General features: G+C 64.5%; 104 protein-coding genes, 3 tRNA genes and 1 riboswitch (2 of these 108 only partly in view). Of the genes, 44 read left to right on the top strand and 63 right to left on the bottom strand.

Annotated elements, in window-relative coordinates; all coding sequences use genetic code 11:
- Together H578_RS12570 and H578_RS0102020 are read left to right on the top strand one after the other, a co-directional pair.
- On the top strand, positions 1 to 856 hold the 3' portion of the coding sequence (locus H578_RS12570; protein WP_022872041.1) for a glycosyltransferase family 4 protein. Its footprint begins 179 nt before the window's first position; the window shows 856 of its 1,035 coding nt (coding positions 180-1,035); its start codon lies off the left edge, out of view; it ends in the stop codon at positions 854 to 856.
- Between the two features lie 60 nt (positions 857 to 916).
- Positions 917 to 993: transfer RNA gene (locus tag H578_RS0102020), tRNA-Ile, on the top strand.
- 131 nt (positions 994 to 1,124) lie between these two features.
- On the opposite strand, the gene H578_RS12575 is transcribed toward H578_RS0102020, so the two are convergent.
- Complete coding sequence (locus tag H578_RS12575) at positions 1,125 to 1,376, bottom strand: TM2 domain-containing protein (protein ID WP_022872042.1); 252 nt, start codon at positions 1,374 to 1,376, stop codon at positions 1,125 to 1,127.
- Between the two features lie 172 nt (positions 1,377 to 1,548).
- On the opposite strand from H578_RS12575, the gene H578_RS15375 reads away from it, so the two are divergent.
- Positions 1,549 to 2,310: an AMIN-like domain-containing (lipo)protein gene (locus H578_RS15375; protein WP_156837174.1), complete on the top strand. Its 762-nt coding sequence runs from the start codon at positions 1,549 to 1,551 to the stop codon at positions 2,308 to 2,310.
- Between the two features lie 55 nt (positions 2,311 to 2,365).
- On the opposite strand, the gene H578_RS0102035 is transcribed toward H578_RS15375, so the two are convergent.
- From H578_RS0102035 to H578_RS0102045, 3 genes are read right to left on the bottom strand one after another with little or no spacing between them, the layout of a single operon-like run.
- Positions 2,366 to 3,562, bottom strand: coding sequence for a glycosyltransferase (locus H578_RS0102035; protein ID WP_022872044.1), 1,197 nt, complete (start codon positions 3,560 to 3,562; stop codon positions 2,366 to 2,368).
- Positions 3,559 to 4,338 carry a CDP-alcohol phosphatidyltransferase family protein gene (locus H578_RS12585; protein ID WP_022872045.1) on the bottom strand — a complete coding sequence of 260 codons (780 nt, stop codon included), beginning with the start codon at positions 4,336 to 4,338 and terminating at the stop codon, positions 3,559 to 3,561. The genes H578_RS0102035 and H578_RS12585 overlap by 4 nt, the downstream gene beginning before the upstream one ends.
- Before the next feature lie 39 nt (positions 4,339 to 4,377).
- The gene (locus H578_RS0102045) at positions 4,378 to 5,187 is read right to left on the bottom strand and encodes a phage holin family protein (protein ID WP_022872046.1); all 810 of its coding nucleotides are present in this window, start codon (positions 5,185 to 5,187) and stop codon (positions 4,378 to 4,380) included.
- Between the two features lie 84 nt (positions 5,188 to 5,271).
- Here H578_RS0102045 and H578_RS0102050 point away from each other — a divergent pair, with 84 nt between their 5' ends.
- Positions 5,272 to 5,718 (top strand): TM2 domain-containing protein, encoded by a 447-nt coding sequence (locus tag H578_RS0102050; protein WP_022872047.1) that lies wholly within the window; start codon positions 5,272 to 5,274, stop codon positions 5,716 to 5,718.
- Positions 5,719 to 5,754: 36 nt separating this feature from the next.
- On the opposite strand, the gene H578_RS0102055 is transcribed toward H578_RS0102050, so the two are convergent.
- Complete coding sequence (locus H578_RS0102055) at positions 5,755 to 6,585, bottom strand: siderophore-interacting protein (RefSeq protein WP_022872048.1); 831 nt, start codon at positions 6,583 to 6,585, stop codon at positions 5,755 to 5,757.
- 282 nt (positions 6,586 to 6,867) lie between these two features.
- Here H578_RS0102055 and H578_RS12590 point away from each other — a divergent pair, with 282 nt between their 5' ends.
- Entirely contained in the window at positions 6,868 to 7,350 is a 483-nt protein-coding gene (locus tag H578_RS12590) for an Hsp20/alpha crystallin family protein (RefSeq protein WP_022872049.1), read from the top strand.
- A 91-nt stretch (positions 7,351 to 7,441) separates the two neighbouring features.
- Here the strand turns inward: H578_RS12590 and H578_RS0102065 are convergent, their stop codons facing one another.
- Complete coding sequence (locus H578_RS0102065; RefSeq protein WP_022872050.1) at positions 7,442 to 8,014, bottom strand: LOG family protein; 573 nt, start codon at positions 8,012 to 8,014, stop codon at positions 7,442 to 7,444.
- Between the two features lie 120 nt (positions 8,015 to 8,134).
- On the opposite strand from H578_RS0102065, the gene H578_RS0102070 reads away from it, so the two are divergent.
- Positions 8,135 to 8,206, top strand: a tRNA-Asn gene (locus H578_RS0102070).
- Positions 8,207 to 8,277: 71 nt separating this feature from the next.
- On the top strand, positions 8,278 to 9,174 hold the full coding sequence (gene purU, locus H578_RS0102075) for a formyltetrahydrofolate deformylase (protein WP_051130751.1): 897 nt from the start codon (positions 8,278 to 8,280) through the stop codon (positions 9,172 to 9,174).
- Between the two features lie 9 nt (positions 9,175 to 9,183).
- Here the strand turns inward: purU and H578_RS0102080 are convergent, their stop codons facing one another.
- Positions 9,184 to 9,876, bottom strand: coding sequence for an SDR family oxidoreductase (locus H578_RS0102080; RefSeq protein WP_022872052.1), 693 nt, complete (start codon positions 9,874 to 9,876; stop codon positions 9,184 to 9,186).
- 62 nt (positions 9,877 to 9,938) lie between these two features.
- On the opposite strand from H578_RS0102080, the gene H578_RS12595 reads away from it, so the two are divergent.
- Both H578_RS12595 and menC read left to right on the top strand, forming a co-directional pair.
- The gene (locus tag H578_RS12595; RefSeq protein ID WP_156837175.1) at positions 9,939 to 10,724 is read left to right on the top strand and encodes a hypothetical protein; all 786 of its coding nucleotides are present in this window, start codon (positions 9,939 to 9,941) and stop codon (positions 10,722 to 10,724) included.
- 29 nt (positions 10,725 to 10,753) lie between these two features.
- Positions 10,754 to 11,884 (top strand): o-succinylbenzoate synthase, encoded by a 1,131-nt coding sequence (gene menC / locus H578_RS12600; protein WP_022872054.1) that lies wholly within the window; start codon positions 10,754 to 10,756, stop codon positions 11,882 to 11,884.
- Here the strand turns inward: menC and H578_RS12605 are convergent.
- Together H578_RS12605 and H578_RS0102100 are read right to left on the bottom strand one after the other, a co-directional pair.
- Positions 11,874 to 14,114 (bottom strand): TRAP transporter permease, encoded by a 2,241-nt coding sequence (locus tag H578_RS12605; protein ID WP_022872055.1) that lies wholly within the window; start codon positions 14,112 to 14,114, stop codon positions 11,874 to 11,876. The genes menC and H578_RS12605 overlap by 11 nt on opposite strands.
- The gene (locus H578_RS0102100) at positions 14,111 to 15,118 is read right to left on the bottom strand and encodes a TAXI family TRAP transporter solute-binding subunit (protein ID WP_022872056.1); all 1,008 of its coding nucleotides are present in this window, start codon (positions 15,116 to 15,118) and stop codon (positions 14,111 to 14,113) included. Before H578_RS0102100 ends, H578_RS12605 begins: the two co-directional genes overlap by 4 nt.
- Positions 15,119 to 15,270: 152 nt before the next feature.
- Here H578_RS0102100 and dapD point away from each other — a divergent pair, with 152 nt between their 5' ends.
- Together dapD and H578_RS15380 are read left to right on the top strand one after the other, a co-directional pair.
- Positions 15,271 to 16,245 carry a 2,3,4,5-tetrahydropyridine-2,6-dicarboxylate N-succinyltransferase gene (dapD, locus tag H578_RS0102105; protein WP_028463849.1) on the top strand — a complete coding sequence of 325 codons (975 nt, stop codon included), beginning with the start codon at positions 15,271 to 15,273 and terminating at the stop codon, positions 16,243 to 16,245.
- 23 nt (positions 16,246 to 16,268) lie between these two features.
- The gene (locus H578_RS15380) at positions 16,269 to 17,381 is read left to right on the top strand and encodes a hypothetical protein (protein ID WP_156837176.1); all 1,113 of its coding nucleotides are present in this window, start codon (positions 16,269 to 16,271) and stop codon (positions 17,379 to 17,381) included.
- A 92-nt stretch (positions 17,382 to 17,473) separates the two neighbouring features.
- Here H578_RS15380 and H578_RS0102115 read toward each other — a convergent pair whose 3' ends face one another.
- The 5 genes from H578_RS0102115 to typA form a co-directional block, all read right to left on the bottom strand.
- Complete coding sequence (locus tag H578_RS0102115) at positions 17,474 to 18,760, bottom strand: citrate synthase (RefSeq protein ID WP_022872059.1); 1,287 nt, start codon at positions 18,758 to 18,760, stop codon at positions 17,474 to 17,476.
- An 83-nt stretch (positions 18,761 to 18,843) separates the two neighbouring features.
- Positions 18,844 to 19,956, bottom strand: coding sequence for a succinyldiaminopimelate transaminase (dapC, locus tag H578_RS0102120; RefSeq protein ID WP_022872060.1), 1,113 nt, complete (start codon positions 19,954 to 19,956; stop codon positions 18,844 to 18,846).
- A gap of 67 nt (positions 19,957 to 20,023) precedes the next feature.
- Complete coding sequence (fdxA, locus tag H578_RS0102125; protein ID WP_022872061.1) at positions 20,024 to 20,353, bottom strand: ferredoxin; 330 nt, start codon at positions 20,351 to 20,353, stop codon at positions 20,024 to 20,026.
- A 48-nt stretch (positions 20,354 to 20,401) separates the two neighbouring features.
- On the bottom strand, positions 20,402 to 20,866 hold the full coding sequence (locus H578_RS0102130; protein ID WP_022872062.1) for a hypothetical protein: 465 nt from the start codon (positions 20,864 to 20,866) through the stop codon (positions 20,402 to 20,404).
- The gene (gene typA / locus H578_RS0102135; RefSeq protein ID WP_022872063.1) at positions 20,867 to 22,789 is read right to left on the bottom strand and encodes a translational GTPase TypA; all 1,923 of its coding nucleotides are present in this window, start codon (positions 22,787 to 22,789) and stop codon (positions 20,867 to 20,869) included.
- Between the two features lie 293 nt (positions 22,790 to 23,082).
- Here typA and H578_RS0102140 point away from each other — a divergent pair, with 293 nt between their 5' ends.
- The 5 genes from H578_RS0102140 (at position 23,083) to H578_RS0102160 (ending at position 28,816) form a co-directional block, all read left to right on the top strand.
- On the top strand, positions 23,083 to 24,723 hold the full coding sequence (locus H578_RS0102140) for a peptide ABC transporter substrate-binding protein (protein ID WP_022872064.1): 1,641 nt from the start codon (positions 23,083 to 23,085) through the stop codon (positions 24,721 to 24,723).
- Positions 24,724 to 24,911: 188 nt separating this feature from the next.
- Positions 24,912 to 25,838 (top strand): ABC transporter permease, encoded by a 927-nt coding sequence (locus H578_RS0102145; RefSeq protein WP_022872065.1) that lies wholly within the window; start codon positions 24,912 to 24,914, stop codon positions 25,836 to 25,838.
- Positions 25,831 to 26,745, top strand: a complete 915-nt coding sequence (locus H578_RS12615; RefSeq protein WP_022872066.1) for an ABC transporter permease — start codon at positions 25,831 to 25,833, stop codon at positions 26,743 to 26,745. The genes H578_RS0102145 and H578_RS12615 overlap by 8 nt, the downstream gene beginning before the upstream one ends.
- Positions 26,746 to 26,753: 8 nt before the next feature.
- Complete coding sequence (locus H578_RS12620; RefSeq protein WP_022872067.1) at positions 26,754 to 27,770, top strand: ABC transporter ATP-binding protein; 1,017 nt, start codon at positions 26,754 to 26,756, stop codon at positions 27,768 to 27,770.
- Positions 27,767 to 28,816 (top strand): ABC transporter ATP-binding protein, encoded by a 1,050-nt coding sequence (locus tag H578_RS0102160; RefSeq protein WP_022872068.1) that lies wholly within the window; start codon positions 27,767 to 27,769, stop codon positions 28,814 to 28,816. The genes H578_RS12620 and H578_RS0102160 overlap by 4 nt, the downstream gene beginning before the upstream one ends.
- Before the next feature lie 89 nt (positions 28,817 to 28,905).
- Here H578_RS0102160 and H578_RS0102165 read toward each other — a convergent pair whose 3' ends face one another.
- From H578_RS0102165 to H578_RS0102230, 14 genes are all read right to left on the bottom strand, one after another.
- Positions 28,906 to 30,507, bottom strand: a complete 1,602-nt coding sequence (locus H578_RS0102165) for a peptide ABC transporter substrate-binding protein (protein WP_022872069.1) — start codon at positions 30,505 to 30,507, stop codon at positions 28,906 to 28,908.
- Positions 30,508 to 30,659: 152 nt separating this feature from the next.
- Complete coding sequence (locus tag H578_RS12625) at positions 30,660 to 31,931, bottom strand: YihY/virulence factor BrkB family protein (protein WP_022872070.1); 1,272 nt, start codon at positions 31,929 to 31,931, stop codon at positions 30,660 to 30,662.
- Between the two features lie 55 nt (positions 31,932 to 31,986).
- Entirely contained in the window at positions 31,987 to 32,391 is a 405-nt protein-coding gene (locus H578_RS12630) for a cation:proton antiporter (RefSeq protein WP_022872071.1), read from the bottom strand.
- Entirely contained in the window at positions 32,391 to 32,657 is a 267-nt protein-coding gene (locus tag H578_RS0102180; RefSeq protein WP_022872072.1) for an MrpF/PhaF family protein, read from the bottom strand. Before H578_RS0102180 ends, H578_RS12630 begins: the two co-directional genes overlap by 1 nt.
- Positions 32,654 to 33,097: a Na+/H+ antiporter subunit E gene (locus tag H578_RS12635; RefSeq protein ID WP_022872073.1), complete on the bottom strand. Its 444-nt coding sequence runs from the start codon at positions 33,095 to 33,097 to the stop codon at positions 32,654 to 32,656. The genes H578_RS0102180 and H578_RS12635 overlap by 4 nt, the downstream gene beginning before the upstream one ends.
- Entirely contained in the window at positions 33,090 to 34,694 is a 1,605-nt protein-coding gene (locus H578_RS0102190; protein WP_022872074.1) for a monovalent cation/H+ antiporter subunit D family protein, read from the bottom strand. The genes H578_RS12635 and H578_RS0102190 overlap by 8 nt, the downstream gene beginning before the upstream one ends.
- On the bottom strand, positions 34,691 to 35,290 hold the full coding sequence (locus H578_RS15840; protein WP_022872075.1) for a sodium:proton antiporter: 600 nt from the start codon (positions 35,288 to 35,290) through the stop codon (positions 34,691 to 34,693). Before H578_RS15840 ends, H578_RS0102190 begins: the two co-directional genes overlap by 4 nt.
- Positions 35,287 to 38,274 carry a DUF4040 family protein gene (locus tag H578_RS12645; RefSeq protein ID WP_245554879.1) on the bottom strand — a complete coding sequence of 996 codons (2,988 nt, stop codon included), beginning with the start codon at positions 38,272 to 38,274 and terminating at the stop codon, positions 35,287 to 35,289. Before H578_RS12645 ends, H578_RS15840 begins: the two co-directional genes overlap by 4 nt.
- A gap of 216 nt (positions 38,275 to 38,490) precedes the next feature.
- Positions 38,491 to 39,339 (bottom strand): superoxide dismutase family protein, encoded by an 849-nt coding sequence (locus H578_RS15385; protein WP_022872077.1) that lies wholly within the window; start codon positions 39,337 to 39,339, stop codon positions 38,491 to 38,493.
- A 64-nt stretch (positions 39,340 to 39,403) separates the two neighbouring features.
- Positions 39,404 to 39,712, bottom strand: a complete 309-nt coding sequence (locus H578_RS0102210) for an acylphosphatase (RefSeq protein WP_022872078.1) — start codon at positions 39,710 to 39,712, stop codon at positions 39,404 to 39,406.
- 119 nt (positions 39,713 to 39,831) lie between these two features.
- Complete coding sequence (locus H578_RS0102215) at positions 39,832 to 41,010, bottom strand: amidohydrolase (RefSeq protein WP_022872079.1); 1,179 nt, start codon at positions 41,008 to 41,010, stop codon at positions 39,832 to 39,834.
- Positions 41,011 to 41,068: 58 nt separating this feature from the next.
- Complete coding sequence (locus H578_RS0102220; RefSeq protein ID WP_022872080.1) at positions 41,069 to 41,935, bottom strand: ABC transporter permease; 867 nt, start codon at positions 41,933 to 41,935, stop codon at positions 41,069 to 41,071.
- Positions 41,932 to 42,900 (bottom strand): daunorubicin/doxorubicin resistance ABC transporter ATP-binding protein DrrA, encoded by a 969-nt coding sequence (locus tag H578_RS0102225; protein ID WP_022872081.1) that lies wholly within the window; start codon positions 42,898 to 42,900, stop codon positions 41,932 to 41,934. Before H578_RS0102225 ends, H578_RS0102220 begins: the two co-directional genes overlap by 4 nt.
- Before the next feature lie 49 nt (positions 42,901 to 42,949).
- Positions 42,950 to 45,655, bottom strand: coding sequence for a phosphoenolpyruvate carboxylase (locus H578_RS0102230; RefSeq protein ID WP_022872082.1), 2,706 nt, complete (start codon positions 45,653 to 45,655; stop codon positions 42,950 to 42,952).
- A gap of 217 nt (positions 45,656 to 45,872) precedes the next feature.
- Between H578_RS0102230 and H578_RS15390 the strand changes: the two genes are divergently transcribed.
- Complete coding sequence (locus H578_RS15390; protein WP_022872083.1) at positions 45,873 to 47,339, top strand: PrsW family intramembrane metalloprotease; 1,467 nt, start codon at positions 45,873 to 45,875, stop codon at positions 47,337 to 47,339.
- Between the two features lie 31 nt (positions 47,340 to 47,370).
- Here H578_RS15390 and dnaG read toward each other — a convergent pair whose 3' ends face one another.
- Positions 47,371 to 49,281 (bottom strand): DNA primase, encoded by a 1,911-nt coding sequence (gene dnaG, locus H578_RS0102240; RefSeq protein WP_022872084.1) that lies wholly within the window; start codon positions 49,279 to 49,281, stop codon positions 47,371 to 47,373.
- Between the two features lie 104 nt (positions 49,282 to 49,385).
- Here dnaG and H578_RS12665 point away from each other — a divergent pair, with 104 nt between their 5' ends.
- Entirely contained in the window at positions 49,386 to 49,883 is a 498-nt protein-coding gene (locus tag H578_RS12665) for an aminoacyl-tRNA deacylase (protein ID WP_022872085.1), read from the top strand.
- A gap of 33 nt (positions 49,884 to 49,916) precedes the next feature.
- Here H578_RS12665 and H578_RS0102250 read toward each other — a convergent pair whose 3' ends face one another.
- The 5 genes from H578_RS0102250 to H578_RS0102270 form a co-directional block, all read right to left on the bottom strand.
- Positions 49,917 to 51,239 carry a deoxyguanosinetriphosphate triphosphohydrolase gene (locus H578_RS0102250; protein WP_022872086.1) on the bottom strand — a complete coding sequence of 441 codons (1,323 nt, stop codon included), beginning with the start codon at positions 51,237 to 51,239 and terminating at the stop codon, positions 49,917 to 49,919.
- A gap of 177 nt (positions 51,240 to 51,416) precedes the next feature.
- The gene (gene dusB / locus H578_RS0102255; RefSeq protein ID WP_022872087.1) at positions 51,417 to 52,592 is read right to left on the bottom strand and encodes a tRNA dihydrouridine synthase DusB; all 1,176 of its coding nucleotides are present in this window, start codon (positions 52,590 to 52,592) and stop codon (positions 51,417 to 51,419) included.
- Positions 52,593 to 52,665: 73 nt separating this feature from the next.
- Positions 52,666 to 53,667 carry a GNAT family N-acetyltransferase gene (locus H578_RS12670; protein WP_022872088.1) on the bottom strand — a complete coding sequence of 334 codons (1,002 nt, stop codon included), beginning with the start codon at positions 53,665 to 53,667 and terminating at the stop codon, positions 52,666 to 52,668.
- Between the two features lie 117 nt (positions 53,668 to 53,784).
- Positions 53,785 to 55,167 (bottom strand): glycine--tRNA ligase, encoded by a 1,383-nt coding sequence (locus H578_RS0102265; RefSeq protein ID WP_022872089.1) that lies wholly within the window; start codon positions 55,165 to 55,167, stop codon positions 53,785 to 53,787.
- 85 nt (positions 55,168 to 55,252) lie between these two features.
- Positions 55,253 to 56,239, bottom strand: coding sequence for a DMT family transporter (locus tag H578_RS0102270; RefSeq protein WP_028463854.1), 987 nt, complete (start codon positions 56,237 to 56,239; stop codon positions 55,253 to 55,255).
- Positions 56,240 to 56,270: 31 nt separating this feature from the next.
- Between H578_RS0102270 and H578_RS12675 the strand changes: the two genes are divergently transcribed.
- From H578_RS12675 to H578_RS16520, 4 genes are all read left to right on the top strand, one after another.
- Positions 56,271 to 56,516 carry an RNA-binding S4 domain-containing protein gene (locus H578_RS12675; RefSeq protein WP_022872091.1) on the top strand — a complete coding sequence of 82 codons (246 nt, stop codon included), beginning with the start codon at positions 56,271 to 56,273 and terminating at the stop codon, positions 56,514 to 56,516.
- Positions 56,517 to 56,592: 76 nt separating this feature from the next.
- On the top strand, positions 56,593 to 57,678 hold the full coding sequence (locus tag H578_RS0102280) for a glycosyltransferase (RefSeq protein ID WP_022872092.1): 1,086 nt from the start codon (positions 56,593 to 56,595) through the stop codon (positions 57,676 to 57,678).
- Entirely contained in the window at positions 57,675 to 58,703 is a 1,029-nt protein-coding gene (locus tag H578_RS12680) for a hypothetical protein (protein WP_022872093.1), read from the top strand. Before H578_RS0102280 ends, H578_RS12680 begins: the two co-directional genes overlap by 4 nt.
- The gene (locus H578_RS16520) at positions 58,700 to 60,655 is read left to right on the top strand and encodes a glycosyltransferase (RefSeq protein WP_022872094.1); all 1,956 of its coding nucleotides are present in this window, start codon (positions 58,700 to 58,702) and stop codon (positions 60,653 to 60,655) included. Before H578_RS12680 ends, H578_RS16520 begins: the two co-directional genes overlap by 4 nt.
- Here H578_RS16520 and H578_RS0102295 read toward each other — a convergent pair.
- Entirely contained in the window at positions 60,634 to 61,317 is a 684-nt protein-coding gene (locus tag H578_RS0102295) for an alpha/beta hydrolase (protein WP_022872095.1), read from the bottom strand. The two genes, H578_RS16520 and H578_RS0102295, sit on opposite strands and share 22 nt — an antisense overlap.
- 288 nt (positions 61,318 to 61,605) lie before the next feature.
- Between H578_RS0102295 and H578_RS0102300 the strand changes: the two genes are divergently transcribed.
- Positions 61,606 to 62,415: an SGNH/GDSL hydrolase family protein gene (locus H578_RS0102300; RefSeq protein WP_051130754.1), complete on the top strand. Its 810-nt coding sequence runs from the start codon at positions 61,606 to 61,608 to the stop codon at positions 62,413 to 62,415.
- Position 62,416: 1 nt separating this feature from the next.
- Here H578_RS0102300 and H578_RS0102305 read toward each other — a convergent pair whose 3' ends face one another.
- Together H578_RS0102305 and allB are read right to left on the bottom strand one after the other, a co-directional pair.
- Positions 62,417 to 62,719: a helix-turn-helix domain-containing protein gene (locus H578_RS0102305; RefSeq protein WP_022872097.1), complete on the bottom strand. Its 303-nt coding sequence runs from the start codon at positions 62,717 to 62,719 to the stop codon at positions 62,417 to 62,419.
- Entirely contained in the window at positions 62,716 to 64,182 is a 1,467-nt protein-coding gene (gene allB / locus H578_RS12685; RefSeq protein ID WP_022872098.1) for an allantoinase AllB, read from the bottom strand. Before allB ends, H578_RS0102305 begins: the two co-directional genes overlap by 4 nt.
- A gap of 134 nt (positions 64,183 to 64,316) precedes the next feature.
- Here allB and H578_RS0102315 point away from each other — a divergent pair, with 134 nt between their 5' ends.
- Complete coding sequence (locus tag H578_RS0102315; RefSeq protein ID WP_022872099.1) at positions 64,317 to 65,270, top strand: L-lactate dehydrogenase; 954 nt, start codon at positions 64,317 to 64,319, stop codon at positions 65,268 to 65,270.
- Here the strand turns inward: H578_RS0102315 and H578_RS16110 are convergent.
- From H578_RS16110 to H578_RS12690, 3 genes are read right to left on the bottom strand one after another with little or no spacing between them, the layout of a single operon-like run.
- Positions 65,256 to 65,405 (bottom strand): hypothetical protein, encoded by a 150-nt coding sequence (locus H578_RS16110; RefSeq protein WP_156837180.1) that lies wholly within the window; start codon positions 65,403 to 65,405, stop codon positions 65,256 to 65,258. The two genes, H578_RS0102315 and H578_RS16110, sit on opposite strands and share 15 nt — an antisense overlap.
- A gap of 46 nt (positions 65,406 to 65,451) precedes the next feature.
- Complete coding sequence (gene metX / locus H578_RS0102320; RefSeq protein WP_425411253.1) at positions 65,452 to 66,603, bottom strand: homoserine O-acetyltransferase MetX; 1,152 nt, start codon at positions 66,601 to 66,603, stop codon at positions 65,452 to 65,454.
- Positions 66,604 to 66,635: 32 nt separating this feature from the next.
- Positions 66,636 to 67,745, bottom strand: coding sequence for a PLP-dependent transferase (locus H578_RS12690; RefSeq protein WP_169558488.1), 1,110 nt, complete (start codon positions 67,743 to 67,745; stop codon positions 66,636 to 66,638).
- A 49-nt stretch (positions 67,746 to 67,794) separates the two neighbouring features.
- A riboswitch (SAM riboswitch) is annotated at positions 67,795 to 67,914 on the bottom strand.
- 98 nt (positions 67,915 to 68,012) lie between these two features.
- Here H578_RS12690 and H578_RS0102330 point away from each other — a divergent pair.
- Complete coding sequence (locus H578_RS0102330; protein WP_022872102.1) at positions 68,013 to 68,789, top strand: enoyl-CoA hydratase-related protein; 777 nt, start codon at positions 68,013 to 68,015, stop codon at positions 68,787 to 68,789.
- Here the strand turns inward: H578_RS0102330 and H578_RS0102335 are convergent.
- Together H578_RS0102335 and H578_RS0102340 are read right to left on the bottom strand one after the other, a co-directional pair.
- Positions 68,752 to 70,539, bottom strand: coding sequence for an FAD/NAD(P)-binding protein (locus H578_RS0102335; protein ID WP_156837181.1), 1,788 nt, complete (start codon positions 70,537 to 70,539; stop codon positions 68,752 to 68,754). The genes H578_RS0102330 and H578_RS0102335 overlap by 38 nt on opposite strands.
- Positions 70,540 to 70,639: 100 nt before the next feature.
- Positions 70,640 to 70,728: transfer RNA gene (locus tag H578_RS0102340), tRNA-Ser, on the bottom strand.
- A 151-nt stretch (positions 70,729 to 70,879) separates the two neighbouring features.
- Here H578_RS0102340 and H578_RS12695 point away from each other — a divergent pair.
- From H578_RS12695 to H578_RS0102380, 8 genes are all read left to right on the top strand, one after another.
- Positions 70,880 to 71,893 (top strand): acyltransferase family protein, encoded by a 1,014-nt coding sequence (locus H578_RS12695; RefSeq protein ID WP_169558489.1) that lies wholly within the window; start codon positions 70,880 to 70,882, stop codon positions 71,891 to 71,893.
- Between the two features lie 4 nt (positions 71,894 to 71,897).
- Positions 71,898 to 74,336 (top strand): DNA polymerase III subunit gamma and tau, encoded by a 2,439-nt coding sequence (locus H578_RS12700; protein ID WP_033420143.1) that lies wholly within the window; start codon positions 71,898 to 71,900, stop codon positions 74,334 to 74,336.
- Positions 74,337 to 74,413: 77 nt separating this feature from the next.
- Positions 74,414 to 75,007 carry a recombination mediator RecR gene (gene recR / locus H578_RS0102355; protein ID WP_028463860.1) on the top strand — a complete coding sequence of 198 codons (594 nt, stop codon included), beginning with the start codon at positions 74,414 to 74,416 and terminating at the stop codon, positions 75,005 to 75,007.
- Positions 75,008 to 75,299: 292 nt separating this feature from the next.
- Positions 75,300 to 76,262: a transporter substrate-binding domain-containing protein gene (locus H578_RS12705; protein ID WP_022872105.1), complete on the top strand. Its 963-nt coding sequence runs from the start codon at positions 75,300 to 75,302 to the stop codon at positions 76,260 to 76,262.
- Between the two features lie 104 nt (positions 76,263 to 76,366).
- On the top strand, positions 76,367 to 77,227 hold the full coding sequence (locus tag H578_RS12710; RefSeq protein WP_022872106.1) for an amino acid ABC transporter permease: 861 nt from the start codon (positions 76,367 to 76,369) through the stop codon (positions 77,225 to 77,227).
- Between the two features lie 50 nt (positions 77,228 to 77,277).
- A complete protein-coding gene (gene ehuD / locus H578_RS0102370) occupies positions 77,278 to 77,958 on the top strand; it encodes an ectoine/hydroxyectoine ABC transporter permease subunit EhuD (RefSeq protein WP_033420181.1) in 681 nt (226 codons plus the stop codon).
- A complete protein-coding gene (ehuA, locus tag H578_RS0102375) occupies positions 77,942 to 78,730 on the top strand; it encodes an ectoine/hydroxyectoine ABC transporter ATP-binding protein EhuA (RefSeq protein WP_281163342.1) in 789 nt (262 codons plus the stop codon). Before ehuD ends, ehuA begins: the two co-directional genes overlap by 17 nt.
- A gap of 10 nt (positions 78,731 to 78,740) precedes the next feature.
- On the top strand, positions 78,741 to 80,024 hold the full coding sequence (locus H578_RS0102380; protein WP_022872109.1) for an aspartate kinase: 1,284 nt from the start codon (positions 78,741 to 78,743) through the stop codon (positions 80,022 to 80,024).
- A 226-nt stretch (positions 80,025 to 80,250) separates the two neighbouring features.
- Here the strand turns inward: H578_RS0102380 and H578_RS12715 are convergent, their stop codons facing one another.
- Positions 80,251 to 80,976 (bottom strand): NADPH-dependent F420 reductase, encoded by a 726-nt coding sequence (locus tag H578_RS12715; RefSeq protein ID WP_022872110.1) that lies wholly within the window; start codon positions 80,974 to 80,976, stop codon positions 80,251 to 80,253.
- 187 nt (positions 80,977 to 81,163) lie between these two features.
- On the opposite strand from H578_RS12715, the gene purS reads away from it, so the two are divergent.
- The 7 genes from purS (at position 81,164) to H578_RS0102420 (ending at position 88,852) form a co-directional block, all read left to right on the top strand.
- The gene (purS, locus tag H578_RS0102390) at positions 81,164 to 81,415 is read left to right on the top strand and encodes a phosphoribosylformylglycinamidine synthase subunit PurS (RefSeq protein ID WP_022872111.1); all 252 of its coding nucleotides are present in this window, start codon (positions 81,164 to 81,166) and stop codon (positions 81,413 to 81,415) included.
- Between the two features lie 4 nt (positions 81,416 to 81,419).
- A complete protein-coding gene (gene purQ, locus H578_RS0102395) occupies positions 81,420 to 82,202 on the top strand; it encodes a phosphoribosylformylglycinamidine synthase subunit PurQ (RefSeq protein WP_022872112.1) in 783 nt (260 codons plus the stop codon).
- Positions 82,199 to 84,586 (top strand): phosphoribosylformylglycinamidine synthase subunit PurL, encoded by a 2,388-nt coding sequence (purL, locus tag H578_RS12720; protein ID WP_022872113.1) that lies wholly within the window; start codon positions 82,199 to 82,201, stop codon positions 84,584 to 84,586. The genes purQ and purL overlap by 4 nt, the downstream gene beginning before the upstream one ends.
- A 37-nt stretch (positions 84,587 to 84,623) precedes the next feature.
- Entirely contained in the window at positions 84,624 to 85,976 is a 1,353-nt protein-coding gene (locus H578_RS12725; RefSeq protein ID WP_022872114.1) for a sensor histidine kinase, read from the top strand.
- Complete coding sequence (locus H578_RS0102410) at positions 85,973 to 86,680, top strand: response regulator (protein ID WP_022872115.1); 708 nt, start codon at positions 85,973 to 85,975, stop codon at positions 86,678 to 86,680. Before H578_RS12725 ends, H578_RS0102410 begins: the two co-directional genes overlap by 4 nt.
- A 124-nt stretch (positions 86,681 to 86,804) precedes the next feature.
- Positions 86,805 to 87,734: an ABC transporter ATP-binding protein gene (locus H578_RS0102415; RefSeq protein ID WP_022872116.1), complete on the top strand. Its 930-nt coding sequence runs from the start codon at positions 86,805 to 86,807 to the stop codon at positions 87,732 to 87,734.
- Entirely contained in the window at positions 87,731 to 88,852 is a 1,122-nt protein-coding gene (locus H578_RS0102420) for an ABC transporter permease (protein WP_022872117.1), read from the top strand. Before H578_RS0102415 ends, H578_RS0102420 begins: the two co-directional genes overlap by 4 nt.
- A 9-nt stretch (positions 88,853 to 88,861) precedes the next feature.
- Here the strand turns inward: H578_RS0102420 and H578_RS0102425 are convergent, their stop codons facing one another.
- From H578_RS0102425 to H578_RS0102475, 11 genes are all read right to left on the bottom strand, one after another.
- Positions 88,862 to 89,338, bottom strand: coding sequence for a flavodoxin domain-containing protein (locus H578_RS0102425; protein ID WP_022872118.1), 477 nt, complete (start codon positions 89,336 to 89,338; stop codon positions 88,862 to 88,864).
- Positions 89,339 to 89,412: 74 nt separating this feature from the next.
- Positions 89,413 to 91,383 (bottom strand): NHL domain-containing thioredoxin family protein, encoded by a 1,971-nt coding sequence (locus H578_RS0102430; RefSeq protein WP_022872119.1) that lies wholly within the window; start codon positions 91,381 to 91,383, stop codon positions 89,413 to 89,415.
- A gap of 92 nt (positions 91,384 to 91,475) precedes the next feature.
- The gene (locus H578_RS12730; RefSeq protein WP_022872120.1) at positions 91,476 to 93,620 is read right to left on the bottom strand and encodes a bifunctional copper resistance protein CopD/cytochrome c oxidase assembly protein; all 2,145 of its coding nucleotides are present in this window, start codon (positions 93,618 to 93,620) and stop codon (positions 91,476 to 91,478) included.
- Positions 93,621 to 93,628: 8 nt separating this feature from the next.
- Positions 93,629 to 93,895 carry a hypothetical protein gene (locus tag H578_RS0102440; RefSeq protein ID WP_022872121.1) on the bottom strand — a complete coding sequence of 89 codons (267 nt, stop codon included), beginning with the start codon at positions 93,893 to 93,895 and terminating at the stop codon, positions 93,629 to 93,631.
- A gap of 165 nt (positions 93,896 to 94,060) precedes the next feature.
- On the bottom strand, positions 94,061 to 94,348 hold the full coding sequence (locus H578_RS0102445; protein ID WP_022872122.1) for an HU family DNA-binding protein: 288 nt from the start codon (positions 94,346 to 94,348) through the stop codon (positions 94,061 to 94,063).
- A 267-nt stretch (positions 94,349 to 94,615) separates the two neighbouring features.
- Complete coding sequence (rpsN, locus tag H578_RS0102450; RefSeq protein ID WP_022872123.1) at positions 94,616 to 94,921, bottom strand: 30S ribosomal protein S14; 306 nt, start codon at positions 94,919 to 94,921, stop codon at positions 94,616 to 94,618.
- 2 nt (positions 94,922 to 94,923) lie between these two features.
- The gene (gene rpmG / locus H578_RS0102455) at positions 94,924 to 95,091 is read right to left on the bottom strand and encodes a 50S ribosomal protein L33 (protein WP_022872124.1); all 168 of its coding nucleotides are present in this window, start codon (positions 95,089 to 95,091) and stop codon (positions 94,924 to 94,926) included.
- Positions 95,091 to 95,327 (bottom strand): 50S ribosomal protein L28, encoded by a 237-nt coding sequence (gene rpmB, locus H578_RS0102460; protein ID WP_022872125.1) that lies wholly within the window; start codon positions 95,325 to 95,327, stop codon positions 95,091 to 95,093. Before rpmB ends, rpmG begins: the two co-directional genes overlap by 1 nt.
- 304 nt (positions 95,328 to 95,631) lie before the next feature.
- Positions 95,632 to 97,485: an OmpA family protein gene (locus H578_RS0102465; RefSeq protein WP_084709825.1), complete on the bottom strand. Its 1,854-nt coding sequence runs from the start codon at positions 97,483 to 97,485 to the stop codon at positions 95,632 to 95,634.
- 55 nt (positions 97,486 to 97,540) lie between these two features.
- Entirely contained in the window at positions 97,541 to 98,959 is a 1,419-nt protein-coding gene (locus tag H578_RS0102470) for an amidase (RefSeq protein WP_022872127.1), read from the bottom strand.
- An 85-nt stretch (positions 98,960 to 99,044) separates the two neighbouring features.
- Entirely contained in the window at positions 99,045 to 100,028 is a 984-nt protein-coding gene (locus tag H578_RS0102475; protein ID WP_022872128.1) for a D-2-hydroxyacid dehydrogenase, read from the bottom strand.
- Positions 100,029 to 100,168: 140 nt separating this feature from the next.
- On the opposite strand from H578_RS0102475, the gene H578_RS0102480 reads away from it, so the two are divergent.
- The gene (locus H578_RS0102480; protein ID WP_022872129.1) at positions 100,169 to 100,840 is read left to right on the top strand and encodes a GntR family transcriptional regulator; all 672 of its coding nucleotides are present in this window, start codon (positions 100,169 to 100,171) and stop codon (positions 100,838 to 100,840) included.
- 43 nt (positions 100,841 to 100,883) lie between these two features.
- Here H578_RS0102480 and H578_RS0102485 read toward each other — a convergent pair whose 3' ends face one another.
- The 3 genes from H578_RS0102485 to H578_RS0102495 are packed head-to-tail and all read right to left on the bottom strand — an operon-like array spanning position 100,884 to position 104,286.
- Positions 100,884 to 101,867: a DUF4031 domain-containing protein gene (locus tag H578_RS0102485; protein WP_028463862.1), complete on the bottom strand. Its 984-nt coding sequence runs from the start codon at positions 101,865 to 101,867 to the stop codon at positions 100,884 to 100,886.
- The gene (locus tag H578_RS0102490) at positions 101,864 to 102,922 is read right to left on the bottom strand and encodes a CNNM domain-containing protein (protein WP_022872131.1); all 1,059 of its coding nucleotides are present in this window, start codon (positions 102,920 to 102,922) and stop codon (positions 101,864 to 101,866) included. The genes H578_RS0102485 and H578_RS0102490 overlap by 4 nt, the downstream gene beginning before the upstream one ends.
- Positions 102,919 to 104,286 (bottom strand): hemolysin family protein, encoded by a 1,368-nt coding sequence (locus H578_RS0102495; RefSeq protein ID WP_022872132.1) that lies wholly within the window; start codon positions 104,284 to 104,286, stop codon positions 102,919 to 102,921. The genes H578_RS0102490 and H578_RS0102495 overlap by 4 nt, the downstream gene beginning before the upstream one ends.
- A gap of 267 nt (positions 104,287 to 104,553) precedes the next feature.
- Here H578_RS0102495 and H578_RS0102500 point away from each other — a divergent pair, with 267 nt between their 5' ends.
- Entirely contained in the window at positions 104,554 to 105,558 is a 1,005-nt protein-coding gene (locus H578_RS0102500; RefSeq protein WP_022872133.1) for an aldo/keto reductase family protein, read from the top strand.
- Between the two features lie 26 nt (positions 105,559 to 105,584).
- Positions 105,585 to 106,775 (top strand): hypothetical protein, encoded by a 1,191-nt coding sequence (locus H578_RS0102505; protein WP_156837182.1) that lies wholly within the window; start codon positions 105,585 to 105,587, stop codon positions 106,773 to 106,775.
- Here H578_RS0102505 and H578_RS16660 read toward each other — a convergent pair.
- The 3 genes from H578_RS16660 to H578_RS0102520 form a co-directional block, all read right to left on the bottom strand.
- Positions 106,731 to 107,513: a winged helix-turn-helix transcriptional regulator gene (locus tag H578_RS16660; RefSeq protein ID WP_022872135.1), complete on the bottom strand. Its 783-nt coding sequence runs from the start codon at positions 107,511 to 107,513 to the stop codon at positions 106,731 to 106,733. The two genes, H578_RS0102505 and H578_RS16660, sit on opposite strands and share 45 nt — an antisense overlap.
- A gap of 151 nt (positions 107,514 to 107,664) precedes the next feature.
- Complete coding sequence (locus H578_RS0102515) at positions 107,665 to 108,774, bottom strand: enoyl-CoA hydratase/isomerase family protein (protein ID WP_022872136.1); 1,110 nt, start codon at positions 108,772 to 108,774, stop codon at positions 107,665 to 107,667.
- 73 nt (positions 108,775 to 108,847) lie between these two features.
- Positions 108,848 to 109,693, bottom strand: coding sequence for an HpcH/HpaI aldolase/citrate lyase family protein (locus H578_RS0102520; RefSeq protein WP_022872137.1), 846 nt, complete (start codon positions 109,691 to 109,693; stop codon positions 108,848 to 108,850).
- A gap of 595 nt (positions 109,694 to 110,288) precedes the next feature.
- Between H578_RS0102520 and H578_RS15395 the strand changes: the two genes are divergently transcribed.
- Complete coding sequence (locus H578_RS15395) at positions 110,289 to 111,035, top strand: GerMN domain-containing protein (protein ID WP_022872138.1); 747 nt, start codon at positions 110,289 to 110,291, stop codon at positions 111,033 to 111,035.
- A 23-nt stretch (positions 111,036 to 111,058) separates the two neighbouring features.
- Here H578_RS15395 and H578_RS0102530 read toward each other — a convergent pair whose 3' ends face one another.
- The 3 genes in view from H578_RS0102530 to H578_RS12745 are tightly spaced (each overlapping or abutting the next) and all read right to left on the bottom strand, a layout consistent with a single transcriptional unit that may run on beyond the window.
- Positions 111,059 to 112,477, bottom strand: a complete 1,419-nt coding sequence (locus H578_RS0102530) for a dihydrolipoamide acetyltransferase family protein (protein ID WP_022872139.1) — start codon at positions 112,475 to 112,477, stop codon at positions 111,059 to 111,061.
- Positions 112,474 to 113,475, bottom strand: coding sequence for an alpha-ketoacid dehydrogenase subunit beta (locus tag H578_RS0102535; protein WP_022872140.1), 1,002 nt, complete (start codon positions 113,473 to 113,475; stop codon positions 112,474 to 112,476). The genes H578_RS0102530 and H578_RS0102535 overlap by 4 nt, the downstream gene beginning before the upstream one ends.
- Positions 113,472 to 114,301: the 3' portion of a thiamine pyrophosphate-dependent enzyme gene (locus H578_RS12745; protein ID WP_022872141.1), read on the bottom strand. 310 nt of this gene lie beyond the right edge of the window; only the last 830 of its 1,140 coding nucleotides appear in the window; its start codon lies off the right edge, out of view — the gene reads right to left on this strand; the stop codon is at positions 113,472 to 113,474. Before H578_RS12745 ends, H578_RS0102535 begins: the two co-directional genes overlap by 4 nt.

Here is a 114,301-nt window from a genome sequence, read left to right on the forward strand (position 1 = left end):
GCATCAGCCAGACCTAGTGATCGTCGACGGGCTCATCGGCGCACAGCACCCACAGTTGTTCTCCCGCGCCGGTGCGGGACAAACGGTGCACCTGGTCCACATGCCCGCAGCCGCAGCCAGTGAGGGATTGGCCGGGATGGACGCTGAGACAGTCGATGAGACTGCCCAGCGGGAACGTGCTGCCCTCCTGAGGGCCGATCACGTGGTGACGGTCAGCCGATGGTGCGCAAAGGAACTGCAGGATCGCTATGGTCGGGATGACGTGCTTATCGCGGTGCCGGGGGTCACCGTCTCGGGCACGGAACCCCGCAGCCACTTCACGGAAACAGCAGGTCAGGCGCGGTTGGCTTGTGTCGCCGCATTTCAGCCGGTGAAGAATCATCACCTGTTGGCTGAGGCACTCAGGCCGTTGCACCACCTTCAATACCGCCTCCTTCTCGCCGGGCCCGGCGCGCAGACGCAGTACGGGGCAGAGGTCCTGGCCCGGCTGCGGGATCAGCTGGGTGAGCGTCTGCAGTTCCGCGGCGAACTAGCACCTCAGGAGGTCAGCCGACTGTGGGCGGAAACAGATTTGCTGCTCGTGCCCTCGCTCGTGGAGGCCTACGGCATGGTGGTGACCGAGGCTTGCGCAGCGGGGGTTCCGGCGCTGGTGGCCGCCGGCACAGGGGCTCAGGAGGCTGCCGGTGCCGCCGGAGTGGCCCTGGACCCCCGCCGTCCAGCCGAGTGGACACAGGCGATCGAACGTTTCCTCACCGACCCGACCCAGCGAGCACACCTGATCGAGGCGGCGAGGCGTCGTCGTCCTCATCTACCGTCCTGGGCGGAAACCGCTGAAGTCTTCGCCTCCTTGGCCTGATCTGCTCAGCGTGCTCCGCCTCGGCACCCGCTAGGATGGTTCGGCTGCCACAGCACGCCACGGGAGTTAGCTCAGTTGGTTAGAGCAGAGGACTCATAATCCTTTGGTCGTGGGTTCAAGTCCCACACTCCCGACCACGCTCCCGAGTCCACCTGGGCCACGCAACTGGATCGCTGGCAACTGAAGCCTGGGGGTTGACCCGGTAGGCCACGCTGCACCACAGGGTTGCCTGACCGTACCGCATGAGTCAGGTGAACCGTGCCAGCGTCTACTGCCAGTTGATGCGCTTGAGACCGTTGGTGCCTTTGCAGATGATGAGGATCAGGTCGATCAGCTGCCAGATCCCGAAGGTCATCCAGGAGAGGAACAGTTTGGCCAGCCCCACGCCGACGTGGCCCAGGTAGAAACGGTCGATCCCCAAGGTGCCCAAGAACAAGCTGAGGATGATCGCCGCCGCATGGCTCTTCGGCGGCCCGGGGTGGTACGGGGCGGGCTGGTGCGGGTCCGGGTAGTACGTCATGGTCCCTCCAAAATCTCGTGATGCGGATTCCCGTTCGGCACCATTACATCATCACACCTCGCTAACGATTGGCTGAAGTGGAGCCTGTGTGCTGGACCACTTCAGACATCCGACTTACCGTGAAGTGCAGAAAGCAGCTTGCAGTCCCCGTGTTCGGGAGGAGCGCGACGAGGTGAACAACAGCACGGCCCCGCTGACCGCTGCTGCCACCGCTCTGGCACTGGCGATGAGCGCCTGCGGTGAGGCAGAGGATCTCCCTGAGGCGGAGGACACCGAAACCACCGATGCTGAGGCAGGCCACATCGAGCCCGAAACCACCGGCGACGACGCCCACGCCGGTGATGATGAGACCGGCCCCGCCGATGAGCCCGAGGAAACGCCCGACGACGACGGCGCCGAACACCACCAGGACACCGGCACCGATACTGAGGGCGAGGCTGAAGAGGACACCGGCGAGGCCGCTGACGGCGCCGAGGATGTGACCCCGGAAGAGTTCAGCACCCAAGCTCAAGAATCCGACGGCTTCCCCGACGGTGGTGACGCTGCCCGGGAGCAACAACTCACCGAGATCCGCCACGGGGTCCACGAGGGGTATGAGCGCGTTGTCTTCGAATACGCCGGCCCCGGAGCGGTCTCCTATCGCGCCGAATACGTCGACGAGGTCTCCACTCTCGGGGTGGGGGAACCGGTGGACATCGCCGGAGAGGCGATTCTGCAGATCGATATCAACGGACCGAATCCGCAGGATCAGGCGATCGGCACCGGGCACTATCTACAAGACCAAGGCGTGCGGATCGCTGACCTCTACGTCCAGGGCCCCTTCGAAGGTCACTCACAGTACGCGGTGGGCGTCGATACCGAACGACCTTTCCACATCTTCACCCTGGAAGACGACGACCGGTTACGCGTCGTGGTCGATATCGCCACCGAATAACCTGCCGCACCACCCCGTCTCCCCATCACCGAGAACCGGACCGGCGGCAGAGGCCTCAGCTGCGGAAGAACTGTCCGGTCTCCGCCCAGTCAGCCCCGTAGTAGAGCTCCTCATAGGTGGACATCGTCTTGTCGATGGCGTGCTGATTGGCCCGCTGCCGGCTGACCGCCCCCATGGCCACCCGCTCTACCGGATCTTTGGCGAAGATGCGGGTGAGCTTCTCAGCGAGGTCGTCGGCGTCGTAAGGTTCGAATAGATACCCGTTTTCCCCCTCGGAAACCAGGTGGGGCAACGCCAGAGCGTTGGCCAAAATCACCGGTTTCCCTGCGCTCATCGCCTCAAGGGACACCAGCGACTGCAGTTCCGCGGTACCGGGCTGACAGAACACATCAGCAGCGATGTAGGCCCGCCGGAGTTCGGCGTCGTCGATATGCCCACGCATCACCACCCGGTCCTGCACGCCGAGTTCGGCGATCTGTTCGCGCAACCGGTCGCGTTGCTCCCCGTCACCGACGATTTCAGCAGTGATCCCCAGGTCAGGGTCCGTGCGAGCCACCGCATCAATGAGCACATCAACGTTCTTCTCCACCGCCAAACGCCCCACGAACAACACCGTAGGTACCTCCCGGGAAGGGATGGACTCCCCGGGGCGTGGTGCGTAGTAGTCGACGTCGATCCCGTTAGACAGTGGTAACACCCGTTCGAAGCCGCCCTTGGCACGCATCGTCTCAGCCGCCAAGGGGGTCGGTGTGGTCACCACGGAGGCTTTGCCCATCAGCCGGCTCATGTCCCGCCAGGAGTTCGTCGAGACGATTCGCTTAAACCACTGGGGAAAGGGCAAGAACGGGTCGAGGTTCTCTGGCATGAAGTGGTTGGTGGCTACCAACCGCACCCGGCAAGCCTCTGCGGCGAGGATCGCGGCTTTGCCGATCATGTAATGGCACTGCACGTGAACGACATCGGGCTTGAGCTCCTGCACCAGGCGGTGCATGGCCGGCTCTACGGTCCACGGCAGACACAGCCGGAAATACTCATGGGTGGGAGCTTTGAACGAGCGGAATCGGTGGATGGTGGCCTCGTCGCGGTACTCCACCGTGTCGGGTCCCGGACCGGGGCGTGCCGCCGCGATGTGGACCTCGTGGCCACGGGCAGTCATGTGCTTAGCCAGGCGGTAACCGAAGACAGCAGCACCGTTGACATCCGGCGGGTAGGTGTCCGCGGCGATCAGCACGCGCAGCGGGCGGCGGGTCACGTCGCCTGGGCCCTCCCGTGTTCGGTAGCCACAGCCTGCTCATCCTCGCTGAGCTGCTCGGCCTGAGTGGGCGGCTGATCCGCATCGGGCACGACGCCGCCGACCACCTCAGCGCTTCCCCCCGCCGCCGGCCTGGGGTTGGCCCAGAGGTGACGGTCCCAGGGGTTGATGTGCTGCCGGCGCAAGTAACGGAATTTCGCCCACGCTTGGAACAAGTAGTCCCCGGAGGCCACCACATGCAGCACGCAGGCGGCGATGAGCACCGACTCTGCCACCAAGGGAAGCAGCTCAAGGTCAACCTGCTCGGCGGCTACCAGCAGGGTCAGGGGGAAGGCGATCATCAGTCCAGCGGTGCGGACCTTCCCCGCAGGAGAGACCTTCAGCTGCGGGGAGCCTCGGAACAGCAGAGCAGAAGTGAGGAACAGCAACACATCCGGCACCAGAATGACCCAAAGCACCCAGCCGGGTATCAGCTCGAAATACACCAGCGTAAAGGTGATGATGACCACAGCGACCCGGTCTGCCAGGGGATCCAACCACATCCCGACGCTGCTGATCTGGTCGAAGACCCGTGCGACGACGCCGTCCACCCAGTCAGTAGCCCCCAGAATCACCAGCACCCACAGGGCACCGATATAGGATCCCTCGCCCACCAACACCACGAAAACGGGCACCAGCAGGAAGCGCAGGACCGTGATGACGTTCGGCGCAGTCAGGAACGTCTCTTTCACGGTGTACTGGTAGCCCTCGCGGGTGCCGGCACCGATGAGTCTCACGCTGTTGAGTCTACTCGCTGCCGCACCGCAGACTGCCGGCTACCGTTTGATGAGTTCACGCAGGAACACCGCGCCGGCGGCGGTGGCTCCCGCGGCCACAGAGAGAGGCTTCCACCGCGCGGAGACGAACTCCTTGGCGGCCTCGACCTTCTCTTCGGCCTCGGAGTCCTCGCGACGCTCGTCCACCGGGGATGAGGCGAGTTCGTCATCGGCGATTTTCCCCTGGGGCAGGCGAGCCACGATCTGGTCCTGCAAGCCCGCAATGTGGTCCCGGCGCAGCGCGGTGCGGCGCAGTAACTCGGTGTAACTGAGTTTGCTCGGTTCCCCAGTGCCGGGGGTCTTCTTCTCCCGCTTGGCCTGCTCGGCGGCTTTGCGCTTGGCTTCTTCCTTGGCGCGGCGGCGCTGTTCATCTGCCCGGTCCAAGGAGCGTGGATCAAAGCTGGTGCCCTCCCGGGCCACGCCGAGGTCCAGCCGGAACCCACGGATGGCATCCTCAGGTACCAGCGGCATGGCACGTTTGAGTTTGACGTAACCGATCAGCGCGAAGATCAACGCAATCAGGAGGAAGACCGCCGCCACAATGAGCGCGGCCAGCCACAGTTCAACGACCAGTGCCAGTGCGGCAATCGCCGCGACAATCAGTGCCACCACTAAAAAGGTGACGAAGACCAGCCCCACCACCATCAGCGCGGCAGCGATCCCGGCAGCCAGCCCTTTGGCTTTCATCTGGGCGGTGGCCAGAGCGATCTCATCGCCGATCTGCTTGGGACCCAGCCGGATGAGGACCTTGAGGACATCGAGAATCGAAGTCTTGGGTGCCTTTTTGGTCTCAGCGGCATGCTGGGCCACGACTGCGCCTCCATCTGGACGTTTACGCTTGACGATGCCCTCCAAACTACCACCGCCAGAGCCGTGCGGCCCTAGTATTGAGGTATGGCTGGTGACTACGACCTCGACGAGCTGTACGCCAACACGTACACCGAGGATGATCGGCTCGCCCATCAGAACCAGCCGATCTCGGAGAAGAAGTTCCTCATCGCCTGGGCCTTAGCGCTTTTCGGCGGCCCCGTCGGCGCTCAGCGGTACTACCTGGGCTTTCTTCCCACCGCGATCGTCAAGACCACCCTGTTCTGCGCGGCCCTGGTGTGTTTCAGCCTGGACCAGGTGAATCTGGCTCTCGGGTTCATGGCCGTAGTGGGCGCCTGGACAGTGATTGACCTGTTCCTACTGCTCTCCGGAACCATGCGTGACACCAAAGATCACCGCCTGGACGGTTACACCAGATTCGGCGGGATCTGCGCAGCCGTCACCGTGGTCGTCTTTGCCGGATTCCTGGTCATCGCCCTGGTCATCGGCACCGCCTCCGGTACAGCACAGTAGCCGGACATCCCCGGCACGGTCACGAGCCCGACCGGTTTAGTCTTCGTCGATCTGTCCCACCGGTGTACGTTTCTCCGCCTGGAACTGGTCTTCTACCCGACCGTAGGCCCAGTAGGCAGACAGGGACATTCCGCGCCGATCCACACCGCGTTCTTTGACGAGATTACGCCGGATGGCTTTCATCTGCTCGCGCTCCCCGTGGATGAAAATCTGAACGTCCCCTGAGGGAATCTCCACCTCGGCCACCGCTGCGGTGAGTTGAGTGGTCTCCGGGGAGAAATCGGCGCCGCGATGCAGCCACCGGACCTCAACACCGGCGGGTGCGGCAATGGGCTGTTCTTCTGCGGCGTCACGCACCTCGATGAGCGCCAGCCCCTGGGCCTGTGCGGGCATACTTTCCACACTGGCGGCGATCGCCGGTAGCGCAGATTCGTCTCCGGCCAACAGATGCCAGTCGGCCTCCGGCCGGGGTGCGTAGCCCGAGCCGGGGCCGAAGAAACTGATCTGATCGCCCGGTTGCGCACCGGCAGCCCAGGGTCCGGCGATGCCCTCGTCCCCGTGGATGACGAAATCCACCCAGATGTGCTGACGCTCCCGGTCAATGTGCCGAATGGTGTAGGTCCGGGTCACCGGCATCTGGTCCTGGGGCAGCTGGTCACGAAGGGCATCCAGGTCGTAAGGGCGTTGCAAGCCAAGAGCCGGGTCGGCAAAGAGCAGCTTGATGTATTGATCGGTGTCCTCTTTGAACTCAATACCGGAGAACCCGTCCCCACCCAGGACCACGCGCACCATATGCGGGGTGAGGTGTTCAGTGTGTTGCACGGTGAGCAAGTGTTGACGGCGGGGCTTGCGTGGTGCTGGTGTCATACACCCACCCTATAGGAAGGTTTACCTCAGTTCATCTCCCGGGGTAACGCAAGATGAGACTCACCTATCTGCGAAGACTCCCGCTGCGACGTCGTCGTCGTTCATCTCCTCGGCACACCCTCGCCATCTCACGAGAAAAACTTGAGCCCTGTTGGCTCAGGTTTGGAATAACCCGGGAGCACACTCCGTTGGAATGACTGGCAGCCCCCTGAAGGGCTGCCCCCACAACCCGATATCGAGTTGTAGGCGATTGGATCTTTCCCGGAAGGAGGCTGATTGCTGATGATCAACCCGACCATGACCCGTCTTGACCCGTTCTCCCTCATTGACGATGTCTTCCGTCAGGTGCGTAGCCCGATGAGTGAGGAGAGCCGCCGCGCCGGTTTCGTCCCCGCCGTCGACGCCCATCGCGATGGAGAGGACCTCATCCTCTCCGCCGACCTGCCCGGCATTGACCCGGAGAACGACGTCTCGGTGGAACTGACCGGTGGACGCACACTCACCGTCTCTGGCGAACGGAAGACCCGTAACGACGCCGAAGGCATCCGTGAGGTGCGCTACGGCACCTTCTCCCGCACCATCACACTGCCGGAGGAGGTCAGTCAGGATGCGATCTCCGCAGAGTACGACGCCGGCGTGCTCACCGTCCGCGTGGCCGGTGTCTACGCCAAGGAGCAGCCACAGCGGATCAAGATCTCATCCGGTCACGGCGCACGCAGCGTCGAGACCTCCGGTTCCGAGGAGAAGAAGGAAATCAACGCCTGATCTCCGCCGGCACTCAGGGGGTCGCCTTCGGGCGGCCCCTTTCGCGTGCCCACCCACCACAGTGAATCGCTACCCCAGATAGAACCCAGCATTATGAGCGGGAGTCTTGCACCGGGGGCTCCCAGCGGCGCAACTGACCGATGAGATCCTCGGCGGAATCGGCGACCACCAGGGCATCGCGTCGCCATGCCGCAATGAAGCCCTCCGCCACCTGATGATCGATCATCGCCAGCAGCGGATCCCAGAAACCTTTGATGTTGTACAGCGCCACCGGCTTGGCATGGATCCCTAGGTATTGCCAGGTCCACACTTCGAAAAGTTCTTCTAAGGTGCCCATCCCGCCCGGCAACGTGACGAAGGCATCCCCTAACTGGGCCATACGAGCCTTGCGGGCATGCATATCCGGGACCACCTCCAGCTGGGTCACCCCGTGGTGAGCCACTTCGCGGTCTACGAGGACCTCCGGCATCACCCCGATGACCTGCCCACCGGTCTCCAGGGCAGCATCGGCCACCTGCCCCATCAGCCCCACCTTGCCACCGCCGTAGACCAGTCCCACGCCGGCGCGGGCCAGGGCACCACCCACGCTGCGGACCTCCTGCTGGTAGGTCAGATCGTGCCCGGAGGCCCCGCCCGTGAAAACTGTGACTCTGTTCAGTTCCATCACAACTCATCCTAGGCCGCACAGCAGCCTGAGTGCGCCCTGACCTCACACCGGCTGGGCACACTCACCGAAGGCGATTTCTCACCCCGACGACTTCCTTGCTAGACTTCCTAGGTCCATTCCTCCGTAGCTCAATGGCAGAGCACTCGACTGTTAATCGAGTGGTTGCTGGTTCGAGTCCAGCCGGGGGAGCTCGAAAGATCTGCGGCCTCTGCTTTTTGGCAGGGGCCGTTAGTCTTTCTCGCAGTACTATGGCGGTCGGCATGCCGGCCTTTCGACCCTCAAGGAATGCTGTGACTGATACTTCTGATGCCGATATTGCGCGCCTGGTGATTTCCTGCCCCGACCAGCACGGCATTGTCGCTGCGGTCTCCCAAACCATCGCCGACCTCGGCGGCAACATCACCACCCTGGATCAGTACTCCACTGGTGTGGAGGACGGCCAGTTTTTCCAGCGCACCGTCTTCCACCTGCCGAGCTTCCCCGCCCGGCGTCCGGAGGTCGAAGCAGCGGTAGAGGCCCTCGCCGAACGGTTCTCCATGCAGTGGCAACTCACCGAAGCCGCTCAACCCAAACGCGTGGCGATCTTCGCTTCCAAAACCGACCACTGCCTCCTGGATCTTCTCTGGCGCCACCGTCGTGGCGAACTGCCCATGGACATCGCCATGGTCATCTCCAACCACCCGGATCTCGCCGAGGACGTCCGGCGCTTCGGCATCCCCTACGTCCACGTGCCCGTGGACAAAGGCAATAAAGCCGCTGCCGAAGCCGAACACCTCACACTGCTGGCCGGCAATGTGGACCTGGTGGTCCTTGCCCGGTACATGCAAATCCTCTCCGGAGAGTTCTTAGAACAGATCGGCTGCCCCGTCATCAATATCCACCACAGCTTCTTGCCCGCCTTCATCGGCGCCGGGCCCTACCAGAAGGCCAAAGACCGCGGGGTCAAGCTGATCGGCGCCACCGCGCACTACGTGACCGAAGATCTCGATGAGGGCCCCATCATCGAACAAGACGTCATCCGTGTCTCTCATGCCGACGACGTCGCCCAGCTCACCCGCTATGGGGCCGACGTCGAACGTGCAGTACTCTCCCGTGCGGTCAAATGGCACTGCGAAGACCGGGTCATCCGGCACGGCAACACCACGATCGTCTTCTAAAGCCGCCGTTTAGGGGTTCACCGGACGGATGGTCAGCGACTCGACCATCGAGGCGTCCTCATTGTCCACCGCGAGCCGGACCGTCTTGGCCACCGCCTGCGGGGACACATACCGCGACCCGTCGTAATCCTCATTGCCGTAGGAACGCTGCAAAGCAACCTGCATCTCCGTGTCCACCTGGCCGGGGTGGATCGACGTGACCCGCACCCGGCCCCGTTCCTCTTCACGCAATGCATCAGTGAGCGCCCGCAGCGCAAATTTCGACCCCGAATACAGCCCCTGGCCAGCACGGGCGGTGAATCCGGCACCGGAATTGATCGCAATGACCTGACCGTCTGATTCACGCAGCGCCGGCAATGCGGCCCGAGTCAGCTCGGCCACGGCGAAAACATTGAGGCTGAACATCCGCTGCCAGTCATCTGGTGCCGCCTGCGTCACCGGAGACACCCATGCGAAACCGGCGCTGTGCACCAGGACATCCACCCGCGGTAGCTGAAGCTGTGCGAACGACGCCGCAATGGAGTCCACCTGCGTCAAATCAGCCAGAAACCCGGAGGCGTCCCCCAGCTCACTGACGGTGCGATCGATCCGTTCCGGATTGGATCCACCCACCACCACGTGGTGGTCTGTGACCAATTCCGCGGCGATGGCCCGTCCGATGCCGCGCGTTCCTCCGGTGACCAGTGCAATCTTCTCTGCCATAGCACTACCGTACCGGCCCGGGGCTCTGCACCCGGTGGTGCCGGCGTCGTACAGTGGTGGACGTGGCCGATAACTCACCGCTGCAGAGCATCACCCTCTCCTCCGGGCTCGTCGTCCGGGAGCTGACCAACTACGGTGAACTCAAACAGGCCTGCCAGCTCTACCGCGGGGTCTTCGGGTATACGGGTGAGGACGAGAGCATCAATCCACGGATGCTGACCTCCCTGCGCCTGCACGGCGGATCCGTGGTCGGTGCAGTAGACCCCTCCGGCACAGTGCTCGCCTTCGCCTACGGGTGGACCGCACTCGACTCCGCCGACGCGATGACCGGCACCACCGACGGCGTCTACCATTTCTCCCAGGCGGCGGTGGTGTCCTCTGTGTTGCAAGGCCAGGGCGTGGGCCGGTCCCTTAAACGAGTCCAGGCCGATGTTGCCTCCCGGTACGGAGCACACCGCATGCGGTGGACCTACGATCCGCTGCTGGCCCGCAACGCGCACTTCAATCTCGACGTACTCGGGGCCGTGGGCCGCTGGTACACCCCCGATGCTCAGGGACTGCCCGGCACCGACCGGATCACCGTGGAATGGCAGTTCGCCCCCAGGGAGGACCCATCCCACCAGGAGCACGCGCCCCACCAACACCGCCTGCCCGCACTGGAGGTGGGCGAGGTGAGGCAAGAGCAGGACACCGTCTACCTGGGGGTCCCGGCGGCCAAACCCGTGGACCCCGACCTCGCCGCACAGTTACGCCACCGTATCGCCGGGCTCTTCTCGCAGGGCTGGCAGGCAGTCTCCTGCACCCGCAGTGACGCCCACACCGCCGTGTACACCTTCACGAGCCCCTGAGCTCTCACGCAGCCCCGAATCGAGGACCCATGCGCATTACTGAAGCCGTTCTCTACGACGTCGAACTCCCCCTGGTGCATTCCTTCGAGACCAGCTCCCACCGGAAATCCTCCTTGCGGCACCTGCTGATCCGACTCACCGACACCGATGGGGCCGAAGGGTGGGGAGAGATCGCCTCACCAGCAGGGCCGTACTACGCCTCCGAGACCACCACAATCGCCAAGCACACCGCAGGCGAGTACCTCATTCCCGCATTGGCTGGTGCCCAGTGGGACCACCCCGACGAGGTCTCTGACCTCTTCTCCACCATCCGGGGACACTACTTCGCCAAAGCCGGCGTGGAGATGGCCGCTTGGACCCTCTGGTCGACCAAGACTGGCATCCCCCTGAGCACGGCGCTGGGCGGAACCCGCAGCACAGTCATCGCCGGGGTCTCCCTGGGGATCGAACCACGGATTGAGGACCTCTTGGTCCAGGTGGGTCGATATGTGGAGGCCGGCTACCCGCGGGTGAAGCTGAAGATCGCCCCCGGGTGGGATGTGGAACCCGTTCGGGCGGTGCGCGCCGAGCATCCTGACCTGGATATCCACGTCGACGCCAACGGGGCCTACCCGGGTCGTGGAGAGCAGGGCTATGACGAGGCGATCGCCATCTTCCGCGCTCTTGACGCCTACGGGTTGACGATGATCGAACAACCCTTCGCGCCACGGAATCTCCTGGACTCGGCGCGCCTGCAGGCCAAGCTGCGCACACCGATCTGCCTGGACGAATCGGTCGAAACCCTCGATGACCTGCGCACCGCAGTGCAATTAGGTGCCGGCGGGGTGCTCAATATCAAGGTCTCCCGGATGGGTGGACTCACCACCGCCCGGCGCGCCCACGACCTGGCACAGGAAGCCGGCTGGCCGGTGTGGTGTGGCGGGATGCATGAATTCGGCATCGGACGCCTGGCCAATGTGGCGATCTCATCCTTGCCGGGCTTTACGCTGCCCAGCGACGTCTCCGCCAGTGAGAAGTACTACGCCGAGGACATCATCGACCCACCGGTCACCGCCGAGGCGGGAGAAGTCCGCGTGCCCTCTGTACCGGGCCTGGGCGCCCGGGTGAAAACCGAGCTCATCACCCAGCACGCAGCCGATAGCCAACAGTTCAGGCTGTAGCAGCTGCGGAGCGCTCCTCATCACCGGGCTGAGCGACCTCGCTGCTGTCAGAAGAGCCGGTGTTTTCAGCCCCTGGGCCGGAGCGTCCACGGCCGATGACTTGGAGCACCACGGCTACAGCCATAGCCACCATGCCTGCCACCGAGATCGTCATATCCGGGTAGATGAGCATCAGCCCACCGAGGATGAGCAGCGTCCGCTCCCAGCCGTTAGCACGGCGTACGAGGTACCCCGCCAGTCCGGAAGCTAGGGCAACCATCCCCACGATCGTCATCGCCAAATATCGCACGGTCTCGAACCATTCCCCTTGCAGCAAGAGTGCCGGCTGCAGGATGAATACATAGGGGATGAGGAATCCGGCGAAGGCGATCTTCAGTGCCGTCACCCCCGCCGAGAGCGGATTCGCGTGGGCGATACCCGCCCCGGCGTAGGCAGCCAGACAGACGGGTGGCGTGATATCGGCGAGAATGCCGAAGAAGAACACGAACATGTGAGCTGCGATGAGCGGCACGTCGAAGTTGTTGTAGAGGATCGGTGCAGCGATCGTCGCGGTGACCACATAATTCGCCGTGGTGGGAAGTCCCATGCCCAACACGATGCAGGCGATCATCACGAAGAACAGCACCAGCATGAACTCCAGCTGGTTACGGTCGATGAGCACTTCAAGGAACCCCGGGAAAAAGGCGATCAGCGAGCTAGAGATATCCATCAGCCCGGCACCCAGTTGCCCGCCCAGTCCGGTGGAGGTCACAGTACCTGCCACGATTCCCGCAGTGGCACAGGCGGCGATCACCGGCAGCGCTGTCCGGGCTCCGGCGATAAACATCTCGGTGACCACCTGAGCCAGCGCGAGAGCGGACTTGCCCACGGCTTGGGGGATCTCGCCGCGTTCGGCCGCTTCGGAGAGCAGTGGACCAAAGTGCTGGATGAGCGCCCTGATGAAACTGATCCCCAAGGCGGTGCCGATGCCGAACAGTGCCGCACGCATCGGGCTCATCCCCGACAGCAGTGTGGAGATGATGACCACCAGGGGCAGGAGCATATCGATCCGGGTCAGGATGGACATCCATGTCGGCAAATCAGCCGAAGCCATTCCTTGAAGCCCGTTGCGCTTGGCTTCAAAGTGCACCGAGAGCATCGCCCCGAGGAAATACAGCAGTGAGGGGATCACTGCGATGACGATGAGCTCGTTGTACTCCAAGTCCGGCACATTCTGGGCCATGATGAAGGCTGCAGCCCCCATGATCGGGGGCATGAGTTGCCCGCCGGTGGAGGCGGTGGCCTCGGTGGCCGCCGCCACGTGCGGTTTGAAACCGGCCCGTTTCATGATGGGGATGGTGAAGGAGCCTGAGGCCACCGTGTTGGCCACCGACGACCCGGAGATCATTCCCTGCAGACCGGAGGCACCAACCGCGGCTTTAGCGGGTCCCCCGGAGAACCGACCAGCCGCCCGGAAGGCGAGGTCGTTGAAAAACTGCCCAATATTGGTGCGCAGCAGCACCACGGCGAAGAACAAGAACAAGAAGATGAAGTTCGCCGAGACTTGGATCGGGGTCCCGAAAACTCCCTGCCCCGAGGAGAGAAACAGGTTAGTGGCCACCTCCGACCACTCCTGGCCGCGGTGGGCAAAAGCAGGCAGGTGATTGCCGAAGATGGCGTAGAGGATAGCCAGCGAGGCAATAATGACAATGGGCAAGCCCACACAGCGGCGTGTGGCTTCCAGCACCAGCAGCACCCCGACGGCGGCGACAGCAATGTCGAGGTCGGTATACCCCAGGATCTGGGTCCGGTTGGAGACCAGATGCGGGTACCGGAAAAAGATGTACAGACTGCACGCGATCCCCGCAGCAGCGAGGACGACGTCGTACCAGGCCACTCCACGGTGACGCCCGGTGAGGATGTTCTTCCACTTCTGATCCGGGTCCCCGGGCTGCAACAGCTTCCGGGAAATCGGGTACAGCAGGAAGATCAGTCCCACGGCCCCAGCGACGTGCAACGAGCCGTGCATCCACTGATTGAACGGCCTGTTAAAGGCCGCATAGAGGTGGTAGGCGGTGAAGGCCACCGAGATGGCCCCCACGAGCCAACCCCACCAGCCAAGATCGGTGCGATACCGGCTGGAGACGTCGTGCTCGCGGAGGACCTCCTCGGCCTTCTCCTCAGAGGCGGCGCCCGGCTTCATCCCAGCTGGGGATTCGGCCGGGCGCCGACTCGGAGCAGCGGTGTTCACGGCAGGTCGATGCCCTGCTCGTCGTAGTACCGCTCAGCACCGGGGTGCAGCGGCAGGTCGCCGATGCCCAGCAGTGCCTCGTCGATGTCGATGCTCTCACCCTGGTCCACGGTGATCTGGTCGGCGTTGTCGAAGATCGCCGCGGTGATCTCGTAGGCCAAGTCCTCAGAAACCTGAGTGGAGGAGGCCACCAGGGCGGCGAAAACCGAGAGGGTGGTGACATCCTCGTCGAGGAATTCGTAGGCGTCGGCCTCGATCGTGTAAGCCTCGTAGTCGCCAGTGTCGGCGATGTCCTCGGCGTCGGACTCATCGAGGGAAACCAACCGGACATCGGTGGACTGAGCCAGCTCGGTCAGTGAGGCCACGGGCACACCAACGACGAACATCGTCGCGTCGATCTGACCGTCGGCGAGCATCTCCGTGGAGTCACCGAATTCGGTCTCCTCAGCCTCGTAGTCGCCTTCTTCGATACCGAAGTGCTCGAGGATCGCATCGGAGATGATGCGGGTACCGGAGCCGACGTCGCCCACAGCGATGGTCTGGCCCTCGAGGTCCTCAATGGTTTCAATATCCGAATCGGCACGCACCACAATGTGCATGGCCTCCGGGTAAAGGTTCGCGATCCAGCCGAAGTTGTCGATGACCTCACCTTCAAGGTCCGGCAGCTCTCCGTTCATCGCGTCGATGGCGGTGTCATTCTGGGTCAGGGCCAGCTGGGACTGTTCCTGGTAGATCCGGCCGAGGTTGTCGGCGGAACCACCGGACTCCACATAGTTCACCGTGGCTTCAGTCTCTTCTTCGAAGATGCTGGCCAGCTCACCACCCAGCGGGTAGTAGGCCCCACCTGTACCACCGGTGGTGAACTCCAGGTCCGTGATGAAGTCGTCCTCGTCACCGACCTCAAGGTCACCGTCACCGTTGCCGTTGTCGTCGTCGCCGCACGCGGCCAGCGCGGTCAGTGCGCCAATGGCCAAGGTTGCAGCGGCAGTGCGTCGAATATTCATCTGTCCTCCTGAGTGCGATGCAGGATCGGTCCTGTTCAGCTTATTTCACGCATGCATGTCGGGGCTACTCAGGCAGTGAGGCGCAACACACCTGTAACACGATTGTCACCCATCCCTGACCTTTCCGGCGTAGGCACTGCTGGGCATCCACCATGACTTATAGGATGGTCGCCATGACGTCTCAGCCTCGTATCGCATCAGGACATGGACTGGCCACTGTGGCCGCCGACGGCACCGTTCTCGACACCTGGTTCCCTTCCCCGGTCCTCGCTCCCCTGGAGCAGAACACCGATGAGGAACTTCTGGCTTCACTACGGGCCGCCGAGTCCCAGGACTTCGACCGGGCCGTGCACACTGAGGCGGTTTCAGTGGAATCCGATCTGGACTCCGAGGCCACCTCCACCTCCGATGTCTGGCTGCGTCTGCACCTGCTCTCCCACCGGTTGGTCCGGCCCAACACCATCAACCTCGAGGGCATCTTCGGCCACCTGACCAATGTGGTGTGGACCAACTTTGGCCCCTGTGCGCTGGAAGGTTTCGAGACCACCCGGCTACGCCTGAAGGTCCGCGGGCACGTCACCGTGCACGCCATCGACAAATTCCCCCGCCTGGTCGACTACGTCACGCCCAAGGGGGTGCGGATCGGTGACGCCGACCGCGTCCGGCTCGGCGCCCACCTGGCAGAGGGCACCACAGTGATGCACGAAGGTTTCGTCAACTTCAACGCCGGCACACTGGGCAGTTCGATGGTCGAAGGCCGCATCTCCGCCGGGGTGGTCGTGGGTGACGGCACCGACATCGGCGGCGGGGCTTCGATTATGGGCACGCTCTCTGGCGGGGGTAAAGAGCGCATATCCCTCGGTGAGCGCGTCCTGCTGGGCGCGAACTCCGGTGTGGGCATCTCCCTGGGTGATGACTGCGTCGTCGAAGCGGGGCTCTACATCACCGCTGGAACCAAAGTCGCTGTGCTCGATGCCGCCGGTGAGGTCACCAACACTGTGAAAGGCAGCGAACTCTCCGGGGTGAGCAACCTCCTCTTCCTGCGAGACTCGGTGACCGGCCAGGTCCAAGCCCGTCCCCGCGCCGGGCAGAAAGTAGAGCTCAATGCCGCTCTACACGCCAACTGAACCGGGCAGGATGCCGTGAGTCGATGAGTCCTCGATCCCAGCCCCGCCCTGTGGTGGCCACCCGGCCCATGGCTCGGCGCACTCGCCGCCGTCGGACCGTGGCCGCCCTGGGGCTCACGGCCGCATTGATCGCCGGGACCACCTACGGAGCCTGGCGGTATATCGATGAGAACGAATACCTCCTCGATGCCCGCTGTGAAGTCCAGGTCGGAGAACACCAACAACGCCTCTCCCCCGAGCAAGCCGACAGTGCTGCCCTGTTAGCGGCCACCGCTGTGGAACGTCAGCTGCCCCCTGCAGCGGCGGTCCACGCCGTGGCGATGTCCCTGCAAGAGACCGAACTTCAGCTGCGCGCCGATGACCCGGATCCAGGCGAACGCGAGCTCTTCGCCCGGGGTCGTCCCGCCTGGAGTGACCAGGCCGGGGCGGAGCAGGTTCCAGTGACGGTCAACGGCTTTTTCGACCTGCTGGAAGAACGCTACGAGGCTGCTCTTGCCGCGGAAGAGGAATCCGAGGACGAAGACGACGACGCCGAGGACACCGAGGACGAAGACTCCGCCGGTGAGTACTGGCAGCCTGAGATGGAGCTCGACGTCGCTTCAGAGGCTCTCGACCGTCCGCATAACGCGCAGTTCTACCCCGAACATTATGACCGTAGCCGGGCGTTTGCCGCCCCGTTGGCCGGTCAGTCCCAAGTGGACTTCAGCTGCACGCTCAGCCAGCTCGAGGTACCCGGTCCGGACCCCGAGGGTACAGCGGAGGAACTCATCGCCGTGGTCCCCACCGCTTTGGAGATCCCCTTCACAGAACCGGAAGACGACGATGAAGACGAGGGTGACGAGGATGGGGAGACCGAAGACGACGACGTCGCACCGGAGCCGCTCCCCGAGGGGATCGTGGAGGTCACCGGCAGCGGAGAAGAGGCCGTGGTGACCGTCACCGCCCCGCCTGCTGATGAGTTTTACGATTACCAGTGGATGGTGGCCCATTGGGCGGTGGCCAGTGCTGAGCGCTTCGGTATCCAGAGCGTCACCGCCGGCTCCCAGCAGTGGACCCGGGATAACAGCCACTGGGAAAGCACCGATGAGCCCACCGAGGCGGACACGGTGGTCATCGGCTTCACCCGCGACATCTAAGCGCCCACAGCCCCACCAGCCACGCCTACCACCACTTAAGGGCCCCACTCAGCAGCACTGAGCGGGACCCTTAAGGATGGAACAGGTGAGGATTAACCCTTCACGGGGTAGTCCCTCAGCGGCTCTCCTGTGTAGATCTGCCGGGGGCGGCCGATCTTAGTGGTGCCATCACTCATCATCTCCCGCCACTGGGCAATCCACCCGGGCAGCCGACCCAGAGCGAAGAGCACGGTGAACATCTTCTCCGGGAAGCCCATCGCCTTGTAGATCAGGCCGGTGTAGAAGTCCACATTCGGGTAGAGCTTCCGCTCCACGAAGTAGTCATCCTCCAGTGCCACGGCCTCGATCCGCTGGGCAATGTCGAAGAGTTCGTCATCTCCGCCGAGCTTGCCGAGCAGCTCATCAGCCAGGCCTTTGACGATCCGAGCGCGCGGGTCGTAGTTCTTGTAGACCCGGTGACCGAAGCCCATCAACCGGATACCGGCTTCCTTGTTCTTCACCTTTGTCATGAAGTCTTCCGGTGAGATGCCCTCAGCTTGGATCTCGCGCAGCATCTTCAGCACTGCCTCATTAGCACCACCGTGGGCAGGACCGAAGAGAGCGTTGATACCCGCCGAGACGGAGGCAAACAGGTTGGCCTGGGCCGAACCCACCAGCCGCACCGTGGAAGTGGAGCAGTTCTGCTCGTGGTCGGCGTGCAGAATGAGCAAAGTGTCCAGAGCCTTGGCCACCGCCGGGTCCACCTCATACGGTTCGGCAGGCACCCCGAAGCAACCGCGTAGGAAGTTCTCCACCAGGTTGAGCTCATTGTCCGGGTAGAGCATGGGCTGGCCCACGGACTTCTTGTACGCGTAGGAGGCGATCGTCGGCAGTTTGGCCAACAGGCGCCAGGTGGACCGCTCGACCTGGTCGGCGTCGAAGGGATCCAGAGAGTCCTGATAGAAGGTCGACAGCGCCGAGACCGCCGAGGAGAGCACCGGCATGGGGTGGGCATCCCGAGGGAATCCGGCGAAGAAATCCTTCAGATCCTCGTGCAGCAGCGTGTGACGCCGGGTCACCCGGTCGAACTCAGCCAACTGGTCGGCAGTGGGCAGCTCACCATAGATGAGCAGGTAGGAGACCTCCAGGAAGTTGGAGTGCTCAGCTAGCTGCTCGATGGGGTATCCGCGGTAGCGCAGGATGCCTTCGGCACCGTCGATGTAGGTGATCGCCGACTTCGTGTTGGCGGTGTTCATGAAACCGGGGTCGTAGGTGACCGCTCCAGTGGTCTTCAGCAGCGGAGCGATGCTGAGGCCGTCATTGCCCTCAACAGCGGACTCCACTGGGAGTTCTAGCTCGTGGTCCTGGTAGGACAGTGTGGCTGAGGCCTGCTCAGTCATAGGTCTCCTTCACTGTAGAAGCACAGTCGTGCACAACACTGCCCAACCTACCGTGTGCCGCGCAACACGCGCCAATAATTGCCTCAGACGACAAACGAGCCGCGGAGCCGATCAGCCGCAGCGTCAATCCGTTCGTCACGGGCGGTCAGCGCCACCCGGATGTAGCCCTGCCCCGCGTCTCCGTAGAAGGTTCCGGGTCCAACGATGATCCCCCGCTGGCTCAACGCGTCCACCTGCTTCCAGGTATCGCCTGAGCCGTCGGTGCACCACAGGTACAACCCCGCCTCGGAATGCTCCACCGTAAATCCAGCAGCCTGTAGCGCCGGTTTGAGAACCTCACGACGTCGGCGGTAGACCTCCCGCTGGGCGGTGACGTGGGCGTCGTCGTTCAGTGCAGCGGTCAAGGCCGCCTGCACCGGAGCGGGCATTATCATCCCCGCCTGTTTCCGGGCGTTCAGTAGCCCACGGATCAGTACAGGGCAGCCGGCCACAAACGCGGCACGGTAACCGGCCAGATTGGACTGCTTGGAGGCCGAATAGACAGCCAGCAGTCCGGAGGAGTCTCCTTCGCTGACCCGTTTATCCAGGATCGAGGGAACCTCTTCGGCCTCCCAGGGCAGTTCGGCATAGCACTCATCAGAGGCCACTACTGCCCCGATGCGCCGCGCTAAGTGCACAATCTGTCTCAGTGTGGCGACGTCGTCGACCCGGCCAGTGGGGTTGCCCGGGGAGTTGACCCAGATCAGTTTGACGTTCTGCAGGGTGAGTTCATCCAACTGGGTGGGGTCGTCGGCGGCCACCGGCTTGGCCCCGGCGATCACAGCCCCCATGTCATAGGTGGGGTAGGCAATCTCGGGGCGCACCACGATGTCTCCGTAGCCCAGACCCAGCAGGGTCGGCAGCCAGGCCACGAACTCCTTGGAGCCGATCGTGGGCAGCACGGCCTCCGGGTCCAGTCCGGGCACACCGCGGCGGCGGGCGAACCAGTCGGTGACCGCCTGACGCAGCGCGGCCGTGCCGTGGGTGGTGGGGTATCCCGGAGCGTCGGCGGCTTCGCTCAATGCGGCTCGGACCACCTGCGGTGTGGGGTCGACAGGGGTACCGATCGACAGGTTCACTGCACCGTCCGGGTGCTCCTCGGCGCGCTGGCGGTAGGGCGCCATGGCGTCCCAGGGGTATTCGGGGAGATTCAGCATCGGGCTCCTTGTCGGTCAGTGGTCAACAGTACTGACCCACTGAGTCCGACACGCCGTGGGGAGGGGCTCAGGCCTCGTCGTGCTCTTGCGGCGGCAGAGCCTGGATGACTTCGTGGTCTTTGTCGATCTTGCCGACCTTAGCCGCCCCGCCGGGGGATCCGATGTCGTCGAAGAACTCGACATTAGCCCGGTAGTACTCATCCCACTCTTCGGGGAGGTCGTCCTCGTAGTAGATGGCCTCCACCGGGCAGACCGGTTCACAGGCACCGCAGTCCACACACTCATCGGGGTGGATGTAGAGGGAACGCTCCCCCTCATAGATGCAGTCGACAGGACACTCGTCGATGCATGCCTTGTCCTTGAGGTCCACACAGGGCAGCGCAATCACGTACGTCATGGCGTCCTTTGAAGGGGTTTGGTGCCGGTCAGGTTCTGAACGTTAATTCTACTGCTCGAGGGCAAACTGAGCCTGGGCGCGACGACGCTTGACGTCATCTGTGATAAGAACCACACGCACAGCGAACATCGCGAGGATCGTCACTGCGGCACTGCCCAGCCACCACACCACCGAGGCGATCACCGGTCCCGGCAGCGATTCCCACACTTGGGGGGAATAGTGGACCATGAGCTGGTCTGGGCCCGGCCAGAGGTAGACCGCGGTGACCACGGTGAAGACCGTGCCACCGAGCAGCAACACCTCAGCGAGGGAACCGGAGGTCGTCCCAGCCCACACCAGTGCCGCAAAGACGAGCACCAGAGCGAACACCGCACCCCAGGGCAGCACGAGCCCACTGCCGACATCCCCCAACACCCAGATATTGCCGTGGATCAGTGTGCCGAGCACACCAAGGGCCACACCGACAGCGAAGCACGCCACCGCGAAGAGAACCCGGCGCTTACCCTGCATCACTCAGACCGCCGCGGCCTGCTTCTTCCGGCGGCTGGCCTTCATCCGCTCACTGGAGTCCAGGATGACTTTGCGGATGCGGATCGCCTCGGGAGTGACCTCCACGCATTCGTCGTCGCTGGCAAACTCCAGGGATTCCTCCAGGGTGAGCTTCACCGGCGGGGTGAGCCCCTCGAAGGAGTCGGCGGAGGCAGCCCGCATATTGGTGAGCTTCTTCTCCTTGGTGATATTGACTTCCATGTCCTCATTACGGGAGTTCTCCCCCACCACTTGGCCCTCATAGACCTCGGAGGTCGGCTCCACGAAGAACGTCCCCCGCTCCTGGAGGTTAATCATGGCAAACGGGGTGGCCACTCCGGGCCGGTCGGCCACCAGGGAACCGGAGGTGCGGTAGACGATCTCGCCCTTCCAGGGCTCATAACCGGCCGCGTACGACGACGCAATCCCGGCTCCTCGCGTCTCGGTGAGGAACTTGGTGCGGAACCCAATGAGACCGCGGGCCGGGACACTGAACTCCATGCGGATCCACCCGGTGCCGTTGTTCGTCATCGTGTTCATCGTGCCCTTGCGGGCGGCCAGCAGCTGGGTGATCGCCCCCATGTACTCTTCGGGTGCGTCGATGGTGAGGTTCTCCATCGGCTCGTGGAGCACCCCGTCAATCTCCTTGGTGACCACCTGCGGCTTGCCCACGGTCAGCTCGAAACCTTCGCGGCGCATCTGTTCCACCAGGATGGCCAGGGCGAGCTCACCACGGCCCTGGACCTCCCACATATCCGGGCGTTCGGTGGGCAAGACCCGGATGGAGACGTTACCGATGAGCTCCTGGTCCAGCCGATCCTTGACCTGCCGTGCGGTGACCTTGGCCCCCTTCACGCGGCCGGCCATGGGTGAGGTGTTGATCCCGATGGTCATACTGATGGCCGGGTCGTCGACGATGATGTCGGGCAGTGGCTTGGGGTTCTCCACATCCGTGAGGGTCTCGCCGATCATGATGTCGCCGATTCCGGCCACCGCCACGATGTCCCCGGGGCCCGCGGACTCGGCGGAGACCCGCTCGAGCCCCTTCGTAGCCAGCAGCTCAGTGATCTTCACCGTTTTGGTGGTGCCATCTTTACGCGCCCAGGCGACCTGCTGGTTCTTCCGCAGCGTGCCGTTATGGATACGCAGCAGCGCCAATCGCCCCAGGAAGGGGCTGGCGTCGAGGTTAGTGACGTGGGCCTGGAGTACCTCGGCGTCGTCATAGGTAGGGGCCGGCACATGCTTCAGAATCGTCTCAAACAGTGGTTCGAGGTCTTCGTTCTCTGGCAGGGCACCGTCGGCCGGTTGCGCAGTGGAGGCCCGGCCCGCTTTACCGGAGGCGTAGACCACCGGGACATCAAGCACCGCATCGAGGTCGAGATCTGGGTTCTCCTCGGCGACGTCGCTGGCCAACCCCAGTAGCAGGTCCATGGTGTCAGAGACCACGCCGTCGATCCGGGCATCGGGCCGGTCAGTCTTGTTGACCACCAGAATGACCGGCAGGGATGCGTTGAGCGCCTTGCGCAGCACGAACCGTGTCTGCGGCAAGGGCCCTTCGGAAGCGTCAACAAGTAGCACGACCCCGTCCACCATGGAAAGTCCACGCTCGACCTCTCCGCCGAAGTCGGCGTGACCGGGGGTGTCGATGATGTTCATCGTGACGGTCTCTGCCTCGGCGATCTGCTGGGCAGCGGGGCCGGAGTAGAACACCGTGGTGTTCTTCGCCAAGATCGTGATGCCTTTTTCCTTCTCCAGTTCCCCGGAGTCCATGACACGCTCTTCGTTTTCGCCGTGCCCACCGTAGGCCTTGGTCTGGGTCAGCATGGCGTCGACGAGGGTGGTCTTGCCATGGTCGACGTGGGCGACGATGGCGACATTGCGCAGGTCATTGCGCGCGGTGATGCTCAAAAGAAAGGACCTTCCGGAATACAGCGAGTAGGAGAACGTGCGACGACGCACTCATCCAGTGTACGCGGCAGGTGTGGTAGCGCTGCACGGAAGGCTTGAGGACGTGACCGGCAACACTCCCCCTCTTTCCAAGAAGTGGAACGAGCGTTTACGATCTGTTCATCAGCATGATAGGCGCCGTTGCATCCAGGTTCACGAAACATGGCGGTAAAACGGCGGCGTTAGAGTCATGACACGTCCCGAAGTGTCCGCACTTCGAGATAAGCTACTCCGCACTTGACCTAAGGGGAGAAATGAACAATCGCACCTCCATCCGTACCGCGTCTCTCGCGGTGGCTGCCAGCGCTGCGCTCGTGCTCAGCGCCTGCGGCGGCAACGGTGATGATGATGAGAATGGCAATGGCAACGGCGACAACGGTAACGGCGAAGCAGCCGAGACCGGTGGCACCTTAAGCATTGCTAACACCGAACCGCAGAACTTCATGCCCGGAAACTCTTCCGAGGTCGGCGGTTCCAAGATGCTCGAGCAGTTGTTCACCGGCCTGACCGGCGTCGACTACGAAACCTACGAGGTCGTTCCCGGTGTCGCTGAAAGCTGGGAAGCCAACGACGACGCCACGGTGTGGACCTTCGAACTGCGCGACGACTGGACCTTCCACAACGGTGATGAGATCACCGCGCAGACCTTTGTGGACACCTTCAACTGGGTCGTCGACCCGGAGAACGGTCAGCAGAACGCTGACTTCTACGATGTCTTCCTCGGCTACGAGGACGTCGTCGAAGGTAACGCCGATGAACTCGAGGGCGTGACCGCCGTCGACGATTACACTCTGGAAATCGAGCTCAACGAGCCGTTCTCCCCCCTGCCGATGATGCTCTCCTACACCGGCTTCTACCCCGTGCCGCAGGAGGCCTTCGACGACCCGGACGCCTTCGAGCAGTCCCCGATCGGCAACGGCGAGTACCAGATGGACGGCGAGTGGGAGCACGACGTCCAGGTCGCCATGGACCGCTGGGAAGACTGGCCCGGTGAGTCCCAGGGTGGGCCTGACCGGATCGAGTGGCGCCTCTACGCCGATATGGAGACCGCCTACCTGGACGTGCAGGCCGGCGAGCTCGACCTGCTCGACACCGTTCCTGCTCCGCAGTACGGCGACTACGAGGCCTCCTTCCCGGAGAACCACGCGATCTTCGAGACCTCGTCCTTCGAGTACCTGGGCTTCCCGCTGTACCAGGAGGAGTTCGAGGACCCCGACATCCGCCAGGCCCTGTCCATGGCGATCGATCGGGAGCAGATCATCGAGTCGATCTACCACGGGCTGCGCACCCCGGCTACCGGCCCCATCCCGCCGATGCTCGCCGAGTACCGTGAGGACAAGTGCGACGCCTGCGAATACGACCCGGACACCGCCGCTGAGCTCTACGAAGCCGCTGGCGGCCCCTCGGAGCTGACGATCTACTTCAACTCCGGTGCCGGCCACGAGGAGTGGGTCGAGTCGATCTCCAACATGTGGCAGGAGCACCTGCCCATCGACGACATCGAGTTCCAGTCCCTGGAGTTCGCCCAGTACCTGGACCTCCACGATGACGAGCAGATCGACGGGCCCTTCCGTCTGGGCTGGTCCACCAGCTACCCGAACGCCCAGTACACGATGGAGCCGATCTACACCACAGGCGTCTCCTCGAACTACACCCACTTCAACAACGAAGAGTTCGATGACCTCATCGCCCAGGCCAACGCCGAAACCGATGAGGACGCCGCCACCGAGCTGTACCAGCAGGCCGAGGATCTCCTCCTGGAGGAGATGCCGATCATCCCGCTGTGGTACGGCCAGTCGGTGATGGTGCACACGGACGCCATCGACAATGACAGCCTGCTGATGGACTACCGCGGCTTCACCCGCGTGGAGCAGGTCACCGTCCTCGAAGACTAAGGCGCACACGCCACGGTCTGACCACGGCAATGCGGCCCGTACTTCCACTAGCCTGGAGTGCGGGCCGCACCCGTGGCCACCGGATTCTTCGCTGAACACCACATCGCATACCGCACCTTGAGACCCTGCCCCCGCACCGCATCCAGGAGCATCTCCGCTATGAGGCCCCCTGAGGCTGGAGTACGTCGATGACGCAGTACATCATCCGGCGCCTTCTCCAGTTCATCCCCGTGACGATCTTCGCCACGCTCATCGTCTACTGGCTGGTCTTTTCCATGCCCGGCGACCCTATCCGCGCGCTCTCCGGCGACCGTCCCATGCCGGAAGCCCAGGTCGAGGCGATCCGCGAACAGTACAACCTCAACGACCCTTTCCTCGTCCAGTACGCCAAGTACATGTGGGGAGTCTTCACCCAGGGCGACTTCGGCACCACCTTCCAGGGTCGCCCCGTGCTCGACATCATTCAACAGACCCTGCCCACCACCCTGACCTTGGCGGCTTTCGCCTTCGTCTTCCAAGGGATCATCGGCATCATCGCCGGTATCCTCTCCGGGGTCTACAAAGACCGCTTCATCGACCGTCTGGTCCAGGTCTCCACGGTGGTCGTCGTGGCGCTGCCCACCCTGGCCATCGCCTTCCTGTTGCAACTGGTCTTCGGACTGAACCTCGGGCTGTTCCCCATCGCAGGAATCCAGCAGGGACTCGTCAGTTACATCCTGCCGGCCATCGCCCTGGGGGCGGTCTCCACCGCGATGATTGCTCGCATGCTGCGCAGCGAACTCATTGAAGCCCTGCAGTCCGACTACGTCCGCACCGCCACCGCCAAAGGACTCAAGCGTGGCCGGGTCATCGGCCGCCACGGTCTGCGCAACTCGCTCATCCCTGTGGTGACTTTCATGGGTGCTGACTTGGCCACCATGATGGGCGGAACGATCGTCGTTGAATCAATCTTCAACATCCCAGGCCTCGGGGGACAGATCTTCCGATCCATCCAAGCCCAAGAGGGTACGGTCGTCGTCGGCATCGTGACCCTGCTGGTGCTGTTCTACGTCACCCTGAACCTGCTGGTGGACTTGCTTTACGCCGTGCTCGACCCAAGGATCCGTTATGACTGAGCTGAATAAAGTAGACGCCTCGGCCACCGTCACCAACGAGCCGGCTAAGAAGACGGAGGACGCCAGCCTCTGGGCGGATGCCTGGCGTTCGCTGCGGCGCAACCCGTGGTTCATCACCTCGGCGGTGCTGCTGCTGATCCTCATCACCATGGCCCTGTTCCCGCAGCTGTTCACCGATCAGGATCCGCGGCACTGCCCGCTGGACCGCTCCCGGCAGGAACCCTCCGCCGAGCACTGGTTCGGCACCGATATTCAAGGCTGCGACTACTACAGCCGGGTCATCTACGGTGCGCGGAACTCGATCGCCATCGGTCTGATCGTGGCGTTCTCCTGCCTGGGCATCGCCATCGTGATGGGACTGGTAGCCGGGTACTTCCGCGGTTGGGTCGATGCGGTACTGGGTCGTCTGACCGACCTGGTCTTCGCCATCCCCTACATCCTGGGTGCCCTGGTCTTCCTCAACGTCATCGAGACCCGCGGTGTGCGGGAAGTCGCCTTCGTGCTAGTGATCTTCGGCTGGCCGACGATGACCCGACTGATGCGCGGCTCGGTGCTCTCAGTCACCGGACAGGAGTATGTCCTGGCGGCCAAGGCCCTCGGAGCCAAGAACATCAACATTATGCGCCGGCACATCCTGCCCAATGCCCTCGGACCGGTGGTCGGTTACACCGCCATCTACACCGGCATCGTCATCGGTGCGGAGGCGACGCTGACCTTCCTCGGTGTGGGTCTGCAGCTGCCGGCGATCTCCTGGGGAATCCAGCTGAACCAGGCACAGGGTTACATCACCCAGCTGCCCCACCTGCTGGTGTTCCCCATGATCTTTGTGGGCCTGACCGTGTTCTCCTTCATGATCATGGGTGAAGCCCTGCGCGATGCCATCGACCCCAAGTCGAAGAAGAGGTGAGCGGAACGATGACGACCACCCCGCTGCTGGAGGTCAAAGACCTCCACGTGGAGTTCCGCACCAAATCCGGTGTGGCCCAGGCCATCAATGGACTGAACTTCAGTCTCAACGCCGGAGAGACCCTGGCGATCCTCGGTGAATCCGGATCCGGAAAGTCGGTCACCGCCCAGACCATCATGGGAATCCTCGATATGCCTCCGGGGCACATTGCCGGCGGGCAGATCCTCTACCGCGGCGAGGACATCCTGACCATGAATGAGACCAAGCGGCGCAAGCTGCGCGGGGTCAATATCTCCATGATCTTCCAGGACGCCCTCTCCGCCTTGAACCCGGTGCTTCCGGTGGGTTGGCAGATCGCCGAAATGTTCCGGGTCCACCGGGGTATGAAACGCGGCCCCGCGAAGAAAAAGGCCATCGAGCTGATGCAGCGCGTCGGCATCCCCGGAGCCGAAGGCCGGGTGGGTGACTACCCGCACCAATTCTCCGGCGGTATGCGCCAACGCATTATGATCGCGATCGCCATCGCTCTCGATCCTGATGTCCTCATCGCCGATGAGCCCACTACCGCCCTGGACGTCACCGTCCAGGCGCAGGTGATGCGCCTGCTGAAAGAACTGCAGGTAGAGAACAATATGGGTCTGATCCTCATCACCCACGACCTCGGCGTCGTCGCCGATGTGGCGGACAAGATCGCGGTGATGTACGCCGGACGGGTCATGGAAGCCGCCGATGTCTACGAGATCTACGCCAAACCAGCACACCCCTACACCAAGGGGCTGCTGGAATCGATCCCCCGGATCGACGCCGAAGGTGACCGGCTCTCGGCCATTCCCGGCTTGCCACCATCATTGACCGATATGCCCTCCGGCTGCCCGTTTAACCCCAGGTGCCCCTACGCCACCGATCTGTGTGTCAGCGATCGACCGGAGCTGCTGCCGGCGGCTGAGGGACACTATTCGGCCTGTCACTACCGTGAGGACGTCTACCAGGGCACCATCGAGCCCCGTCAGGAGGCCCAAGCATGACTGCCACCGCAGAACAGACCACCGACCCGTTCGCGGGCGAGGAGGTCGTCCTCGACGTCGACGGCTTGGTCAAGCACTTCCCGCTGAAGCAGGGCATCGTGGTCAAACGCCAGATCGGAGCCGTGCAGGCCGTCGACGGGGTGAGCTTTCAGCTGCGTCGCGGTGAAACCCTCGGCATTGTCGGTGAATCCGGCTGCGGAAAGTCCACTCTGGCCAAACTGCTGATGCGGCTGGAAGAGCCCGACGCCGGCGAGGTGCGTTTTCGCGGAGAGGACTTCCTCGCCCTCGATGGTGAAGAGCTGCGCCGGATGCGGCGGAAGATCCAGATCATCTTCCAGGACCCCTACACCTCACTGAACCCGCGGATGTCAGTGGGCGACATCATCGGTGAACCGTTCACCATCCACAAAGATGTCGTGCCGAAGAAAGGGATCCGCAACCGGGTCAAGGAGCTGCTCGACGTCGTCGGGCTCAACCCCGACCACATCAACCGGTACCCGCACCAATTCTCAGGCGGACAACGCCAGCGCATCGGCATCGCCCGGGGACTGGCGCTGAACCCGGACGTCATTATCTGTGATGAGCCAGTCTCTGCCCTCGATGTCTCGGTGCAGGCCCAGGTGATGAACCTCTTAGAGGATCTGCAGGATGAGTTCGGGCTGAGCTATATCTTCATCGCCCACGACCTCTCCGTGGTCCGGCACATCAGTGACCGCATCGCAGTGATGTACCTGGGCAAGCTCGCCGAACTGGGCACCGAGCATGAGATCTACGGTGGTCCGGCACACCCCTACACCCAGGCACTGCTCTCCGCGGTACCGGTCCCGGACCCCACGCTGCGGGGCAAGCGCGAGCAAATCGTACTCAAAGGGGATCCGCCGAACCCGGCGAACCCGCCCTCAGGCTGCCGGTTCCGCACCCGATGCTGGAAAGCCACCGACTACTGCGCCGAAGTGGCCCCAGAACTCACCGTGCGCCCGGGGATATCCCAGGCTGCAGCCTGCCACTACGCGGAGACCAACGAAGACGTCGCCGCCATGGACTAAAAGCATCCGAACCATCCTGGTTCAGATAGACAGACGCTCAAGGGCCCGGAGTCGATGACTCCGGGCCCTTGAGCGTACGGGGATACTGCTTAGTCGAGCACTTCCACGCGCTCCACCTGCGGCAGACCGCGGGAGGTCACGTGGACGTTGTCGATGTTCTCAGACCACACCACGTGCTGGTCTTCGAACCACAGCGGCAGCACGGGCAGCTCTTCGAGAAGCACGTCTTCTGCCTCCTGGTAGGCCTCGACTGCCTCATCGGCGTCGGCGGCGTTGGCCGCGGCGATGCGCTCGTCGAACTCATCGCTACCCCAGCCGGTGTAGTTCCGGGAAGCCTGCGAGTGGTACATCGGCTCCAACGACTCCTGGGCACTGGGGTAAGACAGGGTCCAACCCAACCGGTACGGACCAGCGATGTCGCCCTCTTCGAGCAGATCGAGGTACTGAGCGAACTCCAGTGACTCGAACGTGACGTCGTCAACGCCGAGGTTGGCCATCCACTGGTTGGCCACCGCTTCGGTCCAGTCCTCGTGACCGGCGCCGGAGTTGAAGTAGATGGTCAGCTCGGAGGGGCCGTTGGCCTGCTCGTACAGATCAGCGGCAGTGTCCGGGTCGAACTCGCAGAAGTCACAGGCGTCCTCGCGGCCTTCGGGCAGCACCGGAGGTAGGAAGGACCCGGCCACAGTCAACGAGCCGTCGAAGATGTTGTCAATGATTTCTTGACGGTCGATCGCCATGGACAGAGCCTGGCGGATCTGCGGGTCGGAGAACTCATCCTGGTACGTCGGGATGCCCAGGAAGGTCAGGGTCCCGGTCTCAAATGAGTCCTGGTTGTCCCCGAAGTCCTGCTCCATCACGGGGATGTTCTCCGGCGGAGCGTTGTAGAGCAGGTCGATGTTTCCGGCCTGAACGTCCTGGTAGGCCGTGGAGACATCGCTATAGATGACCCACTCGATACGGTCCGGGGAGCCGGGGTCCTCGCCGGGCCAGTCCTCGTAACGCTCAAGGTTGATGGCGACGTCGTGCTCCCATTCGCCGTCCATCTGGTACCGACCGTTACCGATGGGCGCCTGAGCGAAGGAGTCGAAGTCCTCGAAGGCCGCCTCAGGCAGTGGGGAGAAACCCACCAGGGACAGCAGTGCAGGCAGCTGTCCGAAGGGCTCGGCCAGCTCCAGCTCCAGCGTGTAGTCATCCACGGCCCGCACACCGGCCAGCTCCTCGGCCTCACCGGCGGCGAGCTCCTCGTAGCCGGCGAAGAAGTCGTAGTAGTCCGCGTTGGGCTGAGCGTTCTCCGGGTCGGCAGTGAAGTTAAACGCGTCCACGAAGTTCTGCGCGGTGAGTTCTTCACCGTTGTGGAAGGTCCAGTCCTCCCCCAGGTGGAAGGTCCAGGTGACGTTGTCTTCGGTCTCCCATTCCTCGGCCACCCCGGGGACCGCCTCGAAGGTGTCGTAGTCGATCTCGGTCAGGCCGGTGAAGACCTGCTCGAGGACCGCAGCGCCACACACCTCGGTGGAGGTGCCGGGGTCGATGCTCTGCGGCTCGCAGTTGTAGGCTCGCAGGGTCCCGCCACCTTCGGCGGTCTCATCCCCGTTCTCGCCATTGCCGTTATCGCCTCCACAGGAGGCCAACACGAGCGCGGCAGCAGCGCCGACGGCGACAGACGCCGAGCGCACAGTGATTCGGTTGCTCATCAATCTCCTCTTGATATGGGCCCTCCGGGTCACGGAGACACCCATGGATCTCTCATCAGTGCGGTAAACCGCGGGTAACGCGGCGATGAATCGAGCCTAAACGAGACGCTCCGCTATGCGGGAATGTTAAGCAGCTACACCCAAGGCGGGGCTTACCGCCGCCACAGCTCCTCCGGATCAGAGGTCTGCCCCTTGGAGACACGCAGTGCGTAACCGGCGGCGACGATGTGTTCGTGCTTGGCGCTTTTCTTCTTTACCCCGGTGGTCTGGCGAGGCGGCAGCATGATGGTCCGTTCGGCTTCGATCCCGGCCTGCAGCTGGCGGGCCCGTTCCAGCTCCGAATCCAGTTCCGCCCCGAAGAGCAGCACGATGTTCATGATGTAGATCCAGAACAGGAAGATGATGACACCGGCCAGGGCACCGTAGGTGGCGTCGTAGTTACCGAAGTGCATCACGTAGAAGGCGATGCCGATGGTGGTCACGATCATCACCAGGATGGTCACCACCGCCCCGGCCGAAGTCCATTTCGGCCCTGGTTGCCGGATGTTCGGGGTGGCGAAGTACAGCAGCCCAATGCCGAGTGCGGCAATGAGGATGAGCACCACGGGGCTGGCCCAGTTCCACACGGTCACGGCTGTCTCCCCGAGGCCGACAGTGTTGCCGATCGCCTCGGCGAGAGGCCCGGAGACCACCAGCATCACCGCTGAGAGCGCCACGAGCACGATGAGCGCGACCGTCACCAGGTAGAGCACCGGCCGTAGCTGAAGGAAGGAGCGCCCTTCTTCGACCTCCCAGATGCGGTTCATCGCCCGGGAGAAGGCGTTGACGTAGTTCGAGGCGGTCCAGATGGCCGCGAGGATACCGATCGCTAGACCCAGGCCGGCTCCTTCGGCGGGGGTGATGACGCCTAAGACCATCTGCACCGTGTCGGCGATCTCGCTCTCGGCCCCGGCGAGGTCCCCGACGGTGCTGAGCACGAACTCTTCGACCCGTTCGGCCTCTCCTAGCAGCCCGAGAATGGAGACCAGAGCGATGAGCGCAGGAAAGACCGAGAGCACGGCGTAGTAGGTCAGAGCCGCAGCCAGATCGGTGCACTGGTCCCGACTGAATTCAGCCAGCGTGCGTTTGAGACTGTACTTCCACGCGGTGGAGGTCAGCTTCAGCGGGGAGGAGGCTTTGGGGTCATGCCGCTGGGGGGGTTCTGCCTCGGCGTACTCTTCACGCTGCCGGGCTTTGACCAGGTAGGGCTGGTCTGCAGCGGCGGCGACAGTGCCGGGCCGGGAGGCGTCCTCGTAGGTGGCGTTCTCGTCGAAGAGGTCGTGGGACTCGTCCTCGGCTTCACGCACCCGGTGCGGCGGCAGGCCCTCATCGGGGGTGATGGCCTCGTCGGGGGCCGGAGGCTCATGGGCATCGCGAGTGCTCATAGCACCCACACTATCGCCGCAGTCGCTGGACAGAACCCGGACACTGCCTCAGTGGCTACTGCGATTCGGCCTCAGGGTCCGCAGTGGTCTCGGCCGACTGCCCGGTGTAATCCCCGCGGGTGGTGAGCAGTTCATCAGTATGGGTGATCGGCGCAGGCAGGGAGTTGTTGAGGTATCCGGCCCGGGCGATGGCCATTGAGCCCACCGTGGAGGTCAACAACTGAGCCACCACGGCCAGCAGTGCTTTGAGGAGGTTCAGCCACGTGAAGTCGATGAGCAGAGCGCCGATGACGATCGATGCGACTCCCAGACCGGCTGAGGTACCGACGGCGGAAGCACGCAGGTAGAGGTCCGGCAGTTTGAACAGCCCAATGCCGGCGACGATGATCGTGGCGATGCCGAGGAAGATGCAGACCAGTCCGATGGTGTGCATCACCAGTCCTAGGGTGGTGTAGTCCATCAGCGGCGTCCCCCCAATCCGAGCCGGGCCATGGAAATCGCCGCCATGAAGCCCAGTAGCGTGGCGATGAGGATGATGTCGAACAGCGCCTCGATACCGGTCCGCAATCCGATCAATGCGATGAAGCCGATAATCGCGAAGAAGATGAGGTCAGCGGCGACCGCACGGTCGGTGATCCGCGGCCCCAGCCAGGCACGGATGGCTGCCAGCAGCATCCCCACGGCGAGCAGAATCAGGGCGATCTCTAGGACGATCTCACCGATCATGGCTGCTCACCGCCTTCCTCAGCCGGTGTGTTCCCCGCGCCGATCACCGGTGCCTGCAGAGGTCGGGAGAGGTCTCCCGGGGTGCGCCGCATGGCCCGCAGGAGCCGGTTTTCCATCTCTTGGATTTCCTCAGCCAGGGCATCGCGTGTCTCGGCGAACATCCCGTGGACGTAGAGCACCCGGTGTTCCTTAGAGATGGTGATCGTCAAAGTGCCGGGGGTTAAGGTGATGAGTGCGGAGATCAGGGTCCATTCGGCGTCGGAGACGGAGGCTGCCGGCACTGCGGCGATCGCCGGATTGGCCTTCATCCGGCGTGTGGGGCGCAGCACGTCGATGGTCACTCGCAGGTTGGCGAGGAAGAACTCCTTGGCGTACCAGAAGAGGAAACTGAGGATCCGCCAGATCCAGGGGGCTGAGGACGGGTTCCGGTGGCTAGGCATTGCTCACCGCCTCCACGTAGTGCTCGGGGTTCAGGAGGTTTTCCGCCGCCGTTTCGGCAATCATCATCAACACTTCCGCACCCAGGCCGAAGAACAGGGTCACCCCGGCGAGGATCATCCCCGGGATGATGAGTTTCATCGGAACTTTGACCTGCTTCTCCCCGGCGAGGACTGCGGAGGTGGTGGCCGTGGGCGGACCGATGGTCAGCGTGGGGTTCTCTGCTTGGGCTTGGACCCGCAGGTACCGTTTGCCGTGCATGCGCTCCTGGTAGACCAGGGCGCGCTCTTCGAGGTCGTCGGGGGCCTTGCCCATGAACACCCCGGTCCAGATCTTCAGCATGGACAGCAGGGTGAACACGCTGACCAGGATGGCCACGGCGGCCACCCAGTAATGGGAGAGCTCGAGGGTGGCCTGGATGATGCTGAACTTGGCGACGAATCCGGAGAACGGCGGCAGTCCAGCCAGGGAGAGCGCGGCGATCATAAAGGTCACCGCGATCAGCGGTTCGCGTTTGAGCATGCCGCCGAGCTTGTCGATCTGTCCGGTGCCGTAGGTCTCCTCGATGGCGCCGGTGGAGAGGAACAGGGAGGCCTTCACGATCATGTGGTGCAGCAGGTAGAAAATCCCCGCGGTGAGTCCCAGTCCAGTGAACAGCCCCACCCCGATGAGGATGTAGCCGATCTGGCTAATCATGTGGAAGACCAGGATAGAGCGGGTGGTTTTCTCCCCGATGGCTCCGAGCACGCCGATGAGCATCGTCAGGCTGGTCACCACCAGCGCGATCCAGAGGAACTGTTCGTCACCGTCGAACATCAGCGAGTAGATCCGGTAGATCGCGTAGATCGCCACCTTGGTGTGGATCCCGGAGAACAGGGTGGTCACCGCCGGTGAGGTCATCGGATAGGTGCGGGTCAGCCAGCCGTGAACGGGTACGACGGCGGCTTTGATACTGATGGCGGTCAGTACCACTCCCGCAGCCACCGCCACAGCCGGATCCTCAGCGGCGACACCGTGGAGTTCAGCCAGGTTGACCGTCCCGGCGGTGGCGTAGACCAGGGCGATACCGGCCAGCAGCAGCGTGGAGGCCAGCAGATTAACCGCCACGTAAATCCGGGCGCCGTGGGCGCCAAGTTTGGCACCCATCATGGCCAACAGCCCGTAGCTGGGCAGCAGCATGACCTCAATGAAGACGAAGAAGTTGAAGATGTCCCCGGTCATCAGCGCCCCGGCCACACCGGCCATCAGCACCAGCACGAAGGGGTGGTAGAACCGGGCGCGGGCCTCGTGAGTGGCCATGGCGAACATCACCGAGGTCAACCCGAGGATGCAGATGATGAACAGCACCGCTGCGGAGAGTTGGTCGACTACGAAGGGGATGGAGATCCCGTAGTCCCAGAACCCGACCTGGTGGGCGATGACGGTGCCGTCGTGGGTGGCCACGAGCAGTACCACCGAACCGGCGAACATGGCCGCCAGTGTGGACAGGCTGATGATGTGGCGCAGCAGCTTGTGCTTGCGCACTGCAGCACCGAGGGCCGCCAGCAGCAGAGGCATACCGACCAGCAGGGGCAGCAATGGTGGGAGAAGCTCGTTCACGCAACGCCTCCCTTCTGCCCCGGGGAGCTGTCGTCGTCGTTGCGGGGCGCTGCGCCACGGTGCTCGGAATCGGGGCGTTCAGCCTCGCTCGGCTGGGGCTGTCGCCCTTCGAAATCGTGCACCGGTGACATCGGGGAGGCGTCGGCTCCTCCGGTTCCTGCCCCTGCTGCCCCGGTGGTGGTCAGATCCATGGAGTGAGAAGCCGCGTCGGTGAGGTCTGCGGTGTTACTGTCTTGCGCCGGAGCAGGAGCAGCACCTTCGGGGGCGAGGACTTTCACCGGGGATTCCTCATCATTCTCCGTGTCGTCGTCGCCGGTGGTGGTGATAGCCAGGGTGAGCATGAACATGGTGATGGCGAAGGCGATGACGATCGCGGTGAGCACGAACGCCTGCGGCAGCGGATCCGCACCTTCACCGAATTCTGAGCTCCCGATGTACGGCACCCCCCGGAAGGCGGTGTTCCCGGCGGCGAAGAACATCAGGTTCGCCGCATGTGAGGCGAGGATGAACCCGATGATGATGCGGACCATGCCCCGCTGCATGAACAGGTAGACGGCGGCTGCGGTGAGCAAGCCGACCGCGATGGCGATGCTCATTCCTCGCCCTCCTTCCGGCGTCGGGCGCGCAGCAACTCTCCGGGCCGCAGCTCACCCTCTGCGTAGTCAGGGTCGGCTTCACGGGGCAGGTCTCCGGGGTCTTCGCCGGCGTGGATGGTCTCCGCTGGGGTCTTTCCGGCGGCACGCATGTGTTTGCGCAGCAGTTCCGCTGGGTACCGCTGAGCCTGGCCGAGTCGGTCGATGGCGGTCAGGACCGCACCGATGACAGCCAGGTAGATCCCGACGTCGAAGACCAGTGCGGTGGTCAGGGTGAAGCCAGCCTCCGTGCCCCACGGCAGGGGCAGCCCTTCGACGATGACGATGGGCCGCAGGTAGGAGCCCTCCTCTCCATCGAGGAATCCGGCCAGACCGATCGCCGCCCCCAGGGCGATACCACCGACGATGATGAGTGCGTAGTCGAAACGCAGTTTGACCGCTGAGTCGCTGGGGGCCACCAGGTAGCGCAAGGCGAAGAATCCACCCAGGACAAGGGCCGCGATGAACCCTCCCCCGGATTCGTAGTGGCCGCGCGCCAGCAGCACCAGGGAGAGAATGATGATGAACGGGGCCATCCAGGTGAACACCTTGCGCATAGCGGTGGTGTTGTCCTCGGAGTTCGCCAGCGGGGTACCGTCCCAGAGCTTGGATTCGGCGGGCTCATTGTCGCTGGTGGAGAAAGCGGAGTTCAGCACCGCGAGGATGGCGAACCCGGCCACACCGAGCACCGTGAGCTCACCGAAGGTATCCAAGGGGCGGAAGTCCACCAGGATGGAGTTGACGGTGTTGACGGCGCCGACGACGTCGTAGGTCTCCGTTAAGTACCACTCGGCCGCTGGGGACTGCCCCCGCCGCCCGGTCAGCGCGAATGTGGCGATGAACGCCATGGCACCGAAAGCCACGGCCACCACGGCTGAGACCACCGTGCGACGCCGGGAGACGGCGTGGAAACGCCGAGGCAGTTTGCGCAGCACGAGGACCAGCACCACCACGGTGAGGATCTCCACCAGCAGCTGGGTCATGCCGACATCGACCGCACCGAGGGCGAAGTACCAGGCGCCGACGACGAATCCCGCGCCTCCGGCGAGCACAGCCGCAGCGGTCCGGGACTGGGAGATGACCGTGCCGACCAAGAAGATGGCCAGCAACCCGATGAGCACCCAGTCGGTCATCAGCGTGTGGCCGGGGTCGAAGCTACCGACGTCGCCGACATGCAGCACTCCGGCGATGAACAACCCGGCCAAGAAGATACCCGGCACGGTCAGGTGCAACCCGTGCATATCAGTACGGGTTAAGTCACCGACGCGCCGACCGATGTCGATAGAACCGGTGCGCATCTTTTCGGCCACGGCGACACCGGTCCACGGCAGGATGGTGCGGGGAATGACGCTATCGAGGCGGGTACGGCCGAACACGGCCACCAGGCCGATACCCATAATCGCCACCGAGAGCATCAGATCCACGGTGATGCCGCCCCAGAGGTAAAAGTGCGCGTCATAGGCAACGGTGGCAGCGGCGTCGACAGCGGAGGTGATGAGTCCATCGAAGAGGAAGGGTGCAAAGCCCAGCAGTCCACCGAGCGCCGGCAGCAGGGCTGGCAGGTAGAAGCTCATCGGGGCTTCGTGTGCGGCATCAGCGGCCATCGGCTTACGAGGCTCGTCCTTGGCGCCGGCTCCGGTGTAGCTGGTGAACGCCCCGAGCACGATCCGCCCGCAGTAGGCGAAGGTGCCGACGGCCGCCAGCACTGCCAGCAGGGTCACCGTCCAGGTCAAGCCGGGGCCAAAAGTGCCCTCCTGCCCGGAGAGGAAACCTTTGAGCAGGTTCTCCTTGGAGACAAAGCCGAACAGTGGCGGCACTCCCGCCATGGACAGGCAGCCCAGCACGGTGATGACGAAACTGACCGGCATGGTTTTGCGCAATCCGTTGAGTTCGCGGATGTCGCGGGAGTGCGCCTCATGCTCGATGATCCCGACCATCATGAACAGGCTGGATTTGAACAGCGCATGGGCGACCACATGGATGATCGCCGCTGCGATCGCGGTGGGGGTGCCGATGCCGATGACCGCCACGAGGAAGCCCAGCTGCGAGACCGTGGAGTAGGCCATGATCTCTTTGATGTCGTGGCGTTGGAGGGCGAACAGCGCCCCGATGAGCGCGGTGATGAGCCCGCAGATAATGAGTAGGCTCTGCCAGATGGCCACGCCTTCAAAGACCGGAGCGAACCGCAGCAGCAGGTAGATCCCGGCTTTCACCATCGCTGCGGCGTGCAGGTAGGCACTCACCGGGGCTGGGGCCACCATGGCATCGGGCAACCAGAGGTGGAAGGGGAACTGCGCTGACTTGGTGAACGCGGCAAAGGCGATGAGCACCGCAACCACACCGGTGAACACGGCGTCCTCGCCCCACACCTGATGTTCCAGGGCGGCTGAAAGGCTCGTGGTGCCGGTGCGCACGATGATCCACAGCACGGCCGTCAGCAGGCCGAGTCCACCGGCCATGGTCAGCAGCAGCGTCCGCTGGGCAGGAGCCGGAGCCTTATCCCCGGAGCGGTTGATGAGGAAGAAGGAGCACAGAGTGGTGAACTCCCAGAAGACGAACAGCAGGATCATGTCATCGGCCAGCACCATGCCGGACATGGCGAAGACGAACAGCAGCATCCACACGTAGTAGTCGCTGGTCTTCTTCTGGGGGCTGAAGTAGCGGGCCGAGTAGGCCATCACCAGGGCGCCGATGAACAGCACCAGCAGCAGGAAGACCATCCCGAGCCCGTCGAGACGCAGGGAGATGCCGACGTCGACGGTGGGGATCCACGGTAGGTGCTCTTCTGCGGTCTCACCGGCGATGACATCGGGGAGCCAGGTGAGGCTGAAGATCCCGAGTACCGTCAACGCTGCGGCGGCGAACCAGCCGGTGTTCCTGCCCAGGACGGTGTGGGCCACGGCAGCGGCGGGCACCAGCAGCAGGGTGAGGAAGACCAGAGTCAGCATGCTCACAGTGCGTCCTCCTGGTCAGTGCGGTGCGGGTCAGGTCACGTACGGCCGGCGCCGTGCAGCCGGCACGGAGCGACCAGGGCGATCTACTCCACACACTCACACGGCGGTAACCGCTTGCCGACCAGTCTTCCCGGCGCACCAGGCTCCGACTATAGCGGGTGTCGGAATTCTCCGGCAACGATGTGACAAGCGATGACCGTCACCGGGAGTTTACTGTTCTTCGACGACACCGCAGGCTGAACGGGCTCCGGTGTCCCCGGTGGCCAGGGATTCCTGGTCGGGTCCGTAGGGCGCATAGCGTTCGGGAATATTGCCGTAGTGGGCGGGATCTTCGTGCACGATGACAGCTGTTCCCTCCTCACTGAGGAGCAACTCCGAGGTGAGCCGGTCGGAGAAGAAGCTCATCTGCCCTTCACCGTCTTCGCCGATGAGAACGTTGGGCATGTCCCCGGCACGGTCGGGGTGGTAGATCGTCTCCTGCCCGGTGGTCTCCTCTGACCCGGTGCCCTCCTGGTCAGTGCCTTCTTGGCCTTCAGCCTCCGGCGGCGGGGTGGTTTCGAGCTCATCCTCACCTTCGATGACTTCATCCTCCTCGCTGGGGTGGCCGGGCAGCACTCCCCCGGCGGAGTAGAAGTCACCGATCTGACCGGCTTCGTTGGCGGATTGGGGTTCGCAGAGGCCGTTCTCGTTCACAGTGACAGCGCGGAACCCGGGGCTGAGGGTTTCCAACTCGGCGGTGACAACGACGCCGTCCTCGGCTTCGGTGAAGCTCACCGTCCCGATGGGGTTGCCGACGGCGTCGGCCAGCTCAGCGGCGGCGAAGGGTTGTTCACCGTCGCCGGTGTTCGACGCCTCGTCGGTCTCCTCGGTGGTGTCGGCCTCATCGGCCGCCGGAGTCTCGGCGGTGTTCTCCGGGGCCGGGGTGGTCTCATCCTCAGCGGGTTCGGCATTGTTGCCGCCCAGGGCGTCACAGGCACTGAGCATGGCCGCGCTGGCGAGAAGGACAGTGGTGATGGCGTAGGTCCGCCTACGTGGTGAACGCTCACTTCTGCTCATCATGAGGGCACACCCTACCCGTGGAGGCTGAGGAAATTCTCCAGGGATTGTGAGTGTCTGGACGTGTTCACCGCAGGATGCTGAACCCGCTGGCCGGAAGAGTCTCCAGTTCTTCGGTGGTGGCCTGGCGGGTCTCCACGCCGCTGACCTGGGCGCGTGGAGGCCCATGGTGGCACCACCGCAGCAGGGCGTCGATAGCCGGCCCATCCCCACCGAGGAGCAGTTCAACGGCACCATCAGAGGTGTTACGCACCCAGCCGATGAGCCCCAGCTCTTCGGCTTGGCGCCGGGTGGAGGCCCGGTAGTTCACGCCCTGGACCTTCCCGGTGATCCGGGCGAAGACTCCTGTGCTGAATTCCTGGCCTGCAGTGGTCATGACACTAGTCAAACACCGCTCCCCGCCCGTTGTGAACAGAGCTTGTGAACCGAGCTCACCGCGCGTGAACCGATCAGGACAGCAGATGTCACCGCCTTAAGGTGAGCGGCTTACCACCCTCAGGCGTGGTGGGCTGTTGTGGTGGCGGCGTCGTACTGGTAGACCTCACGGCCATCGATCCAAGTACGCAGGGCCCGGTTGCGGGTGTCCAACGGGTCGCCTTCCCACAGGGTGATGTCTGCGTCCTTGCCAACCTCCAAGGAGCCGACCCTATCGGCCACACCGAGCACCTCGGCGGGATTGATGGTCACCGCTTGAAGCGCCTCCTCACGGTCCATCCCCTCTTTCACGGCCAGGGCGGCCTGGTTGATGAGGAAGTCGATAGGTACCACCGGGTGGTCGGTGATGATGGAGACCTTCACCCCTGCGGCGGCCAGTACCCCCGGGGCGTGGGGGCTGCGTTCGCGCACTTCGACTTTGGACCGGGACACCATCATGGGCCCGTAGAGCACCGGGATGCCGCGGGCGGCAATACGATCGGCGAGCTTGTAGGCCTCGGTGCCGTGGTCCAGTACCAGTTCGTAACCGAATTCGTCGGCGAGCCGGAGGGCGGTCATGATGTCATCCGCGCGGTGACAGTGCTGCCGCCAGGGGATCTTGCGCTCCAGCACTTGGACTAGGGCTTCGGAGACCAAATCGGCCGGGCGGTCTTGAGGGTCTTTAGCGGCCCACTGCCGGGCTTCGGTGAATGCTTTGCGCACCGTGTAGGCGGTGCCCAGGCGTGTGGAGGGGGTCTTGTTCTGGTCGCCGTAGACGCGTTTGGGGTTCTCCCCCAGGGCCGCTTTGAGGCCGGAGGGTGAACGCAGCACCATATCGTCGACGACGGCGCCATGGGTCTTGATGGCCACCGTGAGGCCGCCAATGGGGTTAGCTGAGCCGGGATTGACGTTCACAGTGGTCACCCCGTGGGCCACGGCGTCGTCGAACCCTATATCAGCGGGGTTGATGGCATCGAGTGCTCGCACCGCGGCGGTCACCGGATCGGTCTTCTCATTGAAGTCGGCTCCGGCCCAGCCTTCACCCTGTTCGTGGACGCCGAGGTGGACGTGGGCGTCGATGAGTCCGGGGACCAGCCACCCGCCGTCTGCATCGATGACCTCGTGGTCATCTTCGGCCTCGATATCCGGGCCGAGCGCGGCGATCTTCCCACCGGTGACTTTCAGGGAGCCGTCGAAGGGCTTCCCGGTCACCGGGACGATGTGAGCATTGCGGACAATATAGTTTCCGGAAGCAACCATGTGCTCACTGTAACGGATTCCTCACCACGTGCCGAGCGGCAGCCGGTGCCAGGGCTTCTTACGACTTGCGGTTGTACAGGACCATGCAGAGCGGGGAGAAGATGGCCACGAGCACGGCACAGTAGACCGCCACGAGTCCCAGGCTGGCCGGATCGTAGGTGCCGTCCATCAGCTCACGGATCGCTGATACCACCACGGAGACCGGGTTAGCTTCCACCACTCCCCGCAGCCAGGAGGGCATGGTCTCAGTGGGCACAAAGATGTTCGAGGCGAAGGTCAGCGGGAAGATGATCGTCATCGAGACCCCCATGACGGCCTCTTCGGTAGGCATCAACAGCGCGATGGTCGTCCACACCCAGGACAGGCAGAAGCTGAACACCAACAGCAGCACGAACGCTGCGAGCACTCCGGTGAGCCCGCCGTCGGGACGGAACCCCACGATGAACCCGACCGACAAGATGATGGTGCCCGCCAGGGTGTAACGCACTTGGTCCCCGAGCAATGCCCCGACCAGTTGAGATGGCCGCCAGGTGGGGAGCGAACGGAACCGGTCGAAGATGCCCTTGGAAATGTCTTTGTTCAGCGTCACCCCGGTGTACATGGTGATCATGATGAGGGTCTGCACGAAGATACCGGGGATGAAGAACTGGACGTACTCCCGTACGGCCCCTCCCCCGGGCGTGCTGCCGGAGACCACCGCGCCCATGGCTCCGCCGAAGATGTAGGTGAACATCACCGTCATCATGATGGGGAAGACGGTGACGTCGAACAGTTGCATGGGGATGTGCTTGAGCTTCAGCATCGCTCGCCACCCGAAGGTCAGTGAGGCGGTGAGCGGGTTGGACGGTCGGGGCCGATCCTGCGGGGGCAACAACACCCCACGGATAGCGTGGGCTTCCGTGGCCGGGGTGGTCTCGGTGCTCATCGGCTCTCCTCCGCGGGTTGACCGGTCAGGGCGAGGAAGACTTCATCGAGGCTGGGCTGCCCCAGGGCGAAGGTCTCTAACGCGATGCCTGCCTCTTCCAGGGCGCTGAGCCCACCGGCGGCACTCTGGCCGGCGGCCAGGGAAGCACTCAGCCCGGCGCTATCGGCTTCGCGCACGACGTCGACACCGAGGCTAGTACGCAGCACTGCGGCTGCTTGTTCCCTCTCCGCTGGATCGATGACCCGCACCTTCAGGGCTCCAGCACCCACCTGGGCTTTGAGCTGGCCAGGGGTGCCTTCAGCGATGACGGTTCCGTGGTCGATGACCGCCAACCGATCGGCCAGTTGGTCGGCTTCTTCGAGGTACTGAGTGGTCAGCAACACTGTGGTGCCACCATCGACCAGGGTGCGGATAATGTCCCAGACCTGATTGCGACTGCGGGGGTCCACCCCGGTGGTCGGCTCGTCGAGGAACATCAGCTCCGGGGTGACGATGAGCGAGCCGGCGATATCCAGCCGGCGGCGCATCCCGCCGGAGTAGTTCTTCACCTGGCGGTGGGCGGCGTCGGTGAGCCCGAAGGCTTCAAGCAGGTCCATGCCGCGACTGCGGGCGGCCCGCTTGGTAAAGCCCAGCAGCCGGCCGAGCAGGATGAGGTTCTCCACCCCGGTGAGGTCCTCGTCCAAGGAGGCAAACTGACCGGTGAGGGCGATCTTCTCCCGGATGGTCTTCGCTTCGGTGAATACATCGTGACCCAGGACAGTGGCCTCACCGGCATCGGGGCGCAGCAGGGTGGCCAGCATGCGGATCGTGGTGGTCTTACCGGCACCGTTAGGGCCGAGTACGCCGTAGATACCGCCGCGGCGAATGGTCAGGTCCACACCATCGACAGCAGTGGTCTTGCCGAAGCGTTTGACCAACCCGCTGGTGGCAACGGCAAGGTCGCCGGAGGAGAGCAGAGTGCTCATCAGAGCCTTTCGGGAAGAACGAACGGGAATCACGTCCCCGGCGGATACCTTACCCGGTGTTCTGCAGACCGGCAGCGACACCCTTCAGCGTCAGCAGGAGTAGATTGCGGGGGTCTTCGCCCTCCGACTCGGTGAGCTCGGCCGAACGCAGGGTGCGCAGGGCCCGCAACTGGATCAACGAGAGCGCGTCCACATACGGGTTGCGCAATTGCACAGCCCGGCCGAGGACGCGGTGCTTGGCCAGCAGGCGGGGCTGGTCGGTGATCGCCAGCACCCACCGGGTGGTCAGTTCGAGTTCCTCAAGCACCTCGGTGGCGAGGTCTTGCCGGTCGCTGAGGGCCAGATAGCGCCGCGCGATGCGGGTGTCCGTCTTGGCCAGGGACATCTCCACATTGTCGATCATTGCCTTGAACAGCGGCCACTGCTCATAGGCCTGACGCAACAGCTCGACGTCGCCGACGCGCTCCAAGGCGGTCCCCAACCCATACCAGCCGGTGAGGTTGATACGGGCCTGCCCCCAGGCAAAGTTCCAGGGGATAGCCCGCAGGTCCTCCAGGGACTCCACGGACAGCCCGCGTTTGGCCGGTCGGGAGCCGATGGCCAGCAGTCCGATTTCATCCTGCGGGGTGACCTGAGCGAACCAGGGGGCAAAACCCTCGGCGTGGATCAGGGAGTGGAAGCGTTCCCGGCTGGCGGCATCGAGCTGGGCGGCCAGGTCAGCGAAACGCTCGGCGGCAGCCGCGTTGCGTTTCTCCGTCGACGGCGCCGAGGCCATCAGGGTCGCAGCGGCAACCTGTTCGATGTGCCGCAGGGCGATCTCCGGGTTGCCGTACCGGGCGGCGATGACTTCACCCTGTTCGGTGACTTTAAACCGCAGATCCACCGAATGGGGCGGCTGGGCGAGGATCGCCCGGTTGGCTGGCCCTCCGCCGCGACCTAGGGCCCCGCCGCGGCCGTGGAACTGCGTCAAGGTGATCTCGTGGTCGATGGCCCAGGCGGCGATCTTCTCCTGAGCCTCATAGAGGGCAAGAGTGGCGGCCACCGGGCCGACGTCTTTGGAGGAATCCGAGTAGCCCAGCATGACTTCCATCCGCCGACCGGTCTGGTCGAGTCGCTGTTGGAGTTTCGGGTGGCTGAGGGCCTCGTCGAGGATTCGTGGGGCGTTCTGCAGATCCTCGTAGGTCTCGAATAGTGGAATGACATCGAGCACCGGGGCGTACTCCGGCCCACCAAGAGCCTCTTCAGCGAGTTCGTACACATCGGCGAGGTTCTGTGCGGACTGAGTGAAAGAGACGATGTAACGGCGGCAGGCGTCAACGCCGTAGCGCTGCTGGACACTGGCGATAGCCCGGAAGGTCTCCAGGACCTCCTCGCCGTCGACGGCCATCTTCTCCACCGCCTCAGGATCTTGAAGCCACTTCAGGGCCTGGCTGTGTACCGCCGAGTGCTGCCGGACTTCCAGCTCAGCCAAATGGAAACCGAAGGTCTCGACCTGCCAGATGAGTTCCTGCAGGTCCCCGTAGGCCGCACGGGCCGCCCCGGCCTCCACCAGGGAGGCCTGCACGATTTTGAGGTCCTCGACGAGTTCGGCGGGCACACTGTAAGCCAAGTCGGCGTCGCGGCGGCGGGTGGCGGCGATCCGTCCGGCGATGGCGAGCATGACCTGCCGGTGGGGCTCCCGGGGAGAGTGCTCAGCCGCGGTGGCGGTCAGTTCATCGGAGAGCTGCTTGAGCCGGTTCCACAAGGTGGTCAGCTGCTCGCTGGGTGGGGTGTAGCGCTCATCGAGGGTCAAGGACAACCCCACGGTGCGGGCACGGTCCTGCAGTTCGGCCAGAACCTTGTCAGCCATCTGCCCCACCGCCCGCCGAGTAATGGAAGCGGTGACATTGGGGTTGCCATCGCGGTCGCCGGCAATCCAGGAGCCCAGGCGGATAAACGCTGGGGCTTTGGGGGCTGCTGACCCGGCGGTCTCGGCCTGCAGCCAGTCGTCCATACGCCGGTATGCCTCGGTGAACACCTGGGAGAACGAGTTGTCAAAGAAGTTCAGGGCGGTGCGGACCTCGTCCAGCGGAGAGGGGCTCGTCACCCGCAGCTGGGCGGTGCGCCACATATTGTCGATCTCTTCAGCCAGGTCCCGGGTGTTACGTGCCTGGGCGGCCGGCCCCATGCGGGGGTCGTCGCGTTCGTCGAGCAGCGCGCCGATCCGCCGCAGGCTGGAGGTGATCGCGTTGCGGCGGGCCTCAGTGGGGTGGGCGGTCAGCACCGGGTGGAAGCGCAGCTCTTTGAGGCGACGCTCGGCTTCGCGCTGGCCGACTTCCTCAGCCAAATGGGTAAAGGCTGCGGCCACCGAGTCCGACGGCGACTGCTCCTCTAAGGGGATCTCACCATCGCGGGTGCGCAGGGTGCGCACCCGATGCTGCTCTTCGGCAAGATTGGCCAACAGAAAGTAGCAAGTGAAAGCCCGGGCGACTTCCTTAGCCCGGTCGGGATCCAGGGATGAGACGAAATCTTCAGCCTCGGCGAGGGTGTCCTCACTGGGGTCTTCGACGGCGGCAATGCACAGTGAACGCAGGTGCTCGACGTCGTCGTAGAGTCCCCGGGGACTGGTGCTCTCAGTGGCGTATTCGCGCAGTACCTGACCCAGCAACCCACCGAGAAGACCGACATCGTGGCGCATCGCCTCGGGGATCTCGTGGGTCGCTGCGGCACGGGAGTGCTCGTCGGCCGCGGGATTCGACGCAGTGTTTTGGGACATGGTGGCGCCTCCTGGGAGTGATCGTGCCCTGCCGGCACGTCGAGGTGGGAGCGCGACCCCGTCGTCACGCCATGTCGTCACAGGATGTGTGCGATACCTAACACGTTACCAACCCCAGGGCGGCGGTGGCGGCGGAGCTGGAGTCGATACGATCGAGCCCGTAAGAAACCCGCGCCACGACATCCCCGATACAGCATCGGCTTGAGGAGTCCATCGCATGTCCCAGCATCCCGGCCACGGCTGGCCTCCCGGTGACAACGGCGAGCAGCCGCGGTTCGGGCCCACCATTACCGAGCAGATGCGGCTGCAGGGCCCGGTGGCGCCCCCTCAACAGCCCTACCGCCCCGTGCCACACCAGCAGCCCTGGACCACCCAGGCGATCCGTCTGCCCGGAGAACAGAAACAGTGGAGCCCACAGCGGATCGCCGCACTGGTCGGGGTGGGTGTTCTGGCCCTGGTGCTGGTGTTCATGCTGCTCATCATGCTGCTGGTCATGGGCCCGGCAACCCTGGTCATCGTGCCGCTGGCGGCCTTGCCCCCGTTGGTCATTATTGCGGTGATCTGGCTGATGGACCGGTGGCATCCGCAGTCGCCGTTGATGATGGCGCTGTGTGTGTTGTGGGGTGCGGTCGCCTCGGTCATCATGACCCTGGTGCTGGGCCTGGGCGCAGAGATCGGGTTCGCCATTGCCTTCGGGGAACCTCCGGGATGGGTGGGTCCGGTGGTCTTCGCCCCGCTGTTCGAGGAAACCTCCAAAGCCCTGCTGCTGCTCATTATTCTGCTGGCCGCGCGGAAGCACTTCGATGGGCCGTTCCAAGGGTTGATGTTCGGCTCTCTGATTGGCATTGGGTTCGCCTTCACCGAGGACATCCTCTACATCAGCATGGCGTCGGTGGAGGGTGGTCTGGTCGCCGGGGGTGCCACGTTCTTCCTTCGGGGGATTCTCACACCTTTCGCCCACGTGGTCTTCACCGGGGCGATCGGAATGATCATGGGCTTTGGCGCCCGACGCCCCGGGATGGGCTGGGGTTTTGCCATGCTCGTGGCCGGCCTGCCAGTTGGCATGGTCCTGCACGCACTGTGGAATCTGGCTGCGGTGGTCTCGGCCACTGAGCCGCTGCTGGCTTTCATCATCTCCGCCCTGATGGGGTTCCTCAGCTTCGCTGCCTGGCTGACGGCTGCGCTGCTGTTGCGCCACGATGAGGTCAAACGCACCCGTCAGGCCCTGCGGGAATACGTGCGCAGCGGATGGATGACCCCGGAGGAAGTCACGATGTTTGGCAGCTGGTCCGGACGGCGTCGGGCCACCACCTGGGCCTCCCGGTACCCCGGCGCTAAGAAGGTCATGCTGCGGATGATCCGCATCTCCGCCCGGTTGGCCGTGCTACGGCATCGCATCCTGCTCAACCCTGGTCACACCCAGAGCGAGCGCACCGCGGAGGTGAAACTCCTCCACGCCTTCACCCAGCTACGCGGCGAGTTACTGCGACGCACCACCCCGGCACCCATGCCTGCACCCTCACCGGGTCCGTTTCCGGGCCCACCGCCTGGTGGGCATCCCGGGTCACCCGCAGGTCATTACCCTCCCCCGGGTCACCACCCACACCCCGGTCAGCACGCCGGTCAGCATCCGCACTCCGGTCACCACCCACATCCTGGTCAGCACCCTCCCCGGCTGCGCTAGTCACCCCCGGTGGTCCGGCGACCACTCACGGTTAGTCGGTCACACGCAGGGCACGACGCCGTTTCTCCAAATCCATGAGTTCGGCGTTGATCCGCCGGTACTCCTCGGGCTGGTCCGCGGGGTCCATGCGCTGCAACCGTCCCATGAGGTTGGCTTTTTCATGCTGGATTTTCAGTTCCACGAGCCGGTTGAGGATTTCCTGACAGTATCGATCCAGATGTTCCTCGTCGGTGGCCGGTAAGTTCATCACTGCCATCTCCGAGACCAGGGAGCGGATCGGTTCGGGGACTTCTTCCCGCACAGCGGCCACGAGCCTGGCCGGATCAGAGACCCGCGCCACGGCGATGCGGATCGCATCGTGGACCACCTGGTGGGCTGCGGCAGTAAACCGCACAGTCAGTGCTTCCTCCCACTGTTCGGCGGTCAGCCGAGCGGGATGCTGCAGCAGCACCTCAAGCGCTTGACGTTCCATCATCACCACCGGATCGCGGGTATCGGGTCGCTGAAAGCTGGGAGCCGAGCTGCCGACGTCGTGGGCGTATCCGTTGCGGCCTCCCGCCGATTCAACCCTGCCACTGTGCTGATGTGATCCCCGCTGGGGGGCCTGTCGCTGAGTAGCACCGGCGGCCGTGTTGACCGCGGCCTCGACGTCGTGGATCTCCGCACCGAGCCAACCGGCCAGTTCCCGGATATAGGCACTGCGTAATGCTGTGTCCCGGATGCCAGCGACCACAGGTGCAGTGGCCCGTAGTGCCCCCACCCGCCCGTCGATGGTGCTTAAGTCCCATTCCCGTAGCCGCCGGCGGATGACGAACTCAAACAGCGGGGACTTGGAGTCAATGAGCGCGATGATCGCCTCATCCCCCCGGTGCTGACGCAGATCGCAGGGATCCATCCCCTCTGGCCCCACGGCGATATAGGTTTGAGCGCTGAACTGGTGAGCCTCGTTAAATGCCTTCAGCGCGGCGTTCTGCCCCGCCTCATCACCGTCAAAGGTGAAGACCACCTCGGCGGGTGAGCCGTCGTCAGAGAGCAGCCGGCGAGCAAGCTTGACATGCCCCTCTCCGAACGCGGTCCCACAGGTGGCCACCGCGGTATCCACCCCGGCGATATGGCAGGCCATCACATCGGTATAGCCTTCGACGACGACGAGCTGGCGCTTCTTCGCAATGTTCCGCTTGGCATATTCGATCCCGTAGAGCACCTGATTCTTCTTGTAGATCGGCGTCTCCGGGGAGTTGAGGTACTTAGGCCCCTGGTCATCCTCGTAGAGCCGACGTCCCCCAAACCCCACTGTGGTGGACGTCATGTCCCGGATGGGCCAGATGAGCCGACCCCGGAACCGGTCGTAGAGACCCCGCTGCCCCTCGCTAAACAGCCCGGTGAGTTTCAGCTCATCCTCCCGGAAACCTTTGGTGCGCAGATGGTTGAGCAGATTGTTCCACCCGCGGGGGGCGTAGCCGACCCCGAAGCTCTCAGCGTGCTGACGGGTGAAACCCCGCCCGGTGAGGAACTCACGGGCGATCTGCGCTTCTGGCTGCAACAGCTGAGCCTGGAAGTACTCATCGGCGATCTTATGAGCGTCCAGTAAGCGCTGACGCCGGCCGACTTCAGCTTGATCCGGACCGCTACCGCCATCCTCGTAACGCAGTTCCACACCGTACTTCGCCGCGAGACGCTCCACTGTCTCTTGGAAGCTGGTGTGTTCCATGGCCTGGACAAAGGCGATGACGTCCCCGGACTCCCCACAGCCGAAGCAGTGGTAGGTGCCGATCTGCGGACGGATGTGGAAGCTGGGAGTGCGTTCGTCGTGGAAGGGGCAGAGTCCTTTGAAGGAGCCGATGCCGGCTTGTTTCAAGGTGACGTACTGTTCGACGATCTCGCGCAAGTCGGCACGCTCACGCACCGCATCGATGTCTTCCCGCTTGATCAGTCCAGCCACAGCACCATCGTGCCACGGCGACGCCGTCATCGTCGCCGCTGTGGAAAACCGGGCTCCGCGATCTGGAACCACATGCGCACTGCTTCTGGTTAGGCTGGGGTTCCATGACTGAGCTTTCCGGACGTCAACGAGTCCAGGCCGCCGCAGATCAGGTGGGCGTGGCCATTGAGTTCGCCGAACGCGGGCCTGCCCGCTCCGTGGAGGAGGCGGCCGCTAGCCTCGGAATCACTCCCGGGGAGATTGTCAAGACCCTGGTGGCTCGGGCCAAACGCACCCAGACCACCTCCGAGGCCGAATATCTCCTCGTGCTCATTCCAGGTGATAAAGCGGTGGACTGGGGAAAGCTACGCAAGCTGGCCGGGTTCAAGAAGATGTCGATGGCCGCCCCGGAGGAAGGTTACAAGGCCACCGGCTACTACCCAGGCACCATCAACCCCTTCGGCACCACAACACCCCTGCCGGTCTACGCGGACTCCTCCATCACCGGGCGGGTGGCCATGGGTGCCGGGGAGCCGGACCTCAACCTCTTCGTTGACTCCGCCGAACTCTTCGCCGCCTTCGGTGTGACGACCGGAGACATCGGCAAATATCTCGACACATAGAAGTGTCACAGAGTGCCGTGGGCACCCCATGGCTCAGGCGAAGAGGCGGTTCATCACTGGTTTGCCGTGCACGAGGGTGGCATACCACTCCAGGGCCGCACCATCGGTGAGGGACGCGATCTGGTCAATGATGGCACGGTGGCGACCGGCGTCGTCGTCGGCTGCGCGATAGTCCGCCTGGAATTGAGGGTCTAAGAACCGATCCCCGGTCTCCACCAGCAGTCCATGCAGATCAGTGAGCACGTCCCGCTGACGGACATAGACCGGCATCTGCTCGCGAGAAGCCATAATGTAGTTCGCCGCGATGCCCTTCATCAGGCAGATCTCCTCCAGGGTCTCTGTGGGCACCACGAGATCGGCCTCATGCCGTACCAGCGGCTGACTGCCGTGGGCCTGTCGGGTCGCTGTGTAGATGGCCCCGCAGAACCGTCCGATGAGTTCGCTTGTCATGTTCTTCAAAGCAGCCAGAGCGCGGCGAGACCCGTCGGATTCCCGGGTCCAGGCCTCCACGCCGGCTAAACGTTCGATGGCGGCGTCGATCCGGTCTTCACTGGTCTCCGGGAGGTACCACTCCTGGGTGGTTTGAATGACGCGGGCCCGCTGAATGTCATCGTCGAGGAACTTCAGCTGGAACCGTCCCGAGACGATGCCGTCCTCCACGTCGTGGACCGAGTAGGCGATATCATCGGCGGCATCCATCACCTGAGCCTCCATGCACTGGCGAGTACCCGTCACACCCTGGCGCAGCCAGGTGAAGACCTCCAGATCGTCCTCATAGGCACCGAACTTAGGGCTGCGCGTGCCATCGGGCCGCAGAGGAGCTTGGTGAACCCGCCACGGATACTTCACCGCCGCATCGAGACTGGCCCGGGTGAGGTTCAACCCGGCGGAACGGCCATCGGGGTGGAAGCGCTTGGTCTCCAACCGGGTGAGGATACGCAGCGTCTGGGCGTTACCTTCGAACCCGCCAATCTCTGCGGCCAACTCGTTGAGTACCTTCTCCCCATTGTGGCCGAACGGGGGGTGCCCGAGGTCGTGGGAGAGGCAGGCGGCGTCGACGACGTCGGGATCGCAACCAAGCAGCCGCCCCAGTTCCCGTCCCACCTGGGCCACCTCCAGCGAATGCGTCAGGCGGGTGCGGGAGAAGTCGTCCACATCAGGTGAGACCACCTGGGTCTTAGCGCCCAGGCGACGCAGGGAAGAGGAGTGCAACAGGCGGGCGCGGTCCCGTTCAAAACTGGAGCGGTAAACCGATTTGCCGTGCTCGGGAACCCACCGGTCCTCATCCACTTCGGTATAGCCAGGGGCCAGTGCGGAGTACCGCCCTTCGACTCGTTCCACGTTCCGCCCGCTCATAGGATCAGCTTACCCACGGGGAACGGCCGCAGGAGTCCCAGGTGTCAGCGACTGGCCCTGCGGGGCGATGCGGCAGGCCCCGCCGGGACACCCGGCGGCCACTACACCTGAGGGGAACGGCGTGGCAGTCGAGGGAGGGAAGGTGCAGGCTCAGCACCACGCACAGAGTGGAGGGGTTTAGCCGCCGGAGGTGTCGACCTCGGCGGCTTTGATCATCTGGCGCTGGTCCTCATTGAGTTCCTGGGAGACCAACCAGTCCTCTGGCAGGTGCACCTTCTTCGGCGATCCCGCCCGGCCACGTGGGCCTTCGGCGGCCTCCCCGGGATAGCCGATCGACTGATCGAGCTGACCCAAGAGGTCCTCCAACTGGTCGAGGGTCTCCACCAGGACCAACTGCGACCGCAACGCACCTCCGATGGGGTAGCCCTTGAAGTACCAGGCCACGTGCTTGCGGATATCCTGCATCGCTTTGCGCTCATCACCGTCGAAATACGGAATGAGCATCTTCGCGTGGCGCAGCAGTGTCTCGATGACCATGGTCAGGTTCGGACGGTGCCGGTCTTCGCGGCCTTCGAAGGCTGCCTGGAGATCACCGAAGAGCCAGGGACGTCCTTGGCATCCCCGGCCGACGACGACGCCGTCGACCCCGGTACGCTGCACCATGGCCACGGCATCTTCGGCAGACCAGATATCCCCGTTGCCGAGCACCGGAAGATCCGGCAGGGCTTCGCGCAGCCGCGCGATGGCATCCCAGTCGGCCTGTCCCGAATAGTGTTGGCGGGCGGTGCGGCCATGCAAAGCAACAGCGGCCACCCCGGCGTCGCGGGCCGCCCGACCGGCCTCAAGGTAGGTCAAGTGATCTTCATCGATGCCCTTGCGCATCTTCACCGTCACCGGGATATTGGCCTGCTCGGCCTCCCGCACCGCGGTGGTCACGATCGACTCGAACAACCCGATCTTCCACGGCAGGGCCGAGCCGCCGCCTTTCCGGGTGACTTTGGGGACGGGGCAGCCGAAATTCAGGTCAATGTGGTCAGCACGGTCTTCTTCGACCAGCATCCGAACCGCGCGCCCGGTGGTCACCGGGTCCACCGAGTAGAGCTGCACTGAGCGGGGCACCTCGTCCGGCTCGTGTTTGATGATCCGCAGGCTCTCCGGGCGACGCTCCACCAGGGCCCGCGCGGTGACCATTTCGTTGACGTAGAGCCCACCGCCGTACTCGCGGCAGAGTCGACGGAAAGCGGTATTGGTGATCCCGGCCATCGGCGCGAGCACCACCGGGGTGTCCACGGTGATCGGCCCTAGCTGCAGGGCCGGAAGCAGGGCGCGCGGGCGTTCCAGAGTGTCAGTCACAGGTCTATTATCCAGTCCTGCATAGTGCTATGAACCGTGCATAACGCTATAGCCCTATGCAGGGTTCATAAGGTTATGCAGATTGATCGCGGGCGTAGATGAGGGCTTCGAAATCCACCTCGGCTTCATCGCGCTCGACAAGGTCGTCGATGATGCCGGTCAGCGGGGTCATGGCGTCGTCGACCTCCAGCTGGACCGGGTAGCGGGCCGCCACCAGCGCCAGCAAGGTGGAAACTGCGGAGGCGGCCTCGTGCTCGGCGAGCTGCGGATTCCAGCCCAGCAGCACATCGGCGGGTGCATCGGTCTGCTCGGAGGTGTAGCTCACCGCGAAGGCAGTGATGCGGTTCTGGTGTGAGGTGTCCCGCAGCACCACCGCACCGCTGGCTCCGGTCTCCGGGGCCAGCAGGTACTTTTGGGCGGTGCCGATGGTCATCTCCGCGGGATCCCAGTGGTGGACGGCGTTGTAGAACTGTGCGACGACCTCACTGAGCTCGACCGAACCGGTGGCCAGATCCTCTAGATCCATCGGCGAGTTCTCGATGTCCGGAATCGGCAGCACACCAGGGGCGACGACGACGTCGCGAGAACGCTGAATCTTGGTAAATCCGTTGTCCTTGAGGAAACACTGAGCAGCCGACCCCTTGGCGCAGCGGGCCTTGAGGCTCTGCACCGAGCAGTTAGACATCTCAGCTTCGAGGATGTTGAGCAGTTGGGCGGCAACCCCCTTGCGGCGGTGCTCGGGCAGCACCTCGGCGTAGAACCACAGCCGGGTGGGGTGTAAGGCAGAGCTGACCACGGTCGCAGCCGCGACCGGGACCTCGTGCTCTTCGGCGATGACGGTGCGCTGCCAGGGGTCGTTAGAGGACGGCCGCAGCATGGCGCGGTCTTGTTCGATCTGCCGGTCGTCGGCGTCGCCCCAGACTTCCATCAGGCGCAGGTCATCGCCATCCTGCCAGGGGCGGACGGTCAGACCGGAATCGAGGGTCAGGCAGGGCGCCGGGGAGGCCGCAGGGGTCTCCTCCGCGAGAAAATCAGAGGATTCTTCAGAGGGGTGCACCTGGTCGGTGGTGCTCATCGCGTGTCCTTTGCGGTGCGTCTACAGTCGATTGCAGCTCATGGCGACAGCTCAGCGAGTCTAAACCCGCCGGCTGAGGCGTGCAAACACCCCGCGCCACCGGCTCGTCAGTGAGCCTCAGCCCAGCAGCTTGGCCGCCAGGTAGGACTCGACCTGGTCCAGGCTCACCCGCTGCTGAGTCATCTCATCGCGGTCGCGGATGGTCACCGCCTGGTCCTCGAGGGTGTCGAAGTCGAAGGTGATGCAAAATGGGGTGCCGATCTCATCCTGGCGACGGTAGCGACGACCGATAGCGCCGGCGTCGTCGTAATCAATGTTCCAGTGCTTGCGCAGCGTGTCAGCGAGCCGGCCAGCGGGTTCAGCCAGTTCCGGCTTCTTCGACAACGGCAACACCGCCGCCTTGACCGGTGCCAACTTCGGGTGCAGCTTCAACACGGTGCGAACATCCACTCCACCCTTGGTGTTGGGGGCTTCGTCTTCGGCGTAGGCGTCGACGAGGAAGGCCATCATCGAGCGGGTCAGTCCGAAGCTGGGCTCAATGACATAGGGCACGTAACGGGACTCGGAGGCCTGGTCGAAGTAGGACAGCTCCTTACCGGAGTGCTCGATGTGCTGGCTGAGATCGTAGTCGGTGCGGTTAGCGATCCCCATCAGTTCGCCCCACTCGCTGCCCTGGAAACCGAAGCGGTACTCCAGGTCGATAGTGCGGTCAGAGTAGTGGGCGCGCTCGTCGTCGGGCACATCGAACTGCCGCAGGTTCTCCGGGTTCAAGCCGAGATCGGTGAACCAGGCCACGCAGTCTTCCACCCAGCGGTCGAACCAGGTGCCGGCCTCCGCGGGCGGGACGAAGTACTCGATCTCCATCTGCTCGAACTCCCGGGTGCGGAAGATGAAGTTCCCGGGGGTGATCTCATTGCGGAACGCCTTACCGATCTGCCCGATGCCGAAAGGGGGTTTCTTCCGCGCGGCAGTGACCACGTTGGCAAAGTTGGTGAAGATCCCCTGGGCGGTCTCCGGGCGGAGGTAGTGGAGGCCGGATTCGTCATCGACAACCCCCAGATAGGACTTCACCAGCCCGGAGAACTGGCGGGGCTCGGTGAAGTTACCCTTAGTGCCGCAGTGGGGGCAGTTGATCTCCGCCAGACCATCTTCGGGGGCACGACCCTTCTTCTCGATGAAGTCCTCGATGAGCTTGTCTTCACGATCCCGGGTGTGGCACTGCTTGCACTCCACCAACGGGTCGGTGAAGGTGTCCACGTGCCCGGAGGCCTTCCACACCGCCGAGGGCAGGATGATGGCCGAGTCGAGTCCGACCATGTCTCCGCGGCCCCGTACGAAGGTCTGCCACCATTCGGCCTTGATGTTCTCCTTCAGCTCGGTGCCCAACGGACCGTAGTCCCAGGCCGAGCGGGATCCGCCGTAGATCTCACCCGACTGGAAGACGAAGCCACGGCGCTTGGCCAGGTTGATGACTTTGTCGAGGGTGGTCTCCTTCGCCATGGGGCGTGTGCTCCTTGAAGTCTCGGTGCGCGGTGCACAGCGGGGGAACCGCTGCGCGGGTGACGATCGCCGCCAGCTTAGCGCTTCAGCGCGGTGAGGATCCGCCGCTGCGCCGGATGTCGGCAAAAGAGGCGACGACGACGGCGAGGATCGTCAGGAGAGTCCCCGCCACTGTGGCAAAGGTCACCACAGCCCCGGGTGCGGGCACGATGATATCCAACAGCAGGGAGCCCACCAGCTGGCCGGCGATCATGCCCATCGCCGCCAGCAGCACTCCAACCCGGGTCACGAGGAAGGCACCGAGGGCGATGAACATGATCCCCATCGGCCCGCCAAGGTAGTGCCACCACACCGGGGAGAGCCCGGCGTCCAGCCCAGTGACAACTCCGGTGGCCAGCCAGACTAAGAACAACATGACCGAACCGGCGATGAAGTTGATGACAGTACCCGGAATGGGGGTGCCGTAGGCAGCAGACTGGCGACCATTCAGCGCCTGTTGGGCGGCCTGGACGAATCCCGCGGTCAGCGGCAGGACCACCAGCAGCAGGGCTTCAGTGACCCCGGGTGAGGCGTCGAACTGCGGCCATACCGCCCACAACACAGCCAGTACTGTCATCGCCGCCCCGAGCACACGGAAACCATCCAGGTGACGGCGACCGGCCGGCCCCAGGCCGACGCGATCCCATACAAGCCCGCCGAGAGTCTGCCCCGTTACAGCGGCCACGCTGAACACGGCCACCCCGAGGGCAGCGATGGTCAGGGTCTGGGTCAGCACGAAGTATCCGCCGAGGCAGCCGGCCAGAAAGTACCACCACTTCACCGTTCCGGCGCGCAGGGCGGGGATGATCTTGCCGAAGCTGGCCCGGGTGCGTCGGGTCGCCAGACCGATGGGGATCAGCGCCAGCGTCCCGCTGAAGAAACTCAGGAAGGCTGCGAAAACGGCGTCGCCAGTTTCCACGGCGAGTTCGGCGTTGATTCGTCCTTGAAGCGGGATGGCCATACCGGCTGCCAGCATCACCGCACCCAGCATCAGCCAGACCGCCGGTGACCTGGGAGCTTCCTCGCTGCGCATAGGGACACTGTAAACCTGTCAGACTGGTCACATGAGTGAACAGATCGAGGTTCCCCTCCGCGAGGGCAGCATTCGGCTGGGCCAGTTGCTCAAGCTCTCTGGAGTGGTGGAATCAGGTGCGGTGGCCCGGGAGGCGATTACTGCCGGCGTCGTGCGCGTCGATGGTGCCGTGGTAACCCAGCGCGGTGCGCAGATCACCCCGGGGCAGAAGGTGGAATTCACTGGGGAGGAAATCGGACTTCCCAGTGTCACCCTCATTCCGGTGAAAGGCTCCTGACGCTGAGTTTCTCCTGGTCAGCTGAATGTAAAAATTCCCAGGAAATGCACGGAGTTGGTGACTACGGTCGCGTTTCGTGCGTATCTGTCTCATCGCCTCGAGCCAGTTCCCCATCGCCGAGCCCTTCGCCGGCGGACTGGAGGCGCACACCCATGCCCTGGCCCGCACCCTGAAGTCCCGTGGGCATGAGGTCACCTTGTTCGCCGCGGCCGGTAGTGATCCGGCGTTGGAAGCAGAGGCGATCCACCCGCAGTCGCTGCAGCTGACCGACCAGGCGCGCCGGGATATCAGTGCGGCTCCGGAGTCCTGGATGCAACAGCACCACGCGTACCTGGGGCTGATGCTGCAGCTGGCAGGGGCCTGTCAGTTCGATGTGGTGCATAACAACTCCTTGCACCATCTACCGGTGGCGATGTCTCAGCTGCTCGATGCCCCGCTGGTGACCACACTGCACACTCCCCCGACCCCGTGGCTGGAGTCAGCCATGCACTACGCGGGCCATGCCGCCCGGTTTGTAGCGGTCAGTCGCGCCACGGCCGGCGCCTGGTCATACACCGCAGAGTTCAGTGCTCCGGTTCAGGTCATCACCAACGGGGTGGATACCTGCCGGTGGCGACCCGGTCCTGGTGGCAACGACGCGGTGTGGATCGGCCGGATCGCCCCGGAAAAGGCCCCACACCTGGCTATTGAGGCTGCCCGTGCGGCAGGGATACGGCTGCAGCTGGCCGGTCCGGTGATGGATGCGGCATATTTCGCCGAGCGGGTCCAACCACTGCTCGGCCCCGCTGCGGTCTACCGGGGTCACTTATGTCACCAGCAGCTGGTCGAGGTGGTGGGCGCCTCGGCGGTGGCAGTGGTCAGTCCGATCTGGGACGAACCCTACGGGCTGGTGGCCGCTGAGGCGATGTCCTGCGGAACTCCCGTGGCAGCAACCCCGCGCGGTGGTCTGATCGAACTCATCGGGCCGGCCTCCGGAGCCCTGGCCGCCGATGATTCCCCCGCCGCTCTGGCTGAAGCGATCCGCACTGCTCTGCGCTGTGACCGGATGCGGGTGCGCCAGTGGGCCCAACGGCACCTCTCATTGACGCGCATGGTCGATGAGTATGAAGAACTCTATGCCCGCTTAGCCCGCAACCCGAAGCAGCGGAGTCCCACGGCATGATCGGCTGCTACATCCACCACCAGGGGTCAGGGCACCTCCACCGTGCGCTGAGCTGGGCTGGACTGTGGGCCCGGCGGAGAGACGAACCGGTGACCGGACTCTCCAGCGCTCCGGCCCCACCGAAGTGGCCTGGGCCGTGGATCCACCTGCCCTCCGATGCCCCCAGCCAGGCTCCCAGGGAACCGGCCACCGGGGGCCTGGGCGATCCGACCGCTGGCGGGGCATTGCACTGGGTACCCACCCGTCATGCGGGGCTGCGGCGGCGTATGGCGATGATCTCCGCGTGGATCGATCAGACCGCGCCGGCACTGCTGGTGGTTGATATCTCCGTGGAGGTAACTCTCATCGCACGGCTCCACGGAGTTCCCGTCGTGGTCGTCGCCCTGCCAGGAGACCGTCGGGACCCGGCCCACCAGCTGGGGTATCAGCTATCTGAAGCGGTGGTGGGGTTCTGGCCTCGAGAGGCCGAAGGGCTGCTCCAGCGCGACGACGCCGGCCCCGCCACACAGCCGCTGGGTGGGCTCTGCCGCTTCTCACCTGCAGTGCAGACCGCCACACCCCGCACTCCCGTCCCGGGGCTGCGTATCGCGGTGCTCAGTGGTCGCGGCGGCGGGGGGATCCCCGCACCTGCTGTGGCCGCTCTGCGCCGGGGCTGTCCCGAGGCACAGGTCACTGTGCTCGGCGGAACCGCTGCGTGGCGTGAGGACCCCTGGCCGGTCCTCCACGCTGCCGACTTCGTGGTCACCGCAGCGGGCCAGAACGCTGTGGCCGAAGTCGCCGCCTCCCGGACCCCGGCGGTGGTGATGCCTCAGCAACGTCCCCATGGCGAGCAACATCACCTCGCCGAGGTGCTGTTGCGTGGGTCCTGGCCGGCTGTCCCGGCCCCACGGACTGACACCCCGGCAGCCTGGCGGGAGAGTGTCCACCAGGCCGCCGGGCTCGATGCCTCCTGCTGGCAGCACTGGACCGACGGACAGGCTGCAGTACGTTTCATCGAGCTCTTAGACAGGGAGATCCGCCCATGAGAACTGTGGTCATTACCTCTGTGGCCGGACGGCACGAGCACTTACGCCGGATGCGCCGGGCACTGATGACAGCCGACACCCCACCGGAGGTACACGTGGTGGTCACCATGGGGGATGCCACCGCCGGCACTATCGCCGCCCAGATCCCGGGACCGTTGTGCATCTGCCACTTGCCGGTGGAGACCGCAGGCTTGCCTCTGGCCGCTGCGCGGAACACCGGAGCCCGACTCAGCGGCGAGGACCCTGAGGACCTGCTCATCTTCCTGGACGTGGACTGCATTCCCAGCCGGGAGCTGGTGGCCGGGTACCGGCAGGCCGCGGAAGAGTTCCCCGGTGAGATTCTCTGCGGTCCGGTGGCCTATCTGCCGGAGACCGACCTTGAAGGGAGCACTGACGCCGAACTGGCCACCCTGGCGGATCCTCATCCCGCCCGGCCGACTCCAGCACCGGGATTCACTGAACCCGGGCAGAACTATGATCTGTTCTGGTCGTTGTCCTTCGCGGTGTCTCGCCGGGTCTTCGACTCTCTCGGGGGCTTCGACGAGCAGTACACCGGCTACGGAGCCGAGGACACTGACCTGGCCCGGCGGGTGGAGCAGTCTGGGATACCACTGCGCTGGGTGGGGTCGGCACGAGCCTTCCATCAGCACCACCCGGTCTCGGATCCCCCGGTGGAACATCTCGATGACATCCTCACCAACGGACGACGCTACGCAGCGAGATGGGGCCACTGGCCGATGCGTGGCTGGCTGGAGGCTTTCGCTGCCCGAGGGCTGGTCACTCGACGGCTGATGACCCAGGACACTCCCAGCCCCGGACTCGCTGACACCGGTGCTGGAGACACCGCGGAGGACTGGGTGCGTACGGTCCGGGTCGCCTCCGTGCCGAGTTCGCATGTCTATATTCGGCATCTGGCGCCTCCAGAGGATGAGGACGACGGCGTCGTCGTCCGCTTACCCGATCCTCCCCCGGCGCGAGAGGATCCACCCACCGGAGCGCCCTGGTGGCCACCCCGACTCCTTGACCCTGAGGCGGTCGAGGAGCTGGCCGCCGATGTGTTCCACGTGCACTTCGGGTTCGACGCCGAAGACCCGGCGCGTCTGGGGCAGTTCACCACCGCTCTGCGCACCCGAGGCATTCCGCTGGTCTACACCGTCCACGATCTGCAGAATCCGCACCACAGCGACACCGCCCTCCACCAGGCACAGATGACCGTACTGCTGGAGGCCGCCTCAGCGGTCATCACGCTCAGTGACCGTGCCGCGGAGATCCTGCACGCTCGCTGGGGTGTCACCGCGGAGGTCATCGCCCATCCCCATGTGGTGGACTTGCCGCTCATCAGTGACTACGGCAGCCGTCAACTGCGGCGAGCCGATGAGTTCCGACTCGGCCTGCACCTGAAATCCCTGCGGCAGAATATGGCGGCGGTACCGGTGCTGGTTGCGGCCGCGCATGCGGTCGCGGAGATCCCCGGTGGGGTGTTGCAGGTCAACGTGCACACCGATGTCTACCAACCCGACGGCGCCCGGTACGACCCCGAGCTGGTCGCCGCGCTCGACGAGCTGGCCTCAGACGGGCTGGCGGTTGATCTGCGGGTCCATGATTACTTCAGCGACGCTGAGCTCTTCGATTATCTGGCCAGTCTGCACGCCTCCCTGCTGCCATACCGCTTCGGGACGCATTCGGGGTGGCTGGAGGCCTGCCATGACCTGGGCACCACGGTCATCGCCCCGAATGTGGGCTGTTACGCCAGCCAGGGTGCCGAGTTCATCTACCGGTGGAACTCCGGTGTGCTCGATACCGCGTCTCTGCGTTCGGCCGTGCGCAGCGCCGCTGAGGCCGCCGGAGTGGACACCCCACAGCAGGCGGTGGCGCGGCAACAGGCCCGGTGGCAGCAGCGGCGGGACATCGCCCGCCGGCATGAGGAGATCTACCGCGAGGTCTTGGGCTGAGGCGGTGAGCTGTCGATGACCTTCGCGGTGAGGAATTCGTTGACGTGGGCGACTTCTTCGGGCACGATCCCGTGCCCGGCCCCGGTGTAGAGCACTTTGGTTAGGTCCACAGTGTCAGTGGCCCAGCGGTGGGTGTAGTCGATGTGTTCAGCGGGGATGATGGGGTCATGCTGGTCTCGCCCCCAGAAGAACGGCACCTGGCGGGCGGCGAGCGCTTCGTCGTCGAAGTACCCGTGAAGGCCGTCTCCACGACTGGGGTCCACCGCGAATCCGGAGAGCCCCACGCAGGCGGTGAAGTCAGCGGGTCGGCTGCGCAGCAGGGAGGTGGCCATCGCCATTCCCATGGAGAATCCCAGCAGGCTCACGCTGCTGTGTGGGGTACGCACGTGGTCGATCCATCCGGCGAGGTCCTCGACGGCTTGACGTGCCGCAGCCGAGGAGTAAGCGAGCCGTTCGACGTCGAGGTCAAACCATGTGTAGGCCCCGTATCCCAGAGCCACCGGTGCCCGCACCGCCGCGTAGGTGGCTTCAGCAGGCAGCCCCGGCACCAGGGAGAGCAGGTCCCGTTCGTTGGCCCCGTAACCGTGCAGCAGCACAATGAGCGGAGTTCCCTCGCGGTCGGCGGGCTCTGCGGTCCAGATGACCTGGTAGTCCTGTGCCATGGAACCATCCTATGCACCCGTGGTCACCCGCACGGCCCGCTCCGGCCGGTCCCGTCCGGCGCCCGGATAGACGTTACTGGCGAGTTGGGTGACAATGAGTCTGTGAGCTCAGAAGCGCAAGCACACCAGCCGCGCAGGTCAGAGACCGGAGAGAACCCCGTTCCGGACAAACAAGAGGGTCAGCCCGATCCGGGTCAGGGAATCACCGTGGTGGGGTCCGAAGCCGGAGTCATCACCTCAGCTGATCCCGTACCGCAGAACCCGCAGGGGGGTCAGGGCGAACTGCGGATGCCCAAGCACCCGTGGCAGCGGTTCGTCGCCCTGGGTGATTCCTTCACTGAAGGCATCGGGGATCCGGATGAGTCCCGCCCGGGGTATCACCGGGGGTGGGCGGATCGTGTCGCCGAGGAACTGGCCGCCGGCACGGAAAACTTCGCCTACGCGAACCTGGCGGTGCGGGGCAAGCTCATCGAGCAGATCCGCGATGACCAAATCGCCCCCGCCCTGCAGCTCAAACCCGATCTCATCACCCTGTGCGCCGGCGGCAATGATGTGATCCGCCCTGGCACAGACCCGGATGAGACCGCCCGGATTCTTGACACGATGGTGCAGATCCTGGCGACTACGGGGGCGACGATCGTGTTGTTCAATGGCCCGGATGTGCGCGAAACCCCCGTGGTGGGTTCGATTCGCGGTAAAGTGGCGATCTTCAACGAGAATGTCCGCACGGTCGCTGCCCGTCACGACGCCGTCGTCGCGGATATGTGGTCACTGCGGGAGCTGACTCGCCCGGAGATGTGGGATGCCGACCGTTTGCATTTCTCTGCGCTGGGCCACCACACCATCGCGCGGATGGTGCTGGATACCCTCAATGTCCCGCACGACCTGGACCCGGTGGAGCCGCGTCCGGTGCCGGAACGTTCCTGGCGGGAAGCACGGGTCGACGACGCCGTCTGGGCTCGGCACCACTTGTTCCCCTGGGTGATCCGTCGGCTGCGGGGACGTTCCTCCGGGGATGGGATCAGCGCTAAGCGTCCAAACATCGAACCACTGTTCGGCGGCTCAATGCCCCCCGGTGGGGCTGCCGGTCAGCAGTGATTTAACTGGGGCTGCGCTCACTGCGAGGGCGTCGGCTTCCGGCGGCGACTTGCCCAATGGGCACCAGCTTCTCCCCGAGCCCGTAGCTGCGGTTTTTCAGCTGTTTGACGAATCCGGTGGCGATCATGGTGCGGAGCAACCGGTGTGCGGTGGCCGCGGGCAGCTGGGTTTCGGCGGCGACCTCGCTCAAGGTGACCGTGCCGCCGCGCACGGCGATGACTTCGAGGATCTGGAAGGCTCGCTCCACTGACTGCACCCCGTTGCGCCGGCCGGTGGTGATGCCATTATGCTCCGGTGCGTTCACGCCGCTCCCACCGCCTGGCTGTTACGCACCGGGGGTGTTGCGGTGGCGTGTGCGGTATCCGCGGGGTTGAAGCCCAGCAGCTTGCCGTCCTGGGTGAGCACCGTTGAGGGGTCCTGCGCGCTGAACAGTTCGGTACCGCGCAGCATGGAGGCGACCACTGTGCCGCGGATCTCCATCCCGTCGTAGGCGGTGGAGGGGTTCTGGTGGGCCAGTCCCGAACCGGAGACCACGTGGGCTTGGTCCGGGTCGTAGATGACCAGGTCGGCGTCCCGGCCGGGTGTGATGGCCCCTTTGCGCGCTAAGTTCATCAGCCGGGCAGGCACCTGGGCCATCCACTGGCTGACCCTGGCCAATCCGATCCCGCGCCGGGCGGCGGCTGCGGCGACGGCGGCGAAGCTCACCTGCAGCCCGGAGATCCCGGGCCGGACGGTGCGTAAATCTGTGGTGTGCCGGGGTTTCTCCTCCAGCGCTGCCGGAGAGTGGGCTGAGGTGACGACGTCGATCGTGCCGTCGTCGAGTCCTTCCCACAGGGCTTCGCGGTCTGCGGCTTCGCGGATGGGCGGCAGGCAGACGTAGTTGGCTGCCCCGGCGGGGATCTCTTCGGCGGCGAAGCACAGGTAGTGCGGGCAGGTCTCGGCGGTGATGGGCAGACCCTCAGCCCGGGCGGTGCGGAGGTGTTTCAGCGCGGCGGCGGATGAGAGATGCACCACGTGAGTGGGGCAGCCGGTTTCGCGCACCGCGTCGATGAGGCCTGCCACGGCGAGGGCTTCAGCTTCGGATGGACGACAGGCGGCGAAGTGGCTGTACCGGGTGAGACGGCGTCGGGGTGGTTGAGCTGCGGTGGCCCGGGCAATGGTGCGGGAGTCTTCGGCGTGCACGGCGAGGATCCGGTCGGTACGGCGGATGCGGGTCATTGCTTCGCGCAGTTGGGCAGGGCTCAGGGCATCGAAACGCGCCCCGGAGACCAGAGTGGCGAAGAACCCCAGGGCCCCGGCTTCGGCGAGGTCTTCGAGGTGGTCAAGACCAGTGGGCGTGAGTCCGCCCCAGAACCCGACGTCGACGGTGATCCGTCCGGCGGCACGCTCAGCTTTAGTGCGCAGGGCTTCTGCGGTGGTGGTGGCGGGGCGGTTGTGCACCGGCATATCGACTAACGTCGTGGCCCCGCCGAGTGCTGCGGCCATGGTGCCGGTGGCTAGGGTCTCCCTGCGGGTGTTACCGGGGTCGTTGAGGTGCACATGGGTGTCGACGACGCCGGGAAGGACCACTAGCCCGGGTTTGAGCACCTGCATCCCCTCCCCACCGGAGATGTCGGTGGCCCGCACGACCGCGGCCCGTTGCGCCCCGGCCCCTGGGGGCAACCGGTGGATGCGGCGGATGGTCCCCTCCTCGGTGATCTCCAGGTGGGCAGGGCGCAGCTCACCGTCGAGGAGGACCTGCTCGGCGATGAGGTGGCGCACATTCATGCCGTCACGGTAGATGCACCGTGTTTCAGGAATGTTGACAGCGTGTTCACACCTGGTATCAAGCTGCCCTTTCGCCGGGAGATCACAGTCCCTGACCCCTCGTGTGGTGGGGTGAACTGTGCAAGGGTGGGGGCATGAGCGTTGTTGAGAATTCCACCCTCGCCGTCGTCGGAGCCGGAAGCGTGGGAACCTCCACCGCCTACGCGGCGATGATTCGCGGCTCAGCCCGCCACGTCCGCCTCTACGACATCGACGCTGCCAAAGTGGAAGCCGAGATCCTCGACCTCGCCCACGGCAGCCAATTCACCGGAGCCAGCGACATCGACGGCGGAGCGGATCTGGCCCATATCGAAGGGGCCGACGTCGTGGTCATCACTGCCGGTGCCAAGCAGGATCCCGGCCAGACCCGGCTCGACCTGGCGGCCACCAATGTGGAGATCCTGCATACCCTCATGCCCCAGTTGCTCGAACGCGCACCTGAGGCTGTGTACCTGCTGGTGACCAACCCCTGCGATGTGCTCACCGTGGCCGCGCAGAAGATCTCCGGGTTGCCCACTGAACGGGTCTTCTCCTCCGGAACCGTGCTCGACACGGCCCGGCTGCGCTGGCAGCTGGCTCAACGGGCTGGGGTGGCGCGGCAGAGCGTGCATGCCCACATCGTCGGAGAACACGGAGACACGGAGTTTCCCCTGTGGTCCTCGGCCAGTATCGGGGTCACCCCGCTGCTGGACTGGGAGCGGGATGGGCAACCGGTGTTCACCCCGCAGCTACTGGATCAGATTGCCGGGGATGTCCGCGACGCCGCCTACCACGTCATTCAGGGCAAAGGTGCCACCAACTACGCCATTGGGCTCTCCGGGGTGCGGATCGTTGAAGCAATCCTCAATGATGAGCACGCGGTGCTGCCGGTCAGTACGGTGCTCGAGGGGTTCCACGGCATCACCGGCACCGCGTTGTCCATCCCCAGTGTGGTCTCCGCAGCCGGGGCATCTCCGGTATTGAGTACCCCGTTTTCTGCGCAAGAAGCCGAGCACTTGCGTGCTTCAGCCCAGGCGCTGCAGCACGTGCAAGCCTCACTCGGAGTGTAGCGGCCGCTTCCGCGGCGGGACCACGGGTATGGAACCGGTCGTGCCCATCCCACCCATCGGGGAGGGCGCTTTGGGTTTGCGCACCGTGGATTCCGGAGCCGCCTCGGGCTCTGCAGGGGTTTCAGGCTCAGCCATAGTCCCTACTCTAAGCCGCCTGGGCAGAAGGTCATAGCGCGGCTGGTCACAACCGAAGTGTGCTCTTCAGCTCCGCACCAAGCTGATCCGGCGAGGTGAGGAACCCGTCGTGGCCGATGGGTGAACGGATCACATGCGTCGTGTGCTCACCGGGAAGCAGTCCGGCCAGCTGATCGGATTCATGGGGGTAGAACAACCGGTCACTTTCTACCGCGGCGATAAACGGAGTAGCCGTGACGCGCTGCAGAGCAGCGGCCACTCCTCCACGGTCGCGGCCCACGTCGTGGCTGAGATGTGCCTCAGTGATGGTGACATAGGCATTGGCGTCAAACCGGCGAACCAACTTGGCAGCCTGGTGATCCAGATAAGACTCCACCTGGTACCGACCGCCCGGACGCCCCGAAGCCACCGGGTGCCGTACGGTGAAAGGATCCTCACTGCCCTGAGGCTTCCGTCCGAAACGGGCCTCGAACTCTCCGGGACTGCGGTAGGTGATATGCGCAATCCGGCGGGCCAGGCCCAGCCCGACCTCCGGCGGCTGGCCACCGTAGTAGTCTCCACCGTTGAAATGCGGATCGTTGCGAATCGCCTGCAACTGCGCCTGACCGAAAGCGATCTGCTCGGCAGTGGTGGCCGCACCACAGGCAAAGACCCCCACGCCCTCGACCATGTCCGGATAGGTCACCGCCCATTCCAGGGCCCGAGCACCGCCGACCGAGCCTCCCAGTACCGCACGGAAGCGGGTAATGCCCAGCTGAGCCGCCAGGCGATACTCCAAGTGGACTGAGTCACGAATCGTGGTGAACGGGAACCGCGAGCCCCACGGCTTCCCCTCAGGGTCCGGTGACGCCGGGCCGGTGCTGCCGTAGCATCCGCCGACAATCGCTGGGGCGATGACAAACCACTCACGCGGATCAACCGGCCGATCCGGTCCCACCAGGTTCTCCCACCAGCCCGGGGCAGGATCAGCCTGCGTGGCGGCGACATGGGAATCCCCGGTCAACGCATGGGCGATGAGCACCGCGTTGTCTCCGGCAGCGTTCAGCCGCCCCCAGGTCTCATAAGCAATAGTCACCTGGGGCAGTTCCCCACCGGTTTCGAACTGGTACGCCCCGACGTCGAGCGTTTTCAGGGCACCTGCGGGGCGGTCGCCGAAATCATTGGGCAGCCGGACCGGTGGTGTGGTGGTGGCGGGGATGTCGGTGAGCACGTCGGCTGCGGCGTCCTTTCTCAGGCCAGTGCAGCCGCGGGCGTCTCAGCAGAGTGTGCGGCCCGTTGCAGCGCAGTGTCGAGGTCGGCGATGAGGTCAGCCGGATGTTCCAATCCGATCCACAGCCGCACCAGGGCCGGGCGGACCCCGGCAGCGCGGCGCTGTTCCTCACTGAGGTCCCTATGGGTGGTGGCCAGGGGGCTGATCGCCAGTGCCTGGGGCCCACCCACACCGGAAGACCTGCGGAACAGCCGGAGTGCGGCTACTGTCTCCCGGGCCGCAACAGCCTGGTTGACCGGGTCCCGTCCGGCAGAGACCTCGAAGGAGACCACCGCACCGGCCCCGGCTGGCAGGTAGGAGTCAGCCCGTTCTGCGCAGGGGCTGGTCACCAGCCCGGAGTAGTAGGCGTGGTGCACCCCCGGGTGGGCGTGGAGGAACTCGGCGACCTGCTGAGCGGCGGCAGTCTGGCGGGTCATCCGGGCAGCCAGAGTGTGCAGCCCAGCGGAAATCTCCTCCGCAATGACCCCCGGCAGGGCCGGTCCCAGCTGCCGGGGCAGCGGTTCCCGCAGAGCCGGTTCCACAGTGCCGGCGTCGATGATGATCCCCGCCGCGGTCCGGGCACGCCCGGACAACAGGTCCGCGCTGGTGTGGACCACCAGGTCAGCACCCCGCTCGATGGGTCGGACCAGGTACGGCGTGGCCAAGGTGTTGTCCACAATGAACGCGGCGTCGTGCTGGCGGGCCAGTTCGGCGACCTCATCGAAGGCCAGCACGTCTCCGCGGGGGTCGGCAATCGACTCACTGAGCAGGGCAGCCGTGGTGGGTTTCAGCTCGGCACGCCAGGATTCGGCGTCGTCGGGATCCGCCACAGTGTCCGCCTCCACGCCGAAGCGCGGCAGCAGCTCGGTGAACACCTCACGGTGCCCCGCGAACAACGAAGGCGCCACCACAATGTGGCTACCGGGTTCGGCCACATGCAACACCGCCAACGCCAGGGCTTCTCGCCCGTCGGTGACAGCCCGTGCCTGTGCTCCGCCTTCCAGGGAGGCCAGCGTCTGCTCGAGAGTCTCCGTGGGGTTGTCGCTGCGGGAGGATGCGGCGTGAATCAGCCGGGTTTCAAATTCGCTCATGATGGTCTCCATCCGTGCTCATCAGGTGAGACCCGCACTGTGGAGTGAAGGTCCGCGCTTGCCGTGACGGGTGCTTATCCGTCCGGCCAGGTCGTCACCCGGGGCACCCCACCGCGAACTGGAGGGTTGCCGGCCAGCAAACCGGGGTTTTGCGCTGGCACTCTTGACCTAGTGCGCAATTCTGCCTTGTGGAGCCGCTGTGAAGCAAGTCCCCAGGTGAACCGGGAGATATTCACAGCCGACGACGCCGGCTCTAGGCTGTTATTTATGAGCGAGTACTCCACCATCACCACCAGGACAACTCACCGGGTGACCACGATCGAACTGAACCGACCGGAGGCGCTCAACGCCCTGAATCGGCAGCTGATGGAGGAGGTGTTGTCCGCAGCCCGCGCAGCTGAGACGGACGAAGACGTCGGGGCGGTGCTGCTGACCGGGTCGGCGAAAGCTTTTGCCGCGGGGGCGGACATCACGGAGATGGCCGCACACAGCAGCACCAGTGTGCGGCAAGCCGATATTTTCTCCGGGTGGGATCAGCTGGCACAGCTGCGCATTCCCATCGTCGCGGCTGTACGGGGTTACGCCCTCGGCGGGGGCTGCGAGCTGGCGATGATCGCCGATGTCATCATCGCCGGGGAATCCGCGCAGTTCGGTCAGCCGGAGATCACTCTGGGCATCATCCCGGGGATCGGCGGCACCCAGCGCCTGGCCCGCACCGTAGGGAAAGCCACAGCGATGGATATGGTCCTCACCGGCCGGCGGATCACTGCCGCGGAGGCTGAAACCATGGGGCTGGTGTCCCGGGTGGTGGCCGACGACGACGTCGTCACCACCGCCACCGACGTCGCTGAGCAGATCGCCCATCACCCGGGGCAGGCGGTCCGCCTGGGCAAAGAGGCGGTCTTGGCGGCCTTCAACACCCCGCTGGAGCAGGGGCTGCACTATGAACGGCGCCTATTCGAGACGCTCTTCGACACCGAGGATCAAGCCGAAGGCATGGCTGCCTTTACCCAGAAGCGCCGCGCCGAGTTCCGGCACCGATGACGTAACCGGCCGCCGCATGGGCATCGGCCAGCGTGCTGGCCGTGGTCCGCGCACTGCCGGAGGCCTCTGCCGCGATCGCTGTGCCCCACTGAGCCGAGCTCAGTTGCAGTCCCAACACCAGCAGACCCTCAGTGGGTGCGCCCGCCGCGTTCAACGGCCGGTGGGGGCGCGTGGTCACCGCGAAGCCCTTGTGCTCCTCACCGGCGAGCACCGCCGGGGTGACTTCTCCTGCATCGAGCAGGCCACGCACCAGTGGCTGCTCAGCCAAAGTGACACGGTTCGGCGGCATCATCGCCTCCACCAGGTGCCGTGCTCGGTAGACGGCGTTCTGTACCTGAGGTGAACGTGCGGTGAAGACCCCGGCGGCGTCGTCGACGCTGAACTGTGCCGCCGGACCCAGGAACGTGACCACCCCGGCACGGGCCAGCGCGGCGAGTTCTTCGATCCGCTGCACTGGTGGCCCGGAGGCGAGCCCTTCCACCAGCGGCTCCAAGGTGCCTTCAACGTCATGGACGCGCACCTCATCGCTGATCCGCCCTTCGCTGATCCAGGCTTTGATCTGCAACCGGGCAGCGTGCAGCGCACCGACGGCCATCTTCTCCGCACTGGCCTGACCTGCCCAACAGGCCGCGGCGTCGGCGACCAGATACTCGGCGGCCGCCTGTTGGTAGTCCTCCCCGGTGGTGAACTGATGCCCCAGAAAGGGGTGAGCGTAGTTACGGATGGTGAACTCACCGGTGCCGCCGTAGCGCTGATAGTGCTCGGTGACCTCAGCAGTGAGCATGTCCCAGAGCACAGCGGCGTCGTCGAGCACCCCGGAGCCTGTCAGGTTCTGCAGAATGGCGTCGGTGGTGTGCCGGAGGGTGATGCCGGCCGGCACGAATCCAGGCAGCACGGATTTTCCCCGGTACGGAACACCGCGCCTCGCCCCGGCGATGAGGTGCGGTTCGGCACCGGAAGGCGCATAACGCAGACGGTGACCGGCTGGGGCATCCTCCACGGTGTGGAAGACACCACCGCGGCCGGCCGTGGTGGCGATCATCAGGTCGAAGAAGTTCAACCCCATCCCTCGGACCAGTACCGGCTCCCCAGCGGGCAGGTCCTCGAATCCGGCGCGGGTGGGAATCGCCGGTGGGCTGTAGTGCAGACCGTGCTGCTCGGCATGGGCGGCCAGGTCAGCCCGGGCGGCATCGAGGCGGGCGGGGATGTGGCCCAGGCAGAGCACCGCGGTGCGGCAGTGGGCCTGGCCGTCCTCGGTCTGCAGTCTCCATCCCTGTGCCACCGGGGTCAGTGCCGTGACGTGACTGCGGCGCAGGTCAACCCGCACACCCAGTGCCCGCAGCCCAGAACAGACCTCGGTGAACAACGCGCTCAGGTACCGGCCGTAGTCGGCTCGGGTGGGGTAGTCCCCGGGTTGCCAGTGGCCGCCGGTGCGCTGAGACCACTGCAAGAAGCTCATCGCACACGACGACGCCGGCAACTCACCGGTGGTGTCTCCAGTCGGCGCCGCTGTGGGGAATTCGGCGGGGGTGTTCATCAGGTACAGCGGGGATTGGCCCGGTTCCCACACCGCACCGCATCCGGGTTCGGCCGGTTCACACACCAGCACGCTGAGATCTTCGGCCGCTGCTGGGTGCTGCTCACAGTGGGCAAGCAGCCGTTCCAATAATGACGTCCCGCGTGGACCGGCACCGATCACCGCCACCTGGTAGCCGGGCTCGCCTGCGCTCCCGGACTCGTCTGAACTCATGGAGAGCAGACTACTGGCCTGCTGCCGCCACAGGTGCAGCACTGTCACGAAAGAACCCCCGCCTGAGAGGAAAGTCCTCGTCAGACGGGGGTTCAGCGGGCGGAGGCGGAGGGATTTGAACCCTCGATCCACGGTTAAGCGGATCCTTCATTAGCAGTGAAGTCCGTTCGGCCGCTCCGGCACGCCTCCTGGGGTTCCGCTCATGTGCCGTGATCCGGCGCTTAAGCGGCTCGGACAGCTTACCGTCTGCCGCAGGGGCAGATCAAAGCGCGCGTCAGTTAGTCTGAACACCGCCGCATCACCTGACGATTCCTCTACGAGAGCACACCCAGTACTGACTATGACTTCCACACCGGCTGCCCAGGCGAGTCAGCGCATGCACTGGATGGATATGCTGCGCGGGATCGCCGTGCTGCTGGTAGTCATTCTCCACGGGGCGGATATTCCCTACCTCAACGGCAACGGCGTCGAAGAGTGGGCTGGAGTCAACCGGTATCTCGAGCCTTTCCGCATGCCGCTGCTGATGTTCCTCTCCGGGATGCTGCTGCCGCGTTCGCTCTCCAAACCGACCACCCTGTACCTGTGGGGGAAATTCGCCGCCGTGGTGTGGCCACTGCTGGTGTGGATTGCCCTGTTCGGCGGATTCATCTACCGCGGAGGAATCGACCACCCCGCCTTTTGGCGCAGTGGCGGTGACTACCTGTGGTTCCTCACCGCCCTGACCATCTGCTACCTCATCGGCCTGAGTCTCAAACCGCTGGTGCGCTACAAATGGTGGCTCATCGCCGGGGCCGCGGCACTGTTTATCGCGATGCTGTTGACCCGGCAGTTCGCCGAGATCAACCTGACCATCATCAACCGGACGCTCTACAACGGAGCGTTCTTCTTCTTAGGTGCCGCCTTTGTCAGGCTCGTTCCCGCATGGATCCGCACCCCCGCCGTCGTCGTGCTCGTCCTCGGGGTGGCCGCAGCAGTCATCGCGCACCTGGGGGTGGATGATCGCACGCTGCGCACCGGCACGCTCTATGCGGTGCCGGGCTCAGTGATCGGTATCGCCGTGGCGATCTGGCTGGCATCCCGCACACCAGACGGCCCGGTGCTGCGTTTCCTCGCGTGGGTGGGCCGCAGTTCGATTGTGGTCTACATCGTCCACTTCCCCGCTGCCGTGCTCACCCACCGGCTGATGATGTGGCTGGAAGCCGACCCGGTGACCCACACCATCGCCTGCACGCTCGTGGGCCTGGGAGTCTCCTTAGCAGGGGTAGCGGCCCGGCCATGGACTCGGTGGTTGTACACCGTTCCACGCAGTCAGCAGGTACATGCCCGGCTACTGGACAAGAGCGGTAAGGTCTAGTGCCGTGACTACCGCGCTGTACCGCCGCTACCGGCCCGACACTTTCGCCGATGTGATCGGGCAGGACCACGTCACCTCGCCCCTGGTCACCGCGCTGAGCAAGGATGCTGTCTCTCACGCCTACCTGTTCTCCGGTCCGCGCGGCTGTGGGAAGACCACCTCGGCACGCATTCTGGCCCGTTGCCTCAACTGCGCCGCCGGGCCTACCGGTACCCCTTGCGGAGAATGCGAATCCTGCCGCGATCTGGCCACGGGCGGACCAGGGTCCCTGGACGTCATTGAGATCGACGCCGCCAGCCACGGGGGTGTCGACGACGCCCGCGACCTGCGCGAACGAGCCACTTTCGCGCCGGTACGGGACCGATACAAGATCTTCATCATTGACGAGGCCCATATGGTCACCCAGGCGGGGTTCAACGCTCTGCTGAAGATCGTCGAAGAACCGCCTGAGCACATCAAATTCATCTTTGCCACCACGGAGCCGGATAAGGTCATCGGCACCATCCGCTCCAGGACCCATCACTACCCCTTCCGGCTGGTGCCGCCGGAGCCGCTGCTGGAGTACCTGGAGCGCCTATGCACCGCAGAAGGTGTCCACGCCGCCCCGGGGGTGCTGCAGCTTGTCCTGCGGGCCGGTGGCGGATCTGTGCGTGACACCCTCTCGGTGCTCGATCAGCTCATCGCCGGTTCCGGGGAGAGCGGCATCGACTATGACCGTGCCGTGGCCCTACTGGGCTTCACCCACGCCTCCCTCCTGGATGAGGTGGTCGAGGCGGTCACCACCCTCAACGGAGAAGCCGCTTTCGGTGCCGTGGACCGGGTGGTCCAGTCCGGCCAGGACCCTCGCCGGTTCGTCGAGGACCTGTTGGAACGACTACGCGACCTCATCATCGTCAAATCCGCCCCGGAGAATCCGCAGGCGATCCTACGCGGTGTCCCGGAGAGCCAGATCCGCACCATGACGGCACAGGCGGAGAAGCTCGGTCACGCGGAACTCTCCCGAGCAGCCGACACCACGGCCACCGCACTGACAGAAATGGCCGGTGCCACCTCCCCCCGGCTCCATCTGGAGCTGCTGATGGCCCGGCTGCTCCTGCCACACGCCGAGCAGGGGCACAACAGTCTGGCGGCCCGGCTGGAACGGCTCGAGCGGCGTATGGACTTCACCACCGGCGCCGGAGTCACCCCCCGCCAGGAGCCCCCCTCCCCGCAGCCGGATCCTGCACCACAGCAGCAGGCCACCACGGCGTCCGACGACGGCTGGGCCACCCCAGGAGTGACCCGGAGCGAGCCTGAATCTGCTCCGTCTCAACCCGCCCAGCCTCAACCTGCCCAGCCTGAAACTTCCCCGCCTGCCTCGCCTCAGCCGGTCTCGTCTCAGTCTGTCTCCCCTGCGGCTGAGCCTCCGCAGGCTGAACCTCCACAAACTGAAGGACCGCAGACTCAGGCTCCTCAGCCGCAGGCACCGCAGGAGTCTGCCCCGGCAGTCCAGACCCCGGCACCCGGTGACGGTGGCGACTCCGGTGGTGGCGACTCAGTGCAGATGATGCAGCAGGCCTGGCCGGACATTATCGAGGCACTGAAGCCCCGCTCCCGTCTGCTGTGGATGCTGGTGAAAGACAATGTGCGCGTCGCTGGCTTCGACGGAAAAGTCTTGCGGATCTCCTTCGCCCACGAAGGCCCCCAGAATTCCTTCGCCAACCGGGGTGGCGATGAAGCCCTCGCCGCGGCGGTCCAGGACGTCCTCGGGATGCAGGTCAGGATCGAACCGGCTGCTGGACCCGGGTCCGCCCCAGGTGGTGAGCAGCCCCCAAAAGCTGAGGGCCGGGAGGACCCGGCCTCCTCTGACCCGGAGACTTCAACTCCTCCGGTCTCCGCCCCAGAAACCTCAATCCCAGGGACCTCAATCCCAGAGACGTCCACCCCGGAGACCTCGCCCTCAGAAACCAGTACGCAGGAAGCCTCGGGCCCAGCGAATCCCCCTGGAGAGCCCCCACCGGAGGAACTCTCACCCCCGGAACCGGCACCTGATACCCCGGGGGCAGCACCTGCCGAAGCCTCACCCCGAGCGGACGAGGACCATAAGCCGGTGGTACCGATCTTTGCCCGCCGTGCTGGCAACAGCCCTGCCACGGGCGCCCCTGCAGCCACCGCACCAGGTGCCCAGCGCCCCGCGCCTTCAGAGCACAGCCCTGCCGCCGCAGCGATCCGGCAGCGGCTCTCGGCTCGGCACCAGTCACCGGCCGAACCACCCCCGATCGAATCCGAAGAAACCGTTCCCCCACCAGACTGGGCAGAAGCACCGGCCCCGGCAGCCGAAGACGAAGCACACGCCGACGACGTCGAGATCGCCCATTCGGGGCTCTTTGGCCGCCGTGCCATCGAACGGATCCTCGATGGCACGCTCATCGAAGAGCGCAGCCTCGACGACGACACCCCGTAGCGGACAGCGGGTAGCTCCTGCCCGCGGCATAGACTGACCCCGTTGTTCTCCCCCTGCCGAAAGGTGCGCTGCTGACCGTGTACGAGGGCGCTGTCCAGGACCTCATTGACGAGCTCGGCCGACTGCCCGGTATCGGGCCGAAATCAGCCCAGCGTGTGGCTTTCCACATCCTGGAGGCAGACACTGAAGACATGCGCCGGTTGGCTGAGGCCATCCGTACCGTCAAGGAGAAGGTCCAGTTCTGCGAGATCTGCTTCAACGTCTCCGAGCAGAACCTGTGCAGCATCTGCCGAGATGAGCGCCGGGATGATTCAGCGATCTGCGTGGTGGAGGAGTCCAAGGACGTCATGGCCATCGAACGCACCCGCAGTTTCCGCGGCAAGTACCACGTCCTCGGTGGAGCGATTAACCCCATCGCCGGCGTCGGGCCCGATCAGCTCCGCATTCGGGAATTACTCAACCGGCTCTCTGATGAGAGGGTCCAGGAAGTCATCATCGCCACCGACCCCAATCTGGAAGGTGAGGCTACCGCCACCTATCTCGTGCGGATGCTCGGTTCCATCGGGATCAAGCTCACGCGATTGGCATCCGGACTGCCCGTCGGTGGGGATCTGGAATATGCCGACGACGTCACCCTGGGCCGAGCCTTCGAGGGCCGCCGGACGGTCTGAGACCCCCTGCAGTCAAACAGTAATCGAAATGTGATCTGCAATATCTCACGAGATTCAACACACAGGCGAGACACCGCACCCATCGCGCTCATCCTGGCAGTGACCCGCCAGTAACACTATTCTTCTCCGTTTTTCAGGAATGTTACAGAGCGCTCTTCTGGCACCTCTGAGGAAGATTCTCAGTTGGGGAAAGAATTCTTTCGCGCTAGCGTGGCTGCACGCTCGCGGCTGCGTTCTTGCCGCCGCGCTGCTCGCACGATGAAGTAACCACTGACGGAACTGAGGTACCACTGTGACGGACCCGAAGAATCCCTGGCTGCGCTTCGGCGCGCTGAGCGCCGCCGCTGTTCTGGCCCTGACGGCCTGCGGCAACGGTGATGAGGATGACGACAACGGAGCCGACGACGACAACGGTGCTGACGTCACCGATGACAACGGTGCTGACGACGACACAGACGATGATGACGACGACGCCGATGCCGACGCTGCTGGTGACGAACTGACAATCGCCCTCTTCGGTGAGGAGCCCTACTCCTGGATCGACGAGGAGACCGGTGAACCCACCGGCGCCACGATCGCTGTGGCGGAGGAAATCTTCGGCGAGCGCATGGGCTACGACATCGACATCGTTGAAGAACCCGAATGGGGCAACCTGATCCCCGGTCTGGGTGCCGGCCACTGGGACGTGGTCTCCGCCGGGATGTCCATCAACGAGGAGCGCTGCGCGGAGGCCGCCTTCGGTGAGCCCGAGCTGGTCTACACCACCGCATTCCTCGTCGAAGAGGGCAACCCCGCTGGTGTGCAGACCTTTGAGGACCTCGACGGCGCCGACCTGGACATCATTGCGCTCTCCGGCGCCGTGGAGTCCGGCTGGATGGATGAGCTCGGCATCGAGCACGACACGGTGGACAACGCCCAGGACGGCATCGACTTCGTCGACGGCGGCGCCGCCGATGTCTTCGCGCTGACCGCGGTGTCCTTGGAAGCCATGGCCGGAGAGATCGAAGGCCTGGAAGTCACCGAATCCTTCGAACACGAGCTCTCGGTCGGTGCCCACGCCTTCCGTCTCGATGACGAAGACCTGGTCGAGGAGTTCAACGAGCACCTCGCCGAGCTCCAGGACTCCGGTGAGTACCTGGACCTGGTCTCCGAGTTCGGCTTCACCGAGGATGAGATGCCTCCGAGCGGTCTGACCGCCCAGGAACTCTGTGAAGAGGACCCGGAGGAGCTCGCCGAGGAATACCTCGAGGACTGATCCTCCCCACGCACTGATCCCTGCGGCCGGTCCCCTCACGGGGGCTGGCCGCAAGGTCTGTGACCATCACTGAACTCTCGCACTGACTCACCGACAGGGGCGTCATGGATTTCTTCGAGGACTGGCCTGGATACTTCGAGGTGGTGGTCAACTGGTCGGACCGCCTGCTCGAGGGCCTGTGGACCACGATCCAGCTGACCATCTACGGCGGCGCACTGGCCTTTGTCATCGCCGTGGCTCTGGGCTTGATGGCAGGCAGCCCCAGCCTCTGGCTACGGGCCCCGGCGCGTATTCTCATTGAGTTCTTCCGGGGAATCTCCCTAGTGGTGCTGCTCTTCCTGCTGATGTATGTGCTGCCTCAACTGTGGATGCGCAACCCGGACCTGCCGCTGCGGGATCTGGTGTACAACACCTTTCTGCTGGGGGTACTCGCCCTGGGAATCAACTACGGGGCGTACGGCGCTGAAGCGGTCCGGGCCTCACTGACCACAGTGCCCTCTGGGCAGTGGGAGGCCACCACGGCCCTGTCGATGTCCTGGGTGCATAAGATGCGTCGGGTCATCTTCCCTCAAGCCTGGGCTCTGATGCTGCCCTCGCTGACCAACCTGTGGGTGCACCTGCTCAAAGGCAGCGCCATCGCCTACATCATCCCGCATGTCAGCGACTTCACCGCCGCGCTGAACCAGCTGCGCCGCCCCACAGACATCTGGTTCTCCCACGCCTTCATCGGGCTGGTGATCTACTTCCTCCTGGCCCTGATCCTCACCCTGTTCATGCAGGCACTGGAAGCCCGGGCCAAGCACAAGCTCGGCCGGGGGCCCTCCCTACGGGAGGTTCTCTCTCCGGCACCCAAAGCCGCTCCCCCTGACGCGGCTGGTCCCGATCCGAAGACCCTGACCGGTCCCGGTGGCGGTCCCAAGCAGCCCGCCTCCGGCGCAGGCGCCCACCCGGGAGGTTTCGCATGATCTTCACATCCGGAATCATCCGTGCCGCCGACGAGGTCGACGACCCCACCATGGTCGACGAGGAGGAGGTTCGGCAGAGCCCCTTCTGGGACTGGGAGTTCGCGTTCAATGCCCTGCCCGAGATGCTCATGGCCTTCATCGAGGTCACCCTGGTGGTTACCGTCCTGGGCACTCTCATCGCTGCGGTGCTGGGCCTGGTCATCGCCATCCTCATTCGCGTGCTGCCAGCACCGCTGGCCTGGATCGTCAAGTGGCTGGCGAACTTCATCCGCATGACCCCCATCGTGGTCCAGCTGATCTTTGTCTTCTGGGCCTTCCTCGGCGTCATCGATAACCTCACCGTGGGCATCATCGTCTTCGGCGTCCACTACGCCACCTACATGTCCGAGGTCTACCGGGCCGGCATCGAGTCGGTTCCCAAGGGGCAGTGGGAGGCCACCACTGCCCTGTCGATGTCCGCGGCCCGCACGTGGCGCAAAGTCATCATTCCGCAGGCGCTGCGCTCGACCGTGCCCTCCCTGGGGAACTACGCGATCTCGATGTTCAAGGACACCCCCTTCCTGCTGGTCATCATGGTCGCGGAGATGGTCACCGTGGCCGGGGAGATCGGCGCTCCGGCGTTCCGTTACACCGAGGTCTACGTCATCGCCGGGCTGATCTTCCTGGCCGCCAGCTACCCCACTGCCCTTCTGGTCAACCGATTGGAGAAGCGTCTTGCCTACGCCCACTGACACCCCGGTGATCGAGTTCGTCGACGTCGAAAAACGCTTCGGCGACAACGTGGTCCTCAAAGACCTCAACTTCTCGGTCGCCCGGGGCGAGAGGGTCACCCTCATCGGGCCCTCCGGATCCGGGAAGACCACCATCCTGCGCCTGGTGATGACTCTGGAGGAGCTCACCGGCGGCTACATCTACATTGACGGCCAGCCGCTGACCCACGAAAACCGAGACGGCAAACGCGTCCCGGTCTCGAAGAAACAGCAGAAGAAGCTGCGCACCCGCATCGGCATGGTCTTCCAGCAGTTCAATCTCTTCCCGAATATGACGGTGCTGGAAAACATCATCGAAGCCCCCGTCCACGTCTTAGGCCAGTCGAAGAAGGACGCCATCACCAAGGCGCATTCCCTCCTGGAGCAGGTCGGGCTGCCGGACAAGGCCAACGCCCACCCCACCAGTCTCTCCGGGGGCCAGCAGCAGCGGGTCGCCATTGCACGCGCCCTGGCCATGGACCCGGAGATCCTCCTGCTGGACGAGGTCACCTCCGCACTGGACCCCGAGGTGGTCGGCGATGTGCTCAACATTCTGCGCCAGGTCGCCGACACCACCAACGTGACCATGCTCATCGTCACCCACGAGATGGCCTTCGCCCGCGACGTCAGTCACAAGGTCATGATGTTCGACGGCGGCCGGGTCGTTGAGGAAGGACATCCCGACAAGATCTTCACCAGTCCAGAACATGAACGCACCCAGCGTTTCCTCTCTGCGGTCCTGGGCGATCAGTAGGATGAACGCTATGAGCTTGATTGTTCAGAAATACGGTGGCTCCTCTGTCCAGGACGCGGAATCCATCAAACGGGTGGCCAAGCGCATCGTGGACACTAAACGCGCGGGCAACCAAGTCGTCGTCGTGGTCTCCGCAATGGGTGACACCACCGACGATCTGCTCGATCTCGCCGGGGACATCTCCTCCAACCCGCCGCTGCGGGAGATGGACATCCTGCTCTCCTCGGGGGAACGCATGTCCATGGCGTTGCTGGCCATGGCCATCCATGAACTCGGCGAAACCGCGCAGTCCTTCACCGGCTCCCAGGCTGGGATGATCACCGATGCCATTCACGGCAAGGCCCGGATCATCGAAGTCTCTCCGATGCGCGTCCAGGAAGCCGTCGACGCCGGCCACGTGGGTATTGTCGCCGGATTCCAAGGGATGAGCCGCGAATCCAAAGACATCACCACCATGGGCCGTGGCGGCTCGGACACCACCGCCGTGGCCCTGGCTGCAGCGCTGAACGCCGATGTCTGCGAAATCTACACCGACGTCGACGGCGTCTTCACCGCCGACCCACGCGTGGTGAAATCAGCACAAAAGATTGACGTGATCTCCAGTGAAGACATGCTGGAGATGGCCGCAGCCGGCTCTAAGGTGCTGCATCTGCGCAGTGTGGAGTACGCCCGCCGCTTTGGCGTGAAACTGCACGTTCGCTCCAGCTTCAGCGAACACGAAGGCACCTGGGTCATTCCCGACGAGACCGACACTGTCACCCTCCAGGAAGGCGATCCCTTGGAACAGCCCATCATCTCCGGCGTCGCACATGACGCCTCCGAAGGCAAGCTGACCATCACCGGAGTCCCGGATGCCCCCGGCAAGGCAGCAGCGGTGTTCAACCCCATTGCTGAGGCGGGGATCAACATCGACATGATCGTCCAGGACATCTCCACAGAGACGAAGAAGACCAATATCTCCTTCACCCTGCCGCGGGCCGACGGGGACAAGGCCCAGCGCATCCTGTTGGAACGCAAGGATGAGATCGGTTTCGAAAACCTCGACTTTGTCCCCCAAGTGGGGAAGGTCTCGCTGATCGGCGGTGGGATGCGCAACCACCCTGGGGTCTCGGCTCGTTTCTTCAGCGCCCTGAGCGAAGCGGGGATCAACATCGAGCTGATCTCCACCTCAGAGATTCGGGTCTCGGTCATCACCGACATCGAGCTACTCGACAAGGCCGTTCAGGCCATCCACACCGCTTTCGGCCTGGACTCAGACGAAGAGGCCAAGGTCTACGCCGGCACCGGCCGGTAGAGACGACTCCCCCCGTCTGCTCACAGCACACGCAACGGCCGAGGGCGGCAGGTTCCCGGGATGAGATTCCTGCCGCCCTCGGTTTCAGGTGCGAGATACAAGGCCTTATTTTACCGGAAGTCTCAGTGAGATTTCAGGGCATCTTCGGATTTCTTCTGCTTCCTGCACACTGGCCGGACACCCGCCCTCTGGGCCGGGGAACCTCTGGGCCGCAGCACAGCAGACCTCACCGTGAGGAGGCGGTCTCCTTCACGGGGTGCTCCTGCAACAGCTGACGCATCTGCTCAGCGGTGTGCCGACCGTTGAAGATCTCCGTGCCGTTCTCAAACGCGCGGCCAGCGCTCAGCGGTCCAGCATCCACCGGGTCGTAGCCCAGTGAGTCGATGAACTGCATGACCAGCGCCTTGGCGTCGTCGTGGTCTGAGGCGACGGCCAGTGCCCGGCGGTTCGGGTCACCGGGCGGGTGGGAGTCAACCTCCAGGTCCCCATAGCCGATGTGATTGAGGGTCTTGACCAGCTTCACGTCCCCGAAGAACTCTGCGATGACTTCGGAGGTGGACCGATCACCTTCAAACTCTTCCATCAGTCCATCCACCGGCGCCCAGTAGTTCATCGTGTCCACCACAATGTGGCCCTGGAGCACGCTGGTATCGATGCTGCGGTACTTATGCAGCGGGACCGCGGTGATGATGAGGTCTGCTCCCTGCAGATCCTCTTTGTTGACGGCCTCAGCCCCGGGAACGATGACCTCGGTGAGCAACTTGATGTCCTCGGCCGGACGGCCCGTGGCGATCTTCACCGTATGCCCGGCACGCACCGCCTGGCGCCCCACGGCCGTGCCCACCCGGCCGGCCCCCAGAATCCCCACGGTCAAGGGACGCACCGAGGACGCCGAAGCTGCGCTCTCTGGCTGGGCGGTGGCCTCTGGCTGGGGCGCGTCTGTAGTGGCCATGGGCGGGGCTCCCCTCATCACAACGGTCGGTGTTTCACAACTGAAGAATCCGTGGGACGCAACGCTACGACGTCGTCATCTGTTCCCTGGGTGGTTCACTGCTGGGCGGATCGTCCCATCGCCGCGCGGGACACCGGGTGCCCGGTAGACTCTGATGGTCCACTCAGCACCATGTACAGGAGCACCGATGCCGACGATCGTCGTCGAGGTCATGCCCAAGCCGGAGATCCTCGACCCGCAGGGCAAAGCCATCGCCAATGCACTGCCCCACCTAGGCTTCACTGGATTTTCCGGTGTGCGCCAGGGGAAGCGTTTTGAGCTGACCGTGGAGGGCGAGGTGACCGAGGCCGTGCTCGACGACGCCAAACGCGCCGCGGCAGAGATGCTCTCCAACCCGGTGATCGAGGACGTCGTCGCCGTCCGTGTGGAGGAAGACTGAGACGATGACCTCGGCGATTCCCCTCATCGGTGATTTCCGCGCCGAGACGCCGCGGCAGCTCGACGGCGCACGCATCGGCGTGGTGACCTTCCCCGGCACCTTAGACGACCGTGACGCCGCCCGAGCCGTCCGCTTAGCCGGCGGCACCGCAGTCCCGCTCTGGCACGCGGATACGTCCCTCCATGGCGTCGACGCCGTGATCCTGCCCGGCGGCTTCTCCTATGGCGACTACCTGCGGGCCGGTGCCATCGCCCGCTTCGCCCCTGTCATGGAGACGATCATTGCCGAGGCGCAGGCGACGTCGACCTCGTCATCTCCTCTGCCGGTGCTCGGCATCTGCAACGGGTTCCAGATCCTCACCGAGGCGCACCTGCTGCCCGGTTCCATGGTGAAAAACGACCATTTGAAGTTCCTCTGCACCGACCAGGTGCTGCGTGTGGAGAACACCACCACCGCGTGGACCTCTCAATTCACCGAGGATGAGCTCATCGCCGTGCCGATGAAGAACCAGGATGGCCAGTACGTGGTCTCCGCGGCAGAACTCGAGCAGATCGAAGCCGAGGGCCGGGTGGTGTTCCGTTATGTGGGAGCCAACCCGAACGGCTCTCGCAATGGGATCGCCGGAGTCACCAATGCCGCGGGCAATGTGGTGGGCCTGATGCCCCACCCGGAGCACGCGGTGGAGCCCGGATACGGTCCCGACGACGCCACTGGGATGCGCAACGGCACCGACGGACTGACCATCTTCACCTCCGTGGTCTCTTCCCTGGCGAAAGGGACCGCATGAGCGAACAGGACACCGACACTGCGATGACGACCCAGCAGTTCAATATCGATACGGTCGACCACGCCGCCTCCACCCCCGAGATCGACCAGCCCTGGGCTGAGCTCGGCCTCAAAGCCAACGAATACGCCCGCATTCGGGAGATTCTGGGGCGCCGTCCCACGGCAGCTGAGCTGGCGATGTACTCGGTGATGTGGTCCGAGCACTGCTCCTACAAGTCCTCGAAAGTGCATCTGCGCCAGTTCGGCGAGAAGGTCACCGACGAGATGAAAAAGGACCTCATGGTCGGCATCGGGGAGAACGCCGGGGTCACCGATCTCGGCGACGGCTGGGCGGTGACATTCAAGATCGAATCGCATAACCACCCCAGCTATGTGGAGCCTTACCAGGGGGCGGCCACTGGTATCGGTGGGATCGTCCGCGACATCATCTCCATGGGTGCCCGCCCGGTGGCCGTGATGGATCCGCTGCGTTTCGGCGATATCGACCACCCGGACACCAAACGCGTGTTGCCCGGGGTAGTCTCCGGGATCGGGGGGTACGGAAACTCTCTGGGTCTGCCCAATATCGGCGGCGAAGTGGTCTTCGATGAGGTCTACCAGCAAAATCCGCTGGTCAATGCCCTGGCCGTGGGAGTGCTGCGCCATGAAGATTTGCGCACCGCCAATGCCTCCGGGGTAGGCAACAAAGTCGTGCTCTTCGGCGCCCGCACCGGCGGTGACGGGATCGGCGGGGCCTCTGTGCTGGCCTCCGAGTCCTTCGACGACACCAAACCCTCCAAACGGCCGGCCGTGCAGGTGGGTGACCCGTTCGCGGAGAAGGTGCTCATCGAGTGCTGCCTCGAGTTGTTCGGCAAGAACCTGGTGGAAGGTATCCAGGACCTGGGGGCAGCCGGCATCAGCTGTGCCACCAGTGAGCTGGCGTCCAACGGTGAAGGCGGCATGCACATCGAGTTGACCAATGTGCTGCTGCGCGATCCGACTCTGACTCCCGGCGAGATCCTCATGTCGGAGTCCCAGGAGCGGATGATGGCGGTGGTCACCCCGGAGAACGCCGAGGCTTTCGAAGCGGTGATGGCCACCTGGGGGGTGGAGTACTCCTGGCTCGGGGAGGTCACCGGCGACGGCCGGCTGGTCATCGAGTGGGACGGCGAGACCATTGTGGACGTCGATCCCCGTACCGTGGCGCACGAAGGCCCGGTCTACGAACGCCCCTACCACCGCCCTTCCTGGCAGGACACCCTGCAGGCGGCGCGGTTCGCCGAATCTGCTGCCGCGGCTGAGCTTCCGGGCGATGCGGAGTCCTTGGGCCAGGCTCTGGTTGACCTCATGACCAGCCCGAATATGGCCGATGTCTCCTGGATCACCGACCAGTACGACCGGTTCGTCGGTGGCAATACTGCGCTGAGCCAACCCGACGACGCCGGGGTCATCCGGGTCGATGAGGAGACAGGACTCGGCGTGGCACTGGCCACTGACTGCAACTCCCGCTACGCCTACCTCGACCCCTACGCTGGGGCTCAGCTGGCCTTGGCCGAGGCCTACCGCAACGTGGCAACCTCCGGGGCGGTGCCGGTGGCGGTCTCCGACTGCCTGAACTTCGGTTCCCCTGAAGACCCGGAGATCATGTGGCAATTCGCCGAAGCGGTCCGGGGACTAGCCGATGCCTGCATGGAATTGGGCATCCCGGTGACCGGCGGCAATGTCAGCTTGTACAATCAGACCGCGGGCCGGGCCATCCACCCCACACCGGTGGTGGGGGTACTGGGCACCTTCGACGACGTCTCCCGCCGCACACCCTCAGGGTTCCAGCGCTGGGCCGACGGTCAGGCGATCTACCTGCTCGGCACCACCCGAGAGGAACTCGACGGCTCGGAATTCGCGCGGTTGCGCGGCCACCTGGGGGGTAGACCCCCGAAGGTGAATCTCACCGCAGAGAAGACCCTGGGCGAGATTCTCATCAACGCCTCCCGCGACGGAATGATCGACGCCGCCCACGACCTCTCCGAAGGTGGCCTGGCCGCCGCCATCAGCGAGATGGCACTGCGCTTCGGCGTCGGGGCTCGGATCGCCCTCGACGAACTGTGCGAACGCGACGGGCTCACCCCCGCTGCCGCTCTGTTCAGCGAATCTCAGGCCCGGGCCCTGGTGGCCCTACCCCGTTCGGAGGAGTTGCGCTTCACTGATATGACCACTGCCCGCGGCTTCCCTGCGTTGCGGTTGGGGGTTGTCGACGCCGAATCAGGTGGTCTCGAGGTGACCGGCCCCTTCGACGGCGAAAGCTTCGGCATCGGGCTCGATGACCTCAAACAAGCCTGGAGCCAGGTAATCCCCAGCCGGTTCGACGCTGTGCAGAACGCCACGGAGGCCGTGCGCACCGAACAGTAGAACAACGCCGGCGCCCCCGCCGACAGAAAGGCACATCATGGCAGGGCAACACGCAGAGGCCGGGCCAACATCCCGACACTGGGTGCGGCCGGCTCCGACCGCCGACCAGCGGCGCAACGATGTGCTCATCGCCGTGGGCCTGTTCTGCCTATCGATCCTCTCCCTGGCTCTGTTCCGGGCGATAGGACTCTTCGAGGACCCTGCCGGGCCAGTGGTCTCGGTGGCGGCCCTGGCGCTGCTGACCTTCCCGCTGGCGGTGCGCCGCAGCCGCCCCGTGGTGGCAGTCCTCGGTGCCGCCACCGGCTTGGTCATCATGACCGAACTGGAAGTCCCCGAAGGTCTCGTTCGGGAGATCGCCCTGTTCCTGGCCCTGTACACCTTGGGGGCGTGGGGCCAGAACCGGCGTCGGGTGCAGTGGGTTCAAATCGGCGTCATTGCGGTGATGGCGCTCTGGCTTCTGGTGGCGTTCTTCCGTGCCTCCCTGGAGCCGGGGGACGACGAGCCCGTCGTCGGCGCGATGACCCCCGTGCTCGCCATGATGCTCTACCAGTTGCTGGTCAATGTGCTCTACTTCGGAGGGGCCCTGTGGTTCGGGCAACACGCCTGGAACTCCGCCCGCAATGAGGCCCGGTTGCAGGAGCAGGCTGAGCAGCTCAGAGCCGAGCGTGAGACAGTGGCCGCCCAGGCGGTCTCTCTGGAACGGATGCGCATCGCCCGGGAGCTCCACGATTCCGTGGCCCACCATGTCTCCCTGATGGGAGTACAGGCCGGAGCAGCCCGCACCCTTCTGCGCCATGACCCCACCCAGGCTGAGCAGTTCATTCGGCACATCGAAGAGGCCGCCCGGCAGTCGGTCGATGAGATGCACACCCTCATCGGAGTGCTGCGTGGCAATGAACGCCCCGATGATGACGATTCAGCCAGCTCCCTGGGAGTCGAGCAGATCCCTGACCTGGTCGAACAGACCGAAGCTGCCGGACTCGAGGTGAGCTACACGGTCCTCGGCGACCCGGTACCACTGCGCCCGCTGGTTTCGCTGTGCCTGTATCGGATCGTCCAGGAATCGCTCACCAATGCCCGCAAACACGCCGGCCCGGGGGCCCGGGTGGACCTGCGTCTGCGGTACCGGGACTCCACTGTGGAGATCGAATGCACCGACGACGGCGCACGACGCCGCACCTCCCCCACCCAGGAACCCTCCAGTGGGCACGGCCTGGTGGGCATGGCTGAACGCACCGCCGCACTGGGTGGCACCCTGGAGACCGGGCCGCGCACCCCCAGCGGCTTCCGCATCCGCGCGGAATTACCGCTGCAACCGGCAGCTTCAGCCCAGGCCCGGACCGAATCGGCGTCGCCGCAACCGGCCGGCAGCGAAAGGAGCCACCTGTGAACACCGCCGCAGCCCCCATCCGGGTGATGCTCGCCGACGACGAACCGCTCGTACTCGGCGGGATCGCCGCCATTCTCAACGCACAACCGGATATCGAGGTGGTCGGCACAGCCCGCGACGGCGCCGAGGCGGTTGACCTCGCAGCGGTAGAGAAGCCAGATGTCATCTGCATGGACATTGAGATGCCGCGGCTTAACGGCATTGAGGCAACCGGGCAGATCCTCCAGCAGCTCAGCACAGAAGTGGTGATCCTCACCACCTTCAACCGGGAGGACTATCTGCTGCAGGCGCTGCGTGCTGGAGCCAGTGGGTTCTTGTTAAAGACTGCCACTCCTGAGCAGCTCACCGAGGGAATCCGCTCCGTGGCCTCCGGGGATGCACTGCTGGCCCCTGAGGTGACCCGTTCCCTCATCCAGCGGGCCGTGGCCGAACCGCCCGCCGATGCTCCGACCACCTCGCCAGTGACTCCTCGGATCCCGGCTACCGCACCAGTGCCCCAGCCGGTGGAACCACTCAGCGACCGTGAACGGGAAGTCTTGGCCCACGCCGCCCTCGGGTTGTCCAATGCCGAAATCGCCGAGGCCCTGTTTGTCAGCGCCGAGACGGTGAAGTCCCATATGTCCCGGGTGTTGGCCAAACTCAATCTCCGCAACCGGATAGAGGCTGTCGCCTACGCCTACCGGACCGGCATCGTCGCCCAGTAGCGGCGCGGCGTCATCACTGCACTCCCCCACGCTGGGAGTCACAGATTCCCCCACCCGGGGGATCCCTGGAACCCTCCTGATGTCTAGGCTCGATCCCGAAGACATTCCAGGGAGGAGAGTCACGATGCTCCAGCTCGAAGACATCAACCGGTCCTTTGCCGGACGGCAGGTTTTGCACGAGGTCTCGTTTCAGGCCCAGCGAGGCAAACTGACCGGATTCGTCGGCGGTAACGGCGCCGGTAAGACCACCACGATGCGGATCATTCTCGGTGTCCTGGCCGCGGACTCCGGGCGGATCACCCTCGATGGCGCCCCGGTCACCGCGGAAGCACGGACCCGGTTCGGGTACATGCCGGCCGAACGGGGGCTGTACCCCAAGATGCGCATCGCCGAGCAGCTGACGTACTTGGGTCGCCTACACGGTTACAGCAAGGCCGAAGCCGCCAGTCGGGTGGACCAGCTGCTTCAGCGCCTGGGGCTGACCGAACGCCGCAATGACGCCCTGGAGGCGCTGTCCACCGGGAACCAACAGCGGGTGCAGATCGCCGCCGCTTTGGTCCACAACCCCGATGTCTTGGTGCTCGATGAGCCGTTCTCCGGGCTTGACCCGCTGGCAGTCGATGAAGTCCTAGGGGTCCTGACTGAAGCGGCAGCCGGTGGAGCGATCGTACTGTTCTCCTCCCATCAGCTTGACGTCGTCGAGCGGCTCTGTGACGACTTGGTCATCATTGGCCGGGGACGGATCCTCGCCGCCGGGGACCGGGAGGACCTACGACGTCGGCACGGTACCTTGCGCTACGAACTCACCACCGGCGCCGACGCCGGTTGGGTGCGGGATGTTCCTGGAACTGCCGTTGATGAGTTCTCCTCCCACCGGGTGGTCTTCCGTGCTGATGAGTCCACCGCCCAGCAGATCCTTGCCCGAGCCGTGGACAACGGCCCGGTGGAGAGCTTCACTCCTCTGCTGCCTAACCTCAGCGATATCTTCCGCGAATTCACCGCTGACCAAAACGCCGACGAGTCCGCTGAGACACCCCAGGAGGTCCACGCATGAGTTCTTCCGCCCCAGAACACACCCCCTCCGCGCTGGGGGCCGGTTCAGCCACGATGCTGGTGGCCGAACGGGAAATCACCACCCAGGTGCGCAGCAAAGCGTTCCTCATCAGCCTGGTCATCATGGTGATCCTGGTCATCGGGGGGATCGTGCTCACCGGTGTCTTCGGCTCGGATGACGATCCCACCCCTGTAGCCGTCACCGATGTCTCTGAGGAAACGTCCGGGCAGTTGGAGGCCGCCGGATTGGAGCTGCACCCGGTGGAGTCCATGACCGAGGCCGAGCAGTTACTGCGCGAGGAGGACGTCGAGGCGATCGTTACCTCAGATGGGAACTCCCCCACCGGCACCCGCGTCATCGGCTTGGACACCGAGCCCACCGAGGTCGCCGGGCTGCTCTCTGTGGCCCCGAGCACCTCGGTGCTCGAGGAAGACGCCACCGACGGGGGGCTAAGAGTCTTCGTCGCCATGGGTTTCAGCATGGTCTTCATGATCGTGGGGATCGGCTCGGGCATGATGATCGTGCAGAACACCATCCAGGAGAAGCAGAACCGGATCGTGGAGCTACTGCTGGCCGCTGTCAGCGCCAGGGCCCTGCTGGCCGGCAAGGTGCTGGGTAACACGGTGGTGGCTATCGGCCAGGCCGTAGTGCTCGCCGCGGCGACGGCGGCGGGGCTGATGCTCTCCGGGCAGGAGGACCTGCTGGACATGCTCACCGTGCCGATGTTGTGGTTCGTGGTGTTCTTCGTCCCCGGCTTCGTCCTGGTGGCCGCGCTCTTCGCCGCAGGGGCTTCCCTGGTGTCCCGGCAGGAGGATTCCGGCACAGTGATCACCCCGGCAATGATGGTGGTGATGGCCCCCTACTTTGTGGTGATCTTCTTCCTCAACAACACGGCGGTGCTCACCGCGGCCTCTTATGTGCCCTTCAGTGCACCGGTGGCGATGCCGCTGCGGATGTTCTTCGGTGAGGCGGAGTGGTTCGAACCGCTGATCGCCCTGGGGCTGCTGGGTGCGGCCAGTGCGCTGGTCATCGCGGTGGCCGCCCGGATCTACAGCCGCTCACTGCTGCGCACCGGTCAACCGGTGTCCTTGCGGGCCGCTTTGAGTTCTTCCGACTAAGGGCTTGACTCAGCTGACGCCGTAGGCCAGCAGAGAGTTGGCCCAGTCCTCAATGGCGGGCCAGTCACGGTAGTCGGCGTCGCTGGGGGATTTGACGAGTTTGAGCTGGAGTTTCTCGATGAAGCTGAGCTTGGATTCCTCCAGCGCCCCCCGGAAGTAGGCGATCTCCCGGTGGGGGTAACGCTTCAGCTGGGCGTAGAGCTCCGGGGCGAGGGTGGGGCCACCACCGACGGCGAAGAGGAACAGCGGTTTGCCCTGAAGTTCGGTGCGGTGAGCTTCGAGGAACAACGTGCCCTCGCCGAGTAGTTTGTTCCGGTAGACCGGCATCCCGACGACGACGTTATCGGTTTCGTGGAGCCACTTTCCGGCCTCCCCGATGTCCTTAGCGTGGGCGGAGACTCCGCGTGCCTGCAGGGTGGCGGCGATGCGCTCACCGATCTCCGCCGTCGAGCCATGCTTGCTCGCCGTCACAACCATCGTCGTCATCGGATTCTCTGCCTTTCCGCGGGTCCTAGGTGCCGGCTCCAGCTTATCGCGCCGGGGCGGCATACCAGGCGGGCTTATTTGACCCCGCGCAGGTCGAGTCCGAGGGTGGTCTCGCCGTCGTCGTCAAGAACCACGGGGATGCCCCAGTCCTGTTGGTAGAGATGGCAGGCGGCGTGCAGGGGGATTTCCTCCCCTTCGGCACCGTCACAGGCAGCGGCCCGGGCAGTAATATGCAGCACTCCTTCACCGACGGCACGGTTGAGCCGCAGGGTCCGCTGCAAGCCTTCAGAGGCCCCAGCACCCTCGGTAATGAGTTCCTCCGGGGTGGATGAGATTTTCAGCTGGGTGGGGTCGCCCCACCGGTCGTCGAGTTTCTGTCCGGCAGGGGCGCTGAAACCGACCTCCACGCGGAGTTCATCACCGGAAACCGCGGTGCTGGGCCGTTGGGTCTGCAGGGCGCCTTCGTCCACGGTGAGGTATTCCTCCGGGACGGCGATGCGGGTCAGCTGGTGGGCGTTGGTCTCCACCACAAGCAGGTGCTCCCCGTCGGCGTCGAGCAGTACATCAGAGGGTTCCTTCAGCCCCCGGGCCACTGTGCTGACCTCGGCGGCCACTGTGCTGCCATCGGCGGCACGATGCTCCTTGTGGTATCGCCGGACTGCGCCGTTGTAGGTGTCGGCCACCAGAATGGAGCCGTCTGGCAGGGCGCTCACCCCCAGCGGGTGCTGCAGCCGGGCTCGGGCGGGGTCTCCGTCCCGGAAGCCGAAGTCGAAAAGCCCCTCACCGATGATGGTTTCCACCTCGGGGGCCTGAGGGTTCTGCCCGGCACGTATGACCCGCAGTGCGGAGGTCTCTGAGTCGGCGATCCAGATGTCCCCGGTGGCGTCTTCAGTCAACCCGGAGGTCTGGGCGAACCAGGCCCGGTCAGCTGGCCCGTCAGTGAGGCCTTCAAGTCCGGTGCCGGCCCATATGGCCAGTTCCCGACTGACCGGGTCGAAGGTGAAGATCTGATGGGTCCCGGCCATGGCGACGACGAGCCGCTGGGCGGAGGTGGACCAGATGACATCCCAGGGTGAGGAGAGCGAGATCGCGGTGGGCTCTCCGGCCAGGGGGCCGGGGGTTTCAGGGCCGGTGTTCTTCACCCGTTCGGAGTCGATGAGCCGCTGGATCCCGTTACCGGCCAGGGTGGTCACCTCGCCGGAAGTGGTGTTGATGCCACGCAGCCGGTGGTTCACCGTATCGGCGACGACGACGTCGTAGCCCACCTGTTCTGCGATGTCTTCGGGGAGAACCGCCAGCCCCTGAGGCTCATTGAACTGGGCGGTGGATGCCGAGCCGTCCTGATAACCGCGTTCTCCACTGCCCCATGTACGGGTGACAGTTTCGAGGTCGACGTCGAGTTCCACGATCCGGTGGTGACCGGTATCGGCGACGAGGAACCGCCCGGTGGAGGCTTCCCCACCCAGGGTGCGCGGTACCGGCACGGCCGCGGCGGGGAAACACAGCGTGCGGCTGACCGGTTCGGGCGGCACGTAGGGCCCACTGCCGCGGTGCAGGGTGCCTTTGGCCTCGTGTTCGGTGATGAGGTCCTCCACCAGGGAGGCCAGTCCAGCCACATGTCCCTCACCGGAGAGGGAGGCTGCGATATAGCCTTCCGGGTCGACGACCACCAGGGTGGGCCAGGCGCGGGCGGAGTAGGCCTGCCAGGTCGTCAGCTCGGGGTCGTCGAGGACGGGGTGTTCGATCTCGTAGCGTTCCACTGCCGCGGCGAGGGCCTCGGGGTCTGCCTCGTGTTCGAATTTTGGTGAGTGCACGCCTACGGTGACCAGGACGTCGTCGTACTTCTCCTCCAGTGGGCGCAGCTCGTCGAGGACATGGAGACAGTTGATGCAGCAAAAGGTCCAGAAGTCGAGGATGACGATCTTGCCGCGAAGGTCCGCAAGGGTGACCTGTTTGCCCCCGGTGTTCAGCCATCCGCGCCCCACCAGCTCTGAGGCACGCACGCGCGCACTGGTGCGGATGGAACCGGTTGTCACGTCCGTCATCGTCGTCCTCCTGTGTCATGGGCAGCGTCTGGACACAACCGCCGCCCACCACATCTTGTTCCCACCCCTGACTCATCAATAACCGCTGCAGCTCAGCGACGGTCAGCGAGGGTTTCCAGCATCCGGTTGTAGTCCTCGAGTTCGGCGTCCCCGGTCCGATCTGCTTCTCGGTCGATCCGTTTCATCTCCCGTTTATCATCCGTGGCCCATTGGATGCAGGCGATGACCCCCAGCACCACGGCCGGCACCTCACCGAGCCCCCACATGAGTTCACCGCCGGTGTGCTGGTCATCAATGGCGGGGAACCAGCCGTGGCCCATGTTGCCGAACCAGTCGGCCTGGATGAGCGTATCCATGGACATCAACGCCACGGCGAAGAACGCGTGGAAGACCATGGTGGCCAGCAGGATGATGACCCGTAGGAAGTGCGGTGGACGGCTGGGCAACGGATCCCGGCCGATGAGCACCAGGGCGAAGATGTAACCCGTTAACAGGAAGTGCACGGTCATGAAGATGTGCCCCAGGTGATACTCCAGGGCCCAGCCGAAGATCGGGGTGAAGTAGAACAAGATGATGGAACCGGCAAAGTTCACCGAGGCCACGATCGGATGGGTGACGATCTTCGACCAACGCGAGTGCACCAACCACAGGATCCACTCCCGGGCACCTCGCGTACCGTCGGTGCGGGAGGGCAGGGCACGCATTGCCAGAGTCACCGGTGAGCCCATCACCAAGAAGATCGGTGCCACCATGGTGAGGGTCATGTGCTGGATCATGTGCCCGGAGAAGAGCACCACCCCGTAGATGGCCGGCCCTCCGGAGGTCACCCACAGCAGCACCGCCAGTCCGGTCAGCCAGGACACCGCCCGCATGACCGGCCAACGGACCCCGCGCTGCCGGGCGCGAACCATGGCACGCAGGTACCACACAGCCAGGAAGACGACGACGGCAGTCCACAACCAGTCGAACCGCCACTGTGTGAAGTACTCCGCCAGTCCGGGCTCCGGTGGGAGGTCGTATCCGGTGAGAATCCGGGCCGGGGTGGCATCCGGTGGTAATTCTTCCGGAACCGGTGGCGGGGTGCGGCCCAGCACTGCGGAGACGGCGATGACCGCACTCATGATGGCGACCTCCACCAGCACCAGCTGCCAGAGCAGCCGAGTCGTGGAATAGGAGGTGCCGACGCCGGCGTCGTCGGCTTTTGCGCCGGCACCCAGCGTGGATCCGGCCAAGCGGGGGATGATCCACGCCCGGTGCATCCACCCGATTCCGGCCAGAACACAGGTGGCCAGGAACTTCACCGAAAGCATCGTCCCGTAGCTGGTGGTCCACAGTTGGCTGATCTCCGCGATACGTAGTTCGGCGTTGATGACCCCGGAGAACGCGACGGTGACCAGGGCCAACCCGGCAAGCACCGAGTATCGGCGCAGCAGGGTGCCGAGGATTTCTGGGCCGCCCTGTTCCCGTGCGGTGAGGTCTTCTGCGGTCTGCCGGATCTGTGGTGCCAGCAGGGCGAGCACGGCCAATCCGCCAACCCAGATGACCACTCCGAGTAGATGGAGCCCTAAGGAGTTCACCGCCGCGGTGTGATCATCACCGGACGCCGAGTGCCCCACCATCGCCATGGGCACAATGGCGCAGAGCCCTAGCGCCGCTGTGAACCCCAGTCCGGTGGGGTGGCGCACCGCAGTGGCCAGGGTGGAGAACACCGCGGCGATGATGACCACGGCCAGCCAGGCCTGTCCGGTGGCGATACTGGTCGCGTAATCGAAGAACCCGGAGGAGAAGGCCTCATCGGCGGTCAGTGGCATACCAGCCAGTGAGGAGAAGCTCAGCACGAGCACGGCGATCGCGGCCAGAGTCCAGACCACCGAGACTGCGGCTGCGATCTGGCATGTCCGGGCGAAGAGCGGGTGCTCTTGCTGGTGGTTGCGGGGGTCTTTGCGGCGTTGCCGCGCCCGCGGTCCGGCGTGCCACGGGATGGCCACTGCAGCCAGCAAAGCCGCCGCCACAGCGGTGGCCATCGCCAGGTGATGGATGTAACGGGCCAGGGGTAGACCCCATCGGGTGAGCGCACCGGGATCGGAGATCTCCCCGGCTTGGTCAAGTCCGGTCAACAGTCCGGCGATGATGAGCGCGATCAGACCGGCGCTCAGGGCCGCGGCGACGGCCGGGATGGGAGCGGCCCACACGCGGCGGGTCGAGCGCGGCTTAGCGGAGACGGAGGAGACAGGCATCGGCAGGGTCAGCGGTCCGGCGGACCGTCAGGGCCTGGATTCTCAGGCGGGTGGTTCTCAGGTCCGGGGTGCTCAGGATCTGGTTGCCGAGGGCCTGGGTTGTCTGGGTCGTGGCGCCACTGTTCGGAGGCCTTGAGCTTCTGCCGGACCAGGATGAGCACGAGCACCACGACGACGAACGCTCCCGCGGCGAAGAGGATGGGCGCCCAGGTGGGTGCGTCGGCTGCCACGTCTGCGGCCTGCGCCGTCAGTGACTGCAGCGTGGGGAATGTCATCGGCAGTGGTCCTTCATGACAGGGGTGGCAGGGTGGTCATGACTCACCGGTGGATTCTACTCCCTGTAGAAATTCATCTCCACCACGGGAGGGGAAATGCATCGGCCCCTCATCCCACACGGGGATAAGGGGCCGATTGATGCGGACCGGTTCAGTCCTGCACGCTTACTTCTTGCCGGTAGCGGCAGCCTTCAGCTTGGAGCCGGCGGAGAGCTTCACGGAGTATCCGGCGGGAATCTCGATGGTCTCGCCGGTCTGCGGGTTGCGGCCGGTGCGAGCGGCACGCTCGGTGCGCTCCACGGACAGCCAACCGGGGATGGAGACCTTCTCGCCGCGGGAGACCTCTTCGGAGAAGACCTCGAAGACGGCGTCGAGCACACCGTTGACGGCGGCCTGGGAGTTGCCGGACTTCTCAGCGACGGCGGCGACGAGTTCACTGCGGTTCAGTGCCATGGGATGTCCTCCTGGACGTGTTCCTGATTACTTCCCTCAAGGTCCCCGCTCCCGCGTATTTCCGGGGCTATGAGGCCTTTCGGGCTGTCAGAACGGCAACTTACCACGCAACCGGCGCTTCCTCGGCAGAAATGCCGCCTGTGACCAGTGTTTCGCGTGGTTTCCCTCTGAGCGGACGACGTCGATGCCTACGGCCCTCAGACACACGAAAGCCGGACCCTGCTGAAGCAGGATCCGGCCTGACGCGTGAAGTGGTTCAGAGAGGCATCACCAGGAGGACTTGGTGATACCGGGGAGCTCTCCCCGGTGGGCCATGTCCCGGAACCGGATACGGCTGATGCCGAACTTCTGGAAGGTTCCGCGGGGGCGACCATCGATGCTGTCGCGGTTGCGCACACGCACCGGGGAAGCATCCCGGGGCAGCTTCTGCAGACCCACGCGGGCGGCCTCGCGGTCCTCGTCAGAGGCGTTGGGGTCCACCAGGGTCTTCTTCAGCTGGGCGCGCTTCTCTGCGTAGCGCTCCACGATGACCTTGCGCTGTTCGTTCTTCGCGATCTTGGACTTCTTGGCCATGATCAGCGCTCCTCTCGGAAGTCGACGTGCTTACGAACGACCGGGTCGTACTTCTTCAGCACGATGCGGTCGGGGTTGTTACGGCGGTTCTTGCGGGTCACATAGGTGAAGCCCGTGCCGGCCGTCGACTTCAGCTTGATGATGGGACGTACGTCCTTGTCCTTGGCCATTAGAGCTTCTCCCCCTTGGCGATGAGCTCAGAGACGACGGCGTCGATACCGCGTGCGTCGATCGTCTTGATGCCCTTGGTGGACAGGTTCAGGGTCACTTTGCGACCCAGGGACGGCACCCAGTAGGTCTTCTTCTGGATGTTCGGGTCGAACCGGCGCTTGGTGCGGCGGTGCGAGTGGGAGATCTGGTTGCCGAACTGCGGCCCCACTCCCGTCACCTGGCAACGTGCTGCCATGATCACTCCTTGTGGATATCAGTACGTAGATGCTGTTTTTCGGTCCGCGGTGCGAACCGCTTCACTGGCACCGGTACGAGCGACCAGGCTGGGTGAGATCCAACCGAAGTTGCCTGCGGACACGCGGGGACCGCGTGGACGGTGCAAAACGTTTGGCGCTTGAACTGTTTTCCGGCGCCGTGCCCCGTGAGAGGGCACAACACAGCCAAGCAGACAAACAGCTATCTTAGCCGGACCTGGTGACTCTGCGCAAAGTCACATTTCGTGGGCACCATGACCTCAGGCACCACGTGTTGCTGCGGACTCAGTCCTCGGTCTCGTCGTCCTCAGATTCGTCGTCAGCCTCGTCGTCAGCCGAGCCGCCCTCCACCGGCACGTCCGTGATCCGCCAGGGGTTCAGGTTCAGCGTGTCAGTGCCGCTCCTGAGATTCTCTGTGACACTGGGAACATCGACGGTGACCGTCTCAACGTCGAGGGCCGGCCACAGCAACGCAGCAGTTCGGGTCTCGCCCTGTGCGTAGTTTCCGCTGCCGAAGTTCTGATCCACCAAAGTGCGCACTGTGGGGATCTCATCCTCGGCCTCCTCGTCGCTGGTCAGGGCATAGCTAAGCGGGAAGAGCCGCTGATCGCCGACCAATAATGTCGGCGCCCGGGCAGTGTGCTGGTAGTTATTTCCCCCGGTGCCCGGGTGGTATCCCCGGTTGCCCATGGTCAGGGGGTACCCCATGCTTCCGCCTTCGGGGTCGAGCATCTCCACGGTGATGTAACCGAGGAAGAGGTTGTCCACTCGTTGGATGGAGTCGACGGTGACGCGCACCGGGTTGTCGTCATTGTCACGAGTGAGCTCCACCCCGTCCTCGGCGTCTCCCACCGGTCCTTCGGGCTCTGGGAGGTCAGCCTCCTGAGCTGCGGCATCCTGGGACTGATCCGGAGTGGTGAAGTGCAGCTCCACCCGACGGTTCAGCGCCCGGCCTTCCTCGGTGTCGTTGGACGCCACAGGCTCGTTAAACGAGCGACCCTCCGTGGTGACCTCATCGAAAGCCTCCAGGTCCGTCAGCTCCTCCAAGCGGGCGCGGACCGATTCGGCGCGTTCCTCGGAGAGCACCTGGTTGTACTCCTCGTCCAGCACGTTGTCGGTGTGGCCGATGATCTCCAGCTCACCGCCGTCGACCTCGCCGAACTCGGCTACTGCAGCCTCCAAGGCCTGGTCAGCCTCAGCCGTCAGCTCCGACTCATCGATGTCGAAGAGCACATCGGTGGCGATAGTGACGGTGGACTGACCGCTCTCCTCGCCGGTACTCAGGTCCAGGGCTGCGTTTTCCCGGTAGCTCTCGATGGGGTAGGCGTCTGCCGTCAGATCCGACTCCTCGGCAAGCTCGCTGACCCAGTCTGCGGAGTTCGGCAGGTCCTCCACAGTCCCGTCAACCACCGGCACATCGGTGATCAGCCCAAGTTCACGCACCATCACCGCCATCTTGTCCGATTCGGGGGCGCCGTAGACGCCTGCCCACTGCGTGCTGGGCAGCTCCTCGTCTCTGGCTGTCCGGTGGTCGACCACGTACCGACCGTTACTTCTCCTGGCCGGCTCCATCACCTCCATGTTCTCGCTGTCGACCAAGCGGACCTGCGCAGGGTGCACCCCTGTGGACCCTCCGCCCAGGCCGGAGAGCGGGAAAGAATCAGGTGTCCAGTCGGAACCCTCTGGGGCTTCGGTCTTCATCACCACAATGGCCTGATCTCCGTTCCGGACAATCGGACCTATCTCAGCAGTCACCTCGAACTCGCCATCATCATCTGAGGCAATCCAGCTGTGGCTCACCGGTTCGGGCTCGTCGTCGGCCTCATCGTCTCCGGCGGCAGAGCCCTCCTCCGGCTCAGCGGACTCCGTGGCCTCCTCGGGTGTCTGCTCAGAGGCCTCGGCGGTCTCAGTTTCTCCGTTGGTGAGTTCGGATTCCTGTTCCACCTCACCTGGAGCGCAGGCGGCCAACGAGACCAGCATCGCACCGGCACACAGACCGCGTCCGAGCCGGGGCCACGGTTTGGTGCTGAACTGCTGCATGGTCATTACTGTCGTCATCCCAACATCACCCCTGGGGTCCTCCGAAGCGGCGCCCTCCACCGGCACATCGGTGATCCGCCACACTGTGTCCAACGCCATATTACCCGCGGGGGCTCGTAGGACTGGAGGAGTCACTCACAGGCGGGATGAGCACTCATCCCGAGGCGACCGGGCGGATGAAGCGCTCCTGTGTCACCTTCTCGAAGGCGCGGGCGGCCCGTAGCACCAGCCGGTCCTGGTTCCGAGCTCCGACAATCTGCAAGCCCACGGGCAATCCGTCTGCGGCCACTCCACAGGGGACCGAAGCCGCCGGCTGCTGAGTCATGTTGAACGGATAGGTGTAGGGCGTCCATGACGTCCACAACTCAGCCGGTTCACCATTGGGAGCCCACCCTTCGGGTGCCTGGCGCGTGCAGTCGAAAGCAGTGATCGGCATCGTGGGGGTCACCAGCAGGTCGTAGGTTTCATGGAAGGCCCCCATCAGCACTCCCATATCCATACGGACCTGCATCGCAGACAGATAGTCCAGGGCTGAGGCGTCCTGGTAGGTCTCAATCCCCTGGCGCAGACCCGGGTCAATCTCACCGAGGGCGTCGGGACCGTAGGCTTCGAGGACTTTGGCCGCTCCGGTGAACCACAGCACGTGGAAGGGCTCCACCGGGTCGGAGAACCCGGGGTCCACCTGTTCGACGACGGCACCGGCTTTCTCCAGTTCCGCCACGGCCTGACCAACGAGCCGTTCGACCTCCGGATCGTTCTCCACGTAGCCGAGGTTCGGTGAGTAGGCGATCCGTAACCCTTCGATGCCGTCGTCGATCCCCTCAGCAAAAGACCAGGTGGGTGTCGGCAACGCAGACCAGTCCCGCGCGTCGAAACCGGAGATCACATCCAGCAGCAGGGCAGTATCTGTCACACTGCGGGTCATCGGTCCGGCGTGGGCCAAGGTGCCATAGGGGGAGGCCGGGTACATCGGCACCAACCCATAGGTGGGTTTGATCGCCACAGTGCCGGTGAAGGCTGCGGGAATCCGCACTGAACCCCCGCCGTCGGTTCCCACCGACCAGGGGCCCATCCCCGCACCCACGGCGGAAGCGGATCCTCCCGAAGATCCCCCGGCGTGCACCTGCGGGTTCCACGGGTTGGAGGTCGCCCCGCTACGCAGGCAGTCGGTGGTTCCCTTCCACGCGAACTCGGGGGTGGCGGTCTTCCCCAGGAACACCGCACCGGTCTCCCGCAGCCGAGCCACACAGGGGGCATCCCATTCCCAGGGGCCTGACTCGTCGATGAGTGTGGTACCCCGCAGCGTGGGCCACCCCTTGGTACCGAAAATGTCCTTAATGGAGGTCGGCACCCCATCTCCGGGACCTAGCGTCTCACCGTTTTTCCAGCGGGCCGCTGATTCCTCCGCCGAGGCGAGCGCGGCCTCACGGTCGACAAGTACGAAAGCGTTCAGCTCGGCGTCGCGCTCCTCAATGCGTTTCAGGGAGGCCTCTGTGGCCTCCACAGGGGTGAACTGCCCGGATGCGTAGCCGTCGAGCAGCTCAGCGGCGGTGAGATCCGCAAGATCCGTCATGGGGCCTCCTTCAAGAGTGCTTACGTGGGATAGGTGATGCGACCGGTGACAACTTTAAGACTGCAGGGCCCTTCAGTATTGGGCCCTATGCACGAGGGACGAAGCCGTGTTCCTTGTCCACAACGTTGACCAAATCTTCCCCGGCCAGCCACCGTTGCGCATTGTCCACGAACTGCTGGGCCAAGGCCTCTTTCCAGCCGGCCACATCGCCGGACATATGCGCACTGATGAGGACATTGTCCAGCTCCCACAGGGGGGAGGTAGCCGGCAGCGGTTCGGTGGTGAAGACATCAAGAGAGGCGAATCCCAGCCGCCCATCCTGCAGTGCTGCGATCATGGCGTTCTCATCCACTGAGGCACCGCGGCCGATGTTGACCAGGTGGGCGCCGGGTTTCACCGCCGCTAATGTCTGCTCACCGATGAGACCGGCGGTCTGCGGGGTCAACGGGGCGGCGTTGATGATGACATCGGCCCAGCCGACGTGTTCTGGTAAGTCAGCCGAGGCGATCACGGTGCCGAAGTCGGCATCCCCGGTACGGGCAGTGCGTCCGGCACCGGTGACCTCCACTCCGACGGCTCGCAGCAGTCGGGCAATCTCTCGGCCAATCGCCCCGGTTCCCACGATCAGCGCGGTGGAACCCGCCACGCGCTTGGTCTCCCGGTGGGCCCACTCTTTGCGCTGCTTGTACCGGTAGTTACCGGCGAAGTCTTTGGCCTCGGCCAGTACCGCCCCCAGCACCCACTCAGCGATGGGCCGGTCGAAAGTGCCCTGGGCATTGGTGACGATGACCTCGGATTCACGCAGTTCGTCAAAAAGCAGCGTGTCGACTCCAGCGGCGGCCACGTGGATCCACTTCAGCCGGTCGGCCCCTTTCCAGGCCCGATGCACCGCCCCAGAGAAGAAATCCCAGAGGAAGAGCGCATCGGCTCCAGTGATGTCCTGTGGGAGGTGCTCGGCGTCGGTGAAGCGGATTTCGGCGTCGTCGGCAATCGCCTCAAGGCCAGGGGGTGTGCGCTGCTTCGCCTCAGGGTCCGCGGGACGCAGGACAACGATCACCGGTCTGGCCATGGTGCACCTTCCTGTGATGTGCCGTGTGAGGGAGTGAACTGCCCGGACATGTGGTTACACTATGGAGACCATTTGCGGATTGTCAACAATCCTGCAATGGCACTCACCGCGCCCGCCAGAAGGGAGCTTCCACACCAGCCATGCCACCGACTCCCCCCTTCCAGCGTGTCCACCGTGAGTCCACCGCCTCTGTCATCACCCGCCAACTGCGCGAAGGGATCATGTACGGGACCCTGGCGCCGGGAACCCAGCTGACCGAATCTGGGCTGGCCGCTGAATTCGGGGTGTCCCGGGGACCACTGCGGGAGGCCATGCAACGGCTGGTCCAGGAGGGTATCGTCCGCAGTGAGCCCAACCGTGGCCTCTTCGTCAAGGAGCTCGACGAAGACGAGATCCGTGATCTCTACACGGCTCGAGCTGCCGTGGAGACTGCGGCGGGGCGGCTCATCATCCGCGACGACGACGGCTCCGCGGTCACAGCCCTGCGTCAAGCCTGTGCCGCGATGCAGTCAGCGGCCGAGACCGGAGAACTGGCCGCACTCTCCGATGCGGACCTGCACTTCCACGAGGTGCTGGTCACGGCCTCCGGCAGTCGCAGACTCCAGCGGATGCACCAAACCCTGATGGTAGAGACCCGGATGTGCCTGACCGCGCTGCAGGGAACCTACCGGGCACCGGAGGACCAGGTCGCCGAGCACCGCAGGATCGCAGAGGCGATTGCCGCCGGCGATCTCAACGAGCTCCTCCAAGCAGTGGAATCTCACATGTATGAGGCTCTCGACCGCCTGTTGAGCACTACCGAACCCGCCTAAAGGTATAGCGCGTCTGCGCTCAGAGCGCCGCCGTTGAGAACACCTACGGTGAGAGGAACCAGTCCATCCCACGGCCGGAGAAGGTCTCACCCTCATATAGCCGCAGCTCGTCTTCGACGTTCTGCCGAGCCTGGCGTTCCCAGCGCTGGTACCCGGTACGGGTCTGGAAGAGCCGTGGGGTCTCCACCAGGCGGGTGAGCACCTGGGCACGCCCGCGGGCGAAGTCGGCGTCAGACACGTGGGCGTAGTCGGCCCGGACCTGGGAGACATAGCGACGGTACGCCTGCCGATGGCGACCAAGTACTTCGAGGTCGGCGTCGACGAGGACCGCCCCGGCGACGTCGTCGTCCTCCGGGTGGTGGGTGGCTGTGAGCCGTACGAGTCGGGCGACCTCGGCGATCTCCTCGGCGGGCAGTAAACCGTCGAGCTGCTCTTCGGCCAGGCGGGCGGAGGCTTCCTCGTCCTCTCCGGGGGTGCCGGTGTAGACGGCGTCGTGGTACCACCCGGCCAGCATCACCACAGCAGCCCACGACGCCGGCAACTCCCCTGCTCTGCGCAGGATTCCGGTAGTGCGCACCACCGAGGCCAAATGCGGCAGCGCGTGGTAATTCCGGTGCGGTTCGCCCCAGCGGTCCAGAAGGTCTTCTCCACGGCGTGTCCACTGACGTCCGGCCGGGTCGGTGAGGCCCACGTGGAGCCGCTGCCCGATGAGACGCTCACCGAGCCGCTCCCAGGCGCGTTGCAGGTTCGCTCGGACTTTCTCCGGCCGCTCCCAGGTCCGCACCCGCAATCCGGATGCGGTCAGGATCCGCACCAGGTGGTGGCCGCTGACCGGAACCGCACCGAGGTCCACTAACTGCCCGTAACGATGGGCGGGCACATCGTAGTGATCTCGATCGAAAGCCCGGGGGCTGATTCCGGCCTCAGCGGCAAAGGTATGCAACTGGGCCAGTGACGTATCGGAGATCAGATGGGAGAAAACGGTCCCATGCGCCGGCCACACCGGAGGGTCGATGAAAACCGTCATGACTCCGCCCGGTGGGTCTGCTCCGTTCCGCTCCACTGGTGCTCCACGTTGGGCCAGACCCTGGTGAGGATGTCCTCCCAGGTCAACGCGTCCCACCCTCCCTCAGCGGATCGCACGACCGCCAGCTGTTCGCCGGCTTGCCGCATGCGCTGGAATGCCCGGTAGACCGAGGTCCCGGCCGCCAGCAGCAGGGCAGGACGCGCCCACTGGTCTGCGTGGCTCCGGCCCGAGGCCGGAAGGGTGTCGCGGACATGGACCACCAGCGGGGCGGGGTCGTTGGTATCGGCCAACAGCACCCGCATATGCCCGGCGTCCAAGGCCGCTTGTTGGACCTGCTCCACGCTGGAGGAACGCGGCAGCGCAGGCACCGGCTCAGCAGTCCTTCCGCTGATGACATCCTCCACGGTGAGGGTCTCTAGCTCCATAATGCTGGCGATCTGCGACCCGGACGCCTGGTCCAACGCCCCCGCCTGGGTGGAGTGCTCCACCAGCTGACGGATGGTCTCCGAGTCGTAGCCGCCAGCGGCGGCACGGTCCACCGGTTCCACTCCGGTTGCGGCGACCAGACGGTTGGCGATGCGGTTGACCCACCACAGCAAAGGCCGGAAAACCCAGAGGAACACCCGGGAGGGTATGGCAACCACCTTGGCGGAGAGCTCCGGGTGGGCGATCGCCCAGGACTTCGGAGCCATCTCCCCGATCACCAGATGCAGGAAGGTCATCACCAGCAGCGCCACGGCCAGCGCCACAGCGTCAGCGACCCACGCGGCCATATTCCACGAGACCAGCACTGGAGCCAGAGCGTACTGGACCGCAGGCTTGCTCACCGCACCCAGGGCGAAGGTGCAGGCGGTGATGCCTAACTGGGCCCCGGCCAACATGACAGTGAGCTCGTTGAGGCTGCGCAGCGCCGCCCGGGACGTCCTGCTGGACTCGGCGGTCTCCTCGAGGCGGTGCCGCCGCGCCGCCAGCAGCGAGAACTCGAGAATCACGAAGAAAGCGGAGAGGGCAATGATGGCCACCGTCGCGGTGACCGGAACAATCCAGTCGCTCATCGCGCCTCCTCCCTGCTCTCTTCGATGAGTCGCAAGTCCACTTTGGAGGGGACATGATGGGCCAGTTCCAGCACCGTGAGTTCCACCCAACGTTTCGGCGGCTCGTCCTCCACATAGTCCGCCGGGTCTGCGGGAAGTTCCACTCGGACCTGTTCCCCCGGCTGGAGGAGTTTGCCTTGCTGGGCGATCAGCAGACCGGAGAGTGTCTCGTAGTCGCCCTGCGGAAGGGCGTGACCGATGGTGCGCTCCACCTCATCCAGATGCAGGTCCCCGTCCATGCGCCAGCCATTGCTGCCCCGCGGCTCGATGCCGGAGTGGTGTTCGACGTCGTGTTCATCAGTGACCTCGCCCAGGATCTCCTCGGTGAGGTCCTCTAAGGTCACCACCCCGGCGAAGCCACCGTATTCGTCGATCACGCAGGCTAAACGAGCATCGTGGACCCGCAGCTCACGTACTACATCGGGCAGCGGCATCAGGCCCGGCACAATCACCGGCGGGCGCATCAGCTCCGTCACCGCAGTCTCCTCCGGCAGCCTGGTGCCCAGCACATCGAGGATCTCGACGACGCCGACCGGCTCGTCCTCATCGTTGACCACCGGATAGCGGCTGTGCTCGGTGGCCATGAGTTCCCTGACCTCGGCGATCGTGGACTCCGGGCGCACAAAGCCCGCTCGGGATCGGGGGATCATGGCGTGCTCAGCATCATGGTCAGGGAAGTCGAGGATACGGTCCAGGGTGAGGAACAGCTCCTCGGGAAGATCCCCTGAGTTGTGTGAGCTGGAGACGATATGTTCTAGATCCTCAGCAGTGGCCGTGGAGTCGACGTCGTGCACCGGCTCGATGCGCAGCATCTTCAGCAAGGCATTAGCCGCATGGTCGAAGATCGAGATCAGCCACCCCATGACCGCCAAGTAGATCTGCGTGGAGCGGGCCAGCCCGCGAGCCAAGGGAACGGGATTGGCGATCGCGTAGTTCTTGGGAAACAGTTCGCCGAAGATCATCTGCACCACTGTGGAGACGATCAGCGCCAGCACCGTCCCCACGGAAATGCTGACCGCCGCCGGGACAAGACCGGTCATACCCAGCAACTCCCCCAGGGCCCGGCCCACGAGGGGTTCGGCCACATACCCCACGAGCAGACCGGTGATGGTGATACCCAGCTGCGCGCCGGAGAGCATGAACGAGGTCCGTTGGGTGACGGCCAGAGCCCGCTGGGCGGCTTTGTCGCCGCTGGCAGCCAAGGCGCGGAGCTTATTGCGCTCCACCGACATATAGGCGAACTCCTGGGCGACGAAGTATCCATTCACCGCGATGATGAGAAGAATCAGAAGTGCGCCCAACAGCAGCGACAAAGCGATGGTCATCTGCGAGCCCTCCAGTATGGGCTCTGGCGGCGATCACCGAACGAGCAGGATGAATCAGTTGATGCGGAGCAACATCGTCGACGTCGCAGGACCGTTCGGTCTATGTCATCCACCTGATTACAGGCACCTCTTTCACATCTGGGGCCATCCTCGAACACTTCGAAGATGTGAGAGTGATTATAGGGCTCGCGGAGGGATAGAGTGGTCAGTGACCGTGCCGGTGAGCCGGCCTCAAGCGCGCAGCGACGAGATAGGACGTGAGCGACCGTGAAATTCCGTTATCTGGGCAACAGTGGACTGAAGATCTCCGAGATCACCTACGGCAATTGGCTCACTCACGGCGCTCAAGTCGAACAGGACACGGCCACCGCCTGTGTCCACGCCGCCCTGGAGGCTGGAATCACCACCTTCGACACCGCTGACACCTACGCCAACACGGTGGCCGAGCAGGTCCTCGGCGACGCCTTGGCCGGTCAGCGGCGCGAGTCACTGGAAATCTTCACCAAGGTCTACTTCCCCACCGGCCCCAAGGGCCCCAATGACACCGGCCTGAGCCGTAAGCACATCATGGAGTCAATCAACGGCTCTCTGAAGCGCCTGGGCACTGACTACGTGGATTTGTACCAGGCCCACCGCTATGACTTCGAAACCCCGCTTGAGGAGACGATGCAGGCCTTCGCCGATGTCGTCCGCTCCGGCAAGGCGCTCTACATCGGGGTCAGCGAGTGGACCGCCGAGCAGCTGCGTGCCGGGGCTGAGTTGGCCAAGGAGCTGGGCATTCAGCTGATCTCCAATCAGCCGCAGTACAACATGCTGTGGCGGGTCATCGAGTCCGAGGTGATCCCCACCTCCGAGGAACTCGGCATCAGTCAGATCGTCTGGTCCCCCATCGCCCAGGGCGTGCTGACCGGCAAGTATCTGCCGGGCCAGCCCTGGCCGGAGGGTTCCCGTGCTGCAGATAAGGACGGGGGCGCGCAGTTCATCGAGAAGTACCTCACCGAGGAGATCCTCCAGGCGGTGCAGCAGCTGAAGCCCATCGCTGAAGACCACGGGCTCACACTGGCCCAGCTGGCGATCGCCTGGACTCTGCAGAACCCGAATGTAGCCTCAGCACTGGTGGGCGCGTCCCGCCCCGAACAGATCAGCTCCAATGTGGCCGCCGCCGGAGTGAATCTGGATGCTTCCACCATGAACGCTGTCGACGACGTCGTCGGCTCCTTGGCGCAAACTGATCCTTCGCTGACCAAGTCCCCACCGCAGCGCTTGACGTAGACTGGCCTGGGCCGGGGGCTCACCCGGTGTACGCAGGATACGAACGGATGCAGCGGATCTCCATGCGCAACGGCAGGAACACCTCGTCCGGCTCCCCGCCGGCTGCGGCGCGCCCTGCCGAAGGGCGGGCGAAACTCCCTGCACTGCTGGCTGTGCTCACTCTCTCGGTGCTGGGCTCAGCACTGGTGGCCGCGGGGACCTCCACCCCGGAGACCACCGGCACACCCACAGTGGAGCAGACCACCCTCGAACCCGAGACTGGCAGCACCCCTGAGGGCGAAAGCCCCGAAGGCGCCCCGGAAACACCTGAGGGCTCCCCCACGGACACGCCGACGACGCCGTCGCCCACCCCCACGCGCACTGAAGCCACCCAGCCCGAACCCACAGAACCGGATCCGACCCCGACCACCCCGACTGAGACCCCCAGCCCCACTGAGGAAGAGACCGACGCCGAGGACACACCGGAGGAGCTTCCCCTGCAGTGCCCGAACCGGCAACTGCGCGCCGGGGAGACCATCGTGGTGACCATCCAGGCTCCCGAGGACGTAGAACTGCAGCTGGGAGCCCCGCCGGCCCTGCCGGGAGCCACAGCGAACCTGACTGGCCGCACCCTGGAGTACTCCACATCCCCGGGTATTTCAGGACAGGACTTCCTCACTGTGACCGGCACCCGCAATGGGGCACAAGGAAGCTGCCAGTTCATCTTCACCGTGGACGCCGAGGAGACCGATCCCACCGAGACGCTCTCCCCCACGCCGACTCCCACCCCGACCACCTCCCCTGAGCCCACCGGAACTCAGGCTCCCTCCCCCACCGAAGACGCGGGAGCCACCGATGATCCGGACACCGGTGAAGGCCCCGGAGTGGAGGACACTCCCGGTACAGACACCGGCAATACCTCGGATCCGAACCTGCCCGGTGCCCCGAACACCGTGGCTCCACCGAATACCGGCAATGGTTACTCCCTACCCATGCCCGGTTTCCCCGGTCTCATCAACCCGACCAACGGCGAACCGCAGGCTGAGACCGAGGCGGACGGCGACGCTGACGATGTCCCACCAAACCCCGGCAATGAGCAGCAGCAGGATGAGGAAGACAGCCTGGCGGAGACCGGTGCGGATGCCACCACCGGTGCCCTTGTCCTCGCCCTGGGCACGCTGGGACTGGGTTTCTCAGCCGTGCTTCTCTCGCGCCGGCGCTTCCTGGCCGGACGCTGAAGTCCTCGGCTCCGCAGACTGGGCCGGGCGCAGCACATAACCGGCTCCACGCACCGTGTGAATCATCCGCGGCATCCCGGCCTCAATCTTCTTCCGCAGGTAGCTGATGTAGAGCTCGACGATATTGGCCTGCCCGGCGAAGTCGTACTCCCACACCTCTTGAAGGATCTGGGTTTTCGGCAACACAGTGCGGGCGTGACGCATCAGCAGCCGCAAGAGCCGGAACTCGGTATCAGACAGGTCGATGTCCACCCCGGCTCGGGTCACCGTGCGTGTGGTGGTATCCAGCTCGAGGTCCCCGACCACGAGCCTTTCCCCCTCGGCCTGGGCGGGGATCCGGCCGGTGAGCAGGTGGAGGCGACGTAAGGATTCGTCCACGCCGATGTGGGCAGCCATGTGATCGTCATCGGAGGAACACAGCGACAGGATCTCCTCATCGGGGGCATCAGAGTCGAACCAGAACAGGGTGGCCAACTCCGCCTGCTCCCGTAGCCGGGTCAACGCCCCGCGCAGCCCACTGATCCGCCGGGAGGCACGAGCATCAGCCACCACCAGGTGGACTTCCTCATGGTCGGCCAGCTGTAACGCCTCATCGGCACTGGCAGCCACGAGCACTTTGACATCCAAACTGCGCAGCCTGGATGTCAGTTCATTCGACGCCGGAGAGGGGCCGGCCAGGATGAGCACGGGCGAAGAGATGCGCAAGGAGATGCTCGCGGTCTCCTCGGGGCTCTCCATGCAGGTCCTTCCCGCCAGGCATGACGCAGATCAGCAGTTGTCCAGATCATATACAGCTTGCCAAGTCAGCGCGGTCCAGAACACTGCGGGCTCAAGGCGGCCTTGAACCTCACCAGCCCCGGTCACCCGGAGGGACCCGGAGCAAGCCCGTTCAGCGCAGGCGCAGCATCTTCCCCGGAACAGGCGTGAAGTAGTGAGCCACCAGATCCTCATCGACGACGTCGACACTCTCCGGTCGCCACTGCGGGGTGCGGTCCTTCTCCACCACCTGGGCCCGGATACCCTCCCGGAAATCGTGGCTGCGCAGCGCGTGGACCGCCACGGTGTACTCCTGGCTCAAGGCACCCTCCAGACTCAAACCCCCCGCGGAACGGATACTGCGGTGCGTCACGTGCAGCATCGTGGGGGACTTGGTGCGCAAAGTGCTTGCAGCCTCGGCCGCTGCGGGGTGCTCTGCCCCCGCCTCATCCAAGGCCCGGAGAATTTCCGGCACCGACGGTGCCGCATAAGCCTGCTCGATCCACGCACTGTCCTCGGCGGCGAGCCCAGACGTCTCCGCCGGCTCCACGCTGAACTGTTCCAACACCTCACCGGCCGACCCAGTCGTCAGGGCCTCAGTGAGCCGCTCCCGCTCCGCAGTGGGCACAAAATAGTCCGCCAAACCCAGGTGGATCGCATCCGCAGCGCCGAGGTGGGCCCCCGTCATACCCGCGTGCAAGCCCTTCGCCCCGGCCCGAGCCAACAACCAAGAGCCCCCCACGTCAGGAGTGAAGCCGATCGTGGTCTCCGGCATACCGACCCGACTCCGTTCAGTGACCACCCGATGCGACCCGTGAGCAGAGACCCCCACTCCCCCACCTAAGGTCACCCCATCCATCATCGCGATATACGGCTTGGGATACTCGGCAATCATCAGATTCATCCGGTACTCCACCGCCAGCATCCGCTCCGAGGCGAACTGGTGCGAATAGGCGGGCGTCCCCTCCGGAAGTAACGGGCCGCCGTCGCGCTCCTGCCCGGCGACCATGTCCCGGTAGAACGCAGTAACATCAGCCCCGGCACAGAGCCCCTTCTCCCCGGCACCACGGATGAGGACCTGAGCGACGTCGTCGTCACCGGCCCACTGGTCCAACTGCACCGTGATGGACTCACACATCAGTTCAGTCAGCGAGTTCAGCGCCTTGGGGCGGTTCAGCGTGATGATGCCCAGGTGCCCCCGAACCTCGAAGGCCACATCCCCGGTATACGTCTCTCTGCCCACTCCACGACCTCCTCGTCGAACCCGGTGTTTGTCACCGAGACTACCCGGGCCGGCTCAACACCGCCTGGAGTGCTCAGGCATTCCACAACCCATAGGAATCCGCGAGGCTGGCGATCTTCTGCGCCCGTGCCAGACGCGGCAAATACGAGCCATCCCCCACCGAGGCTCCGCGCTCATGCGCCTCAATGAGTTCACGAGCCCAGCGCAACTCCTCCTCCGAAGGGGAAAGCCCACGGTTGACCAGCTCCACCTGCGCCCGGTTCAGCGACAACTTGCCAGTCATGCCCATCTCCGCGGTGACCTGGCAGGCCGCAGTGATCGTCTCCTCATCCGCGTTGGCCTCCGTGGGACCATCAATCGCCCCCGGCAGCCCCCCCACACGGGAGGCGATGACCAACCGTGAACGCGCATAGGCCAGCGCCATGGGGTCCGCAGAAACACCCACATCCTTACGGAAGTCATTAGTACCGAACGCCAAACGGAACGTCCCCGGTGCCGAGGCGATCTGCGTGGCATTCTCCACCCCCAAAGCGGATTCAATGAGCGCGATGACCGGAGTACCGGCACGCAAACGCATCGCTGTGTAGGTGACCTGGTCAGGACGCTCCGTCTCCGCAAGCATGACCCCACGCAACCCATCGGCCTTCGACAGGGCTGCGACGTCATCCTCCCAATGAGGGGACGTCGTCGGACTGATCCGCACCCAGGCGGTCATTCCGCCGTTGAGCGCATTGAGCACAGACTCCCGAGCCCCAGCCTTCTTCTCATCGGGAACAGAGGCCTCCAGATCAAAAATCACCGAGTCCGCCTCCGAGGCGAGTCCCGGGGCGTAGTCTTCCTCTTTCGCGGCATTGATGAGCAGCCACGAGCGGGATAATTTGGCGGGAAGTGCGGCGGCTCGGCGGTTGCGGATCGGCATGATCCCAGCGTATCGCGCCCAGTGCACACCCCGGGCCCACGACGCCGACACCACCCCGCTTGACAGGGCACATCACCACGTCTCACTATGGAGTCAAGCGGGGTCCTTCAGATTTGAAAGATCCCGCGGGAATGGTTCCGCTGTCCATTCCGTTACCCCTCCAACAGAAGATGGCCAGAGCTTCCGTTCCCTCTGTGTCACCATCTGGATAACCGAGAAGTCGCAGGCCGGGTGCTACCCATCCCACCCCCTCCGTGCAGTACCCGGACTCCTTCTCATCGCGGGCGGGAGGTTGCCCCCGTTCACAACCTCCCGTCCGCACCCCAGCCTTCTCCTGTGCGCTTACGCGCCATCAGCTGGGGCCCCAGTTTCCTGTCGGCGCGCTGCAGTCGCGCGCGCCTCCAGACCTAAAGCAGCCTCCTCCTGTGCGCTTACGCGCCACCAGCTGGGGCCCCAGTTTCCTGTCGGCGCGCTGCAGTCGCGCGCGCCTCCAGACCTAAAGCAGCCTCCTCCTGTGCGCTTACGCGCCATCAGCTGGGTGCTTCCTCCCCTCACTTTCGCAGCGGCGGGGTGGTGAGACTATCCTGGGCCGGTGATGTTCTCCCGCCCCTGGTTTGCGCGCACCGCCGCAGCCGGTACCTGCCTGGCTTTGCTCCTCACCGCCTGTGAGCTCGGCGACACCGAGCAGACCGACCAGCAGGACGACGACACCGTCACTGAAGAGGATGAGGCCGACACCGCGGAGAACCCCATCCCTGAGCCGGAGTACGAAGACGACGACACCGTGCGTCTACCCATCGGACTCGTCAGCCCCGCCGGACACAGCGAAGCCGCCCCCATCGGAGAAGACGGACAACTCGAAGGCAACCAAGCCCCCGGAGCGGCACCCGGTACCGGGGCCCCCCAGATGCGCCCCCACCAAACCGAGATCGCCCGCAGCGCGACCTTCGGCTGCGAAGACACCATCTCCGTCGTCCGCACCGTGCCCATGGTCACCGAGGAACCAGCGACCTCGGCACTGGAATTTCTCTTCGCCGATGACTCCTACGAACACGGTGACCCCGCATTCATCAATGCTCTGGCCGTCTCCTCCAACCTGGCGGTGGACAACACCGAACTCAACGGAGACACGGTCACCGTGGAACTGACCGGTCAGCCCACTGTGCGTTCCGGCTGTGAGTCCTGGCAATTGCTCAAGCAGATCGAAACCACTGCCCGCCTGGCGACCGGCGCATCCCGAGCAGAGATCACCGTGGACGGAGTATCCCTGGCCGAGCTGCTGGGACTGGCCACAGAGGACACGCCCCTGGAGATCTACGAGATCGAACCGGAAGTCGACTAACCCAACCCGGCCGTAGGAGGCCCTCAGTCCAGGAGCAACCCTGGCTGTTCCAACACCGCCGCAACATCGCTGATGAAAGCACCGGCGAGATCACCATCGATCAGCCGGTGATCGAACGACCCACCAATCACCATGACATCCCGGGGCACGATGTCCCCGCCGACGACCCACGGCTTCTTCCGCACAGCACCCAGCGCCACGATCGAAGCCTGCCCGGGCGGCAAGATGGGGGTGCCGCCGTCGAGCCCGAGCGTACCGATATTGGTAATAGAGATGGTCCCACCCTGCATCTCCCCCGGGGTGGTCCTGCCGTCCCGGGCATCGATCGTCAGTTGAGTAATCGCCGCCGCCAGGCCCTGGGTGTTGTACGTATGAGCCTCATGGATCACCGGCACCACCAGTCCCCTGGGGGTCGCCGCGGCAATCCCCAGGTTCACATAGTTCCGCAGGGTGTAATGAGTCTCATGCCAGGTCGCATTGATCTGCGGATTCCGGCGGGCCGCCCAAATGATGGCCTTCGCGGCGAAGAGCATCGGCGAGACGCTGAGCCCCTGATACGCCGGGTCATTCTTCAAAGCGGCCCGCAGCTCCATCGTGCGGGTGATGTCCACCTCTTTGAACACGGAGACATGCGGCACCTGCTGAGCAGAGGCGGTGACATTCAGGGCCGTAGCCTTACGAACCCCGCGAACTTGGATCTTCTCTTCCCGTGGCCCCTCATAGAGAAGCCCCACCTGCGCCGGGGAGGGCTGGCGGGATCCCGGCACCGGTGCACCGGCGGTGGGCATCTGACCGGAGTCCTGCTGAGCCTTCTTCCGGCGAGCCTGCCGTTCGACGTCGTCGCGGGTGATCTGCCCCTCACGTCCCGAACCGACCAGCTCCCACACCGCGACCCCAAGACGCTTCGCCAAAGCACGCACCGGCGGGCTGGCCTTGGCGACAATATCGGCCAGATCCCCGTGACGCCCAGCCGCCGGACGCGGCACCTCATCGATTCCCAAGTCCGAGGTATCCACCAGATCTGGTTCGGTGGTGCGCACCCGGGGCCTCCGCTGAGGCGCATCCGGTTTGGGCCCAGAACCAACCAGAGCCCCCTGGGACTCGGCAGTCTGCTTGCCCGGCGTCTGCGCAGCACGTGATGTGCGGGCGTCTGCGGCTTTGGCCTTCTGGGTGCTCGTGGCGGAGGTCTCGACCTCACCAGAGGCCGGATCCGCAATGCGGATCAACGGAGCGCCGACCTCGATGGTCTCGCCCTCTTCGGCGAGCAGCTCCGCCACCTGGCCGGCATAGGGCACCGGCAGCTCCACGAGGGACTTGGCCGTTTCGATCTCACAGATGATGTCATTGACCTCAACCGTGTCGCCGACGGCGACCCGCCAGGACACCAGTTCAGCCTCGGTGAGTCCTTCGCCGACATCAGGCAGTTCGAACGTCTCGCTCATCCCGCGGTGCTCCTCTCATAGACGAAGCTGCGCTCCACGGCCTCTAGCATCCGGTCAATATCCGGCAGGTAGCGGCCTTCTTGAGCCGAAGGCGGGTACGGCATGTGGAAGCCGCCCACCCGCAACACCGGGGCCGCCAGACGGTGATAGGCCCGCTCGGTGACCCGGGCGGCGATCTCCGCACCGAAACCGCCGAAGGTGGGAGCTTCGTGGGCGACGACGAGCCGCCGGGTCTTCGCTGCCGAGCGGGCGATGGTCTCATCGTCCAATGGACTGATCGAGCGCACATCGATCACCTCAATACTGCGACCCTCCGTGCTGGCGACCTCGGCGGCGGCCAATGCCACCGGAACCAAGGGACCGTAGGTGGCCAAGGTGGCGTCGCTGCCCTGGCGCAGCACCTGAGCGGTGAACGCATCCGGGGCCGGGTTGGCAGTGTCCACCTCCCCTTTGAGCCAATAGCGCCGCTTGGGTTCGAAGATGATGACCGGATCATTGGAGACGATCGCCTGTCGGGTCATCCAGTAAGCATCCTGGGGACTAGACGGGGTGATGATACGCAGTCCCGCAGTGTGCGCGAAGAGCGCCTCTGGGGACTCCGAGTGGTGTTCGATGGAACCTATGTGCCCGCCATAGGGGATACGGATCGTCACCGGAACGGTGATGGCACCATCGGTGCGGTTATGAATCTTGGCCAACTGGGTGGTGATCTGGTTGTAGCCCGGGAAGACGAAACCATCGAACTGGATCTCCGCGACCGGCCGATAGCCGCGCATCGCCATACCGATGCAGGTACCGATAATGCCCGACTCCGCCAAGGGGGAGTCAATCACCCGATGTTCACCGAATTCAGCCTGCAGCCCGTCGGTCACCCGGAAGACCCCACCCAGGGCGCCGATATCCTCCCCGATGAGCAGGGTCTTCTCATCGGCGGCGAGTTCATCCCGCAGCGCGGTGTTGATCGCTTTGGCCAGCGGAAGCGTTGTGGTGTGACTCATGATGAGGCGGCCTCCTCGGCGTCGTCGTCCTCAGCGAAGCCTGCCTCATAGTCCTTCAGCCAGGCCCGGTCCGCTTCCACCTGACGGTGGGGTTCGGTGTAAACGGTGTCGAAGACACGCTCGATGTCAATCGGTTCGATCTCCGCTACGGCCCGTCGCAGGTCAGCTGCGACGTCCTTCGCCTCAGCGTCGACCTCATCGAAGAACCCCTCATCGGCTTTCCCCTCCGAGGTCAACCACTGCCGGTACCTGTGCAGCGGGTCCCTCGCCTCCCAGGAGGCGACCTCCTCGGCACTGCGGTACTTCGTGGGGTCATCAGCGGTGGTGTGCGCACCCAGACGATAAGTCACCGATTCGATGAGTTTGGGTCCGGCTCCGGAACGGATCTGCTCAGCCATCTCCGCGGCCACCGCGTAGCTGGCGAGCACATCATTGCCATCCACCCGGACGCCTTCGAACCCATAACCGGCGGCCCGGTGAGCCAGGGGTGCCCGTGACTGGGTCGATGATGGCACCGAGATCGCCCAGTGGTTGTTCTGGATGAAATAGAGCATCGGAAGACGGTAGCTGGCGGCGAAGACCATGGATTCGTGCACATCCCCCTGGCTGGAAGCGCCATCACCGAGGCAGGCCAGCACGATCTCATCCTCGGCCTTGTCACGGGGCAGAGTGCCTGAGCGCAGATCCTGTTGGATACCCATGGCCCACCCCGTGGCGTGCAAGGTCTGGGAGGCCAAGACGATGGCGTAGGAGTTGAAGTTATACGTGTTCGGATCCCAGCCGGTGTGCGCGGCAGCACGGAAGAGAACGATGAGCTCTTCGGGGC

Origin of the sequence: Nesterenkonia alba DSM 19423 (assembly GCF_000421745.1) — a bacterium.
In the GTDB taxonomy this organism is placed as follows: domain Bacteria; phylum Actinomycetota; class Actinomycetes; order Actinomycetales; family Micrococcaceae; genus Nesterenkonia; species Nesterenkonia alba.

Coding starts and splice junctions, on each gene's coding strand:
- H578_RS0102530 (WP_022872139.1), bottom strand. CDS start 112,477: ATGAGCGAGACGTTCGAACTGCCTGATGTCGGCGAAGGACTCACCGAG.
- allB (WP_022872098.1), bottom strand. CDS start 64,182: ATGAATGTGCGCCACCTCATCGCCGAGCAGGTCCTCCTCGACGGTGAG.
- H578_RS0102495 (WP_022872132.1), bottom strand. CDS start 104,286: ATGACCATCGCTTTGTCGCTGCTGTTGGGCGCACTTCTGATTCTTCTC.
- H578_RS0102535 (WP_022872140.1), bottom strand. CDS start 113,475: ATGAGTCACACCACAACGCTTCCGCTGGCCAAAGCGATCAACACCGCG.
- H578_RS0102485 (WP_028463862.1), bottom strand. CDS start 101,867: ATGACGGTTTTCATCGACCCTCCGGTGTGGCCGGCGCATGGGACCGTT.
- H578_RS16660 (WP_022872135.1), bottom strand. CDS start 107,513: ATGGAGAGCCCCGAGGAGACCGCGAGCATCTCCTTGCGCATCTCTTCG.
- H578_RS12670 (WP_022872088.1), bottom strand. CDS start 53,667: ATGAGCACCACCGACCAGGTGCACCCCTCTGAAGAATCCTCTGATTTT.
- purQ (WP_022872112.1), top strand. CDS start 81,420: ATGACCTCGGCGATTCCCCTCATCGGTGATTTCCGCGCCGAGACGCCG.
- H578_RS0102335 (WP_156837181.1), bottom strand. CDS start 70,539: ATGAGTTCAGACGAGTCCGGGAGCGCAGGCGAGCCCGGCTACCAGGTG.
- H578_RS12645 (WP_245554879.1), bottom strand. CDS start 38,274: ATGCTGACTCTGGTCTTCCTCACCCTGCTGCTGGTGCCCGCCGCTGCC.
- H578_RS12680 (WP_022872093.1), top strand. CDS start 57,675: ATGATCGGCTGCTACATCCACCACCAGGGGTCAGGGCACCTCCACCGT.
- fdxA (WP_022872061.1), bottom strand. CDS start 20,353: ATGACGTACGTGATTGCGCTGCCCTGTGTGGACCTCAAGGACAAGGCA.
- H578_RS12690 (WP_169558488.1), bottom strand. CDS start 67,745: ATGAGCGAATTTGAAACCCGGCTGATTCACGCCGCATCCTCCCGCAGC.
- H578_RS0102230 (WP_022872082.1), bottom strand. CDS start 45,655: ATGTCCCAAAACACTGCGTCGAATCCCGCGGCCGACGAGCACTCCCGT.
- H578_RS0102215 (WP_022872079.1), bottom strand. CDS start 41,010: ATGGTTGCTTCCGGAAACTATATTGTCCGCAATGCTCACATCGTCCCG.
- H578_RS0102520 (WP_022872137.1), bottom strand. CDS start 109,693: ATGCCGATCCGCAACCGCCGAGCCGCCGCACTTCCCGCCAAATTATCC.
- H578_RS12590 (WP_022872049.1), top strand. CDS start 6,868: ATGATCAACCCGACCATGACCCGTCTTGACCCGTTCTCCCTCATTGAC.
- H578_RS15395 (WP_022872138.1), top strand. CDS start 110,289: ATGTTCTCCCGCCCCTGGTTTGCGCGCACCGCCGCAGCCGGTACCTGC.
- H578_RS0102180 (WP_022872072.1), bottom strand. CDS start 32,657: ATGATCGGTGAGATCGTCCTAGAGATCGCCCTGATTCTGCTCGCCGTG.
- H578_RS16110 (WP_156837180.1), bottom strand. CDS start 65,405: ATGGCTGAGCCTGAAACCCCTGCAGAGCCCGAGGCGGCTCCGGAATCC.
- H578_RS12625 (WP_022872070.1), bottom strand. CDS start 31,931: ATGAGCACTCGCGATGCCCATGAGCCTCCGGCCCCCGACGAGGCCATC.
- H578_RS0102480 (WP_022872129.1), top strand. CDS start 100,169: ATGCCACCGACTCCCCCCTTCCAGCGTGTCCACCGTGAGTCCACCGCC.
- rpsN (WP_022872123.1), bottom strand. CDS start 94,921: ATGGCCAAGAAGTCCAAGATCGCGAAGAACGAACAGCGCAAGGTCATC.
- H578_RS0102315 (WP_022872099.1), top strand. CDS start 64,317: ATGAGCGTTGTTGAGAATTCCACCCTCGCCGTCGTCGGAGCCGGAAGC.
- H578_RS16520 (WP_022872094.1), top strand. CDS start 58,700: ATGAGAACTGTGGTCATTACCTCTGTGGCCGGACGGCACGAGCACTTA.
- H578_RS0102140 (WP_022872064.1), top strand. CDS start 23,083: ATGAACAATCGCACCTCCATCCGTACCGCGTCTCTCGCGGTGGCTGCC.
- H578_RS0102425 (WP_022872118.1), bottom strand. CDS start 89,338: ATGACGACGATGGTTGTGACGGCGAGCAAGCATGGCTCGACGGCGGAG.
- H578_RS0102490 (WP_022872131.1), bottom strand. CDS start 102,922: ATGAGCGACTGGATTGTTCCGGTCACCGCGACGGTGGCCATCATTGCC.
- H578_RS15380 (WP_156837176.1), top strand. CDS start 16,269: ATGAGTCCTCGATCCCAGCCCCGCCCTGTGGTGGCCACCCGGCCCATG.
- dapD (WP_028463849.1), top strand. CDS start 15,271: ATGACTTATAGGATGGTCGCCATGACGTCTCAGCCTCGTATCGCATCA.
- H578_RS12630 (WP_022872071.1), bottom strand. CDS start 32,391: ATGGACTACACCACCCTAGGACTGGTGATGCACACCATCGGACTGGTC.
- ehuD (WP_033420181.1), top strand. CDS start 77,278: ATGGTCGACGAGGAGGAGGTTCGGCAGAGCCCCTTCTGGGACTGGGAG.
- purL (WP_022872113.1), top strand. CDS start 82,199: ATGAGCGAACAGGACACCGACACTGCGATGACGACCCAGCAGTTCAAT.
- H578_RS15840 (WP_022872075.1), bottom strand. CDS start 35,290: ATGAGCATCGCCATCGCGGTCGGCTTGCTCACCGCAGCCGCCGTCTAC.
- H578_RS0102420 (WP_022872117.1), top strand. CDS start 87,731: ATGAGTTCTTCCGCCCCAGAACACACCCCCTCCGCGCTGGGGGCCGGT.
- H578_RS0102475 (WP_022872128.1), bottom strand. CDS start 100,028: ATGGCCAGACCGGTGATCGTTGTCCTGCGTCCCGCGGACCCTGAGGCG.
- H578_RS15385 (WP_022872077.1), bottom strand. CDS start 39,339: ATGATGAGCAGAAGTGAGCGTTCACCACGTAGGCGGACCTACGCCATC.
- H578_RS0102115 (WP_022872059.1), bottom strand. CDS start 18,760: ATGACTGAGCAGGCCTCAGCCACACTGTCCTACCAGGACCACGAGCTA.
- menC (WP_022872054.1), top strand. CDS start 10,754: ATGCGCATTACTGAAGCCGTTCTCTACGACGTCGAACTCCCCCTGGTG.
- H578_RS0102430 (WP_022872119.1), bottom strand. CDS start 91,383: ATGACGGACGTGACAACCGGTTCCATCCGCACCAGTGCGCGCGTGCGT.
- H578_RS0102225 (WP_022872081.1), bottom strand. CDS start 42,900: ATGAGCACTCTGCTCTCCTCCGGCGACCTTGCCGTTGCCACCAGCGGG.
- H578_RS12665 (WP_022872085.1), top strand. CDS start 49,386: ATGACTGAGCTTTCCGGACGTCAACGAGTCCAGGCCGCCGCAGATCAG.
- rpmB (WP_022872125.1), bottom strand. CDS start 95,327: ATGGCAGCACGTTGCCAGGTGACGGGAGTGGGGCCGCAGTTCGGCAAC.
- H578_RS0102250 (WP_022872086.1), bottom strand. CDS start 51,239: ATGAGCGGGCGGAACGTGGAACGAGTCGAAGGGCGGTACTCCGCACTG.
- H578_RS0102295 (WP_022872095.1), bottom strand. CDS start 61,317: ATGGCACAGGACTACCAGGTCATCTGGACCGCAGAGCCCGCCGACCGC.
- rpmG (WP_022872124.1), bottom strand. CDS start 95,091: ATGGCCAAGGACAAGGACGTACGTCCCATCATCAAGCTGAAGTCGACG.
- H578_RS0102055 (WP_022872048.1), bottom strand. CDS start 6,585: ATGACACCAGCACCACGCAAGCCCCGCCGTCAACACTTGCTCACCGTG.
- H578_RS0102330 (WP_022872102.1), top strand. CDS start 68,013: ATGAGCGAGTACTCCACCATCACCACCAGGACAACTCACCGGGTGACC.
- purU (WP_051130751.1), top strand. CDS start 8,278: ATGCCGGCCTTTCGACCCTCAAGGAATGCTGTGACTGATACTTCTGAT.
- H578_RS0102300 (WP_051130754.1), top strand. CDS start 61,606: ATGCCCAAGCACCCGTGGCAGCGGTTCGTCGCCCTGGGTGATTCCTTC.
- H578_RS0102265 (WP_022872089.1), bottom strand. CDS start 55,167: ATGGCGAAGGAGACCACCCTCGACAAAGTCATCAACCTGGCCAAGCGC.
- H578_RS12635 (WP_022872073.1), bottom strand. CDS start 33,097: ATGCCTAGCCACCGGAACCCGTCCTCAGCCCCCTGGATCTGGCGGATC.
- H578_RS0102145 (WP_022872065.1), top strand. CDS start 24,912: ATGACGCAGTACATCATCCGGCGCCTTCTCCAGTTCATCCCCGTGACG.
- H578_RS0102465 (WP_084709825.1), bottom strand. CDS start 97,485: ATGGCGTTGGACACAGTGTGGCGGATCACCGATGTGCCGGTGGAGGGC.
- H578_RS0102440 (WP_022872121.1), bottom strand. CDS start 93,895: ATGACATTCCCCACGCTGCAGTCACTGACGGCGCAGGCCGCAGACGTG.
- H578_RS0102100 (WP_022872056.1), bottom strand. CDS start 15,118: ATGAATATTCGACGCACTGCCGCTGCAACCTTGGCCATTGGCGCACTG.
- H578_RS0102415 (WP_022872116.1), top strand. CDS start 86,805: ATGCTCCAGCTCGAAGACATCAACCGGTCCTTTGCCGGACGGCAGGTT.
- dapC (WP_022872060.1), bottom strand. CDS start 19,956: ATGCTGAATCTCCCCGAATACCCCTGGGACGCCATGGCGCCCTACCGC.
- H578_RS12710 (WP_022872106.1), top strand. CDS start 76,367: ATGGATTTCTTCGAGGACTGGCCTGGATACTTCGAGGTGGTGGTCAAC.
- H578_RS12615 (WP_022872066.1), top strand. CDS start 25,831: ATGACTGAGCTGAATAAAGTAGACGCCTCGGCCACCGTCACCAACGAG.
- H578_RS0102050 (WP_022872047.1), top strand. CDS start 5,272: ATGGCTGGTGACTACGACCTCGACGAGCTGTACGCCAACACGTACACC.
- H578_RS12695 (WP_169558489.1), top strand. CDS start 70,880: ATGACTTCCACACCGGCTGCCCAGGCGAGTCAGCGCATGCACTGGATG.
- H578_RS0102160 (WP_022872068.1), top strand. CDS start 27,767: ATGACTGCCACCGCAGAACAGACCACCGACCCGTTCGCGGGCGAGGAG.
- H578_RS0102065 (WP_022872050.1), bottom strand. CDS start 8,014: ATGGAACTGAACAGAGTCACAGTTTTCACGGGCGGGGCCTCCGGGCAC.
- H578_RS0102470 (WP_022872127.1), bottom strand. CDS start 98,959: ATGACGGATCTTGCGGATCTCACCGCCGCTGAGCTGCTCGACGGCTAC.
- H578_RS0102220 (WP_022872080.1), bottom strand. CDS start 41,935: ATGAGCACCGAGACCACCCCGGCCACGGAAGCCCACGCTATCCGTGGG.
- H578_RS0102445 (WP_022872122.1), bottom strand. CDS start 94,348: ATGGCACTGAACCGCAGTGAACTCGTCGCCGCCGTCGCTGAGAAGTCC.
- H578_RS0102210 (WP_022872078.1), bottom strand. CDS start 39,712: ATGACCACTGCAGGCCAGGAATTCAGCACAGGAGTCTTCGCCCGGATC.
- H578_RS0102165 (WP_022872069.1), bottom strand. CDS start 30,507: ATGAGCAACCGAATCACTGTGCGCTCGGCGTCTGTCGCCGTCGGCGCT.
- H578_RS0102080 (WP_022872052.1), bottom strand. CDS start 9,876: ATGGCAGAGAAGATTGCACTGGTCACCGGAGGAACGCGCGGCATCGGA.
- H578_RS12725 (WP_022872114.1), top strand. CDS start 84,624: ATGGCAGGGCAACACGCAGAGGCCGGGCCAACATCCCGACACTGGGTG.
- purS (WP_022872111.1), top strand. CDS start 81,164: ATGCCGACGATCGTCGTCGAGGTCATGCCCAAGCCGGAGATCCTCGAC.
- H578_RS15390 (WP_022872083.1), top strand. CDS start 45,873: ATGTCCCAGCATCCCGGCCACGGCTGGCCTCCCGGTGACAACGGCGAG.
- H578_RS12730 (WP_022872120.1), bottom strand. CDS start 93,620: ATGCCTGTCTCCTCCGTCTCCGCTAAGCCGCGCTCGACCCGCCGCGTG.
- H578_RS0102380 (WP_022872109.1), top strand. CDS start 78,741: ATGAGCTTGATTGTTCAGAAATACGGTGGCTCCTCTGTCCAGGACGCG.
- H578_RS12575 (WP_022872042.1), bottom strand. CDS start 1,376: ATGACGTACTACCCGGACCCGCACCAGCCCGCCCCGTACCACCCCGGG.
- H578_RS12715 (WP_022872110.1), bottom strand. CDS start 80,976: ATGGCCACTACAGACGCGCCCCAGCCAGAGGCCACCGCCCAGCCAGAG.
- H578_RS0102270 (WP_028463854.1), bottom strand. CDS start 56,239: ATGCGCAGCGAGGAAGCTCCCAGGTCACCGGCGGTCTGGCTGATGCTG.
- H578_RS12620 (WP_022872067.1), top strand. CDS start 26,754: ATGACGACCACCCCGCTGCTGGAGGTCAAAGACCTCCACGTGGAGTTC.
- H578_RS12675 (WP_022872091.1), top strand. CDS start 56,271: ATGAGTGAACAGATCGAGGTTCCCCTCCGCGAGGGCAGCATTCGGCTG.